The sequence below is a fragment of the Herbaspirillum hiltneri N3 genome, from assembly GCF_001267925.1.
Lineage (GTDB): Bacteria > Pseudomonadota > Gammaproteobacteria > Burkholderiales > Burkholderiaceae_D > Herbaspirillum > Herbaspirillum hiltneri.
The window spans coordinates 2,923,663-3,039,005 of the sequence record NZ_CP011409.1 but is presented as its reverse complement, the minus strand read 5'-3'; the positions used below and the strand labels follow the sequence as shown (position 1 = coordinate 3,039,005).

The window sequence follows — 115,343 nt, the reverse complement described above, 5'->3', positions numbered from 1 at the left end:
CTGTCCGAGAGCGAGCAGGCGCGCGTGGCCGGTTTCGTGATCAACCGTTTTCGCGGCGACATCAGCCTGTTGCAACCGGGACTGGACTGGCTCGAGCAACGCACCGGCAAACCGGTGCTGGCGGTACTGCCGTATCTGCACGGCCTGCATCTCGACGCCGAGGATGCGGTGGCGTCGGGGCAGAGTGCCAAAGGGGCGTTCCGCGTGATCGTGCCGGTGCTGCCGCGCATCAGCAATCACACCGATTTCGATGCCTTGCGCGCGCACCCGGATGTCGATCTCCAGTTCATCGGGCCGGGCCGGCCGATTCCATCGGCCGACCTGATCATCCTGCCGGGCAGCAAGAACACGCGCAATGATCTGGCCTGGCTGAGGCAACAAGGCTGGCCTGACGCCATCGGCAAGCACTTGCGTTACGGCGGCAAGGTGATCGGCATCTGCGGCGGCTTCCAGATGCTCGGCGCCAGTGTCGACGATCCGCATGGCGTGGAAGGCGCGCCCGGCAGCATGAAGGGCTTGGGACTGCTCGACATGGCCACCGAACTGACGCAACAGAAACACTTGCTGCAGGTATCGGGACGCTGTGAATTCAGCACCGGAGACGCCACGGTCAGCGGCTATGAAATTCATATGGGCGTGTCGACCGGCGCAGCGTTGCAGCGTCCCGCGTTTCGGATCGAAGGCCGTCCGGAAGGCGCCCGCTCGGAAGACAACCAGATCCTCGGCAGCTATCTCCACGGCATGTTCGATACGCCGCAGGCGTTCGCCGCGCTGCTGGAGTGGGCCGGGCTGGACGGTGCTGCGCCGGTCGACCTGAACCAGCTGCGCGAAGAGAGCCTGGAGCGGGTCGCCGATGCGACGCAGCCTTTGCTGGATGCCTTGATGAAGACCTTAAAGGCAAGCTGAGCCCGAATGATACCGGGGCCGGAGTCTGTCAACAGATCATTTGAGACGGGCTTTTTGCTTTCACGACAAGGCAAACCACTCATTGCCGCGCTGCTCGAAGGCGTCGGTTGCACCCAGCAGGAACCTTCCTTGTTCGGGGTGCCAATGCATCCGTTCCACCACGATGTGATGCGCCTCTACGCGCAAGACGTTGAAGGAGTTGGATTCGCCGCGGCTGCGTGTGGAGGTGGCCGTTCCGGCCTGCACCACCAGCGCCGAATATCCCTGGATGTCGTAACGCGCGGCGCTGCTGGCGGCTGAACTGGTGTGCACGTGACCGGCCAGCAGCACGTCGGCGCCGCAGATCGCGAAGGCGCGCATGGCCGGCAGCGCCTTGCCGACCAGGTCGTGATGCTGGGGCCCGGGAGGCAGGTCGAACGGATGATGGGTGACGATGATCTTGACCACGTGATCGCCGGCGGCGGCCAGTTCGCGCCGGGCGATTTCGATCTGGCGGTCGTTGACGCGACCATCCTTGATGGTGAGCGAACGAGCGGTATTGATGCCGACTACGGCGATTTCTTCATCGATGAAAATCGGCTGCAGCTGCGGTGTGATGTGGCGGCGATACTTGGTCAGCGGACTGAAGAAGCGGGCCGCGACATTGAACAGCGGGATGTCGTGATTGCCCGGTACGACGATCTGCGGCTGTGGCAGGGCGTCGAGGAACTGGCGCGCTTCGAGGAACTGCTCGGAGCGCGCGCGTTGGGTCAGATCGCCGGAGACGACGATCAGGTCGGGCGCAAGTTCGTGTATCTGCGCGATGATCGGTGCAATCAGCGCTTCGTCGATACGGCCGAAATGCAGGTCGGAGAGATGGACGATGGTGCGCATGTCATGCCTCCTGTTCTGTTGGTGTGCGGGGTATGCTGGACGTGCTGGATGCGCGGGCTGCTCCGCTGTCGGCATCTTCGATCGCCGGCACGATCACCGTGAGCGACGCCGGACGTATGCGATAGACCAGTGGCGTCTGCATGATGGTGACTTCGCCGTCGGTGGCGACGCGTACTCGCTTGACGCGATGCCGGCCGTGACCGTGGCGGGTGTCGATTTCGATTTCCGCCGCGCTCAGGATGTCGAAGTCGCGTGCTTGCTCAAGGCGGCCGAACAGCGCGTGCAGCGCCAGCCGTACCAGGCCGAGGCGGCCGGTGCGGTGACAGACGTAGAGGCTCAGCTTGCCCTCGGACAGGCTGTTGCGCTTGCCGATGTTGAAGCCGTCCATCAGGTATTCGTTGTTGCCGATGAAGACGAAGGGCGTGCGGCGGCGGTGGCTTTCCGCGTTGTCGCCATCGTCCCTGATGTCCATGCGCACATCGAGGAAAGGATAGCGCCGCAACGCGCCCATCGCCGCCCAGCAGAATGCCAGCCATTTGCCGCGGCCGAGGCGGCTCTGCTGTTTCTCGCGGTCGCGCACGATGTCGGGATACAAACCCAGGCTGGAGTTGTTGATGAAGAGCACGCCGTTGACTTCACCGGTGTCGATGGCGAGCCGGCGTCCTTCGACGATGTTGCGGATGGCGTCGTCGAGCGCGAGCGGGATATTGAGGTCCTTGACGAAATGATTGAGCGTACCCAGCGGCAGCACGCCGAACGCGGCCTGGCTGCCGCTGACCACCGAGGCGACGGCATTGACGCTGCCGTCGCCGCCGCCGGCCACGATGATGCCGGCGCCGTCTTCAAGGGCGGCGCGCGCGGCGTCGATGAGTGCGGTTCCGTCCGCTGCCAACGTGACGTGCGCATCGACCTGATGTCGCCGGAAGCCGTCGGCGACGCGTTGCGCCAGTTCGTCGGCATGGCCGCCGCCTGCGTGGGCGTTGATGATGACGGCGACCTGGAGAACCGGGGAAGTGGAATGATGGGGCGATGCGGATTCTGTTGCTGTTGCTGGTCTTATTGTCATTGGCAGAAAGTGGTCGTCAAAATCGGTTTGAAGACTTTCTCGCCAATTGGTGCCGCTGCACCGTAAAAATAATCGTCGTCCACAAGGCGAACCAGGCCAGTCCTTCCAGCATCGCCGCCAGCACGTCGCTGAAGAAATGCGCGCCGAGGTAGAGCCGGGTCAGGGCAGTCAGCAGCGTCAGTATTGTCGCGATGGCAATAATCGCCGGTCGCCGTGCGTGGTTGCCCGGCAGGCTCGCCAGCCATGCCGCCAGGACGCAGTAGAACAAGGTGGCGCCGACGGTATGGCCGCTCGGGAAGCTGTAGCTGTCGAGTACCAGGATGGGGTGGTCGAAACGTGGGCGTACGCGCTGGAACTGGAATTTCAGCCAGTAGTTGAACAGCATTCCGCCCGGCACCGTGACCACCAGCGTCAGCAGCCAGGCGTTCGCACGCCGGCGCATGAGGAAGAAAGCCAGCACCGCGCTCATCGCCAGCACGCCGATGGTGCCGTGCAAATGGGTGTACGCCAGCATTGCTTGCGTGAGTCCGGCGGTGGCGTGCGCATGCAGCCGGTCGGCGATGTGCTGGTCGAGATCCACCAGCGTGCCGGGCGATAGCGCATGCGCGGCAACCAGCGCGAACAGGGCGCAGGCGCTCAGTACGGCGAGGATGCCGGCGGTCAGCGGCAGGCCGAGATGATGATCGCGCGCCAGTCGCGCGCGCAGGAAGGAATCGGGTGAAGTTTGTTGCGTCATATGGCTTACACGAGCGGATTCTCTCGGCGCATCAGGACATCAGGAGCAGGGATCCGCACCCAGCGCGATCGAACGCAGCGTCGGCAAATCGAGCAGTTCGAGGTCGCGATGGCTGACATCGATGACGCCGTTCTTCTTCAGATTGGACAGCAGGCGGCTGACGCTCTCGACCGCCAGGCCGAGGTAGTTGCCGATTTCCTCGCGCGTCATGCGTAGCTGGAACCGGCTTGCCGAGTAGCCGCGCGTGGCGTAGCGCGAAGACAGATTGACGAGGAAGGCTGCCAGCTTTTGCTGTGCGCTCATGCTGTTGAGCGTGAGCATGACGCCTTGCTCGCGCGAGATTTCCTTGCTCATGATGCGATGGAACTGGCGCAGCAGCACCGGCATGTCCTGGAACAATTCTTCCAGCTGGCTGAACGGGATTTCGCAGACCTCGCTGTCTTCCAGCGCGACTGCTTCGCACTGGTGGCGGCTGGTGCCGATGGCATCCATGCCGAGCAGCTCGCCGGCCATCTGGAAACCGGTGATCTGCTGCGAGCCGTTGCTGTTGACCTGATAGGTCTTGAAATGGCCGAGCCGGATTGCGTACAGCATGTCGAACCTGTCGCCCATGCGGTACAGGCTCTGGTCGCGTTTGATGCGGCGGCGGCGGCCGATGATCTGGTCCAGGCGCTGCATGTCGGCTTCGTCCAGTCCCATGGGCAGGCATAGGGAAACTGGTTCCTTTTTTGTGCGGCGGGGACGGTGCGGGTCGTCTCCGATCTAAGTGTAATGCACGGAGTTTACTTGATTAGCTTCAACACTTCCCGAAACAGCGGTTCCTTTTTTGTGCGGCGGGGACGGTGCGGGTCGTCTCCGATGTAAGTGTAATGCACGGAGTTTACTTGATTAGCTTCAACACTTCCCGAAACAGCGGATGACGGCTGTCGCGCATCCATTCGAAGGCCACCATTTCCAGCGTCACCAGATCGGCGCCGGCCTGCGCCAGTCGCGCAAAGGCGGCGTCGCGGTCGGCGGTCTTGCGCGAACCGGTGGCGTCGGTCACGACCCATACGCGATAGCCGTTTTGCAGCAGCGTCATGGCGGTCTGCAGCAGGCAGACGTGGGTTTCGCAACCGCTGATGACGACTTCCTTGCAAGCCGGCAGGAAGGTCGCGGGCAGACCGTCGACGCAGGCGTCGAAACGCGTTTTGGACAGCGTGCGATCGCACAGGCGCTTGATGTCGGGATGGTTGGGACCGAGCTTCTCCGGCGTCTGTTCGGTGGCGATAACCGGCAGCCCGAGCAGGCTGGCGATGGTCGCCAGGCGGATGTTCTGAGCCAGCACGTTGGCGTCGTCGTGGATCGCCGGCATCAGCTTTTCCTGCACGTCGATGATCAGCAGGGCGGACTCGTTGGCGTTGATCAGCATGGGCATCTCCTCAATGGATCGCGACAATGGCTGACGATGGCAGGAATTGAACGTTTTGTGTCATTGACCGCTTCCCGCACGGATTCGACAATTTGATCATCGCCATTGTTCTGAAGGAAGTTCGTGAGCTTGCCAAAATTGCATCGACAAGAGGATGTTGACCGGACTTCCTTGCCGGATTCTCATGGTTCAGGGTATCGCAACGCCCGCATCCTGGCTATATGCCAGGGGCTGTTCACCTGCGCCATTTCGATCGACCTGACGCTGACTGCGCTGACCGGCTACCAGTTGGCGCCGGACAAGTCGCTGGCGACGCTGCCGTTTGCGCTGATCACCGTGGCCGGGGCGGTGGTGACCTGGTTTGCGGCTTTCCTGATCCAGCGGCTGGGGCGGCGCCTGAGCTTTGCGCTGGGTGCGCTGGCCGGTGCGATCGGCGGCGCGATTTCGGTATGGTCGGTGTTTCACGGGCATTTCTGGAGCTTCTGCATCGGCACCGCCGGCGTCGGCGTGTTCCAGGCCTTCGCCCAATATTACCGGCTGGCGGCGGCCGACGCGGTGAGTGCCGAATTCAAGAGCCGCGCCATTTCGACCGTACTGACGGGCGGTGTGATCGCTGCAGTGCTGGGGCCGGCGCTGGCGTCCTGGAGCAAGGACCTGTTTCCGACCGCCTTGTTTTCCGGCGCTTACTTGATGGTGGCATTGCTGAGCCTGCTGTCGATGGTGGTCTTGCTGGCGTTCTACCGCGATACCGAAGCGGCCGGCGGCGCGGCGCAGGCCGTGGCGGAAACCGATGCGCCGCCGCGCTCCACCGCCGAGATCGCGCGCCAGCCGGTGTTCGCCGCCGCGCTGGCCAACAATGTGGTCGGCTCGATGGTAATGATGTTCATCATGACAGCGGCGCCGCTGGCGGCGGTGGCCTGCCATCACGGCATCGACGACGGCGCCAACATCATCCAGTGGCACCTGGTCGGCATGTACGCGCCTTCTTTCTTCGCCGGCGCGCTGATCAGGCGCTTCGGGCTCGGCCCGATCGTGCTGGCCGGCGTGGCTCTCAACCTGGCATGCGCACTGATCGCGATGGCGTCGACCAGCTTGCCGGCGTTCTATGTTGCCTTGCTGTGTCTGGGCGTGGGCTGGAATTTCATGTTCGTCGGCGGCACTACCTTGCTGGCGCAATCGTACCGGCCCAGCGAACGGGCGCGGACGCAGGGATTGTCGGAGTTTTTGCGCTATGCTGCTACCGCGCTGGCGACGCTGGCTGCCGGCCCCTTGCTGGAGCACTACGGCTGGTCCGCGCTCAACCTGGCGATCCTGCCCTTGCTGTTGATCTGTGCGGTCGTCAGCGTGTGGTGGATGCTGGCGAATGCCGCCGCGGCCAGGAATGTCGCGACGGCAAGCTGAACCGGAAAAGAGGACAAGACCATCCATGAAGCCCCGCAATCCCTTGCGCATCGCCTTGCTGGCCTATCCGGGCATGAACCTGATCGATCTCAGCGGCCCTTTGCAAACCTTCGTGAGCGCGGGCCGCGTTGCGGCGTCGGCGGGCGTGAGCGATCCGCGTCCCCTGTATGAAGTGCGCGTGCTGTCGTCGCGCGGCGGCGCCCTGATGACCGGCGCGGGTCTGAGCGTGGAGACCGAGGCGCTGGAGGCGCTCGACAATCTGGACATCGACACCATCATCGCACCGGGCGGCAGCGTCGGCGAACGCTTCGAGACTGATCCTGCCTTGGTGGCGTGGATCAGACAGCATGCCGGGAGGGCGCGACGGGTGTGTTCGGTCTGCACCGGCGCTTTCCTGCTGGCGGCGGCCGGGCTGCTGGACGGCAAGCGCGTGACCACGCATTGGGACTGGGCGCTGCGCTTGCAGCAGCAGTTTCCGGCGATTGAAGTCGATCCTGAACCGATCTTCATCCGCCAGGGCGACATCTGGACTTCGGCCGGGGTAACGGCGGGGATCGATCTGGCCCTGGCGCTGGTGGAGCAGGACTACGGCCACAAGGTGGCGATCGCGACGGCGCGGCAACTGGTGATGTTCATCAAGCGGCCGGGCGGCCAGTCGCAATTCAGTGTGCCGCTGGTGTCGCAGTCCTCGGAAAATGCCCGTTTCGCGGAACTGCATGCCTGGATTGCCTCCAACCTCAAGAATGATCTGCGCGTGGAAAACCTGGCCAATCGCGTCAACATGAGCCCGCGCACCTTCGCCCGCACCTATGTCGCCGAGCAGGGCCGCACGCCGGCCAAGACGGTCGAAGCCATGCGCCTGGAGGCCGCCTGTCGCGCGCTGGAAGAAACCGACTTGCCGCTCAAGAGCATCGCCACCGAAACCGGCCACGGCGAAGAGCAGAACCTGCGGCGCGTGTTCCAGCGCCAGCTCGGCGTGAGTCCGGCGCAATACCGCAGCCGCTTCTCGGCGCATCAGGAATAGAAAATCAGGATCTGAAAATCAGGACGTGACGCTGATCCCATCCAGCGTCTTCAACCCCGCCAGCGAATCCAGCCACCATGACAGGGCCGGACCGGCGCGGTAGTCGGGCCGGTACACGCACTGGATCGGCAAGGCCATGCCTTCGGGAGAGTGTTGCGACGTCAGGATGCGCACCAGCTTGCCTGACTTCAGGTCATCCTTGACCACGTGTTCCGGCATGTAACCCCAGCCCATGGCTGCGCGCAGCAGTGCGTGCTTGGTGCCGAGGTCGCTCATGCGCCACGACAGCCGCGAATGCACCGAGAAGTCCTGGCGCGCGGTCAGCTCACTGCGGTCGCTCAGCACCAGCTGCGTCTGCTGCGCCAGCAGCTTGTCCGGAATTCTTCCCTTCACGGCTGCCAGCGGATGCTGCGGCGACACCACCCCGACCACCATCACGCTGGGCAGCGTCACGCGCAGCAGATTGGGCGGCGTGGTCGGCAGCGTGCCGAGGATGCCCAGCATGGCGCGGCCGTCGATCACGCGTTCGGCCACCGCGCCCAGCGCTTCCACCTCCAGCCGCACCGTCACCGCCGGGAAGGCATCCCGAAAGCGCCGCAGCAGGTCGACCAGGCAATCGGTGGGAAAGAACACATCCACCGCCAGCGCCACTTCCAGTTCCTGTCCCTGCGAAAACGCGCTGGCGCGCACCTGCAGCGAATCGACCTGGTCCAGCACCTGGCGCGCATCGCGCAGCAAGGCCTCACCGGCGTCGGTCAGTTGCGGGCGATAGCCGCTGCGGTCGAACAGGGCGACGTTGAGCTGGCTTTCCAGCGTGCCGATGGCGTAGCTGACCGCGGACTGGGCCCGGGCGAGGGTGCGTGCGGCACCAAGGAAGCTGCCGCTGTCGGCCACCTGGACGAACACGCGCAGCTGGTCGAGAGAAAAGCGTTCTATGTTCATATTGGCAACATTATCTAATAATTAGATAATGATTATAGAAAAATAATCAATTTCTTGTTGCGATTATTCGCATTATTCTGACTCTGCTTTCTGAAACATCAGTACTCAGCACCAGATCAGATTCACAAATCCAATATCCACACAATTCATTTATTCATTCGAGGGAGTTTCATCATGATCATTTCCAAATCCGCTTTCACCGTCGGCCGCGTCCTGCTGGCATCGTTGTTCGTCATTTCCGGCATCTTCAAGATCATCGGCTTTTCCGGCACGATCGGTTACATGGGCAGCCTCGGCATCCCGGTCCCGACCGTGGCCGTCATCGTCACCATTCTGGTTGAAGTCGGCGCCGGCCTGCTGTTGCTGACAGGCAGCCGTTTTGCCCGTCCCGCCGCATTGCTGATCGCCATTTTCACCGTCGGCGCGACGTTGGCTGCACACCGCTTCTGGGCCGTCGATGCCGCCGCCATGCAAGGCCAGCTGACGCATTTCCTGAAGAACGTGTCCATCATCGGCGGCCTGCTGCTGGTGTGGTCGGTGAAGCCGGCCGACGAATAAGCTGACATAAATCAGCTGACATCGCTGCATCGTTGATAAAACCGCAATAGCAACAATCTGGTAACAAGGTGACGGCAGCGCATCTGCTGCCGCACCCCCACAGGAGAAACACCATGAGCACCACTTTTACCCGCCAGCTGGAACGGCTGGTCAACGGCATCCCGACCCAGGATGGCGCCGGTGTCAGCCTTACCCGTGTGCTGACGCATGATCTGCAACGCCGCCTGGATCCTTTCCTGATGCTGGATGCATTCCATTCGGACAAGCCTGACGATTACCTGGCCGGTTTCCCCGACCATCCGCATCGCGGCTTTGAAACCGTGACCTACATGCTGCAAGGGCGCATGCGCCATCGCGACAACGCCGGCAACGAAGGCCTGCTGGAACCGGGCGGGATGCAATGGATGACCGCCGGCCGGGGTCTCGTGCACTCGGAATTGCCGGAGCAGGAAGACGGCCTCATGAGCGGTTTCCAGCTGTGGGTCAACCTGGCCGGACGCGACAAGATGACCACCCCGGGCTACAGCGACATTCCCTCGGCGCAGATTCCCGAAGTGACGCCGCAGGATGGCGTGCAAGTGCGCGTGCTGGCCGGCGAAGCCTTCGGCGTCAAAGGGGCGGTGGAACGTCCGACCACGGCGCCGCTGTATCTGGATTTGCATGTGCAGGCCGATAAACGGCTCGCCTTGCCGATTCCGGCGACGCATAATGCCTTCCTGTATGTGTACGAAGGCGAATTGCTGATCGGGCAAGACCAGCGCGTGGCCGCCGCCGGGCGCATGGCGATCCTGAGCAACACCGCCGGCGCCGAAGGTGTGGAAATCCACGCAAGCAAGGACAGCCGCTTCCTGCTGATCGCCGGCCAGCCGCTCAATGAGCCGATCGCGCAATGGGGGCCGTTCGTCATGAACACCAGGGAAGAGGTCGAACAGGCCATCGAGGATTTCCGCGCGGGCAAGTTTTGAGACATCACTTTTTGACAAGGAACGCCACATGAGCAGCATTCGTCATCTGATCCACGGCCTGGTGCGCGACATCGGTTTCCCGGTGCGCCGCCTGTTGCCGGCCGCCGCCGCCCGCACCGTGGGCCCGTTCGTGTTCTTCGATCACATGGGTCCGGTCGAATTCGACAGCGGCACCACCGAAGGCGACGTGCGTCCGCATCCGCACATCGGCCTGGCGACCGTGACGTATCTGTTCTCCGGCGCGATGATGCATCGCGACAGTCTCGGCGTGGTGCAGCGGATCACGCCGGGTGCGGTCAACTGGATGGCGGCGGGGCGCGGCATCGTGCACTCCGAACGCGTCCCTGACGACATCCGCGACGGCAAGGTGCCGGTACACGGCCTGCAGATGTGGGTGGCTTTGCCGAAGGACCAGGAGCAGGGCAACGCCAGCTTCCATCACTATGCGGAAGACGACATGCCGCGCATCGAGGTCGGTGCGGCCAGCCTGCACCTGCTGGCCGGCAAGGCCTACGGCCATGAGTCGCCGGTGAAGACATCCAGCCCCACGCTGTATGTGTGCGGCCGCATCAAGGCCGGCGGCACGCTGAGCTTGCCGGCCGACTACAGCGAACGCGCAGTGTATGTCGTTACCGGAGCGGCAACGCTTGACGGCGAAGCGCTGGAAGCGGGTGTGCTGGCGATCCTGGAGCCGGGCATCGATGTGTTGCTGACGGCGCAGAGCGACACCTTGTTCATGGTGCTGGGCGGCGAGCCCATCGACGGTCCGCGCTTTGTCTGGTGGAATTTCGTGGCCAGCAGCAAGGAGCTCATCGAGAGCGCCAAGCTGGCGTGGCGGGCGCAGGACCGCGCCGTGTTCGGCGTGATCCCGGGTGAGGTGGAATGGATTCCGTTGCCGGAGAAGTAAGCGCTTCGGCTGCGATCAAACACCGGAAAGAAAAACGCCCTGGCAATCAGGGCGTTTTTCATTGTGCGGCGTGTTCTGCTAGCCTTCCTTGCCGCGGATGATCCACACCGGCAAAGGACACTGATGCATGACCTTTTCGGCCACGCTGCCCAGCACCAGTTTGCGGAAGCCGGTACGGCCGTGGGAACCGATGACGACCAGTTCCGCCTTGCTGTCCATGGCTGCCTTGAGGATGGTGCCGGGGATGTCGCCAGGCGCGACCGGGTCTTCGACCATGCGCGTTTCGCTGCGCAGGCCGGCCGAGGTCACGCGCGACCCGGCTTGTTCGAGGATGGTCTTGCCGGCGTCGACGACGGTGCCGTGCACGTCGGCTGCAGCGCTGATGCCGGTGTCGTAGAACAAATGGCTGTTGTCGATCACATGCAGGACTTCAATGGTGCTGCCCAGCGCCTTGGCCAGTTTGATGGCTTCGTCCAGGGCCTGGTTGGCGGTGCTGCTGCCGTCGACCGGCACGAGGATCTTTGCGTACATGTCAGGTCCTCAGATCATGCCGAGAATGCGGCCTAGCTCGGCGACGTAAGGGCTGTCCTTTAGGATCGCGCCTTCCACGGAGTCCATCAGGTCCTGCGCCGAGTTGCGCGTCTTGCCGATGTGTTCGCGCAGGACTGCGGCTTCGATCTCGGGGCTGTCGAGATGGCTCTTGAGCAGCGCGAAATCCTTGCGCAGCAGTGCGGCTTGCGGCGATTCGGCAGGAATGTCCTGCAGCGCCTGTTCCAGTTCGGCCAGGATGTGCTTGAGGCGCACGTGGTTGGCATCGTCTTGACGCAGAATGGGGTCTGACATGTCGGCTCCGGGCTGTGATTGATCGGTGATTGCGCGCAACCTGCGAAGTTGCCGGTTTTGCGTTGCTGAATATTCAACGCCCATCATAAGAGATGTGCGCAGTTTGTGCTGGCCGGGATTGCGGTCTCCACATTTGTTACACTGCGGCTGGCCATTCCGTCATGAACTCCCGCACCGGTTCCGTCTCCAGCACTGGTATCAACTCAAGAAAGCACCACAATGAACGATTCCCCTGATTTCCCTCTTATAAGCTGGACCGAAGCAGAGGAAAATCGTTCCGCCCGCTGGCGCTCCGAAGCCGGCAATCCGGCGCCCAAGCGCGTCATCGTCGCTGACGATCGCATTCCCGCCGACGTCGCCTACAAGCTGGTTTGCGAAGGCACCGGTCTGCTCTGGCGCGGCGACTTCCAGAACGCGCGACAACTGCTGCAGGCGCTGGCGCGTCGCATTGACAAGAAGTCTGAACGCAAGTCGGTCAAAGCCGGCGACAAGAAGGAACCCATCCCGGGCATTACCCAGGCGTTCCACCAGCATCGCCAGGCACAGGCGCAACGCGCGCGCATCCTCGGCATGCTGCTGGTGCCTCTGGAAGCAGACTACAGCATCCCTCTGCGCCGCGCGCCCGATGTCAGCCAGGCTTGCGAAGAAGTCTATGGCCCGGGGCAGGAAGCCAGCGTGGCGACAATGCGCGAAGTGCTCGGTCTGATCGGCGCGCATGAATGGCGCAAGAAGGGCGTACCGGTGCCGGCGCTGGGCGGCAGCATCCATCCGTATTACGGCGTGTTCTCGCCGGTGCGCGGCGAATACCTCGACCTGGTCGAACGAGCGACCTTGCCGTCGGTCCAGCTGGCGTTCGACATCGGCACCGGCACCGGCGTGCTGGCGGCCTTGCTGGCAAAGCGGGGCGTCAAGCGCATCGTCGCCACCGATCAGAGCACCCGCGCACTGGAATGCGCGGCGGAAAACCTGCAGCGCCTCGGCGTCGACAAACAGGTCGAACTGGTCGCTGCCGATCTGTTCCCGCCGGGCCAGGCGCCGCTGATTGTCTGCAATCCGCCGTGGGTGCCGGCCAAGCCGAGCTCGCCGATCGAACATGCCATCTACGACCCGGACAGCCGCATGCTGCGCGGCTTCCTCGACGGTCTCGCAGCGCATCTGGCGCCAAACGGCGAAGGCTGGCTGATCTTGTCCGATTTCGCCGAACACCTGGGCTTGCGCTCGCGCGATGAATTGCAGGCAATGTTCGACAAGGCGGGGCTGCGCGTCGCGTTGAAACAAGACATCAAGCCGCGCCATCCGCGCTCCAGCGACGCCGAAGACCCGCTGCACGCCGCACGGGTGAAAGAAGTCACGTCGCTTTGGGTATTGAAGGCTAAATAATGAATGTAAACAATTGGTTGTCGCGGAAAGTTAATGTCGATTATTGATATTGTCCCGACTCTCGGCGACTGATTTTATTGTCTGAAAGGCATGCCAATGAAAGCAACTTTTCTGTTCATCGCATTGGGACTGGTGGCGGCGAGCCTGGCGTCGGCACAGCCGCGCTTGCCGTATCCGCTCGGTTACGAACGCCCGGAGCCGGACAAGCCTGTGGTCACCACCAGCGCTAACACCTGCAAGTGCGAAGTGGCCGACACCAGCGGTAGCGCCTGCATGATCTACATGCGCACCAATGCCGGTGAATGGCTGGCGCAGAACGCGCCGCAGACGCGCATGCGCTCGTCCAACGATGGCCGCTACTACGATACGCCCTTCGCGCTGGCGGCCAGCGCCTGCGCCGGCCGCAAGGTCAATGCCTCGACCGTGAAGGTGCATTGGCTGGATCGTAAAAACGCCATTTTGGAGTGGAAGTAATTGATGAGGAATCGGGCGTAGGTGCTTGTTTATGCTGGTTTATGCTCGCTTACACTTGATTTAATCCCGCCTGCAAGAAGATCCAGTCACGAAAGCGCATGATCTTCTTGCTGTTCTTTTCGCCCTCGCGATAACTCAGGAAATGGGTTTCGCGCAGGACCGATTTCAGTTCTCCCCCATCGAGCCGCACCAGTTCGCCGTTGGCGAGTTCCTGTTCCGCCAGGCGGGTGCTCTCCAACGCAATCCCGACACTGTTGACGGCCGCCGCCAGCGCCAGCGAGGCGCGGTCGAACGAGGGCATCGGCCGGCCAGGCGGCAGTTTCATGCCATTCAGCGCAAACCAGTCGCTCCAGCGAACCGGGTTCAGGGTCGACTGGATCAGCGTCATGCCGGCGATGTCCGCCAGCCGCAAGGCGTCGGGTTTGTCCCGCAGCAGCGCGGGCGAGCAGAGCGGCACGATGGTCTCCGAGCCGATCGCTTCGCTGACGATGCCGGCGCGTTGCGGCGCACTGCCGTAGGCGATGGCGAGGTCGAGTTCTTCGTGGCGCAACAGGTCGACCGGCTCGGCGCCGGACGACATGCTGATGTTGATATCGGGATATTGCTGCATGAAGCGAGGCAGTCGCGGCCCCAGCCATTTGGTCGCGAAGCTGGGCGAGCAATGCACCGCCAGCGCGTCGCTGCGGCGCGCCGGACCGAGTTCTTCGCAGGCCGCTTCCATGAGGTCGAAGGCGACCGACAGCTGGTCGAGCAGGCGCCGTCCTTCCGCAGTCAGTTCGACGCGGCGGAACGAGCGGGTGAACATGGGTTTGCCGAAATAGGTTTCCAGTCCGCGCACCTGATGGCTGATGGCCGAGGGCGACAGGTGCAGTTCTTCGCTGGCAAGGGCAAAACTCTGCAGGCGGGCGGCGGCTTCAAAAGCGCGCAGGGAAAAGAAACTGGGAAGTTTTCGCATCGCGGCCCTGGTGGAGATTCGTAAGGTGAATCAGATTCATCATATTGTGAATACTCGTCATTTGTCAAAGCGCCGGGCTTCTTGGGATGATCGGTTCATCGAAGCAATCACAAAAAATAACCCGAACCGGAGACCAGCCATGACCGCCACGATCGCCATGACCGACGTTGCAGACCGTAGAACGGATGCGGGCCAGCCCGCGCCGGCCGCGTCCGCTTTCAGCGCCCTTGACGCCAACGACAAGCGCGTCTCGGTGTACCAGCCCGAGCAGCAGGGTCTCAAATTTCCCCAGGTGCCGGTATTCGCCACGCACGCCGAAGAGCGCCAGCACCGCAAGGAGCGTCTGGTCGCTGCCTGTCGCGCCTTTGCCCTGCATGGCCTCGACTACGGTTTCGCCGGCCACCTGACGGTGCGCGATCCGGAATTCCCGGATCTGTACTGGACCAATCCGATGGCGGTGCATTTCTCCCAGGTCAAACTGTCCAATCTGATCCTTGCAAATCACAAGGGCCAGGTGGTGCAGGGCACCTACGCGCTGAACCGCGCCGGCTTCGTGCTGCACGCCGCGGTCCATGAGATGCACCAGGACATCGTCGCCATGTGCCACGCCCACACCGTCTACGGCACTGCCTGGGCGGCGCTGGGACGCCAGCTCGACCCGATCACCCAGGACGCGGCGGTATTCTTTGAAGACCACGTCGTCATCACCGCCGAAGCCGGCGCAGTCGCGGTCAAGGCCGAAGTCGGCAAGTCGGTCGCCGCCGCCTTCGGCAAGAACAAGGCGGCGATCCACCAGAACCACGGCTTGTTCACCGCCAGCCGCCACAGCATCGAAGATGCGGCATTCTGGTTCATCGCGCTGGAACGCTGCTGCCAGGTCCAGCTCATGGTCGAAGCCACCGGTATCAAGCCGACCATGGTGTCGCCGGAGCGCGCCCGCTACAGCCGCGAGAACGTCGGCAACTCCTTCATCGGCTGGCTGCACTTCCAGCCGATCTACGAGCAACTGGTGCAGACCAGTCCGGACATGTTTGACTGAGTTGTTCTCCATCGCACGGATGGAGCATGCATGCCGGCCATTTCGATGGCCGGCGTTTGTCGTTGCAGAATCGTTGCAGAACCGTATTTCACTGAAGGAGACCGCCACTCACCACACCCTCACTGTCGTGCATTGACGTCAATACATATAACCGCGAACACGCGGATCCATCCGTTCTAACAGAAGGAGCAGGAGACATGACGAAGTTAAGCAGACGCGAATTTCTGATCGCCGGCGCAGCATCGGCTGCCGCCGCCTCGACCGTGGGAGGTTCGGCGTTTGCCGCACCCAGCGCGCCGGGCGGCATCGATTACCCGATAGAAAAAGGCGCGACCCTGCGCGTATTGCGCTGGAAGCGCTTCGTCCAGGGCGACGAGGATTTGTGGAACGAGAACGTCAAGAAATTCACCGAACTGACCGGCGTGCCGGTGCGCACCGACAGCGAAGGATTCGAGGACGTGCGGCCCAAGGCGGCAGTGGCGGCCAACGTCGGCAGCGGTCCGGACATCGTGCTGGGCTGGTTCGACGACCCGCACCAGTATCCGACCAAGCTGCTCGACGTCACCGACCTGGCCAACTCGCTCGGCAGCCGCTACGGCGGCTGGTATGACGTGTTCCAGAAATACGGCAAGAGCAACGGCAAATGGATCGCCATTCCGCTGGGCGTGATCGGCATCTGCCTGGTGTACCGCGACAGCCAGCTCAAGGCCGCCGGTTTCGAAGCCGTGCCCAAGGACTTGCCCGGCTTCCTCAAGATGGCGCAAGCACTCAAGGCGAAGAACACGCCGATCGGCTTCGCCCACGGCAAGGCGGTCGGCGACGCCAACAACTATGCGCACTGGCTGCTGTGGGCGCACGGCGGCAAGCTGGTCGACGAGCACGGCAACGTCGTCATCAATTCGGCCGAGACTCGCGCCGCGCTGGAATACGGCAAGCAGCTGTACCAGACCATGGTGCAGGGCACGCTGTCCTGGCAGGATCCGTCCAACAACAAGGCCTATCTCGACGGCCAGGTCAGTCTCACCAACAACGGCATCTCGATCTATTACGCTGCCAAGAATTCCTCGGATCCGAAACTGCTGGAGCTGGCCAAGGACACCCAGCACACGCACTATCCGATCGGTGTTTCGGGCAAGCCGACCGAGCTGATGCAGCTGACCCAGATGATGGCGTTCAAGCACACCAAGTATCCCAATGCGGCCAAGGCGTTCCTGCAGTTCATGATGGAGCCGGATCAGTTCAATCCGTGGATGAAGGCGGCCATCGGCTACGTCAGCCAGCCGCTCAAGGCTTATGAAAAGAACCCGGTCTGGACCGCCGATCCCAAGGCCACGCCTTACCGCGACGCCGCCTCGCTGATGCTGGACCACGGCCATGCCGGTCCGCTGGGCCAGGCGTCCGCAGCCTGCCTTGCCGACTACGTGCTGGTCGACATGGTGGCCGAAGCGGCGAGCGGATCCAAGACCGTGCAACAAGCCATCGATCGGGCGGCCGAGCGCGCCAAGAGGTTCTACAAGACCTGACCCTGCGCAAGGGAAATGACCATTCCGGTAAACGCCGGAATGGTCATGTTGGTCAGGCCGGCTTGTCCATCTCATTCTCGATCCACGCGGTCGCTGAAGCGTGCTGCGGCTTCCAGCCCAGTTCCCTGCGCGCGCGGACGGCGCGGACCCTGCTGTTGGAACCGAGCGAATAGCGGGCGCGGGCGACGCCCCAGATGGCGATGGCTTGTTCTTCGCTGAGGTTCTCGATGGCGGCGATGCCGAGGCGCTTGGCTAGCGCGGCGCCGATGTCGGCGAAGGACGACTCGCCGTTTTCCGCGAAATAGAAGGCGCCGGCGGGCGCCCGTTCCAATGCCAGAAGATAGAGCGCGCAGGCATCCTCGATGTGTACGGTCGACCAGCGATTGAAGCCGCGGCCGACGATGCGCACCACGCCGCTCGCCACCGCCTTGTCCGCCAACGCCGGAATTTGCACACTGTGCGGCTGCAGGCCCAGGCCCTTGCCGTAGATCAGCGTATTGCAGATGACCACGCCGCGCACGCCCTCGGCCGACAGGATACGTTGGTCGAGTTCGTAGCGGGCGCGCTTGCCTTCATCGACCACCAGCGGCGTCTCTTCGTCGAAGATGGCCGGGTTCAGTGCATTGCCGGCGACGGCGTCGCCGATCACGCTGGAGCCACTGGTGTGCAGTAAGGGTTTGCCGCTGCCGGCCAAGCCGTCGAGCAGCGCTTCGATGGCCTCGCGATGGTCGCTGCTGGCGCAATTGATGACCGCATCGGCGGCGCGCGCTTCGCGCACCAGCAATGCCTTGTCGTCCAGGTCGCCCTGGACCGGTTCGACGCCGAGCCGCACCAGAGCGTCGGCCTTGCGCATGTCGCGCACCAGGCCGCGCACGCTGTGGCCGGCCTTGATCAGGTGGACTGCAATGGAGCCGCCGACGTAGCCGGTGGCGCCGGTGATGAAGACTTTCATGTGATTTTCCCGATATCCGATGCGGAACTGTAACGCCTTTTGCGCGCGAATGCCGGGGCGGGCAGGGTACGCTTAGTCGTCGTCGCCGTCATCCGAACCGAACTGCCGGCGCAGCGCCAGTTGCTGGCGTTCGCGGGCGTCCTTGTTGCGCTCGAAATTGACGGCATTCACTTTAGCTTGTTCGCGCGCATGCTCATAGACGAGTCGCTCCAGCGGAGTGCGTTCGCATCCGGTGAGACAAAGCAGCATCGATAGCAATATCAGGCCAAATAGTGATCGCATTTTTTTCATTCCGGCATGAAGGTCGGTCGTGTATGCCGGCGGTGTTCATGCTTGCGAATCGGTCGCCTGTGTGAGGCTGGAGTTCGCAGCGGATCTGGTGGATCGCCTGGAGCCGGCGTCGCGCGCGGTGATAAGGCGAAACGGCGCGGACTGCCATGATGGTAGTGCCGGCGAGTAAGAAAAGATGTCGGGAGACCCGTACAAATGCGGGGGGATTACTCTGATATCGGATGGCCGTACCGTCCTGCATCTATTCGATTACTCCAGCGAGATCAGTCCATGATGGATGGAGAACTTGACCAGGCTGGGGAGGTCGCTGACGCCGATCTTCTGCATCAGCCGGCTGCGGTAGGTTTCGATCGACTTGGGGGAGAGCGACAGCATGGCCGCCACTTGTGCGCTGGAATGGCCTTCCGCCACCAGCTGCAGCACTTCGCGTTCGCGCGCACTGAGGGCGTCGAGCGGTCCGGCCACGCGGCTTTCGAGCAGGTAGTCGTCGACCACGGTGTCGGAAATTTTCTGGCTCAGGTAGCGCTGTCCGCTCTGCACGATGCGGATCGCATTGACCAGTTCGGAGCCGGCCGAATTCTTCAGCAGATAACCACGCGCACCGGCCTGCAGTGCGCGGAAGATATGTTCCTTGGTGGCGTACATCGACAGCATGATGGTTTTGACGGCGGGCGCGACGTCGCGCAGCAGCAGCGCCGCTTCGATGCCGTTCAGGTTCGGCATGGCGATGTCCATGATGACGATGTCGGGATGCAGCTGCTCGATTTCCCTGACGGCCTGGCGGCCGTCGCTGCCGGAACCGACCACGGTAATGTCGCTGTGCACCTGCAGCATCACCGCCAGCCCGTCGCGCACGATGGTATGGTCGTCGGCGATGTAGATGCGGATCGGCGCCGTCACAGTTCCACCGCCACTTCGATGCAGGTGCCCTTGCCGGGTTCGGAGATGATCTTCAGATGGCCGCCCAGCGCCTGCGCGCGCTCTCGCATGGAGACCAGACCCCAGGTCGGTTTCAGCTTCTGGTCGCGCTGCTTGTTGAGGACGAAGCCGACGCCGTCGTCCATGATCGTCAGCGTAACCGAGGTCGGCAGGATGTTGAGCATGACCTCGACATTGGCGGCGCGCGCATGTTTGGCGATATTGGTGATGGCGCCCTGGGCGATGCGGAACAGCGAAATTTCCAGCTCGGGTTCCAGCCGGTCGGCGATGCCGTAGACGTCCACCGTAAACCGGAAGCCGGAACGTTCGGCAAACAATTCGCACTGCCAGCGCAGCGCCGCTTCCAGTCCGTAGTCATCCAGCACCGGCGGCCGCAGCTCGGCCATCAGCCGGCGCACGGCGTCGGTGGTGTCGTCCAGCAGCACGATGGAATCCTTCAGGCGCGCCTCCATGCCGGCTGACGGATTGTAATCCGTGCCGGAGATTTCCCCGCTCATGATGGTCATGTTGATGCTCAATGCCGCCAGGGCCGAACCGATGGTGTCGTGCAGCTCCTGGGCAAAGCGGCGCCGTTCGGCTTCTTCCACCCGCGCCAGCTCGCGCGAGACGTCGCGCAGTTCGCGCGTCAGCGCCAGCAGATTTTCTTCCGATTGCTTGCGTTCGGTGATGTCGACGTGCGAGCCCTGCAGCAGGATCGCCTTGCCTTCTTCGTCCAGCATGGCCATGGAGCGCGACAGCATCCAGCGGTAGGTGCCGTCGCGATGGCGCATGCGATATTCGATTTCCAGCGACTCCTGCGGCGACGCCAGGTAAGCGCGCGTCAGCGTGACGGCGCGCTCGACGTCATCAGCGTGCAGCCGTGCGGTCCATTCCTCTATGCCGTCGTCGATCTCGTGGTCGGCGTAACCGATCTGCCGTTTCCATTCGGGCGAGAAGTAGAACTGGTCGCTGCGCAGGTTCCAGTTCCACAGCCCGGTGTTGGAGGCGCTCACGGCGAGCTTGAGTTGGCCCAGCGTGAACTCCAGCTGGGCGGTGCGCTTGAAGATGCCTTTTTCAAGTTCGTGGTGGCGTTTTTCCAGCGCCTCCTCGGCTTCTTTGCGTTCGGTGATTTCGCGCAGGAAGGTGACCACGCCGATGCAGTCGGCGTCGCGATTGACCATGATCGGACTGGCGCTGACTTCCAGCCAGCAGAATCGTCCGTCGAGCCTGGTCATGCCCATCATGATGTTGCTGACCGGCTGCCGCGTTGTGTAGGCGACAACCATCGGGTAGTCCTGATCCGCGAACGAAGTGCCGTCGCTGCGCATGGCCTTGCGGCTGCGCAGCAGGTCGGCGACATTGCGCATTTCCTGCTTGCCGCACTCGAGGATGCTTTCAGCCACGCCATTGCAATCGAACACCGAGCCGTCCGCATGCTGCATGACGATGCCGTCGGTAAACGCATCCACCAGCGCCCGGTAGAGGTCGTTTTTCTTAAGGCAATCGTCGTCGGTCGATGTGCAACTCAGGCTGTTCATGTCGCGTGTCAGGATCGTTTTTTTGTCGTGCGGTTTTTCAGAGGAGGATCAGCGGTCTCGGCGCGATCTTGATGAAACGAATGTTATTTTGCTTGTGGCGCCAGCATACCGCAGAGCAGGGCGCTTTCGTAGCGTTTGCAAAAATACCTTCGCGGGCGGTGGCGGGCTTTGTTTGTCATTCCGACAATGAGTGCGAGCCGTCGGCCGGATGTGCGGTGCGTGCACCCATGCCCATGTTCTCCGAAATGCTGTCGCCCCATTCGAACGCTTCTTTTTGCGCAGCGTAAAACTCGTCGGAGGAAAGCTGGAATTCGTCGAGCAGGGCGTTACGCTGCGCCGTGCCCAGCAGCTCGGGGTTCTCGCTGGACTCGGCCAGTTGCAGCAGGCCGCCATAGAATCCGGAGCGCGACAACAGCGCTTCGCGCACCTCGATGGAGACGCCGATCTGGCCGAGGATGTCGGCGATGTCCTGGTTCAGCAAGGCGTCGGTCAGCGACAGTACGCCGACCATGAACGCGGTGTCGGACCGGCTGGAGCGGCGCGGCTGGACTTTTTGCGCCAGCAGTTCGCACAGCTTGCCGCGCGTGGCGGCCAGGATCATCAGCGGCGAAGAGGCATTGCGGCCGTTGTCCGGATTCGCGTACAGCAGGATCTGCAGCCAGCGCTTCAGCTGGCGGTCGCCCAGTACCAGCAGCGCCTGGCCCAGCGAGGCGATGTGACGGCGGAAACCGTACATCGGCGTATTCACCAGGCGCAGCAGCATCAGGCTCAGCGCGATGTCCTTCTTGATGAAGCGGACGATCTCGTAGTTGTTGGCGCCCTTCATGAGCAGCGCCAGTATCTGCATGATCAGGATGCTGGACGCATGCAGTTTTTTACCGCGCAACACGTCGGGCTTGGCGAAATAGTAGCCCTGGTAATAGTCGAAACCGTACTCGCTGCAGAGCCTGAATTTTTCCGCGGTTTCGACTTTTTCGGCGAGCAGTTTCTTGCCCTTTTGTCGCAGGCTGTGGCTGAGCGCCGCGAGTTCGTCGTCCGGCATGTGCAGCACGTCGACCTTGACGATGCCTGCCACCCGCATGAGCAGGTCGGTGCGATCCGATTCCTGCACCAGGTCGTCGATGGCGAACACATACCCGGCTTCTGACAACGCTTCGATGCGCTGCATCAGTGGCAGCGTCAGCTCGACGGTTTCGAGTATCTCGAGGATGACGTGCTCCTTGGGCAGCACGAAGATGGCATCGCTCAGCAGGATGGCGGCGTCGACGTTGATGAAGGCGACCAGCGATCCGATGACGTTGTGCAGTCCCAGCTCGGCGGCGTGCTCGATCACGGTGGCGGTCGCGGCGGCGTCATCGGTGACGGTCGCATAGTTGGCCGCGCTGCTGCGGAACAGCAGTTCATAGCCGATCAACTCTTGTCTGATATTCAATACCGGTTGGCGCGCCAGGAAAAAATCCTTCGAGCCCAGGTACTGAACCTCCCTGTTCAATGCTGCTGCAGCCATATGCCCGTCCTTCCTCATTCGCTTGTAGGTGTTGTTGGATCGCGATATCAATGCATCTTCGGCAGTCGTGTAGTCCTGCGATGCGTCTCGACAGACGGAGCCGGCCGTTAAAACGATCGCCCTTCGTGGCGACGCTGGCGCCGGGACGGACTTGTGCCAGGGAAACTATAACAACGCTATTTTGCTTTGTATGTCAGGAAACCTTGATCGCGTGCGTGCAACCGGGGAGCTGGATGTTGCCCGGAGCCGGGCATTGATCCGGGTTGGCGGCGGGGGCGGGGTGGCGGCAGTGAAAATGTCAGCGGGGATGCGGCAGTTGCGGCGTGCAACTCATGGCTTGCACGCCGTATTCAGGCCGCGCTGCACGCGCCAGGACAAGGGCAGTGTCAGCAGCAGGAGCGCTGCCAGCGTCATCGTCGCAACAGGGATGCCGGCGACGTCGCCGAGGTAGCCGAACACGATCGGCGCCAGCGCGCCGCCGCCGATGGTGCCGGTATAGAACAGCGCGAAGGCGTGGTCGCGCTTGTCCGGTCCGGCCAGATCCGGGACGACGCCATACAGCACCGAGGACGTGCCGTTCAGCGCCAGTCCCAACAGCGGCAGCATCAGCATCAAGCCGGACAGCGGCAACCACACGGCCGCCAGTATCAGCAAGGCGGTCGCGGACTCGGTCAGCCAGACCGTCTTCATCATGCCGATACGCGCACCCAGGTAACCGCACAGCAGTTTGCCGAAAGCACCGCCGACGAACAGCAGCGATAGCGCGATGCCGATGCCGGCAGTGCCGGCACCCTTGCTTTTCAGCAGGAACGGCAGGAAGGTCAGGAAACCCATGCGCACCGCGCTGTCGAGCGTGCCGGTGAACTGCAGCGCCAGCAAGCCGCCGGGCGAGCCGGCGCCGGTAACGGCTCGCGCTTGCTTGGCTTTGACCGCGGCGGCGCTGCTGCGCGCCGGGATGAGCCACCACAGCATGGCCGCAGCAGCCAGGCCGAGCAAACCGATCAGCGTTGCGCTGGTCTCCCAGCTGACCACCACCAGCAAGAGTCCGACCAGTCCGGGAATGAGTGTTTTGCCGATGTCGCCGGCGAAGTTGTATTGCGCCAGCGCTTCCTTGACGCCGCCGCCTTGTTCATGCGCATCGGTCACCAGCGACGACGCCAGCGGATGCTGGGTGCTGGCGCCCAAGCCACCCAGCAGCAGCGCCACCAGCAGCACCGGCAGGCCGCCGGCCTGGCCGGCGACCAGGTAGGCGCATCCGGCCAGTGCAGTGCCGCCGATCAGCATGCGTTCACGGCCCCAGCGCCGCGCCAGGCGGCTTGCCAATAATTGAAAGCCGGCCATCATGCCGGAATAGGAGCCGCGCAGCAGTCCGACCATGGCGTAGCTGATCGCGAACTGCGATTGCCATATAGGCAACAAGACATAGATGACGTCGGTCAGTCCGTCGTGCACGGCATGCGCGCTGCACGCGGCGATCAGCGAGCGGCGGCGTACGCGGGCGTCCGGCAGTGACGTATCGCGGGGCGTCGAGGCGAGGTTCAGTTCATTCATGTTTGCCTAGCGGCGAGCGAAGAAATGGAAGAGCAAAAAATGGAAAAGCAGGACGCAGCGAGTTTAACAGGCACCGGCGCACAAGCGTCCCGCCGGGCGCGCTCAGTCTCCGCGTTTTGCCACCAGTGCACCTTCGATCTTGTGCTTCGCCAGCGAGGCGGCGACAAAGCCGGAGGCTTTCACGTCTTCCACGAATTCGGCGAGATAGGCAGCAGCAGCTTCCCCGCGGATTTTCGGCACGCCCATGGCCTGGCGGATCACCATGAAGCGCTGGTCGAGGATGCGCAAGCCGCCGGCCTTCGCCGCATCGTGTTCGAGCTGCTGCCTGACGCCCGCGGCAACGCTCAGGTTTTGCTCCAGGAAACCTTGCACGACAGCCGGGGATGTCGGCATGCGCACGATAGTTGCGCTCTTCAGTTCGCGCGTGAGGAAGAGGTCATAGGCGCTGCCGTTGCCGACCGCGACGGTGATGCCGGGCCGGTCGACCTGGTCGTTGCCGGTGATCGGCGAATCCGCGCGCACGGCATAATAGCCTTCGATCAGGACGTAAGGACCGGTGAAACTGATTTCCTGTGCGCGCTTGGGATCGACCGCGAAAAAGCCGATGTCGGCCTTGTCCTGTTCGAGGTTTTCCACCGAGGCGCCGGCCGACTTGACCGCGACCAGTTGCAAAGGCACGCCGAGACGCCGGGCCAGTTCAGTCGCCAGGTCTACCGATACGCCGATCGGTTCGCCGGTCTTCGCGTCCAGCCCGGCCAGCACCGGATTGCCGAGATTGATCGAGGCGCGCAGCGTGCCGCCTGGCGCAAAAAGGGCGGCGTTTTCTCGTTGGTTTGTTTGGGGCATGGCAGCTCCTGATGTTTGCGCTTGTGCGCCGGAATTGAGGGCGAAGCTCAAAGGAATGAACATGGACAGCAGCAGGTATTTCAGCCGATCCTGCGTCCCGAGCGTGATCGATGATGATGTTTTCATATCGTTTTTTTCTGGAATTTGCCTTGTATTTTATGCCGCCCCGTCCGGCTGCGCCGGGAAGCTCAGCACCACCATGAAACTGCCTGCGCCGCTATAGCCGAAACGCAGCTGGCCGTCATGCGCGCGCATGACTTCCTCCACTATCGAGAGCCCCAGGCTCGCGCCCATGCGTTCGCCGCTGCGTGGGGAGAAGGGCTTGCGGATGCGTTCCCAGTCGGCTTCCGGAATGCCGGGGCCATCGTCGATGACGCGCAGTTCGATTTGCGCCTCCTTGCGTTCCAGCTGTACGTGCAGGAAGCTGGCGGCGCCATATTGCAAAGCATTCCCGAGTACGTTCTTGACCGCCTCGCGCAGGCTGATGGCGTCGCCCATGATCACGCAGGGCTGCTCGGGAGCCTCCATGGCCAGATCAAGCAGCCGCTCCTGATGCGACAGCATGTCGGCCATTTCCTGGCGCACCAGCTGGGTCAGGTCGATGCTTTCCGGCGCTGCGGTATCGCTGCGGTGCTGCACCATCGCATGGTTGATCAGCTGATTGACCAATGCGCCGAGATGGCGGGTGCGGGTGCGCAAGCGGTCCAGGTGATGCCGCCGGCCTTCGTCGTCATGTTGCGCCGACAACAGTTCCATCTGTGAAATCAGCGCCGTCACCGGCGTGCGCAACTGATGCGCGGCGTCGCCGATCACGCGGCGCATGGTGGCGCGATGTACCGCCAGCCGCTGCATGAAGGCATTGATCGAGCTGACCAGCGCATGCGTTTCGACCGGTACCGTGATCGACAACGGCGACAGGTCGTTGAGGTCGCGCTGGCGTATCGCCGCCTCGATTTTCTTGAGCGGCGACAGCGCCTGGTACAGCGTGAACATGGCGGCGATCACGGTCAGCACCCCCATCGCCAGGATCACCAGCAGGGCGCGTGTGCCGACGCTCTTGGCGAAGGACATGCGCGCGTTGTTGGTTTGCGCCAGCACGATCACGGCCCAGGGATGCTCTCCGGCGACCGGCATGCGGCGGCCGATGACGGCCATGCGCACGGGGGTGTCCAGGTAGGCGCCGTCCTGCAGCAGCGGACCGTCTTCCAGCTTGTTCCAGGGGATCGTGGGCTTGAAATCGGGATCGCCCGCAACCGTGCGGCCATCGGGATCGATCACGACATAGAACACCTGGTCGCCGGCGGTGAGCATCGAGAACGCCGCCAGCGGCACGTCGACGTTGACCGCGCCGTTCTGGTACCAGGTGTTCTCGGCGATCTGCAAGGCGCTGCCGGACAGGATGCGGTCGTAGGCTTCATTGGCAGCCAGCTGGGTGGAAATCCAGATGGCGATCAGCAGCACCGCCGAACTGATCGTGAGCACGATGCCCACACGCATCACCAGGCGCGTATAGAGCGAGCGACCGGCGACGATCATGGCTGCGGAAGAGTCGGGGCGGCGGTGGTGGCGCCAGCAGGCAGCAGCACCAGCTGATAGCCGAGTCCGCGCAGCGTGCGGATTTCAAAACCGGCGCCGGTCAGCTTTTTGCGCAGACGGCCGACGTATTGCTCGACGGTGTTGGCGTTGGGCGTGTCGTCGACGCTGAACAGCCGGTCGATCAGTTCATCCTTGCCGAAAATGCGGCCCGGGCGCGCGGCGATGATTTCGAGCAGGGTGACTTCGCGCCGCGTCAGTTCCAGCGGCCGGCCGTCCAGCACCGCGGTGCGGCTCTTGCGGTCGATGGTCAGGTTGGCGCAGTTGAGGAGATTGGTGGCTTCGCCGCCGCTGCGGCGCAGCAAGACGCGGATGCGCGCTTCCAGTTCGCGGAAGTCGAAAGGCTTGACCAGGTAATCGTCGGCGCCGAGATCAAGCGCACGTACGCGCTCTTCGATTTCGCCGCAGGCGGTCAGCATCAGCACCGGCGTGGACAGGCCTTTTTCCCGCACGCGCGTGAGCAGCGAAAAGCCGTCCTGCTGCGGCAGCATGACGTCGAGGATGAGCAGGTCGTAGGGATCGGTGACCAGCCGGGCGGCATCGTTGCCCTTGCTCTGCCAGTCTACGGTGTGGCCGATGCGCGACAGGTGGGCGATGATCGCCTCGGCGACGTCGGCCGTGTCTTCGACCAGGAGTATGCGCATGATGATGAATTCGTCGTAAGTGCCGGCTTGAGAGCGGCGTATTTATATATCGGCAAGATATCGCAGCCGATGTTCGCATGTATGTCAGTTTCGTTACAGCTTGCGAGATTAGCATCCTTCACAGAACTTATAAAAGCCTACAGGAGATTCTGTGAAAAACGATCAAGCCGCTGCGCTGCAGTCTTCCGTCACGCCTGTCGATCCGTCCAGGCCATTGCTGGAAATCGATAACGTCACCCTGCAATACAAGACCTCCGACTCGCTCGTTACTGCAACGCAGCAAGTCAGTTTCAACGTCCATCCATCCGACCGCTACATCTTGCTCGGGCCGTCCGGATGCGGCAAGTCGACCCTGCTCAAGGCCATCGGCGGTTACCTGCAACCGACCAGCGGCAAGATCCGCCTCAAGGGGCGTGAAGTCACCCAGCCCGGTCCGGACCGCATGATGGTGTTCCAGGAGTTCGACCAGCTGTTGCCCTGGAAGACCGTGCGCCAGAACGTCGAGTTCGCGCTGCACGCCAGCGGCCGCCTGCAAGGCAAGGAAGCCTCCGACCGCGCGGCGTACTACATCGAGAAAGTCGGCCTCGCCAAGTTCATCGACAGCTATCCGCACACGCTCTCGGGCGGCATGAAGCAGCGCGTCTCGATTGCGCGCGGCATGGCGATGGAGCCGGACGTGCTGCTGATGGACGAGCCCTTCGCCGCGCTCGATGCGCTCACGCGCCGCAAGATGCAGGACGAGCTGCTGCGCCTGTGGGACGACACCAACTTCACGGTGCTGTTCGTGACCCACTCGATCGAAGAAGCGATCCGTATCGGCACCCGCATCCTGCTGCTGTCGCCGCATCCCGGGCAGGTCAGGGCGGAGCTCAACAGCATCCCGCCGGAAGAGATGGGCACGGCAAGCCAGGCGCAGCTGGAGCAGCGCATCAACGACATGCTGTTCGCGCACTGACACATAAAAAGAAAGAGAGACACCATCATGACCAAGAACAGCACACTCTTCGTGCGTCCGGAAATCGTCGTCGAACCGAACCGCAACGCCGTCGCCGAAGTCCAGCGCCCGCTGTCGGCCTTTGAAGCCATCTACCGCATCAGCTGGATCCGCAAGACCGCGATCCTGTTGGTGCTGGCGCTGGTCTGGGAAATCTACGGCCGCTGGCTGGATAATTCGCTGCTGTTCCCCAGCTTCAGCGAAACCTTGCATGCCTTCATGAGCGGCATCAGCAGCGGCGTGCTGCTGCAACGTGCGGCGGTATCCCTGCAGACGCTGCTGATCGGCTACAGCCTCGGCATCCTGCTGGCCGGCCTGCTGACCACGGTGGCGATCAGCTCGCGCATCGGCAACGACTTCCTCGAAACGCTGACCTCCATGTTCAATCCGTTGCCGGCGATCGCCTTGCTGCCGCTGGCGCTGATCTGGTTCGGCCTCGGCACCGGCAGCATCATTTTCGTACTGGTGCATTCGGTCCTGTGGGCGGTGGCGCTGAACACGCACGCCGGCTTCCGCTCGGTGTCGAACACCTTGCGCATGGTCGGCCAGAACTACGGCCTGAAACGTTTTTCGCTGGTGCGCTCGGTGCTGATCCCGGCTGCGTTCCCGAGCATCCTGACCGGCCTCAAGATCGGCTGGGCGTTTGCCTGGCGCACGTTGATCGCGGCCGAGCTGGTGTTCGGCGTGTCGTCCGGCACCGGCGGACTGGGCTGGTACATCTTCGAAAACCGCAATCAGCTGGAAACTGCGAACGTGTTCTCGGGCCTGTTCTTCGTGATCATCATCGGCTTGTTTGTGGAGAACATGATCTTCGCAAAGATTGAGAAACGCACCATCCGCCGCTGGGGCATGCAGCATTGATTTCAAAAAGACGATATAAATCGACACCTTCAAAGGAGACAGAATGAAACGCAGACATTTTTCCAAACTGATGACCGCCGCAACCCTGGGCTTGTCCATGCTGGCCGCCAGCATTCCTGCCCGGGCCGAAGCGCCGATGGTGCGCCTGTCGCACGGCTACGGCTTGCTGTACCTGCCGCTGATGGTGATCCGCGACCAGGGGCTCATCGAGAAGCACGCCAAGGCGATGGGACTGGGCGACGTCAAGACCAGCTGGGTGCTGCTTGATGGCGGCAACGTCATCAACGACGCCATGCTGGCCGGCAACCTCGACATCGCCGGAACCGGCGCGCCGGGATTCATCACGCTGTGGTCGAAGGCGCGCGGCATTCCGCGCTCCGAAGTGACCGGCCTGGGTGCGCTGAGCACTTCGCCGTTGTGGCTCAACACCAATAATCCCAACGTCAAGTCGCTCAAGGACTTCACCTCCAAGGACAAGATCGCCATCCCGGGCATCAAGACCTCGCTGTCGGCGGTGCTGCTGCAAATGGCTGCGGCCAAGACCTTCGGCATCGAGAACTACGCCAAGCTCGATCCGCTGACCGTCAGCCTGAGCCATCCGGAAGCGCTCGGTTCGCTGCTGTCCGGCAAGACCGAGATCACCGGTCATTTCACCTCGCCGCCGTTCTCGTATCAGGAAGCCAAGGATCCGAAGATTCATCGCGTGCTGAATTCGTCGGAAGTACTGGGCCACATCACCATCGACGTCGTGTTCGCACTCAAGCAGTTCACCGAAAAGAACCCCAAGCTGACGCAGGCCTTCATGGAAGCGCAGGAAGAAGCCAACGCCTATATCGCCAAGAACCGCAAGGGCGCGGCAGAGACTTTCCTGCGCGTGTCGAAGATGAAACTGACGCAGGATGAAGTCGAGAAGATGCTGGCCGATCCCGACACGCAATTCACCACCACGCCGGAAGACATCATGCAATACGTGGTGTTCATGGACAAGGCCGGCACCATCAAGACCAAACCGGCGGTATGGTCCGATCTGTTCGTGCCCGCGTTCAAGACACGCAAAGGAAGCTGAACCAAGGGACGCTGAGCTGCAACCAGCGAGCCAGGCAAAAAAACGGGGAGTGCGCCAGGCGCCTCCCCGTTTTTTTATTGCCTCGGCATGTGCGCATGTGCATCAGCCGTAATACGGAAACTGCTGCGACCGGTCCATGAACGCGTGATAGTGCACCACCACGCCCGCGTCGCGCAGGCTCAGCACGGCGTAGGCGGGCGGCTCCATCGAGGTTGTGGCCGGGCCTGTCAGCGCGAAGTCGAGCGCATGCTGGTGATTGGTGCCCGGCACGGTGGCGAACGGCGTGCCGTACCAGGTGCCGCCCGACGGCCGGTGCACGTGGCCGGAGAACATGTAGCGCACGTTGCCGTGTTGCTTCACCAGCGTCCTCAGGTCGGCCTCTTCGCGCAGGCGGATCCAGTCCATCGACGGCAGGTCGAGCTCGAACGGCGGATGGTGCGAGAACAGGTATACCGAACGTTCGCCGGCTTCGGACAGCATGCGGTCCAGCCAGGCCAGCCGGTCGGCGCACAGGCGGCCTTCATGGGTGCCGGGCTCCTTGGTGTCGAGGAACACCAGGCGCGTGTCGCCGGCATCGTGCACACCCTGGATGAAGCCGTGATCGTCGGCCGGCATGTGGGGGAAGACGCTGCGGAACACCGGGCGTTCGTCATGGTTGCCGAGCAGCAGGCGTACCGGCAGTTTCAGTTCCTTGAGGCAATCGGCCAGGATGCGATACGAGGCTTCATCGCCGTCGTGCGTGAGATCGCCGGTGATGACGCACAGGTCGGCGTCAGGGTGGTGTTCATTGACATGGGCGATGCAGTGGCGAAAACGCGTGACCGGGTCTTCGCCGAACAAGAGCTTCCCATCCGGCACCAGGTGGATGTCGGTGATTTGTATGACTTTCATCAGATGTGTTGTTGGTGTTGAGAGAGAGTTATCGGATGCCCGCGCGCAGGAAGGCCTGGATGAACTGGCGTTGGAATACCAGGAAGCCCGCCAGCAGCGGCGCGATCGCCAACAGCGTGGTGGCGCTGATGATGGAGATGTTGACGCCGCTTTCGGGCGCACCGAACAGCGACAGTCCGACCGTCAGCGGTCGCGTCGCAGGCGAGTTGGTGACGATCAGCGGCCACAGGAAATTGTTCCAGTGCGTCGCCACCGACACCAGCGCATAGGCCAGATAGACCGGCTTGGCCGCCGGCATGTAGACACGCCACAGCACGCCGAACCAGCCGCAACCTTCGATGCGTGCAGCTTCTTCCAGCTCGCGCGGGATCTGCATGAAGGCCTGGCGCAGCAGAAAGATGCCGAAAGCGCTGGCCATGTAAGGCACCGCCATGCCGAACGGCGTATCGAACAGGCCGAGGCGGGTGACCATTGCATAGTTCTCGACAATCAGGATTTCCGGCAGCACGAACAGTTGCAGCAGCACCAGCACGAACACGGCGTTCTTGCCACAGAACTGGAAGCGTGCGAAAGCAAAACCGGCCAGCGTGCACAAGGTGAACTGGCCGGCCAGGATCAGGCTGACCAGCACGAAGGTATTGAGGAAGTAGCGCAGCCACGGCGCCGATTGCCAGGCATCGCGGAAATTCTGCAGCACCAGCGGCGCGGGCCAGTCGAATGCGAGCGCGGCGTGGGAGGTATGGAAGGCGGCCCACAGCGCGAACAGCAGCGGCGCGATCCACAGCAGCGCCAGCAGCCAGGCGCCGAGGGTGTCGACAAGGTTCCAGAAACGGTCATGCGACACAGCAGCGGGAGCGGACGCCGCCGACGGGGAGATAACGAGAGTGTTCATCGGTAATGGATGCGACGGTCAAAGAACATGAATTGCAGCGCGGCGATCAATCCCAGTACGGCGAGCACGAGTACGGTCATCACGGCGGCGCCGGCCTGATCGAGATAGGCGAAGGCCATTTCCCAGATCCAGTACAGGATCAGCTTGGACGCGTTGTCCGGACCGCCCTTGGTCAGGATGAACAGATGGTCGATCAGGCGCACCGAATTGATCAGTGCATTGATCAGCACGAACAGCGTGGTCGGCATCAGCAGCGGCAGCACGATGCGGCGCGTATAAGCCCAGCGGCCGGCGCCTTCGATGCGCGCCGCTTCGCGCAGGTCGGGCGGGATCGCCTGCAATGCGGCCAGGTAAAAAATCATGAAGAAGCCGGACTCCTTCCAGATCGTCACGGCCATCACCGACCACAGCGCAGTGCCGGGCCGGCCCAGCCAGTTGGTGGGGCCGATGCCGAACAGTGCAGTGATGTGATCGAGCAGGCCGAGACCGGGCGTATAGAAAAACAGCCACAGGTTGGCCGCTGCAATCATCGGCAGCATGGTCGGCGTGAAAAAGGCGGTGCGCACCAGGCCGCGGCCGCCGATGCGCGCGTTGGCCCATAAGGCCATGCCCAGCGCCAGCGCGATCGAAACGGGGACGGTCACGCCCGCGTACAGCAGATTGTTGCCGGCGACTTGCCAGAAGGTCGGGTCGCTCAGCAGGTCGCGGTAATTGTCGATGCCGTTGAATACGCTGGGGCGGCGTGCGGTCCCGCGCGAGTGAACGCTGCTCCACAGCGTCGCCAGCATCGGATAAAAGGCGAACAGCGTCAGCAGGATCAGCGATGGCGTCAGCAGGCCCCAGCCGAAAAGGTTATGCAGGCGGCGTTCCGCAGGGTTCGCGAGATGCGCCGGCGCCAGGTGTGTTGCTTGGTTCATCAGGATCATGTCCGGTGATCGGTCTTGGCGTTGTCGTTACCGAGCTTGCTGCCGCCCCGATCTCCGGGACGGCATCAGTACTTTCTTGCAGAAAAACGTGGATTAGCGGTAAGGCTTTAGCAGACGTTCGGCGGTCGCCTGGGCTTCGTCCAGCGCCTGTTTCGACGTCTTGGTGCCGGTCAGTGCCGCTTGCACGGCGTTCGACAGCGCTTCACGCACGCGCGCGGTCTGCTCGGTCGAGAACTCCGGAATCGCTACCGCCAGCTGATCGCGCGCCACCAACGCCTGCGGGAAGGTCTTGGCGTAATCGCGCAGGGCCGGGGTGTTGTACGACGCCGGGCTGGTGCCGACGTAGCCGGTCGCGATCGACCATTGGGCGGCGCGTTCGGGTGCGGTCATCCAGCGCACGAACGTGACGGAAGCGGCTTGCTGGGCAGGCGACGAGCCCTTGAACAGGTAGAAGTTGCCGCCGCCGACCGGGGAGCCGGGTTGCTTGTTGGCCGGCAGCATGGCGACGCCGAAATCGAACTTGGCTTCCTTCTTCACCGCCGTCAGGTTGCCGGTGGTGTGCCACATCATCGCGGTCTGTCCCTGGACGAACGCCTGGCGCAGCGTACCCCATTCAATCGCGCCGGCCGGGCTGACCTTGTACGTGGCGGCCAGCGAACGCCAGAATTCCAGCGCTTCGACCGCGGCCGGGGTGTTGAAGTAGACCTGCGTGCCTTCCTTGTTCATCAGCGAAACACCGTTCTGGATCGCGAACGCCTGGAACATCCAGTACGGATAGCCGGTCGACGGAATCATCAGGCCGAACTTGTCCTTGCCGGTCAGCTTGGTAGCGGCGGCCAGCATTTCTTTCCAGGTCTTCGGCGGCGCGTCGGGATTCAGGCCGGCGGCGCGGAACATGTCCTTGTTGTAGAACATCACGATGGTCGAGCGCTGGAACGGAATGCCCCACACGTGGCCGCCGATGGTGCCGTTGGCCATCAGGCCGGGATAGAAGCTCTGCAGCCAGGCCTTGTCTTCGGCGCTGGTGGCGACCTTGTCGAAGGGCTCGATCAGGTTCTGGTCGATCAGGTCATAGGTGTCGAGCGCGCCCAGCACCGACAACTGCGCAGGCTGGCCGCCCTTGATGGCCGACAATGCGCGCACGCGGGTCTCGTCGTAGTTGCCGGAGTAGACCGCCTTGACCTTGATGTCCGGATTGGATTTCTGGAAGTCATTGATCATGCCGTCGATCACTTCCGTCAGCGGGCCGCCGACGGCAATCGGGTAGTACATGGTCAGTTCAGTCGCGGCGCAGGCCATCGACGATGCTGTCAGTGCGCTGGCGAAGAGTGCGGCCAACGCTGTTTTTTTGATGAGTTTGCTCAGCATTGCTGTTCCTTTTTTGAGGTAGTCGTGTTGAAAGTGCAGGTGAAAAGCGTGGTCAGATCCGGATGTGTTGAAAGCGCTCAGAGCACGGCGGCCAGCTTCGGCGTGGCGCTGTCGTGGCCGTAGCGGGCCAGCCGCAGCAAGCGGCGACCATCATCGGCGGCGAACACGTGGGCGTCGACGGGATTCCAGCCGAGACCGACGCGGTCGCCGAGCTTGAGACGGCTCTTTTCCGGACTGCGCACGATGATGTCGTCGCCGCCCGGCAGGTCGAGGTAGATGTAGGATTCGGCGCCCTGGAATTCGACCCCGGTGACGGTGCCGAACAACTCGGTGGATGACGGCGCGACGATATGGAAATGTTCGGGCCGCACACCGATCAGGGTGTTCACATCGCCACCGATCGGCGCGATGCCTGCACGCAAGGGCGGCGGCAACTTCTCAGCCGCCATCAGCATCATCGGCGGGCTGCCGATGAAGCTTGCCGAGAACGCCGTGGCGGGCGTTTCATACAACTCCGCCGGCGTGCCGCTCTGCACGATGCCGCCGGCGTTCATCAACACAATCTTGTCGGCCATGCCCATCGCCTCGGTCTGGTCGTGGGTGACGTACACCACGGTCATGCCGAGCCGCTGCTGCAAGGCGCGGATTTCATGGCGTACTGAATGACGCAGCTTGGCATCGAGGTTGGACAAGGGCTCATCCATCAGGCAGATCGAATGACCGGCGACGATAGCGCGCGCCAGCGCTACGCGCTGACGCTGGCCGCCCGACAGCTGTGCCGGCTTGCGTTGTTCAAGTCCTTGCAGATTGGTCAGCGCCAGGGCGTCCTGCAGACGCTGGCGGCGTTCGGCCGCGTGCACGCCACGCACCTGCATGCCGAAGCAGATGTTCTCGGCGATGTTCAGATGCGGGAACAGCGCGTACGACTGGAACACCATCGACAACCCGCGCGCCGAAGGCGCAGCAGCGGTGACGTCCTTGCCGTCGATTTCGACGCGGCCGCTGTCCGGCGTTTCAAGTCCCGCCAGCAGGCGCAACAAGGTCGACTTTCCGCAGCCGGACGGACCGAGCAGGGCAACCAGCTGGCCGCGTCCGAACTCCAGATCGAGCGACTTGATGACCTGGTGCGCGCCCCAGGATTTGCTGATGCCGGTAAGGCGGATGGCAACGTCGGTGTTCATGTTCGTTTCCTGCATGTTCATTTTCCTGCTGCGATGGCAGCCATGACGGAATTGCCGGTGGCTGCGGAACTTGTCGTTTGATCGTCTGTGCCGGCGTCGCCTCCCGGCTGCGACGTCACGACGACGCGCGTATTGCCGGCCAGCATGGCGGCCAGTGCAGGGCTCAGCGGGCTATCGGTGACCAGGATGTCGGGGTCCGACAGATGGCCGCCGCGCACCGGCGCCTGGCGCCCGAATTTGGAGTTGTCGGTAACCAGGATCTGGGTGCGGCAGCTCTCGCGCAAGGCCTGGCGCGAGCTCGATTCCATGCGATCGAAATCGAGCAGCGTACCGTCGGGGTCGACGCCGCCGACGCCATAAATGCCGAAGTCGGCGCGGAAGTTGCGGAACAGTTTGTCGGCGTCGTTGCCGAGAATTTCCGGATTCGGAAAGCGCAGCGTGCCGCCCGGCACGATGATCTGGTTGTTCTGGTTGGTCGACAGCGCCAGCGCCGCACGCAGGTTGTTGGTGATGACGGTGAGGTGGTCGTGCTTGGCCAATGCCAGCGCGACTTGCTCGGGCGTGGTGCCGATGCCGATGAGCACGCTGCATGAGTTCGGGATCAGCGCGGCGACGGCAGCGCCGATCTCGGCCTTTTGTTCCAGGTTGTTGATGCGGCGCATGTCGTAAGGCTGGTTGCGCGCCGACAGGATCAGTTCGGCGCCGCCGTGCCGTCGCCGCAGGATATCGGCGTCGCATAGCGCGTTGATGTCGCGCCGGATGGTCTGCGTGGTGACGGCGAAATGTTCCGCCAGCGCTTCCATTGTCAGGAAGCCGTGCTGGCGGAACAGCGCGATGATCTCGTTGTGCCGCAACGAGGCAGGCTTGAGGACGGGCTTAAGCACGGAATTAAGGACGGAATTACCTGCAGGCGTTGCCGACATGTTCACTTATCCATTCACTGGTTCATTTGAAAACGTGGTGAATGTTATCGGGCGATTGTTACCGGATCGTGACGTTCATATGAACGTAAATTGGTTTTCATATCGTCATAACGTCATGGCGATGTCATATATCGAGGGCATAGTTCGCCCGGCAATCCGGCTCCATCCTCATTCAACTTTTCTGAAAACCAGTCATGAAAAAAACTGCTCTCGCCATGTCGCTCCCGCTGTGCTTCGCCGGCTTTTCTTTCGCTGGCGCCGCACACGCGCAAACCAGCATCGCCTCATCGGGCGTCACGATTTACGGGATCATCAATCCCAGCCTGACCTACACCGACAAAGTTGCGGTCGTCACGCCCGGTAATCCGACCGGCACCGGTTCGCGCCTGAGCATGGATACCGCCGTGGCGCAGGGTTCGCGCATCGGTTTCAAAGGCGTGGAAGATCTGGGCGGCGGACTGAAAGCACTGTTCACGCTGGAGAACGGCTTCAACGCCGACACCGGTGCGCTGGCGCAGGGCGGCCTGTTCTTCGGCCGCACCGCCATCGTCGGTCTGTTGGGCAGCATGGGTACCGTTCATCTCGGTCGCCAGAAGGACTACATCGACGATCTGGCGCCATACAACGGCGCACTCGATTTCGGCAGCCTGGTCAACAACATCCACGCCTTGAATCTCGACCGCACGCAGGGCTCGCGCGTCAATAACTCGGTGCGTTACAACTCGCCGGTATTCGGCGGCGTGACATTGAGCGCGCTGTATGGTTTCGGCGAACAGGCCGGTTCAACCGGCGCCGGCCAGTCCTTCGGCGTCGGTGGCAGCTACAACAATGGCCCGCTGTCGTTCGGCGCCGCGTATTTCCAGAACAAGCTGACCGCCAACAACACCTTCACCGGCTCGAGCGACTCCGGCATTGCACCGGGCGCTGTTGCCGGCAGCATCGCCAGCACTTCGCTGAAGACCTTCCTGATTGGCGGCTCCTACAAGCTCGGCGACGTGCGCCTGTACGGTTCCTACTCGCAGGTCAAGCAGCCGCTGGCCGTCGCAGCCGGAACCGCGATGACCGGCTTTACCGGAGCAACCGGCGCGGCGTTCACCTTCGGCGGTGTCAACAACAGCAAGGTCGACCTGATCGACTTCGGCGTCAACTACAACGTCACGGCGACCACGCAATTGCTGGCCAACGTCGTGACCACGCGTTCCAAGTTCGTCGGCGCCACCAGCGACGGCAAGGCGACGCAGGTGTCGCTGGGCGTGGATTACTTCTTGTCCAAGCGCACCGATCTGTATCTGTTCTATGCCAACATCCGTTCGTCGGACATGTTCAATCCAGGCCTGTACGTGGCGCCGGGCGGCAGCAACACGCAGAACGTCCTGACCGCCGGTATCCGTCACAAGTTCTGATCGGACCAGGAGAGTGCACATGACAACTTCAATCAAGTCCGCCGTCGCTGCCGTCTTGTTGGGGATGGCGTTGACGGCCGCCGCAGATCCGCTGATCGCCGCCCACCGCGGCGGCACCGGCGACGGTCCCGAAAACACCATCCCGACTTTGCAGAACTCGCTCAGGCACGGCGCCGACATCCTGTGGATGACGGTGCAGGTCTCCGGTGACGGCGTGCCGGTGCTGTATCGTCCGGCCGATGTGGCCGCGCTGACCGATGGCAAGGGCATGGTCAATACGCTCACCGCAGCACAGCTGACCGCGCTCAACGCCGGCTATATGTATGCGGTGACCGATGCCGCCGGCAACAAGAGCTATCCGTATCGTCAACAGCCGGTGAAAGTACCGACGCTGCGTGATGCTTTGCGCGCCGTGCCGGCATCGACTTCGATCGTCGTCGACATGAAGCAGGTGCCGGCGGAAACCCTGGTCAATGCGGTCGCCAAAGTGATCGGCGAGGAGAACGCCTGGAAGCGCGTGCGCTTCTACTCCACCGACGCCAACGTGATCGCGCTGATGGCGCAGCAGCCGAAGGCGCAGGTATTCGAGTCGCGGGACGCCACCCGCGATCGCTTGGCCCGCATCGCGTTGAACGGCGGGGCCTGCGACGCGCCGCCTGCGGCAGGCACATGGTCGGGCATCGAGCTGGAGCGCAAGGTCGCGGTGGTGGAGAAATTCACGCTCGGCGAAGGCGTCTCCGAAGTTGTTGCCCACTGGTGGACGCCGGCGGCGATGAAATGCTTCCGCAGCAATCCGAATACGCACGTGATGGTGTTCGGCGTCGATTCGGCGGCGGCTTATCGCAGCGCGCAGCAACTGGGCGTGGATGTGGTGATGACGGATTCGCCGGTGAAGATGAAGGCGTTGCGGGAGGGCGGGAAGTAGTTTTCGGTTGACCGTCCCGGAGAAGAGGAAGCCTGCGCGAGCAGGCTTTCTCTTTGGGGAAAAGTGAACCCAGACTGTCCTGATTCGAATGCGTTGTTCGTGTCCGGCGATCCAATGAAATTGCGTCTTGTCGATTTTCTGCTGGCATCAGCGAAAGTGTCCGGGATAGTGGAAAATGGAACATTGGTCTGCCATGTTGCGCCAGGGTCTTTTCCTTTCCAATGGGAGCACGTATGCAATCTTCTCCGTCTTCAGAACAGTTCACCGTCAGCGGCGAGTTTTCCGTGACGATCAAGCCGCCCGCTGCAGTTGATGCAGCGAGCCTGGGCCCCGCCATCGGGCGTCATGTCATCGTCAAGGAATATCAGGGAGCGTTAGCGGGAAATTCCCAGGGAGAGATGTTGACCGCAGGTCAACCGGCTCAGGGAGAAGCAAGCTACGTCGCCATCGAGTCGGTACATGGGACGCTGGATGGGCGCACCGGTGGATTCGCCCTGGCTCATTTCGGACAGATGCACGCGGGCAGCTCGACCCTGAGCGTGAAGGTCGTGCCGGGATCGGGAATGGGAGAACTGGCAGGCCTGATGGGCGAACTGAGCATTCATCGCGAGTCTGGCAAGCACAGTTATACGCTCACCTATTGGTTCGCCTGAGTAAATACAGGTTGTAAGTATCCTCGTGCCTGCGCGCGAGTACAGCCGGGGCGACAGGATATTCCGCCGCGGAACGCCGTCCAATGTCGATTAGAATGCAGGCCTGACGCGACAAACTGACGATGCACCCCATGGAAAACCAGGAACCACCCAAGCCTACCTTCGGCACGATTACCGACGAATCCATCGATCTCGCGCAAAAACATGTACACGACATTCTTAGCATGGCGATCGAACATGCGCCCCCGCGCACTGCCGTGGTGGTGGCCGACACGCGCTGCGATCTTGCGGTCGCCTTGACGGAAGCCTATCGGCACTGTCTGCCGACGGCAACTTTCATCGATTTCGATGCGGTCGCGCCGGACGAGGTGATGGCCGCCTTCGCCCGGCTTGAAGCCGGCGATCTGGTGGTGCTGATTCAATCCACCAATTTTCGTCTGGAAGCTTTTCGCCTGCGCGTCGAACTGTTCAAACGTTCGCTGAAAGTCATTGAACATCCCCATCTGTCGCGCATGCCCGGTGCGCAGGCCGACTATTACATCGAATCGCTGGCCTATGACCCGGCGTATTACCGCGGTGTCGGCTACGCCTTGAAGGAGCGCATCGATCGCGCGCAGGGCGGCGTGGTCGACAGCGGCGGCGAGCGCCTGGTCTTTGCCGCGCCGTTTGAGCCGGCCAAGTTGAATATCGGCGACTATAGTGAGATGAACAACGTCGGCGGACAATTCCCCATCGGTGAAGTGTTCACTGAAGCGCAAGACCTGGAGGCGGTGAACGGACGGGTGCGCATTTTTGTTTTCGGCGACACGACGTTCCGTGTGAACAGGCCGGAGCAACCGATCACATTGGTGGTCACCAAAGGCCGCGTGACCGAGGTGATCGATTCCACGCCGGACTTCGATCAGGTGCTGGAAAAGATTCGCGCCGACGAAGGCGAGGTCTGGCTACGCGAGCTGGGCTTCGGCATGAACCGTGCATTTTCAAGGGAACGCATGGTCGACGACATCGGCACCTACGAGCGCATGTGCGGCATCCATCTGTCGCTCGGCGCCAAGCATGGTGTCTACAGCAAGCCCAATATCCGACGCACCACCGCGCGTTATCACATCGATGTATTTGCCGTGACCGAGGCGGTCTATCTTGATGATGAGATGGTTTATCGGGATGGGGCGTGGCAGGTTTAACAGTTGTTGGTGCACGCCATCCGGCGGGCAATTTGCACTGTCAAGGGATGGCTGCGTTTACTATGGCAATGGTTTCGCCATTTCTGTGGTCGACGACCAGCCGATTTTTTCGTACAGCGGGCGTCCCGTTTTCGTCGAATGCAGGATCGCGTAGGTCAATCCTCGCTTTTTGAATTCCACATCCGCCATTTCCATCAACCGGCCTGCGATGCCGCGGCGACGATATGCCGGTTCCACATATACGTTAAGTATGTATCCGCGTTTGTCCTGATGCGGGTGAGACGGGTGCGGGGGCCAGTCGATCGCCATCATGCCTATGCCGGCCACCACGGTGTTGTTGTCGGTAGCCAGAAATCCGAAATAGCTGCCATCAATGATCCTCGGCTCCAGCCAGTTCCGGAAATTCGGAGTCATGGCGGACAGTGAGTTTTCATCTCGACCGGCTTCGCGAAACATTGCTTCGCGGTGCCGACAGATCAGGTTCACATCGTCGGAGCGGATGTCGCGAATTTCCATATGGCCCTTTGTCGTCTTCGTGCATGGGCTGAAAGCCGGTGCTTGATGCAACTTTATCAGGATTTCATCAGGGAATTCCCGAACGAAGTGAAGCGGCGGACGTAAAAAAAGCGGGAAGGGCGCAAGCCGCTTCCCGCTTTTCTTTTGTGCCTGAACAATCAGGCAGCGACCGGCACCGCCAGCGATTTCTTGCGATACAGCACCAGCGTGGCGATCAGGCCGCAGACGGCGGCGAAGCTCATCCACAGACCGGGTGCGGCCTTATCGTGGGTGATTTCGATCAGGCCGGTGGCGATGGCGGGGGTGAAGCCGCCGAATACCGCAGTCGCGAGGCTGTATGCCAACGAGAATCCGGCAGTACGCACGTCGACCGGCATGACTTCGGTCAGGGCTACCACCATCGCGCCGTTGTAGCTGGCGTAGAGGAAGGACAGCCACAGTTCGACCACCAGCATCTTGCCGAAAGTGGCGTCGCCGACCAGCCAGGTCATGGCCGGGTAGGCGGTCAGGATCGTCAATGCGGTGAACACCAGCAGCAGCGGACGGCGGCCGATACGGTCCGACAGCGCGCCCATGACCGGGAGCCAGATGAAGTTGGATATGCCGACGCAGAAGGTGACGATCAGCGCGCTTTCGGTGCTCAGCTTGAGCACGTTCTTGCCGAAGGTCGGGGTATAGACGGTGATGAGGTAGAACGACACGGTAGTCATCGACACCAGCATCATGCCGGCAATGACGAGCTTCCAGTTTTCCAGCATCGAGCGGAAGATTTCGTTCAGGTTCGGCTTGCGTTTGCGCGCCAGGAATTCATCCGTCTCCTGCAGCGAACGGCGGATGACGAACAGCACCGGCACGATCATGCAGCCGATGAAGAACGGTACGCGCCAGCCCCAGTCGCCGACCTGGTCCTTGGTCAGCCACACATTGAGGCCGTAACCGATGGCTGCTGCGACGATGATGGCGACTTGCTGGCTGGCCGATTGCCAGCTGACGTAGAAACCCTTGCGGCCCGGCGTTGCCATTTCAGCGAGGTAGACCGACACGCCGCCGAGTTCGACGCCGGCCGAGAAGCCTTGCAGCAGGCGGCCGATCAGCACCAGCGCAGGCGCCAGCAAGCCGATGGTGGCGTAGCCCGGCACGAAGGCGATCAGCATGGTGCCCAGCGCCATCAGCGCCAGCGTGACGATCAGGCCCTGGCGGCGACCGACACGGTCGACGTAGGCGCCGAGGATGATCGCTCCCAGCGGACGCATCAGGAAGCCGGCGCCGAAGGTCATGAAAGTCAGCATCAGCGAGGCGAACTCATCGCCGCTCGGGAAGAAGGCTTTCGAGATGTAGCTGGCGTAGAAACCGAAGAGGAAGAAGTCGAACATTTCCATGAAATTGCCGCTGGTGACACGCAGGACGGTGGCGAATTTCGAGGACTTGGCAGAAGTATGAGATGTCATGATTTGTCTCTGATTATGTCCGGCTGAACCGGACTATGTGTTTTCTGAGTATCAACGGGCGCTGGCTTTTATTATTGGTCGCTCGCGGCCCGAGTCTATCTCAAGCTCGCGCCCCATAGCTTTCTAACAGCTTTCATGATGCGCTTATTTTTGCGTGGGCAACGGGTCCAGGCCGCTCTTGCTGACTTCGGCTGCGGCCTGGGGTGAGGCCAGGAAGCGGATCAACTGGCGTGCCTCGGCAGGATGCTGAGAGCCGACCGGGACGCCGGCGGCGAACAGGGTGACGCTTTGTAGCGACTCCGGGATCTTGCCGACGAAGTCGGCGCCGGCGACCGGCAACAACTCGCTGACCTGTTGGAAGCCCAGCTCATATTCGCCGCTGGCGACAACGCCCGCCACCGGTATCTTTGGCACCATTTTCGCCTTGCCCCTGACTTGTTGCTCAATGCCAAGTTTCTTGAACAGCTCGCGCTCTATATAGACGCCGCTGGCGCTGTCCGAGTAGGCGATGGAGCGTGCATTGAGCAGCACTTGTTTCAAGGCCTCGGGCGTGCTGATGTCAGGCTTGGGGTGACCCGCGCGCACCACCATGCCGATGCGCGAGTCGGCCAGGCCGGTGCGGCTGTCGGCAATGACTTTGCCTTGTTTGATCAATTCGTCCAGTGCGTAGCCGACCATGATCACGACATCGGCCGGTTCGCCGCGTTGCAGGCGATTGGGGATGGCTTCCGGCGCCGCGCCCATCGATGGTCCCCAGGCGGTAGTCAGTGTGTTGCCGGTGCTTTGCTCGAAGCCGGGGGCGAGCGCTTTGTAGGCAGCGGTAAAACCGCCGGAATTCATGACGTGGAGCTCCGCCGACCAACTGGAGGGGGAAAGCGCGAGGGCGAGGGTTGTCAGGCAGGTTAGCAGAAAGGTGCGGCGCATGATGGTCTTTTCAATTCGATTGCACGAACAAGTTGTCTCTGGTCGTTGTTTTTATTGAGGCGTGTGCGGCGCCGTGCCAGCGAGTATTCCTGAAGAAACAGGAAGCAAGAGCGCGATTTTTACAAAGCCGATTGATAAAGTAAAATGCATATTTTATTGATTTTGATGTGTGTAAAGCATCAATCGACATGCGATAAGGACGGGATTGCCCATGAAACAACTGCGCTTCGATATCGGCGATTTGCAGGCCATGGTGGCGGTGGTGGAACGCGGCGGTTTCCGTGCTGCTGCGACAGCGATCAACCTGTCGCAACCGGCCTTGTCGCGGCGTATCGATAAACTGGAAGATGCGCTCAGCGTGCGCTTGTTCGAACGCACCACGCGGCGGGTTACCTTGACGGTGGTAGGACGGGAGTTTTATGCCAAGGCGCAGGAAATACTGGCCAGCGTGGAGAATTCCCTGCTGAGTATCAGCGATATCGCCGGCCGTTCGGGCGGCGAGGTGAGCATCGCCTGCGTCCCTTCGGTGGCGTATCACTATCTGCCGCCGGTGATTGCCCAGTTCAATGCGGCCTATCCGAATATTCACGTCAAGATCATCGACGAAGGCGCCAACGATGTGCTGCATTGCGTGCAGCGCGGCGAAGCCGACTTTGGCGTCAACTTCATCGGCGCGCAAGAGAGCGATATCGATTTCGATGCGGTGATGAGCGAGCGTTTTGTGCTGGCCTGCCGTCAGGATCATCCGCTGGCGCAACGCAAGTCGGTGAAATGGCGTGAGATCGATCAGTACCCCTATGTCGGCGTGGCGCGTTCCAGCGGCAACCGCCTGGTGCTGGACCAGGCCCTGGCGGCAACCGAGGTCAGGCCCAGTGCGGCATTTGAAGTGCGCCATGTGGCGACGTCGCTGGCCTGGGTGGCGGCAGGCCTGGGCGTCGCTGCCGTACCGCATCTGGCGATGCCGACAGACGGCTATTCCATGTTGAAAGCGGTTCCGCTGGTGGAGCCCAAGGTCGAACGCACGCTGGGATTGCTGCGTAAAAAGGGCCGCAAATTGTCGTCGAGTGCGCAGTATTTGTATGACGCACTCAAAAATAAACCGCCTAAGCCTTTTCAGGCGTAAGCGGTGAATCAGCATTGGCGCGAGGGACGCAGCAATCGATAGTGGCGTAGATATCTCCTCCACTGCTTCGTCCTCGAAATTTGCAGCCGTGCTGCACGTCACCAGCGGCATAGGCGACTTTGGGCAAGGGATTCTCCTTGGAACCTGGAACAGGCAGTCAGTAGACAAGCACTGACTGCCATCGTGAGGATTGTCACGATGGCTTTGCTCTTCGCTGACGTTGCCAAATTCCACACCATCTTTCTATACCTTTTTTGTTTCCAGATACGCCTCCAGCCTCCAGGTCACATCAATGATGTTGGGGTCGTGCGGCCACAGTTTGATGGTGTCGAGGAAGGCGGGGACGATAACCGGCATCCAGACAGGCTCATCGCGCGGCAGTACCACCGTGACCGGTGGCATGGTTTGTCCTTTGGTTTGGACAATACTGAAATGCCGGTTGGCCCATTGAGCGCACCACGTACCGCTCTCCGGACAGGCTGAGCCAGTTTTAGCGGGCGTGCCCAGTGGTTCACGCGGAATCAGGAGACCGGTGGCGGGGTCGAGGCGCTTGTCGTTGGCCAGGCGCACTACCAGCTTCTCGTCGGGCTTGGCGGGGGCGACGGCGGCGTCCTGCTCCTTCTTCCACTGAAAGGTGCCGTCCCAGTGCGGCAGTTTCGCTGGCGGCAACGGCACAATCTGGTCGATGTCGGGGACTTTGGGGTTCTTGCTTTCGTTGTGGCGCAGCAGTAATTTAATTTCCTTGTAACGGCGTGAGCGTTCGAGGTCTTCGGGGAGGGCGAGGTAGTCCAGCGTATCTGACGGTAAGACACCTTTAAAACTATCTTCCAGTTTAAGGGCCGATTCGGTATTGCCTGCTGCGACAGCTTTCTGGAAGGCTTGAACGGCTGCGGCGTAGAGATTATCTGTTTGTAAATCTATACCTAACATCTGTGCTGCTTCACCATGCCCTTGATTGGCTGCACATTGACGCATCTGCCGTGCAATCTCCGGTGCAATATCAATCGGCGCCAGTTGCTCGGCAACATAATATTGCGCGTCGGGACTGCCAAGGTCCGCCGCTTTGCGGTAGTAGATCAGCGCATTCTGATGGCTACGCTTGACGCCATAGCCCAGCTCCAGATACCGGGCCATGTCGTAGTAACCGCCGGGGATGCCTGCATCGATCAGTTGCTGCGCCAATAGCACGGTTTCCCGGCTCGGATTGGGCGACTCCGCCTGCCCTTGCGACACCAGCTTTTGCAGGTTGCTGTTGGCCTTGTAATGACCGTGGGCGGCGGCAATGCGGTAGTAGCGTGCTACCTCGTCATAGTGTGGCTCGCCGGCTTGCTTCTCCAGCCAGCGGGCGTATTTAAACAATTGATCAGCGTCGGGATTCAGAGTCGGCAGGCGGTCGGCTTCTTTTGTACACGTGAAAGCCAGATTGGCGCGTAAAGCAGTGGTATCGGGTACGGCAGGCACAGGTTTCTCCTTGGAGCAGGCAGTCAGTAAGAAGCTCGATGCGAGCAGTAAAGTAATAAAGTGACGGTAGGGATGGGTTGGCATGTTCAGTCCATTGATTTGCGTTCAGTGCCGGTATAGATGAAGCCGACCAGTGAAGCTTCCGGCCGCAGTTTTTTTGCCCGATTATTTTTATTACGCCGGATGATATCTCCCCACTTTTCAAACGCATCCCCCACATTGTCCTGCCCACCCTTGTTATTCGTATGCAAATTCCACAACTTCTTGCGCAGCGGCTGGGTCGCGTCAGCGCGCTCATGACAGATGTTCAATTCACTATCGGCCTCCATGCTGCGCACATTGATGTTGGCTGAGCCGAGCATGGTGTAGGTGTCGTCGATGAGCATCAGTTTGGAGTGGATGTAGACCGGCATCCAGTTCTCTGCCGGGGAGTCGGGGGCGACCAGGCTGCAGATATGCACCTTTAAGCCCGGCGTGGCGGTCGGCAGGACGGTCTTGTCCGCGGCATCGGGATTGCTTTGCAGGTCTTGCTGCTGTTGCATGGCTTCGTTCATCTGCTGTTGCAGCGCGGCTTGTTTGTCTTTGGCTTGTTGCCGTTGTGCCTGGGCGGCCTTGAGCCTGTCGTGGCTGGCTTGCTGTTGCGCCGGGGTGTCGTAGAGGCTGCGGTTGCTGGCAATGGCGTTGGCTTTGGCGTGGGCGCGCACTTCGGCGTTGCAGGCTTCCTGATACTGCTGTTGCAGATTATCTTTCTTGTCTTCGAGGGCGATGCCGGGCATGACGTCGGGACGGCCCAGCGCGCGCAGGAGTTCGTAGGTGCGCAAGGTGCCGGGGCCGATGCCGTCGTCGCTGGCGTTGGTGACGACGAACAGGTGGATCGGGTATTGGTCGACGGGGCGTCCGGCATTGACCTGGCGTTGTACGGCGGCCTTGATCTGTGCGGCCAGCCTGGGGTAGCGGAAGTACTGGTTTTCGATATAGAGGTAGCTGGTGACGTTGTTGATGGCTTGCGCGTAGCCGCGCCGGATGTCGGTTTCACCGTGTTCGGGCTGGGTGCGCAGAATTTGCGCCATGACGGGGGTGCCGCTTTGCCTGACGCAGCGATTCGTGATGGGTTGATGCTGTGCTTCGAGGACTTGGCGTTTTTTGAGGAGATGGTCTGCGGTGGCGTCGTCCCAGGCCTGGCAGAAGTTGTGGTTCAGCGAGATCAGGATGGGGCCGTGCAGACGGCTGGAGATGTCTTGCCGGGGCGTAGCGCCGTTGCGGCCTTCGTCGGGGCCGTGCCGGGTTGCGCTGTGACCGTCGCGGTCCCAGTAGGCGTCGAGCATGTTGTGGCCCATGACGAAGCCGACGGCGCGGGCGGGGTCTTCGTAGTCGATGAGGACCATCTTTTGGTGATGGGAGGGGAAGAGGCTCATCACGGCGGTGGCTTGCGGGTCCTTCGTTTGCTGGCCAGCATGTACGGCGGCGCGCCCGCGTCCCATCAGACTCATGTCACGGGTGGCGTAGATCAGGTTGCCGGTCGGTAGCAAGTGAGGCAGCAAGGGATTGCCGGCGATGTGTGCCCGGCGGTACCACTGCACATCGAAATCCCGTTGCCATGGGGTGCGCAGGTCTTTAGGCGCTTGTTTATGCCAGGCGGCGGCGACGTGATCAGCGGTGGTGGCGGTGGGGTTGTCGCCGGGAGCGGGGTCTTCGATGAATTGCGCGCCATTGTCCACGCTTCTCCAGCGCAAGAGACGTATCTTGAGGCCCTTTTTTTCTGCTTTCTTGTCGAGCAGCTGGCCGATGGTGAGGTTGCCGGCAAGGTAGCCGCGCTTGAAGTACATCGACGGCTGAAAGCCCCAGCAAATGATGTCGATGCTGTGGGTGGCTTGTTCGATGGCGTCGTAAATGGCGCCAAAGGCGGCTTCGCCATTGACCAGCGGCTCAAACGAACAGCCTTTGGGGGAGTAGACGGTGCCCTGGACAAACCACGGCAGCGTGAGGGTGGCGCTGCGGGTGTGGTCGGTGGCGATGGGGACGGTGATGGTCTGGTCTTCGTGGAGGATGCTCATGTCTTATCCTTCCTGGGTGAGGTTGAGCAGTTGCTGGTAGATGTCGCGATAGTGCGCGCGATCTTGCTTTGTTTCTGTGTCAGTCTGTCCTTGTTCGTGGCGATGGAAGCCGGTATTGGCGAGCGTCGCATTGCGTTCGTCGCCTCGCCACGCTTCTGTCATGGGTAGCTTCAGATGCATGCCATTGCCTAGCTTTACTGCGTACTGCTGCACGCCGCGCTGATGCGCCACCGGCATTTGTCCACTGGCGTCGATGACGCCTTTGCTGATCGGGACGCCATCGGCGAGCAGTTCATAGGGCATGCCGAGGGGTAATGCTGCATGCGACGCCGGGGCGATCACGGCACTCAGATTCAGCGGTATTTTTGGTAAAAAATCACCGGCAGGTAAACGATGATCGCCGGGCAGACTTGCCGGACCTGGCCGACGATGACTTGCGGCTCTCCACGTTCTGTTGCCCAGGGTGCCTTCTTCAATGCCCAGGGGCGTGATCCGGATGTACGAGCCGCCAGCCTTGAGGAGGATTTCTTCCTTGGCGCTGATGGCGAGGCGGCCGTTGGCGCTGGTCATCATGACGTTCTTGTCTGCCGTCAGCGCCAAGTCATCGCTTTGCGCCTGTATCTCGATTTTGCCTTTGGCGGCGAACAGTTTCATGCCAAGCTTGTGCGCAATCAGAGAAATGGCTTCACCCGCCGCGACCGTAAAGCGCTTCATGACGCTGATATCGGCATTGCCGCCCGCCGTGGCGATCAGATGCTCGCGCGCGGAAACCTGCACGTCCGTTCCGGATGCCAGGGCAATTCCAGCGGGTGCACTCATGACGATTCCGGCTTGCTTGAGTTGTTTTAAGGTGTCGTCGAGAAATGCCTTTTGTTCGGCATAGTCGGCGGCAATGGCTTGTGCAGATTTGGTGGCTTGGGTCAAAGCATAAGTCTGCTCCAGAGAGGCTTCCAAATTGGCGATTGCGGCTTGCATGTCCAACTGTTTACCCTGCGCTCCTGGCTGTGCATCGGCATTGATGAACACACCCTTGCCGCCGCGGATCGCCGCATGGGCATCGGTGCGCAGTTCAACACCTTGCCCACGCGGCTGGCGCTTGCTGTCCACCAGATGCCCGAGATTCAACTGACTCTTGCCGGAATGCTCAGTACTGAGTTTGATATGCTCCTGCCCTTTCCAATCCTCCATGCGCAACTTGTTGTTACTCTGCGTGCGGATGACGTTGCGGCTCAGCCAGCGGTCTTCGGTGGTGATGTGGTCAGGCTGTCGGCTGTTGTGGTGCAGGTGGGCGATGTAGGGTTTATTCGGGTTGCCGTCCATGAAGGCAATCGCCGCTTCGGTGCCGTCAATGATCGGGAAGTGGAAACCGGTTTCGTGGGCGCCGGCGAAGGGCTTGGCTAATCGGAGCGGCACGCTCTCGCCACCGGGGTTCCATTCATCGAAGTCAAGATCGAAGCGGACCGTATAGTGGCCGTGCTTAGTGATGTAGGCATGCGGGTACTTGCCGGGTGAGGTGACGCGTGCCGATAAGGTGCCGGCGATCTTCGGCCAGTTGGCTTCGTCGAGTTGCAACCGGAAGCGGCGGTCACTCGGAATCGCGGTGTAGCTGTTCTTGTAGGCGGCGTCGCGTGCGCCGCTGTGGGTGACGCTGACGATGACCTGGCCGTTGGGGGCGTCCGGCAGGGATTGATCCATGCGCAGGATGCGTGCAGGACACAGTTCGAGGACGTTGCTTTCGCCGGTATAGACGATCTGACGCGCAATCGCTGCTTCATGGCGTAGTTGCGCTTCCCATTTGGCATCTTTTTGATTCAGATGATGGCTGCCGTAGACATAAGGTTGACCGTAGGTGGTCTTGTCGGCGCGGTCGATATTGGCTTCTTCCTTGAAGCGCTCCCAGGCGTCGGCCGGATGGTAGTCGGCGACGCGATACGAAGCGGGAACCGTTTGCGACTGCGTTTGCAGGCTGAATACCGTTTCGGTATTCGCTTCCAGTCCGGCGGTTTCGCGATACGGCACCTTGAGTTCGGGCTGGTAGATGTAGTGATCGATGTCGTCACCAAAGACGATGATGTCGCCGAACTTGCCGGGAGTGAAATAGCTGTGCAGACCTTCCTGTTGCATCAGCAAATGGATGTAGTCCCAATCACTCATCTGGTATTGCAGGCGAAAGGCGTGTTCTGGATAGGTGCGGCGGGTCTTGAACTGGAACTGGTTACCGTTGAAGTCGTGACGACGCAGGATCGCTTCGATGATTTGCGGGGCCGTCTTCTTCTGAAAGACGCGGCTGGTGTGGGTCAGGCGCAGACGTGCGACCAGCGGTTCGATGGTGAATTCGTAGCGGTGGAAGTCGTGGGTCTGTTTGCGTTTGTTGAAGTGGGTGATGCAGCCCACGAAGGTACGTCCTTCATGTGCATCGTTGGCATTGCCGAACAGCGCATCGACGACCGATGGCGTGATGGTGAAGCTGGCTTCCTTGCCGAGGTAGTCCGCACGATGCAATTCTTGCGGGTGGGTGAGCTGCACTACGACGCGATACGGCTCACCCAAGGTCTCGGTGGCTTCAAATGACACCACCGACAATGCCGCTGCGGAGGCGGTGCCGGGTATGGCGACGTGATATTGCTGCTGGCAGATTACTGATGGTTTGTTCATCTCTGGCATTCCTTCGCGGTGTCGTCGGGGTGACGTGATCGAAAAGGCATGCTAAGAGATGCTCAGGAACATGCATATAGAACGATTTCTATACTTCATTTATATGTAATTGCGTCGCAAATGAATTCTTTTTTTGCTCTTGGGTGTGCGCGCAGAGGATGTGGTGAGGTGTTGCCACAAACAGAAGCAGTTGCCGTAAAAGATAAACCGCCTCAGCCTTGGGAGGCTGAGGCGGCGAAAGTGCACTACTACATCAGGGTGTCACGGGGAGGAAGGCTGTTAGTCTGACATTCAGCTGGTCTTGGTGACCTTGCTCAGATGGCGCGGCTTGTCGGGATCCATGCCGCGCGCCACGGCCAGTTGGGCCGCCATTACGTAGAACGCCTGGATCGCGACGATAGGATCGAGATCCGGTGTGACTGCGGTCGGCAGGGTGAGGTCACGTTCGGCGATATCGGCGGGCGCCGCCAGCAGGACTTTGGCGCCGCGCTGGCGCATTTCGGCGGCGAGCTGCAGCATGCCGGCCTGGGTGGGTCCGCGGGTGGCGAACATCAGCAAGGGATAGCCCTCGTTGATGAGCGCCATCGGACCGTGCTTGATTTCGGCGCCGCTGAATGCTTCGGCCTGGATGGCGGAGGTTTCCTTGAATTTGAGCGCCGCTTCCAGCGCCAGCGGGAAACCGATGCCGCGCCCGACCACCATGATGCTGGTGGCCGGAGCGAGTATCTCGACGGCTTTGGACCAGTCGCTGTCGGCGGCGCGCTGCAGCGATTCCGGCAGGCTGTCCAGCGCGTGCAGGAAGCCGGCGTCGTCTTGCCAGTGACCGGCGAACAGTGCGCCGGCGACCAGGCTGGCGATGAAACTCTTGGTCGCGGCCACGCTGAGTTCGGCGCCGGCGTGCAATGGCAACGTCCATTCGGCGGTCTTCGCCAATGGCGATTCGGCGTCATTGATGAGCGCCACCGTGGTGGCGCCGCCATCGCGGAAGTAGCGGATCGGCTCGATCACGTCGGGGCTTTGCCCGGATTGCGAAATGGCGATCGCCAGCGCATCGCGGGCAATCAGCGGCGCCTTGTTGAGCGTCACCAGCGACATCGGCAGCGAGGCCACGATGTGACCGAGGCGCACCATGGTCAGGTAGGCGCAATAGCTGGCGGCGTGGTCGGAACTGCCGCGCGCCACCGTGACGATCCCTGACGGCGGCGCCGTGCGCAGCCAGCGCCCCAGTTCGGCATAACGGGCCTGGTCGCGGGCGAGCTGCTCGGCGACGTGACTGCCGGCCGAACGGGCCTCCTTAAGCATGAGCGAGGTCAATCTTTTCTCCTTCTACGTAGACTTCTTTTAATTTGAACTGGCGATCGAATACCAGGATGTCGGCAAAGCAGCCGGGCTTGAGGCGGCCGCGTTCCTTGACGCCGAGGTAGTCGGCCGGATAGGTCGAGGTGCGCAGCGAGGCTTCGGAAATATCCAGGCCCATGGCGATCAGGTTGCGCAGCGCCTGGTCCATCGTCAACGTGCTGCCGGCCAAGGTGCCGTCGGCCAGGCGCACGCCGCCGGCGCATTTGTGCACCACCTGGCGGCCCAGCGCGTAGTCGCCGTCGGGCATGCCGGCGGCGGCGGTGGAGTCGGTCACGCAATACAGGCGCGGGATGGCGCGCAGCGCAGTACGGATGGCGCCGGGATGCACGTGCAGCAGATCGGGAATCAGCTCTGCGTATTCCGCATGCGCCAGCGCGGCGCCGGCCATGCCCGGTTCGCGATGGTGGAAGCCGCTCATGGCGTTGAACAAATGGGTGAAGCCGGCGGCGCCGTTCTTCAGCGCCGCGACGCCATCGTCGTAGGTGCCGAGCGTATGGCCGATCTGCACCAGCATGCCGCCGGTGGTCAGGACACGCACCAGTTCGAGGTGGCCGTCGACTTCCGGCGCGATGGTGATCAGCTTGATCGGCGCGAAGCTGGCCAGCCAGTCGACCTGCTCCAGTGTCGCTTCGATGGCGAAGTCGGGTTGCGCACCGAGCTTGCCGGGATTGATGTAAGGACCTTCGAGATGCACGCCGAGGATGCGCGCGCGGCCGCTGCCTGGTTCGCGTCTGCGGCTGGCGCTGCCGATGGCCTTGAGCGCAACTTCGAGTTCGTCCAGCGGCGCCGTCATGGTGGTGGCGAGCAGGCTGGTGGTGCCATGGCGTGCATGCAGGCGCGCGATGACGTCGATGGCGTCGCCGCCTTCCATGACATCCTTGCCGCCGCCGCCATGCACGTGCAGGTCGATGAAGCCGGGCAGGATGTAGTCGCCGTCGTTGGCGTGCGGCGTGCCGTCGGCCGGTTCGAATTCCAGCTGCGCACCGTCAATGCTGCAGATCAGGTCGCCGAAACTGATGGCGCCGTCGATCCAGCCGTGCGGCGTGAGGACGTTGCCGCGAACCTGGGTGATGGAGGACATGGGCTTAGCTCCGTTCTTCAAATGGTCAGACTTGATGACAGCCGGCGACGCGCCAGCAGCAAGGCGCCGTCGGCAGCATCGGCCAGCGCCGGTGTGATGCGTTGCTGCAGCGCCGGCGAGAAATATTCTTGCAGCGCGCCGGCCAGGCCGCCGCACAGCGCCAGCGGCAATTGCTTGTCCGGATCCAGCGTGGCGGCCATCAGTTCCAGTTCGGCTGCTGCCTCGGTCAGGATGGCACGCGCCGCCGGATCGTCGCCGGCGTGGGCGATGACCAGTCGCGCGAGCCGGGCGAACGCGGCCTGGTCTGCTTGCGACAGCCAGTCAAGCACGACGTCGCGTTCGCTGCGTCCGGGATTGATGACGGCGCCGTCCGTCGCGCAAAACGCCACCGTCGCCGCCGACAAGGCGCCATGCGGGGCGCGGCCATCGACTACATGCTGGGCATGATTGATCGCACGCAGTCCCATCCAGGCGCCGCTGGCATCGTCTCCGGAGGGAAAGCCCCAGCCGTCGACCACGTGTTCGCTGCCGTCGGCATACAGGGCCACACCGATGGTGCCGGTGCCGACCGCGATGATGGCGCCGGGCCGGCCCTGATGCGCGCCGAGCAGTGTGGTGGTGGCGTCGCTGACGATCTCCAGCGCGCCGAAGGCGGGCGCCTGGGCGCGGAAATCAGCCGCCCATTGCGTCACGTTGTAGCCGGCCACGCCCATGCCGGCGGCCATGCGCGCCAGCGATGGCATGGGCATGCCGGTCTGCGCGAAGGCACCTTGCAGCGTGGTCAGGATTGCGTTCCAGGCGGCCGGTGCGCCGTTGCGCAGTGCCGATCCGGGACCGGTCGCTTCAGTCGGCGGGCTGCCGTCAGCTGGGACCACGCGCACCAGCGTTTTGGTGCCGCCGCCATCTACACCGATGAGATAGTCGTATGCCTGGTCCATCCGTTGTCCGTTGTCTCAAATTTTTACTAATGTGTAGTCGACGCCGCACCGTCAATGCTGCACTTGCTGGCGCGACGACAGGACGTTGCCCGGTTTCAGGCGGCGCAAGGCGTTGCCGTCGCTATCGAAGACGTGAAAGACATTGGTGTCTGCTGATAGTTCAATGGTTTCGCCGATCCCGACATTGCGGTTGCCGTCGCCGCGCACCACGATGTCTTGTCCGCCGGACAGCGTGACGTAGATGAAATTGGCTTCGCCGAGATGCTCGACCAGATTCACCTGGCCGCTGAACTGTTCGGAGCCGGCAGTGTTTTCATGGATGTGTTCGGCGCGCAATCCGAGCGTGACTTTGTCGCCGACGCCGGCCTTGCCGGGAACGACGTCGACACGCACCTTGTGTCCGCCCGACACGGCGACTTCGAGACCATCTTCCGCCACGGCGGTTACCACGCCCGGCAGGAAGTTCATCTTCGGCGATCCGATGAACCCGGCCACGAACAAATTCTGCGGATGCTGGTACAGCTCCAGCGGTGTGCCGGCCTGCTGGATGTGGCCGTCGTGCATGACCACGATCTTGTCGCCCAGCGTCATCGCTTCGACCTGATCGTGCGTGACGTAGACGATGGTGGCGGCCAGTTGCTTGTGCAGCTTGGCGATCTCCAGCCGGGTCTGTACGCGCAGCGCGGCGTCGAGATTGGACAGCGGCTCGTCGAACAGGAACAGGCGCGGCTTGCGCACGATGGCGCGGCCGATGGCGACGCGCTGGCGCTGGCCGCCGGACAGCTCGCGCGGCAGGCGTTCGAGCAGGTGATCGATCTTGAGGATGCCGGCGGCGTGGCGGATGCGCTCGTCGATGTCGGCCTTGTTGCTGCCGGCGATCTTCAGGCCGAAGGCCATGTTCTTGTACACGTTCATGTGCGGGTACAGCGCATAGCTTTGAAACACCATGGCAATGCCGCGCTTGGCCGGCGGCAGGTGATTGACGATATCGCCGCCGATGGCCAGCTCGCCGCCGCTGATGTCTTCGAGACCGCACAGCATGCGCAGCAGGGTCGACTTGCCGCAGCCGGAGGGGCCGACCAGCACGCAGAATTCGCCGTCGCGGATATCGAGGTTAAGGCCGGCCAGCACGTTTTGCTTGCCGTCGTAGGATTTCTTCAAGTCTTTGATGCTTACGTTTGCCATGATGTTTACCTTGGATGGATTACTTCACTGCGCCGGAAGTCAGGCCGCGGATCAACTGGCGCGAGAACAGCGTGTACAGGATCAGGATCGGAATGACGGCCATCGACAGCGCCGCCAATACTGAATTCCAGTCGGTGGCGTACTGGCCGATGAATTGCTGCACGCCGAGCGTCACGGTCTTGGTCTGGTCGCCGGGCGCCAGGATCAGCGGGAACCACAGGTCGTTCCATGCCGGGATCATGGTGAACACAGCGACAGTGGCGATGGCGGGGCGGATCAGCGGCAGGATGATCTGGAAAAAGATCCTGAACTCGCCGACACCGTCGCAGCGCGCGGCATCCTTGAGCTCGGTCGGAATCTGGCGGATGAACTCGGACAGGATCATCACCGCCAGCGGCAGGCCCTGCGCGGTGTAGACCAGGATCAGTGCGGTGCGCGTATTGATCAGGTCGAGCGACACCACCAGCTGCAGGATGGAGACGGTGCCGAGCCGGATCGGGATCATGATGCCGATGGCCATGAACAGGGTCATCAGGCGGTTGCCGCGGAATTTGTATTCCGACAGCGCCCAGCCCGCCATGGCGCCGAACAGCACGATCAGGATCAGCGAGCCTATCGTCACCACCAGGCTGTTGCCGAAGTAGAGCAGGAAGTTGGTGTTCGACAGCACCTTGTGGAAGCCGATCAGCGAGAAGCTGTCGACCGTCGGCAAGGCCATCGGGTTGTCGAAAATCGCCTGGCGCGACTTGACCGAATTGATCAGGATCAGCGCAATCGGAAACAGCGCGATCACCGCATACAGGCACAGCACGATGTGCACCCAGATATGGCCGGCCGGACCGAAGCTGCGCTGAATCAGCGAGGGACCGCGGGCAGTGCCAGCCTTGCCGGCCTTGCCGTGATTCTCCTGCGCCGCGGGTGCGATGGTGGAAGAAACTGAAGTCATCGCGATTCCTTAAAGCTCGTAGCGGGTCAGCTTGCGCTGCACCAGATAGAAATAAGTGCCGACGCCGGCCAGGATCACTAGGAACATCAGCGTCGCCACCGCCGCGCCCATGGTCGGACTGCCGACCTGGGCCTGGTAGCCGAAGAAGGTGCGGTAGAAGAACGTGCCCAGCAGGTCGCTCGAATAGTTCGGGCCGGCCAGCGCGCCCTTGACCGAATAGATGAGGTCGAAGGCGTTGAAGTTGGCGACGAAGGTCAGGATCGTGACCAGCCCCAGCGTCGGCCAGATCAGCGGCAGCTTGATTTGCCAGAAGATGCGCAAAGCGCCGGCGCCCTCGGCATGGGCGGCTTCCAGTACTTCTTCCGGCACGGCCAGCAGCGCAGCGTAGATCAGCATCATCGGGATGCCGATGTATTGCCACACGGAGATCAGTGACAGCGTGAACAGCGCGGTGGACTCCTGGCCCAGGAAGGGGGCGAAATAGTCGCCCAGGCCGACCAGCGTCATGAGTTTTTCACCCACGCCCCACAGCGGCGAAATGATCAGTTGCCAGATGAAGCCGATGATCACCACCGACAACAGCGTCGGCAGGAAAATCAAAGTGCGGTAAGTGCGGGCGCCGCGCAGTCCTTTGAGGCTGAACAGCGTGGCCAGCAGCAGGCCAATCGGATTTTGCAGCAGCATGTGGATGCAGAAGAACTTGACGTTGTTCCACATCGCGTTCCAGAACGCCGTGGACCAGTCCGAATCGAACAGGATGGTGCGGTAGTTGTCGAGGCCGACGAAGCTGTGCACGCCGGCGTCGTTGCTGCTGTAGAAGCCCAGGCGCAGCGTGTCGAGCAACGGCAGCGCACTGAACATGGAATAGATGATGACCGCCGGCGCCAGGAAAGCGACGATGTGCCAGGGGCGAGCTGTTTTCACTGTGACTCCGGAAGTGAAGACTGGAAAAACCTGAGTGCGTGGGCAGCCAAGCACCGGCGCAGATGGTTCTGCGCCGGCGTTGCTGCAATGCTTATTGTTTTTTTATTGTTGCGGCTTGTACCACTTGGCGAAGCCGGTCTGGATCTTGGTCGCCGCATCCTTCGGCGTCATCTTGCCGTTCAGGACTTGCGCGTTGACGTTCCACATCTCGTTTTCCATGCTCGGCGTGCCGCGGTTCAGGATCTGCGAGTTGACGCGGATGGTCGACGAGCACGACTTGCGCCAGTCGATCATCTGCTTGGCGATCGGATCCTTGACCGAGATCAGGTGGTTCGAGAGCGAGAAGAAGCCGGTGACCTTGTTGGTGTAGATGTCGGCGAACTCCTGCGAACCCAGCCATGCCAGGAACTTGTAGGCATCTTCCTTGTTCTTGGATTTCTTGTTCACGCCCATGCCGATGTCATTGTGGTCGGAGATGTAGCAGGAATCGCCGGCCTTCGGCACCGGAGGAGGGAACACGCCCAGTTCCAGCTTGCTGCTGGCATTGGCGTTGAAGTAGGCGATGTCCCACGAGCCGGCGGCATACACTGCGCCCTGGCCCAGTGCGAACATGTTCTGGCTGTCGCCGTAGGTCTGTGCAGACGCACCCTTGGACAGGTACTTGCCGAGCTTGGCTTCATATTCCCAGACGTTCAGGAATTGCGGATCGGTGAACTTGGCCTTGCCGGCGATGAGCGCCTTGCGGCCGGCTTCGCCCTTCCAGTAGTTGGGACCGACGCCGGTAAACAACACCTGGTGCGCTTCCCATTGGTCGGCGGTGCCGAGCACCAGCGGGGTGTACTTGCCGCCGGCCTTGACGGTCTCGAGCAGCTTGAGGAATTCGGCTTCGGTCTTCGGCGGCTGCAGGTTCAGTTCCTTGAAGATCTTCTGGTTGTACAGGAAGCCGTGCATGACCGATGCGATCGGCATGCAGAAGGTGTCCTTGCCGTCATCGGTCTGCCACGCCACCTTGGCGGACGCCGGGAAGGACTCCATGCCCGCTTTGCCGTCGAGTTTTTCCAGATGGCCCTTGTTGTACAGCGACAGTGAAACGTCGAACGGACGGCAGGCGACCAGATCGCCGGCAGTGCCGCCGGCCAGGCGCGCGGTCAGGGTGGAGTCGTATTCGGTCGGAGCGGTGGGCGAGAACTTGACGGTGACGCCGGGATTCTTCTTCTGGAAAGCCGGGATCAGGACGTTCTCCCACAGCGCCAGGTCGTCGACGCGCCAGCTTTCGATGGTCAGCGTGCCGGCCTGGGCGTTGCCGCCGGCCAGCGCCAGCAAGACGGCGCTGCTCAGGGTGGCAAGGGCGAGGGCTTTTTTAACGGTTTGCATCAAAGGTCTCCTAATGGTTTTTTGTACATTGATGAAGGCCGCTCTGAGCTTCCGAAAAAATCCGCAATTGCAGAGCCAGCGGCGCGACAGTAGCACCGGAGTACGTGTGATGCGAGCGTTTGGAAACGCGGCAGGAGAAACTCGTTAAGTTATTGATTTAAATCGAAAATAATTGAATTGCTGTTGTGCATGGATTACATATATTTACAGACGATTGAGGCTGATGGCGGACATCCCAATGGCGGCGTTGCGGCCGGGTGTGCAAGCCGGTCCTGCACCAAAACAGGAAACTAAATAAAACATTACATTTCTTTACAAAACCTCAGTCCAATTGATGTTCTCATCGCGTCGGAAGGGGTAGTTACGCTATAGTTTCACGCGCTTTGGAGACGGCAAAAAATCAGAATGATAAAAATGACAAGGCCTGCATTGACGAGACACCGGGAGATGACGCTGCGCGCCGCAACATTATTGTTGGCGGCGCTGCTGTCGCTGTGGCTGTTGTGTGGGGGCCAGCCGGCGCAAGCCGCCGGTCCTGCAGTGACGCCGGCGCCGGCGTCACTGCAGGTGCTGCATTGGTGGACTTCTTCCGGCGAGCGCAAGGCGGTGGACGTGCTGAGCAGCAAGCTGGCGGAGCAGAATATCCAGTGGCGTGATTTTGCGATTCCCGGCGGCGCCGGCATCGGCGCGGGAAAGGTGCTCAAGAGCATGGTGCTGGCCGGACGTGCGCCTGAGGTCACGCAACTCAACGGCGTCATCTTCGGCGAATGGGCCGATCTGGGATTGCTGCTCGAACTCGACAACGTGTCTGCGCAGGGAAACTGGCAAAAGTTGCTGTTTCCGACTGTGTGGTCGCTGCTGAACAATCATGGCCACGTCGTTGCTGCGCCGCTCGGCATCCATCGCATCAACAATCTCTATTACAACATCGCGGTGTTCAACCGCCTCGGGCTGAGCGTGCCGCGCAGCTGGGATGAGTTCGACAAGGTCGCGGCCAGGCTGAAGCAGGCCGGCGTTGTTCCGCTGGCGCAGAGCAGCGAGTCGTGGCAAGTCGCGACCTTGTTCGAGACGCTGGTGCTGTCCGAAGGAGGTCCGGCGTACTATCGCCAACTGTTTGTCGACCTCAGTCCGCGCGCGTTCACCGATGCCCGGCTGTTGCGTGCGCTGCAGCGCTTGCGCGGGCTCAGGCAGGCAATGCAGTCGCCGGTGAAGGAGCGGCCTTGGACCGAAGTGGCGCGCCAGCTGGCTGACGGCGAGGCGGGCATGTTCATCATGGGCGACTGGGCCAAGGGCGACTTCAACGCCTGGGGCCTGAGCGCCGACCAGCAATTCGGCTGCGCCGCCGTGCCGGGCACGGCGGACTATCACCTGTATAGCATCGACACGCTGGCGATGTTCGCCGACGACTACTCGCACCAGCCGGCGCAGGAAGTGCTGGCGCAGATTGCGATGTCGCCAGCGGTGCAATCCGACTACAATAAATTCAAAGGCGCGATCCCGGTCTGGCGTTCGCCTGACACCAGCAAGATGGACGGCTGCTCGCAGAATTCCTGGCGCGTGTTCAGCAAGGGTTCGGCTTACCTCGCACCGAGCCTGGTGCATCGCATGGCTACCGACGAAACCACCAAGGACGCCATTGTGGCCGAGTTGCGGCGCTTCTTCGTCGATGACCAGATCAGCGAAGCCGAGGCGCAGCGCCGACTCGCATCGATCGCCAGGGCGCTTTCGAGAACCGGAAAAGTGGAGTAAAGATCACCGTAATGACGCGCAAAATCCTTATCGTCGATGACGACCAGAAGACCCGGACTCTCCTCAAAACCTATCTGGAGAAGAACCAGTACGAAGTGCGCCTGGCGCATAACGGCGAAGCCTTTCTTGCCGAATTCCAGCGCTACGCCGACGAATTGTCGCTGGTGATCCTCGACGTCATGCTGCCGGACACCGACGGCTTCGCGCTGTGCAAGATCGTGCGGCGCAAATCGAATGTGCCGATCATCATGCTCACCGCCAGTTCGGACGAAACCGATCGCGTGGTCGGACTTGAGCTGGGCGCCGACGACTACATCGCCAAACCTTACAGCCCGCGCGAACTGCTGGCGCGCATCAAGGCCATCCATCGCCGCACCGGCATCGACAACGCCGCAGCGCCGCGCTTCTATCGCTTCGTTGGTTTCACGCTGGACACGGTGGAACGCACCCTGCTCGACAGTGCAGGGCAGGTGGTGGCGCTGACCGGGATGGATTACCAGTTGCTGAAGTACTTCGTCGAACATCCGGGCGACGTGCTCGACCGCAACGTGCTCAGCGAAGAAACCCGCGGCCGCGACGCCGGCCCTCTGGATCGTTCGCTCGACGTGCAGATCAGCAAACTGCGCCTGCGTCTTAGCGACGACGGCAAGCAGCCGCACCTCATCAAGACGGTGCGCGGTGCGGGTTATGTCTTCTCGGCTGACGTGACGGCGGCGGCGATCTGATCATGTCGGGATTGCCTTCGGTCCTGCCCAAGGTATTCAGTGGCCGCTCCTCCGTGGCGATCACACGCCTGCTTGATCGGGTGCTGCCGAATTCGCTGCTGGGACGCCTGTCGGTGGTGATGATCTTCGGCGTGCTGGTGACGCAACTGGCCGGCGGATTGATCTGGGCGGCGCAGCTGCGCACCAAGTCCGAGGCGGAGACCCGTGTGGCGGCGCAGCATCTTGCTCACAGCGCATCAGGCGCGATCCGGTATTTCATGACGCTGCCCGCGAACTACCGCCCGATCATGATCCAGCAGTTGCGCGAAATGGGCGGCACGCGCTTCTTCATCAACGCCAACAGCGCGCTGGTGCCGATACCGTCGATTGCCTCCAATTCGCTGGCCGATATCGCCGCCGAAGCGGCGGGGGAGACGCTGAAATCGGACTTGCCCTTCTTGCCGGAATTCCACCTCAGCTTCGCCTGGCCCGACAACCTGCCGGTGTCCGACGACGGCCTCAAGATCGGCGACCTGCCCGACAGCTGGGTGCAGCACATCCTGCTGATCAAGCCGAATCCGGCACCGGTGCTGGTGATCCAGACTCAGATCGAGTCCGGCAAGTGGCTGTACCTGGCGGCGTTGATGCCCAATCCGTATTTCCTCGACAGCAGCAACCCCTTGTCGTTGGACCGCGTGGTCCTGCAGGGGCTGTCGCTGGCCGCGATCCTGTTGCTGACGATCCTGGTGGTGCGCTGGACCACGCGGCCGCTGGCGGCGCTGTCGGATGCCGCCGAAGCCTTCGGCAAGGGCGAGACTGTGCCGGAGTTGCCCGAGACCGGCAGCCGCGAATTCGTCAAGACCGCGCGCGCCTTCAGCGGCATGCGCGAACGCATCAAGCGTTACCTGGAAGACCGCGAGCGCCTGTTTGTCTCAATCTCGCACGACCTGCGCACGCCGATCACGCGACTCAAATTGCGCACCGAGCTGCTCGACGACGACGACATGCGCACCGAATTCCACGACGACCTCGACGAGCTGGACATGATGGTCAAGGGCGCGCTGCAATCGGTGAAGGACAGCGATATCCATGAAAACCGCACCGAAGTGCGGCTCGATGCGCTGGTGGCGCGCATGATCCGCGACGCCAGCATGGCCGGGCACGAGGTGGCGTTCGAGCCGTCCGGCATCAACGTCATGGCCAAGCCGCTGGCCTTGAAGCGCGCTATCGGCAACCTGTTCGACAATGCACTGCATTATGGAGAAAAGGTGGAAATCGCCATCCGCCAGTCGCAGGCGCTGGAAGGCGACATGGTCGAAATCGAGATCCGGGACCACGGACCCGGCGTACCCGAAGACGCTATGGGCAGCTTGTTCCAGCCCTATGTACGGCTTGAGCACGGACGCAGCGCCAATAGCGGCGGCATGGGTCTGGGCCTGGGGATCGCGCGCAACATCGTGCAGGCGCACGGCGGCGAACTGCTGCTGCGCAATCATCCGCAGGGAGGCCTGATTGCGACCATCATCGTTCCGGCGCGCTGAACCTGTATGTGGCAGCAGAGTCGAAAAAGAGGGCGCAAATTGGCGCTCCTCGCAAAACCGGCTGAATTAATTCTCATACCCGTCTACAATGTGGGTTGATTAAATATCATCCTATTTAGTATCTCGTTGTCCACCATCGCATGAACCAGACTGTTCGCAACGACCATCAGCTTGAACGCCAGGCAGAGCGCCAAAAAGATCACGCAGTGATCCTTTTGCACGGCCTGTGCGGCTCCAGCCTGGAACTGGGCACCATTCCCAAGGCGCTCAAGAAGGCCAACTGTACCGTGGTGGAGATGCAGATCCCGAACTATTCCGCCTCGCTGACCGATCCGGGCGTCACGCCCAACTGGATGGACTGGTGCGCCATGGTCGAGAGCAAGGTCGTCAAGCTCAAGGAAGAGCACAAGACCGTGTCGCTGTGCGGTCTCAGCATGGGGGCGACGCTGGCGCTGGCGGTGGCCAGCTTCAGCAAGGAAATCCTCAGCGTGGTGCTGCTGTCGCCGGTGTTGCGCTATGACGGCTGGTCAATCCCGTGGTACCACCGCATGATGAACGTTCCGTATCGCCTCGGTTATCGCAACTGGACCTACAAGGAAAGCGATCCCTACGGCATCAAGAATTTTGAAATGCGCCGGCGCGTCGCAGCCGCGCTGAAGAAGGACGGCGTGGCGGCAGTCGGCGCGGCGGCAATCCCGGCGCGTCATCTGTGGGCGGCGCAAAAGCTGATGGCCTATGTGCGGCAGTCGCTGTCGCAAGTGCGCGCCAGCACGTTGGTGATCCATTCCATCGACGACGAAACGGCCGCGCCGCGCAACGCCGAAATGATCCTGGCGAATATCAATTCCGAAGTGCGCAAGGTGATCTGGCTGGGCGACTGCTATCACATCATCACGGTCGACAACGAGCGCGAGATCGTGACCAACGAGACGGCGCAGTTCATCCGACGCAATATCGAGATGCACAGCAACGACATCTCGCTGAAATACCTGTTGCATAACTCGCCGCTGAAAGATCGCCGCTGACCGGCGGTGCAGAGGATCTTCCATGAGCATCATCAAACTCAGAAACTCCAAGCGCTGGAAAAACGGCGGTCTCTATCCCATCCTGGTCTGCCTGTGCGGTTTTGTGGTGGCGTTCGTGCTGCGCTATGTGCTCAGTTCGGTGGTCGATGAATCGATGTCGATGCTGTTCTTCGCCATCAACTGCATCATCATGAGTTACTTCTTCGGCTACGTGTATTCGTTCGGATTGCTGGTGATGGCGATCCCGACGGCGCTGTATTTTTTCCGCAAGCCGTACTACATGATGGATGGCCTGGGCAGCAAGGACGTGTTCCTTATCGTGGTCTACGGCAGCATCGTGATGCTGGCCGCGATTATCATCGAATGGTTGCAGCGCGAGCGCTATTCGGCGGTCTTGCAGCAGCGCGTCTCGGAAACCCGCTACCAGATGCTGATCGAGTCCGATCAGGCGCGCCGCGCCGAATATGCGGAACACTTCGCGGCGGTGAACAAACGCCAGCAAGAGGAATCGACGGCACCGGTGACGTCCGACTCGGCGCCGATCCAGGACTGAGTTATCGGCGTAGTTGCAGGCTTAGTTGCGGACTTAACTGCAGGCTTAGTTGCAGATTCAGTTACAGCGCGAGTTACTTCAGCAACAGCTTGCGCAGCGTCGCCACGGTGTAGTCGATTTCGGCTTCGGTGGTGTAGCGGCCCAGGGAAAAACGGATCGCGCTGTGCGCCAGCGCTGCAGGCCGGCCCAGCGCCGTCAGTACATAAGACGGTGCGGCATTGGCCGAATTACAGGCCGATCCGGCCGACACCGCGATATCCAGCAGTTGTCCCGCCACGGAAATTTCCCCGTCCAGGTCGAAACTCACATTGAGGTTGTGCGGAATGCGCGCCGTTGCGGAGCCGTTCAGCACCACGCCGGGCAAGTCCTTCAATCCCTCCCATAAACGGTCACGCAGGGCGCCGATGCGCGCGGCCTCGGTGTCCTGCAAACTGGCCGCCAGCGCAAAGGCTTCGCCCATGCCGACGATCTGGTGCGTCGGCAATGTGCCGGAGCGCATGCCGTTTTCATGGCCGCCGCCGTCAATCTGGGCTTCCAGCCTGAGTGCGGGATTGTGGCGTACGAACAGGGCGCCGATGCCTTTGGGGCCATAGATCTTGTGCGCGCTGAACGACATCAGGTCCACCTTGAGCACGGCCAGATCAATCGCGATCTTGCCGACCGCCTGCACCGCATCGACATGAAACAGGATGCCGCGCGCGGCGCAGATTTCACCAATCGCTTCAATCGGCTGTATCACGCCGATTTCATTGTTGACCATCATGACCGACGCCAGGATGGTGTCGGGGCGCAGCGCTTCCGCGAATTGCCCGGCGGTGATCAGGCCGTCGGCCTGCGGCTGCAGAAAGGTGACGTCGAAGCCGGCGCGTTCCAGCGTGTGCATGGTGTCGAGCACCGCCTTGTGTTCCGTGTTGACGGTGATCAGATGCTTGCCGCGACCGGCTGCCCGCAGCGCGTGGGCGGCACTTTTCAGCGCCAAGTTGTTGGATTCGGTGGCGCCCGAGGTCCAGACGATTTCGCCGGCCTTTGCGCCGACCAGCGCGGCGACCTGCTTTCGCGCCTTCTCGACTGCAGCCTTGGCTTCCCAGCCGAATGAATGGGAGCTGCTGGCCGGATTGCCGAATTTCTCCGTCAGGTAGGCAACCATGCGCGTGGCCACCAGCGGATCGACCGGCGTCGTCGCGGAATAGTCGAGATAGATGGGGAATTGCAGCGGTACCTCGGCGGTCGCGGCAATCGGGTTGGTGGCGGAGGAAGCGGTCATGGCGATGAGTCCGGAGAAAAGATGCGCTTACGGTACGATGAAATTAATAGATGAAAAACGAATATAAAAGAATTTCATTATTCGATTATGTAATTTAAGGCTGGAGGGACTGACATGCCTGGATATCGCCTGTGAAGCCCGATATGTCCGTTCTTAAGCTGATTTTCATCTTAACTTATGCAAAATGATTATACTTAATCAGAATAAATATACGCCTATAATCCGAAAATAATATAACTCCTTCTCGTATGGACTTAAATCAACTGGAAGCCTTTTCGGCGGTGATGACCATCGGCAGCGTGACCGGCGCCGGGCGCAGCCTTGGCCGCTCGCAGCCCGCCGTCAGCAAAGCGCTCCAGGATCTGGAAGGTGAACTCGGTTATGCCTTGTTCGACCGCAACGGTCCGCGCGTGACGCCGACCGACAAGGCATTCCTGCTGTACGAAGAGGTCGAGCGCTCGCTGGTCGGCCTGCGCACGATCCGCGAACGCGCGCTGGAAATCGGCCGCGAAGAGCGCCAGCCCATCCATCTGGTGGCGACCCCCGCGCTGGCCTCGACCATTGCACCCGCCGCGCTCAAGCTGATTGAAAAGAACGGCTTGCCCGAGCACATCCATCTGCGCAGCGCCTCGGCCGAGCAGGTTGTGCATTCGGTGCTGCATCGTACGGTGAGTCTCGGCCTGACCAGCCTGCCGGTTGCGCATCGCGGCCTCGATCTGCATTGGATCGGTCAGGCGCCGTGCGTGGCCGTGCTGCGCGCAGATAGCCCGCTGGCTGCACTGGATGTCATTACCGTCGATGTCCTGCGCGGCGAACGTGTCATCACCATGTCCAACCGCTACCGCCTGCGCCAGCGCATCGACATGGCGCTGGCGCAGGACAAGCCGCTCGACGTCGCCATCGAAACCAACACCTCGTTCAACGCCGTCATGGCGGCGCGCGCCGGATTGGGCGTGGCGCTGGTCGAACCGATGACCGCACTGGGCATGCCGATCGAAGGCCTCGCAGTGCGCCCGCTGGCGGTCAATATTCCGTTTTACTTCGGCGTCGTCACGCCGTTCGGCAAGCCCGTGGGCGCCGTCACGCAGGCGCTGATCGAGGCCATCGAGACGGCGGCGCGCAATATCCTGCACGGTTTCGTCCGGCGCGACGCCGGCGATCACGACGATTTGCTGTAACGGTCCGATGAACAACGTAATAGCAATAACAAGAGCAAGCAGCATGCAGACATACAATTCATATTCGGCGGTATCGACATGGGAAGGGCGCTCATCGTGAATCAAGCGACGACCTCGGCAGCAAGCGGGCTGGCGGCATTGGAAGCCCGCCTGCAGCAAGACCTGGCCTGGCTTGAGTTGCCGGCCAAATCCTGGGTGCCGCCCAGGATGGCGGACGATCAACCGGTACTCGACGTCGCGGTCATCGGCGGCGGCCAGGCCGGCATGGCGGCAGCGGTGTCGCTGCTGCACCTGGGCATCAACGCGGTGATTTACGACCAGTCGCCGGCCGGTTTCGAGGGGCCGTGGGCGACCACCGCGCGCATGGAGACCCTGCGTTCGCCGAAGAAGCTCACCGGCCCGGCGCTGGGTTTCGCCGCGCTGACTTTCCGCGCCTGGTTCGAAGCGCAATTCGGGCTCGAAGCCTGGGAAGCGCTGGACAAGATCCCGCGTCTGCAATGGATGGATTATCTGCGCTGGTATCGCAAGGTGATGGCGCTGGACGTCCGCAACGATCATCGCATAGAGCTGATCCAGCCGCGCGCTGATGGCCTGGTCGAGCTGCATGTCGTTGTGCCGTCCGGCAAATCGGTGGTGCTGGCGCGTCGCGTGGTGCTCGCCACGGGCCGCGACGGCCTCGGCGGCGCGCTGGTGCCGTCGCTGGCGGAAAGCCTGCCGCGCGCCTTGTGGGCGCATTCTTCGGATGCGATGGATTACGGCAAGCTGGCCGGCAAGCGGGTCGGCGTCATCGGCGCCGGCTCGTCGGCCATGGACAGTGCGGGAACGGCGCTGGAGTCGGGCGCCGAGCGGGTCGACATCCTGATCCGCCGCACCGAACTGCCGCGCATCAACAAAGGCAAGGGTTCGGGCAATCCCGGACTGACCGCCGGCCACGTGAATCTGCCGGATGAGTGGAAATGGCGCATCCGCCATTACGTCAACGTCCAGCAAGTCCCGCCGCCCAGCGGCAGCGTGCAGCGCGTGTCGAAGTTCTCCAATGTGCGTTTCATTTTCGGCGCGCCCATCGAGCGGGTGGACGTCATCGCAGGCAAAGGCAGCGACAGCCTGCGCGTGCGCACGCCGCGCGGCGTATTCGATCTGGACTTCCTGATTTTCTCCACCGGTTTCCGCGTCGACTGGACCGTGCGTCCCGAGTTCGCCGTGATCGCGCCGCATATCCGCACCTGGCGTGCGCGCTACATGCCGCCGCCGGGCGAAGAAGATGCGGAGCTGTCCGATTCGCCCGACCTTGGCCAGGCGTTTGAATTCCGGCAAAAGCAGCCGGGCGGTTTGCCCGGGCTCGAGCGCATCCATTGCTTTTGCTATCCGGCCACCATCACGCACGGAACGCTGTCGGGCGACATCCCGGCCATCAGCGACGGTGCGCAACGGCTGGCGCAGGGCATCGCGTCGCTGCTTTACGGCGAAGACGTCGATACGCATTACCGCAACCTGCAGGCCTACGCCGAGCCGGAACTGATCGGCGACGAATGGACGCCATCCGAGCCGACCGCCGAAGAACGCGAAGGACTGAAGCGATGAGCGGCGCCATTTTGCGCAGCGTCTTGCAGGCGCTCGCGGTGCTGCTGCTGATGACGGTGATCGTCTTCTTCGGCTTGCACATGATCGGCAATCCGGTCGACACCCTGATCGGCCCCGACGTCGACCAGGTCGATCGCCTGCGCATCATCAAGGAGCTCGGCTTCGACCAGCCGATCTGGCGCCAGTACCTGGCCTTCCTCAACGGCGCGCTGCACGGCAACCTCGGCAACAGTTTCGTCTACAACGAACCGGCCATCAAACTGATCTTCCAGCGCCTGCCGGCGACGCTGGAGCTGGCCTTCGCGGCGCTGATTCTGGCGGTGCTGATCGGCATTCCGCTGGGTCTGCTGGCGGGCCTGTTTCCGGAAAACGTCTTTTCTCGCATGATCATGACCGGCAGCATCCTCGGCTTTTCGCTGCCGACCTTCTGGATCGGCCTGATGCTGATCATGGCCTTCAGCGTTTCGCTTGGCTGGCTGCCGTCGGGTGGGCGCGGCGAGACGGCCGGGCTGTTCGGCGTGCAATGGTCATGGCTGACGGTCGACGGTCTGCGCCATCTGATCCTGCCGGCGCTTAACCTGTCGCTGTTCAAGATATCGCTGGTGATCCGGCTCACGCGCGCCAACGTGCGCGAAGTGCTGCCGATGGATTTCGTCAAGTTCGCCCGCGCCAAGGGGCTGGCGCCATTGCGGGTGGTGCTGATGTACGTGCTGCGCAATACGCTGATTCCGCTGGTGACCATCCTCGGGCTGGAGTTCGGCTCGACCATCGCGTTCGCGGTGGTGACCGAGAGCATCTTCGCCTGGCCCGGTTCCGGCAAGCTGATCCTCGACAGCATCAATGCGCTCGACCGTCCCGTCATCGTGACCTACATGATGGTGATCGTCTGCTTGTTCGTCACGCTTAACCTGATCGTCGACGTGCTCTATAAACTGCTGGATCCGCGCGTGCGGGTCGAAGCGGAGGTGGCGGCATGAGCCAGGCACCCGTCAACAAAACAGCACCGATGACCCGGCAGGAAGTGCGCGCCAAGGTTGCCGCCTTGTCGGCATTCCAGCCTCCACGCCGCGAATCGCCGTGGCGCGGCGTCTTGCGCAGTTTCATCGCATCCAGGACGGCGATGTTCGGTCTCGCCGTCGCCGCGCTGCTGATGATCGCGGCGCTGGCCGCACCGTGGCTGACGCCGCAGAATCCCTACGACCTGATGCAACTCGACGTGCTCGACGCGCGCCTGCCGCCCGGCACGGCCAACGGCCTCGGCACCTATACCTACTGGCTGGGGACGGACGGGCAGGGGCGCGATCTGTATTCCGGCATCCTGTACGGCCTGCGCATCAGCGTCGGCATCGGCGTCGGTTCGGCGCTGCTGGCCGGCGTGATCGGCACTTTGGTCGGGTTGCTGGCGGCGTATGCCGGCGGCAAGGTCGATGCGCTGCTGATGCGTCTGGCCGATCTGGTGCTGTCGTTTCCCTCCATCCTGGTGTCGATGCTGATCCTGGCGTATCTGGGCAAGGGCATCTTCAACGTCATGGCGACGCTGGTGGTGCTGGAGTGGGCCTACTACGCCCGCACTGCGCGCGGCCAGGCGCTGGTCGAGCGGCAAAAGGAATACGTCGAAGCCGCACGCGGCCTGGGCGTCTCGGGCTGGCGCATCATGGTGCGCCACATCCTGCCGAACTGCCTGCCGCCGCTGATCGTCATCGGCGCCTTGCAGATCGCGCGCGCCATCACGCTGGAGGCGACACTGAGCTTCCTCGGCCTCGGTGTACCGATCACCGAGCCGTCGCTGGGCCTGCTGATTTCCAACGGTTATCAATACATGTTGTCGGGCGAATACTGGATCAGTTTCTATCCCGGCATCGCGCTGCTGATCGTGATCGTGGCGATCAACCTGGTCGGTGATCGCCTGCGCGACGTCATGAATCCGAGGTGGCAGAAATGAGCGCGCACGACTCCGTTCCTACTCTCGAAGTTCGCAATCTGCGTACGCATTTCCACACGCCCGCCGGCGTGCTGCCGGCGGTTGACGACGTCTCGCTGACGCTGGAACGCGGCCGTATCCTCGGGCTGGTGGGCGAGTCTGGTTCGGGCAAGACCGTGACCGGCTTTTCCATTCTCGGGCTGCTGGATGCGCCGGGCCGGATTGTCGGCGGGCAGATATTGTTCCAGGGCCGCGACCTGGTGACGCTCGACAAGAAGACGCTGCGCAGCCTGCAGGGTAATCGCATCGCCATGATCTTCCAGGACCCGATGATGACGCTGAACCCGGTCCTGCGCGTGGAAGCGCAGATGATCGACGCCGTGCTCGCGCACAGCAAGATCAGCCGCGAGCAGGCGCGTGAACTGGCGCGCGATACCCTGGGATCGATGGGCATCGCCAGTCCGGACGAACGGCTGCGCGCCTATCCGCATCAACTGTCGGGCGGCATGCGCCAGCGCGTGGCGATCGCCATCGCCTTGCTGCACAAGCCAGACCTGATCATTGCAGACGAGCCGACCACTGCGCTCGACGTCACCATCCAGGCGCAGATCCTGTCGGAGGTGCAAAAGCTGGCGCGCCTGAACGGCACCGCGCTGATCTGGATCACGCACGATCTTTCGGTCGTGGCGGGACTGGCGGACGACATTGCGGTGATGTATTCCGGCCGCATCGTCGAGCAAGGCACGGTCGCCGAGGTGCTTGATCGCCCGCAGCATCCTTATACCCAGGGTCTGATCGGCAGCCTGCCGGGCAACAACCGGCGCGGTCAGCGGCTGCGCCAGATTCCCGGCCTGACGCCGAACCTGCTGCACCTGCCGCCGACCTGCGCGTTCGCGGCGCGCTGCGAGCGGGTCAGCGAACAGTGCCTGACACGGCCGGAAATCACCGAGCCCTTGCCGGGCCATCTGGTGCGCTGTTTCCACCCGGCGATACAGCCCGAAACAGTGGAGTTGCAGCATGGATAAGCAGATCGAAAATACCGTCCCGCTGATCGACGCGCGCGGCATCGTCAAGCGCTTCGGCGAGCGCAAGCCGCGTCCGTTCGAGCGGCAACTGTCGGCGCGCGGCTGGATGCGTCCCGCTGCCGTGACGCAAGCGCTTGACGGCGTCGACCTGCATGTGATGCCGGGAGAAGTGGTCGGCCTGGTCGGCGAGTCGGGTTGCGGCAAGTCGACCCTGGGCCGCATCGTCAGCGGTTTGCTGGCGCCGTCGATGGGCGAGGTGCTGGTCGACGGTGTCGATCGCAAGGACTTCAGCGCACAAGATACCCAGGCGGCGCGGCGCAAGGTGCAGATGATCTTCCAGAATCCCTACGCCAGCCTCAATCCGCGCCTGCGCGTCGACCAGATCGTCGGCGAAGCGGCGCTGATTCACGGCATGGCCGACAAGGCCGGTCTCGATGATTACGTCAGCGCGCAACTGCTGCGCGCGGGGCTCGATCCGGAGCTGCGCGACCGCTATCCGCACCAGTTCAGCGGCGGCCAGCGCCAGCGTATCGGCATCGCGCGCGCGCTGGCGGTGCAGCCGGCAATGCTGGTCTGCGACGAAGCGGTGGCGGCGCTGGACGTGTCTATCCAGGCGCAGATCCTGAACCTCTTTTCGGACCTGCGCGAGCAGCTCGGGCTGACTTATCTGTTCATCAGCCACGATCTCGGCGTGGTCGAGCACGTGTCGGATCGCGTGGTCATCATGTATCTGGGGCGCATCGTCGAGAGCGCCGCGGTCGACGAACTGTTCGCCCGTCCGAACCACCCGTACACCCAGGCCTTGCTGGCTGAAGTGCCGCGCCTGCAGGCGCGCAACAAGTCCTTCACGGCGATCAAGGGCGAAATCCCGAGTCCGCTCGATCCGCCGCCGGGCTGCCATTTCAACCCGCGCTGCCCGCATGCGATGCCGCGTTGCCGCACGGAGGTCCCGGCGTTGAAAGAGGTCGCGCCGGGACATCGGAGCGCCTGTCATTTGAACGATCAGTAACAGCTAAAGAAGTAGTTTTATCCCACCCCACCCGAGGATGATGAACATGAAGAAAACCGTACTTTCCAGCCTTCTGGCCGTCGCAATGCTGGGCTTCGGCCCGGCCGGCGCGCAGACCCTGAACATCGCGTTCGCCGATCCGCTGTCGTCGCTTGATCCCCAGCTCAACAATCATGCGGGCGACCGCTCCGTCGACCTGCATTTCTGGGACCTGCTGGTCGAGAACAACTACAACAAGCTGCAACCGGGCCTGGCCGCCAGCTGGAAGAACATCGACGCCAAGACGTGGGAGTTCAAGCTGCGTCCCAACGTCAAGTGGCAGGACGGCAAGCCGTTCACCGCCGAGGACGTGATCTTCTCGTACCAGCGCGCACGTGCGGTGCCGGGCAGCGTGGCGACCTTCGCCGGTTACCTGCGCACGGTGGAGTCGGTCACTGCGAAAGATCCGCTGACGCTGATCATCAAGACCAACATCGCCAATCCAGACCTGCCGCTGAACCTCGCCTCGGTGCATATCGTCAGCAAGCACGTCGGCGAGAAATCGCAGACCGAAAACTACAACAGCGGCAGCGCCATGGTCGGCAGTGGTCCATACAAGTACGTGTCTTACACGCCGGGCGACCGCGTCGTGATGGAGCGCAACAACGATTACTGGGGCCAGAAGCAGATCTGGGAAAAGGTCAACTATCGCTACATCAACAACGCCGCCGCACGTACGGCAGCCTTGTTGTCCGGTGACGTCGACGTGATCGACAAGGTGTCGGTGTCCGACCTTGCCAAGCTCAAGCAATCGCCGAACGTCAAGGTGTTCCCGTACAACGGCTTGCGCGTCCTGCTGCTGCAACCGACGTTCCATGAAGGTCCGAACCAGTACATCACCGACAACGCCGGCAAGCAGCTCGACAAGAACCCGCTGCTTGATGCGCGCGTGCGCAAGGCCTTGTCGCTGGCGATCAACCGCAAGGCGCTGGTCGACCGGATCCTGCAGGGCGCGGCGACGGAAGCCAATCAATGGATGCCGGCCGATACCTTCGGCTACAACCCGGACATCAAGAACATTCCGAACGACGTCGCCCAGGCCAAGAAGCTGCTGGCCGACGCCGGCTTCCCGCAAGGCTTCAAGCTGACCATCCATGTGCCGAACGACCGTTACCCTCAAGCACCGGAAACCATGCAGGCGGTGGCGCAGTTCTGGACCCGCATCGGCGTGAAGACGCAAGTGGAAGTGCTGCCGTGGGCATCGTATTCGGCGCGCGCCAACAAGAACGAGTTTGCCGTCAGCGTGCTGGCATGGGGCAACGGCACCGGCGAGGCCAGCTATGCGCTGGTCAACGTGCTGGCGACCGCCGACTCCAAGAAGGGCCTGGGCGCGTCCAACTGGAATCGCTACAGCAATCCGGCCATCGACAAAGCGCTGGCCGATTCGACCGCCGAGTTCGACGCCGCCAAGCGTGAAGCGATCCTGCGCAATGCCGCCAAGATCGTTTCCGACGATGCCGGCGTCATCCCGCTGTATCACTATCAGAATATCTGGGCCGCCAAAAAGGGCCTGAAGGTGACGCCGGTCAGCAGCGACCGCACCACCGCGATGATGGTGACGCAGGACAAGAAGTAAGTTCGCAGAGGAGGTGGATATGTCCACGCTGAACATCACCGTCAGTCCCGCTGACGATCTGATCGACGTGCCGCGCCGCATTGTCGTCACGGGGGCGCAGCCGGGCGAGCTGGTGCAGGTCGCCGGCCGCACCGTGCGCGCCGGCGCCGCCTGGCGCAGCAGCGCACGCTTCGTGGCGGACGCGGCGGGTCACGTCGACCTGACGCTGGCGCCGGCAGTGGAGGGCGACTATCAGGGCATCTCGGCAATGGGTCTGCTGTGGTCGCAGGCGCCGGAACAGCCGGGCAAGCGGGAGCTGTTCCATGCCGACGTGCTGCAGCCGCTGACGACTGCGCTGGAAGTCACCTCCGCCTCCGGCCAGGCGCAAGCGGAACTGAGCCAGCGCCTGTGCGCCGGCGGCGTGACGCGGCGGGAAGTGCGCGAGCAGGGGCTGGTCGGGACCTTGTTCCTGCCGGCCGGTCCGGGTCCGCATCCGGCGGTGATGATCCTCAACGGTTCCGGCGGCGGCATCAATGAAGCGCGCGCGGCCTTGTACGCGTCGCGCGGTTACGCGGCGTTTGCGCTGGCATACTTCAAGGCGCCGGGCTTGTCGGATTACATCTCGAATACGCCGCTCGAATACTTCCAAAAGGGTCTCGAATGGCTGCGCGCCACGGTCAGGCCGCTCGGCGATTTTGTCGCGATCAGCGGCCAGTCGCGCGGTGGCGAGCTGGTGTTGCTGCTGGGCGCGACCTTCCCGCGGGACGTCTCGGCGGTGCTGGCTTACGTGCCGAGCGCCTTGGTGCACAGCGGCCAGAACGCCTGCGACCCGGCGATCGGCCGCGAAGGACCGACCTGGCTGCTCGGCGGCAAGCCGCTCACGCACCAGTGGGAAAACAACCGCCACGCCAGCTGGGCGCCGTTCGACGAAGGCGCACCTCCGCATCGCCACGTGCTCGCCATGCTGACCGCCTTGCAGGACAAGGAAGCGGTGGCGAAGGCGCGCATCCCGGTGGAAAAAATCGATGCGCCGGTATTGCTGCTGTCGGCCACCGACGACGGCTCGTGGCCGTCGAGCATCTATTCGAAAATGGTCAGCGACAAGCTGGACGAAGTCGCCCATCCGCACGCCGTGGAGTGGCATGACTACCAGGACGCCGGCCACGCGATCCTGTTCCCGTACGTGCCGACCACGCAGATCAGTTACGCCCACCCGGTGTCCGGACGCATCAGCACCGGCGGCGGCGAGCCGGCCGCCAATGCGCATGCCGACAAGCACTCCTGGCAGCACGCACAGGAATTTCTCAGGAATGCAATCGGAGCGCATCTTGCGCGCTCCGCGCAGCCATCACGAAAGGAAGTCTCATGACGACGCAATTGGAATACAACATCGACAATGATGTCATCGACCGGCTGTCCGGCCTGCAAGCGGGCGGCAGCCTGCACGCTCTGCGCCACCAGCGCGAAAAAGTCGCGGTCGCCTCGCAGGGCAGCTACGACGCCTTGTTCGATCCGGCGCTGGAAGGCATCGGCCTGGATGAACGTCTGCTGGTCGCGCTGTATGCCTGCCGCCTTGCCGGAGCAAGCGACGTCGCCGCGCATTATCGCGCGCGGCTGGACGCCTTGCCGGCCGACGCGGCGCAGATTGCAGTCGCCGCCGGCGGCGCTCCCGAGCAATTGCCGGAAGGTCGCCTGCGCGCCATGCTGGCGTTTACGCGGGCGTTGACGGAACGCCCGGTTGAAGGCGACAAGGCCGCCTTGCACACGCTGCCGGCCGCCGGAATCAGCACGCCCGCCGTGGTCGCGCTGTCGCAACTGATCGCCTTTATTTCGTATCAGATCCGCGTGGTCGCCGGTCTGAAGGCCATGAAACTGGCAAGCAAGGAGCAAGCATGAGCACCGTCATCAAATCGCACGGCTTCACCAACGAAGTACTGGACTGGCAGGCATGGCTCGACGTCATCGACATCGGCCAGGCCAGCGAAGACCAGATCAAGGTCCTGGAAGAGAGCCATCCCAAGGCCAAGACCTCCGACTATTACCTGTTCCTCGGCCATCAGCCGGAAATCCTGCGCCAGCGTTCGGCCGCCTTCAACGCCATCATGTACGCGCCGGGCGGCCTCTCGCGTGCCGAACGCGAACTCGGCTCCCTGGTGGTGTCGCGCATCAATGGCTGCGTGTATTGCGCCTCGGTGCATGCCCAGCGTTTCGAGCAGCTGGCCAAGCGCAACGACACCGTGCAGCAGGTGTTCGACGATCCGTACACCGCCGGCACCGATGCGCGCGAGAAAGCCATTTCGCAGTTTTCCATCGACCTCACCAGGAATCCCAACGACGTCAATGCCGCCGGCATCCAGGCGCTCAAGGAGGTCGGCCTGAACGAGCAGGAAATCCTCGACCTGATCCACTCGGTCGCGATCTTTGCATGGGCCAACCGCCTCATGCTGAACCTGGGCGAGCCGGTGTTTCCGGCGGCCCCATAACCGAGCCGATGAGGAGAACCGCATGCTGATACCAGACACCCTGACTTATGCTGAAACGCACGAGTGGATCCGGCAGGAAGACGACGGCACGCTGACCGTCGGCATCACTGATTTCGGCCAGGACCAGCTCGGGCCGTTGGTGTACGTGCAGACGCCGGCGGTCGGCAGCGTGCTCCGGCGCGGCGCCGACGCAGGCGTGGTCGAATCCAACAAGACCGCTTCCGACGTGCATGCACCGGTGGCGGGCGAGGTGGTCGCCGTGAACGACGCACTCGCCAATACGCCCGAGGCCATCAACGGTGCGCCGTACGAGCAGTGGATTTTCCGGCTGCGACCGACGGAGGCCTTCGACGAATCGCAGTTTCTTGATGCGGCTGCGTACACCAGGATGATCGGCTGATCGCACCGTCCGTCAGGTTTGCCATGCCGGAAAGCCCGCCTTGCGCGGGCTTTTTTATTGGCGATGCATCGCCGCCTGGATGGACCGCCGATAGCCATCCGGCAGATTGACCGGCAAGGCATGCGGAGGAAACGCGCCCACGCGCTTGTGTTCGTGGCTCACGACCGGAGCGTAGGGACCGGTCAGCGTGCAGCGATAGGTGGCGATAAAGACGTGTTTGCCCGGGATCACTTCGAACAGGTAAGTATCGACCGGCGCACCGACGTCGACCTGCAGGTCCAGCTCTTCGCGGATTTCGCGCGCCAGGCATTCGGTGGAGGATTCTCCCAATTCAATCCGGCCGCCGGGCAACTCCCATTCGTTGCGTTCGTTGAGCAGGAGCACGACGTCGCCGTGCGGCGTCAGCAAGACACCCTTGACGGACACCGGATAAGCGGCGGAATGCGCGTCGCTCATTTCCACATCCCGCGCATGCGCGCCGCCACGTCGACGCGCATCTGCCGCGCATCGGGGCGTCCGCTCGGGCCGACTGCGACCACCGGCCATGCGCTACTGGCGAAATGCGGCAGCACGCCGGGCGGAATGAAGCGCGTGCGCGATGCGTAGACATGCCGGTCGCCTTGCGCGTGCTGGCCGCCGGTGAAGAATTTCTGCGGCACCATCAGATGCAGGTCGTCCTTGGCGCGCGTCATGGCGACGTAGAGCAAGCGGCGTTCCTCTTCGATTTCATCAGTGCTGCCGGTAGCCAGATCGGCCGGGATGCAGCCGTCGACAACGTTGAGCACATAGACCGATTTCCATTCCTGGCCTTTGGAAGAATGGATGGTCGACAGGATCAGGTAATCCTCGTCCAGCAGCGGCACGCCCGACTGGTCGCTGGTGGCGTCCGGAGGATCGAGCGTAAGTTCGGTCAGGAAGCGCTCGCGCGAGGGATAGCCGGAGGCGATCTGCTCCAGTTGCAGCAGGTCGGCCTGGCGCGTGGTGGCGTCTTCATGCTTGCGTTCGAGGTGCGGTGCGTACCAGCTGCGCGCATGCGCGATCTCGCCGGGCCAGCCGGTCTTGCCTTGCGCCATGAACTGCAGCACCTCGACGAAGCCGCGCCAGTCGTCGCCGCTGCGTGGCGGCGCCGGCAATTCGGACAACGCGGCAATCGGATCGGCATGCGCCGCCATGGCGTCCAGCACCTTTTGCGCCGAACCCGGACCGACGCCGGGCAGCAACTGCATCAGACGGAATCCGGCCACGCGGTCACGCGGATTTTGCACGAAGCGCAGCATCGCCAGCATGTCCTTGACGTGCGCGCTGTCGAGGAATTTGAGACCGCCGAATTTGACGAAGGGAATGTTCCGGCGCACCAGTTCGATTTCAAGCGGACCGCTGTGGTCGGAGGCGCGGAACAGCACCGCCTGATCCTTCAGCGTGCTGCCGGCTTCGCGGTTCTCAAGTATGCGTTCGACGATGTAGCGCGCCTGGTCGGCTTCGTCGCGCACCGATACCAGCTGCGGCTTGTGGTCGGAGACGCGCTCGGTCCAGAGGTTCTTGGTGAAGCGTTCCAGCGCCTTGTCAATCACGCTGTTGGCCGCGGCCAGGATCGGCTGCGTCGAGCGGTAGTTGCGATCGAGCGTGACGATGTCGGCCGGCGGATCGAAGGCGCGCGGAAAGTCGAGGATGTTGCGCACCGTCGCGGCACGGAACGAGTAGATCGCCTGGGCGTCGTCGCCGACCACCGTGAGGCCCCGGCCGTCCGGTTTCAGCGCCAGCAGGATCGACGATTGCAGGCGGTTGGTGTCCTGGTATTCATCCACCAGCACGTGATCGAAGCGCGCGCCGATGTCGTCTGCCAGCACGCGTTCGCCGATGGTCTGCGCCCAGTACAGCAGCAGGTCGTCGTAGTCGAGCACGTTGTGCGCCTGCTTGGCTTCGACATAGGCGCCGAACAGCGTGCGCAGCTGCGCCTCCCATTCCGCACACCACGGAAAAACCTTGTGCAGGATGCTGTCCAGCGGCGCTTCGGAATTCACTACGCGCGAGTAGATCGCCAGGCAGGTCGCCTTGAGCGGGAAGCGTTTTTCGGTCCTGGACAAGCCCAGTTCATGCCGCACCAGATTCATGAGGTCGGCCGAATCTTCGCGGTCGTGGATGGAGAAATTGGGATCGAGTCCGATCTGATCCGCATATTCGCGCAGGATCTGCGCGCCGATGCCGTGGAAGGTGCCGGCCCAGGACAATGCATCGGCCATGATGCGGCCGTTGGCCCCGAGCGCTTCGCCGCAGATGCGCTGGACGCGGCGCGTCATTTCTGCGGCGGCGCGGCGTGAAAAAGTCATCAGCAAAATGCGGCGTGGATCGGCGCCATTTACGATCAAATGGGCGACCCGGTGCGCCAGCGTATTGGTCTTGCCCGAACCGGCGCCGGCAATCACCAGCAAGGGACGGGCAGGGGGCGCCGCCGGTTGGCCCGGCGTGATGCCGAATTCCACCGCCTGACGTTGTTCGGGGTTGAGTTTCTCCAGATAGTCGACGTTCATCCTGAGCCTTGAGGCGGCGGCAAAAAAGAAGTTATTTTACTGGTTTTTTATACAGTCTCCGGCGGCCGTTACAAAAAAGGGGACGTGAAGAGGGCGCAAAAAGGGCGCTTCCCGGGACACGATTCCGGTCCGGGAAAAATGATTTTCAAAGTGATGAAAGACCGACAATGGATTCTTCCGAACGGCTGCCTATACTGGTCTGGTTGCTCGCGACGCGAATCCGTGATTATGCTGCAATGCCAGAACTGGCGCGGCTTCCAAGCTACTCATGATATTGCAGGTTTGGTGCAGGAAGTGCTTGTGCAAGCCATAAACGTTTGGTTAGAATTTCCCTTCAACAACTTTCCTCTGAGGTGCTGCCATGGATAAGACTCTCGCTTTGCTCGATTGTTTGGTGCAGCTCAAGGAAGCGCAAAATTGCGCCGACGCGTTGCTCTCCGATATTGTTGCCGACGCCGTGCGCGCCAACAAGGGGCGCGGCGGCGTACCGAAGCCGGCCACCCTCAAGGCTTTCCGCAACGCCCTCAAATCCGCCAACACGCATTGCTACCAGGCCGAGCTGATCCTGGCGGAGTTCGACGCCCTGCAAACCATCATGCCGATTGGCCAGCAACAGCCGATACGCACGGTCACTTACAGCGTCTGATCAATCTTCCGCACAGGCCCTCTGCAACGCGGCGTGCGGTCGTGCACGCCCGTCTGCACTGCGGGCGCCAGGGGGTAGCTCCGTTCCTGTAACACACATCAAGCGCGCCGCCGCAGGAACATTCTTGCTGCCCGGCACTCTCACAGGCTGCTCGTTGTTTTTATGGCGGGGCTAGTCCATTCGGGTGACAGACCACGGCGTGGTTTGTGTCTACAATGGTTTGGCGGGCATGCCGCTTGCATTTCGCTTGCATTTGTTTCCTGCAGCGATGGCTACAAGGACGCACCGGTACTTTCCAACCCCAGGCATTTACGGAGGTAAATTGCGGCGCGGATTTTCATTCAAGGCAAAATGGCCCAGGATCCTGATTCAGGATGGCTGGGGCCTGTCCGCCTGCTTCGTGCTGCTGTCCTCTTTGGTGCTGGTGGTCATCTGGGGCATCACCATGACGCACGTCGCCAGCGAAAAGAAGCTGGCCGTGGAAAGCGCCTCCTCCGAAAGCCACAACATGGCTGCCATCATGGCCGCCAATCTCAATGACCGCCTCAGCCGTGCCGGGCAATATGCCGCCGTCGGCAGCAAAGTCCTCGACGGCGACGCGAGCGCGGCCGAGTATCTGGGCCTGCTGTTCAACGGCGACAGCGCCTATGTCCGCGCCGCCGTGTTCGACGCGCAGATGCGGCTGCGCTATTCCTCCGCCGGACTTCCCGAAGAAAGCGAATTCGCGCGGCTGCTGGAACGCGCCTACCCGCAAGCGGCTGCCGGTGCGGAAGCGCCTGAAGCCGGCACGATTTTGTTCGGCAAGACCGACAGCCATAACTGGCGCATGCCGATGCTGATCGCATTGCAGGCGCCGAAGAGCGGCGCGCGCGGCTATCTGGTTGCGATACTCGACTTGGGACGCTTCCTCCACGATTACCAGCAGATCGGCGATGGCTATCTCATCGCGGTCAATGGCGGCACGGGTGCGCCGTTGGTTGCACTCAACGACCGCAGGTTGCTGGTGGGCGACAACAGCGCCGCATTCACTTCCGCCTCCAGCGTCACGAACCTGCAAAAGCTGAGCGCCTATCCGCTCAGCGTGAGCGTGACCATCGATCCCGACGCCATCGTTTCGGACCTGACGCGATCACACTACGAATACGTGCGCTACGCCATCGTCATTTCCATCGCGGTGGTGACATTGACGCTGATCCTGATCGGCATTTCCTATCATCGCAAGAAGCTGTACGAGCGCCTGGCGCGTTCGGAGCGTGAAAAGATCTGTCTCATCGAGCAGCTCGAAAAGGAAAAGACGCGCGCCTACCAGCTGGCCTCGCATGACTACCTGACCGGGATTCCCAACCGCATGCTGTTCAGCGAACTGGCCGGCGCCGAATTGTCGCGCGCCAAGCGCAGCCCCAATCTGTACGCGTTGTTCTTCATTGATCTCGATGGCTTCAAGCCGATCAACGATACGCTCGGCCACGCGGTGGGCGACCTGCTGCTGAAAGCCGTGGCGCAGCGCCTGTGCGCCAGCCTGCGCGAATACGATCTGGTGGCGCGCCTGGGCGGCGACGAGTTCGTGGTCTTGCTGTCCGACATCAAGTATCAAAGCCAGATCGCCGACATCGCCGACAAATTGATCAAGACCGTCGGCGCGCCGTACCTCAACCTCGGCGGCCACGAAGTCGGCACCAGCCTGAGCATCGGTATCGCGCTGTATCCCGACGACGGTCATACCGTCGACGAGTTGCTGTCCAAGGCGGACGCCGCCATGTACGCCGCCAAGAAAGCCGGCAAGGGCGCTTATCGCTTCCACGACAGCAGCGTCCACAGCGGCTTGCCGGGACGCCTGCCGTCGACCGTAACGCGCTACCTGTCAGCCTGACGCGATTTCAGCTGTTTCAGGAAAGCGCGCACCACGGGAGATTTTTCATGCTTGCGCGAAGCCAGCGCGATGGCTCCCGGAATGATCTTCCCCTCGATTTGCCGATACGTCACGCCGGGCATGTTCACGCGTTGCATCACCGACGCCGGGACAATCGCCACGCCCTGACCCAGGGACACCAGCGTCACCACCGCCACCAGTCCGCCCGGGTTGGGCAGCGTGCGCGGTACGAAGCGTCCGCGCCGGGCCACTTCCATGGTGCCAGAAGCCTGCTCCGGCAAGACGAAGTTCGCCGAGGCGAGGGCGACCGCCGGCACGGTTTCGTGCTCCGCCAGCGGTGAGTCCTCAGGCAGCGCCACGACAAAATCGTCCTGTAGCAAGGTGAGGAAAGTGACGTCGGCCGGACAGGGTACCGGCGGCCGGATGAAGGCGAGGTCGAGGCTGCCGTTGCTGACCTGGAGCGGGAGCGTATCCATCGGCGCTTCGACGAGATTGAGCTGCACCAGCGGATGGTCGGCGCGAAAGCGCGCGACTTCGGTTTGCAGCAAGCCGGAATACGCCGCCGAAGCGATATAGCCGATTTCGATACGGCCGATCTCGCCGCGACCGGCGCGGCGTGCGGCGTCTTCGGCGCGCGCAGCTTGCTGCAAGGTACGTAGTGCTTCTTCCCGGAACACTTCGCCGGCCGAGGTCAGGTTCACCGAACGCTTGGTGCGCTGGAACAGGCGGACATCCAGCAGGCGCTCGATTTCCTGGATCTGCTTGGTCAGCGCCGGCGGCGAAATGCCGAGTTGCTCGGCGGCGCGGGCAAAATGCAGCGTCTCGGCGACGGCGGCGAAACAGCGGAAATGGCGAAGCTCCATGGGATCTTTTGATAATTAACCTGAGAGAAATTAAATTGCATTTTAACTGTAACAAGGATAATTATCGGCGGTATTAGAATGGCTCGCATCCAGTCCTTCCAGGAAGTGCATCATGCCTTTGCATTGCGTTCCGCTCCACTCCGTCATCTCGCTTCGCCGCGATCTTTTCTTCGCACATGAATAGCCCATCCATCGCCGTTCGCGACGACTCTGATCCCGGCGACGCTGCACGCCGCCGCAAGGAGCGCAACATCCTGCTGATCTGCTCCAGCGTGTGCGCGCTGATCGTGCTCGACACCAACATCGTCGCCGTCTCGCTGCCGTCGGTGGCGCGTTCGCTGCATGCCGATTTCAGCGACATCGAATGGATCGTCAGCGCCTACATGCTGGCGTTCGCTTCCTTGCTGTTGCCGGCCGGCAGCCTGGCCGACCGCTTCGGCCGAAAACGCATGATGCTGCTCGGCCTCGGCTTGTTCAGCCTGGCTTCGCTGGGCTGCGGACTAGCCTGGTCGACCGGCGCATTGCAGATCGCGCGCGCCGTCAAAGGCGTCGGCGCCGCAATGCTGCTGACCTCCGCGCTGGCGGTGATCGGCCACGTCTTTCACACTGAAAAAGACCGTACGCATGCGTGGGCGGTATGGGGAGCCTGCATGGGCGTGTCGATGACGGTGGCGCCCTTGCTGGGCGGCTTGATCACGCAATTGCTCGGCTGGCGCTGGATTTTCCTGCTCAATTTGCCGGTGTGCCTGTGTCTCGGCACGCTGGTGTACCGGGAGGTTGCGGAGTCCAAAAACGCCAGCGCCACTGCCGCACGGCTCGATCCCTGGGGCAGCCTGCTGCTGAGCGGCGGCCTGGGTTGCCTGATCTGGGCGTTGATCAATGCCAACGCCGCCGGCTGGAGCAGCGCCGCGACCCTGCTGCGCACCGGCGGCGGGATATTGATGCTGGCCCTGTTCGTGCCGGTGGAGTTGATGCAGAAGCGGCCGATGATCGACCTGCGCCTGTTCCGCCATGCGCCTTTTGTCGGCGCAGTGCTGGCGATGTTCGGCTACGCCAGCTCGGCGCAGGTGATGATGACTTTCCTGCCGCTGTACCTGCAGAACGCCTTCGCGTATTCCGCCATCGTGGCCGGTCTGGCGATGCTGCCGTTTGCGCTGGCGATGATGATTTTCCCGCGTGTCGGCGCCGCGCTGACGCGCTACATGCCGCTGCACGGGGTAATGGGACTGGGCATGGCGCTGGTATGCGCGGGCAATGTGCTGGTAGCGATTGCCGCGTACGCCGGGAGTTACTGGATGGTGCTGGCTGGCATGCTGGTCACGGGCAGCGGCGCCGGGCTGCTCAACGGCAACACGCAAAAAGCCATCATGAACTGCGTTCCGCGCGAACGCACCGGCATGGCTTCCGGCATCAGCACCACCACGCGTTTTGCCGCCATCGTACTGGCCATCGCCTGCCTCGGCTGCGTGCTGACGGTGCGCACCGGCAGTTACCTCAAGCAAGGATTGATCGGCGCCAACTTGCCGCAGCCGGGCGGCTTCACCGACGTGGTTGAGCGCATCGTCGCCGGCGACAGCGCGGCCGCCTTGCCGGCGCTCGGCAACAGCCTGGAGGCGCTGCGTATCGCGCAGGCCGGCTTCGCCCACGCATTTTCCTTGTTGATGCTGGCGGCCGCTGCGATTGCCGCGGTGTCGGGCGTGTTGCTGTTCAGGTTGATGGGCAGCCGCAAGGGCGCGCCCGTCGACGCATTACCTGTTTAAGGAGGGAATTCATATGGCGTCGCTGCAATCCAAACGAACAGAGAAGCGTTCTTTCTTCGCCACGCTGGCGGCGGTGTTCTGGTCCTTTGTCGGACTGCGACACTTGGCGGACTATGAGAAGGACGCGACCTCGTTCAATCCGTTTTATGTGATCGGCGCCGGTGTGGTCGGCGTCGGCATTTTCATCGCGGTGCTGCTGGTCGTGGTGAAACTGGTTGTTGCCTAGCAAGGGGCACCAAACTGGCCCTTGCGTCGTTTTGTCTTGAGGGAGTCTTGCCATGGACAGCAAATCCGTACAGCGCTTCTTGCGCACTTATGGCCGAACAGGCAGTGCCGCCGTGCTTCATCGCCAGCGTGCGTCGGCCTTCATATTGGCTACATTGCTGACGTTTTCATTCGCCGCGCACATGACGGAACTGGACAATGCGCTGCTGCGCGTGCTGGCGCAGCTAGGCACTGATTGCGTGTGGTGTTCCGTCACGCCGTATTAAAAAAGCGGCAACAGCTACAGCAATAATTCCTTGGCGAGATCTCGCTTGGGATCGGACGGCGTATCGAATTCCAGCGCCTCTTCCACGTGGTGCAGGTGATGCAGCATCAGCTCGACGGCTTCCTCGACCTTGCCGGCCTTGGCGGCGGCGATGAATGCGCAATGTTCTTCAGTCGAACAGATCGCGTCGCGGGTCGACTGATACAGCATGGTGATCAGCGAACTGCGGCCGGCGAGCTTGACCAGGATATCGGTCAGGACATCGTTGCCGACGATGTTCGCCAGCAGGATGTGGAAGTCGCTCAACAGGGTCGAGCGCACTTGCGGATTGTTTTCTTCGATGGCGCGGCGTTCTTCGCGCAGGTGGGCTTCCAGCGTGGCGTAGTCAGCGGCGGTCGCACGCGCGACGAATTCCCTCACCATGGCAGCTTCCAGCGTGCGCCGCACGAAGAAGATGTTGCGCGTTTCTTCCACGGTCGGCTTGCTCACGAATGCACCCTTGTCCGGGATCAGGTCGATCAGCTTGTCTTTGGCCAGCATGACCAGCGCCGCGCGGATCTTGGTGCGGCTGACCCGGTAGACGCGCGCCAGCGCTTCTTCGCGGAGTTTTGCCCCGGGTGGAAGACGCTGTTCGGCGATGGCGATGGTGATGTCGCGCGCGATCGCTTCTGAACTGTCGGGAGGATGTGCTGCTTCGGTCATAGGATGGACGGTTTTATCGTGTAAGGCGGTTTCGGGCAAGACACCGAATTGTACCCTTGTATTTTTGCCGTCCATCCTGCGACCTCAAGCGGACACGCTATTCAGCAATGTCATTCAAATGTGGCGGCCGGGATCTCGCCGTTCAGCACGGCGCGGGCGCGGGTCTTGTCGATGTCCTTTTCCCAGGTGGCGACCACAACGGTGGCGACGCAGTTGCCGAGCAGATTGCCAAGTGCGCGCATGATGCCGATGAACCAGTCGATCGACAGCACCAGCACCAAGCCGACCACCGGAATCGCCGGGATCGTCGTCAGCGTCGCCGCCAGGATCACGATGGCCGAACCCGGCACGCCGTGTGCGCCCTTGGAGGTGATCAAGGCAATCGCCAGGATCATCAGCAGGTCGCCCATCGCGAGATGCGTGTTGGTGGCCTGCGCAATGAACACGGCCGCCATGGTCAGATAGATGGAGAACGCATCGAGGTTGAACGAGTAGCCGGTCGGGATCACCAGGCCGACGGTCGACTTCTTGATGCCCATGTGTTCGAGCTTTCGCATGACTTGTGGCAGCACGCTGTCGGATGAAGCGGTTGCCAGCACCACGATCAGTTCTTCGCGGAGGTAGGTGATCAGCTTGAAGATGCTCAGTCCGGAAGTGCGCAGGATCGCCCCCAGCACCACCACCACGAAGAAGATCACCGCGCCGTAGAACAGCAGCACCAGCATGCCGAGCTGCTTGAGCGAACCGATGCCGTAGCGGCCGACCGTGAACGCAATCGCACCGAACACCCCCAGCGGCGCCAGGCGGATGATGAACGCCATGCACTTGAAGAAGGCTTCCGACAGAGATGCGATCAGCGAGACGGCAGGCTGGCCTTTGTCGCCGATCAGCAGCAGGGCGCAGCCGAAGATGACCGAGATCAGCAAGACCTGGAGGACGTCGCCGGAGGTGAATGCGCTCACGATGGTGCTCGGGATCAGTTTCATGATGAAGTCGGCGAAGCTGGTGCCTCTGACCTTGCCGGCGGTCTCGACGTAGCTGGACAAGCCGCTGGCGTCGAGGTTGGTCGGGTCGATGTTCATGCCCGCACCGGGCTGGAACACGAAGGCCAGCACCAGGCCGAGGAGCAATGCGATGGTGGTCACGACTTCAAAGTAGATGATGGCCTTGACGCCGACGCTGCCGACCTTCTTCAGGTCGCTGGCGCCGCAGATTCCTTGCACCACCACGCAAAACACGATCACCGGAATGATCATCTTGATCAGCTTGATGAAGCCGTCGCCCAGCGGTTTGAGGCTCTGGCCGAAATCAGGGTAGAACAGTCCGACGACGATGCCGGCAATCAGGGCGATGACGACCTGCCCGAACAAAGATTTGAAAAATCGATTCACCTTGGTCTCCTGGTGTGGTTCTGGATGGGCGCCCTTATAGGCTTGTGTATATGGGTATGCCCGCTGTATTTGATTCAGCTTTTGTACTCTTTTGTACTGTTCACCGCACAGCCGCTCCTCCGGCTGTTGTTCCATTGTCCATGGCGGTCCTTGTTTGAAAATTCTTTTGACGCGCCGGAACAAGCTCACTATATTGCATACAATTTGTGAATACAATAAAAATATGCAATCCTGATGACTTCAAGGAGACTGCCGTGAAAACTGTTCCAGAGCAATACCGGTCTTGCGGGCAAGAAATCATGCAGCGCGCCGATGCGCTTGCCGTGCATACGGAAGCCGTCGGCATGCTGACGCGCACTTACCTCACGCCCATGCATCATGCCGCCGCGAAACAGGTCGGCGAGTGGATGAACGCCGCCGGCATGCAGGTTCGCCGCGACGACGCCGGCAACGTCATCGGCCGTTACGAAGCCGCACCCGGACACGAAAAGGCTGCGGCGTTGGTCACCGGTTCGCATTTCGATACGGTGCGCAATGGCGGCAAGTACGACGGCAATCTGGGCATTCTGTTGCCGGTGTCATGCATAGCGGCCTGGCACCGGGAAGGCCGGCGTTTCCCGTTCCCGATTGAAGTGATCGGATTTGCGGAAGAAGAGGGTGTGCGCTTCAAGGCGACCTTGCTGGGCAGCCGCGCCGTCGCCGGCACCTTTGACAAGACCGTGCTGGATAACCTCGACGAGCAGGGCAACAGCATGCGCGAGGTCATGCGCGCGGCCGGCTTCGATCCGGACCGCCTCGATGCATCGGCGTGGCCGGCGGCGGCCGTCGCAGCCTTTGTCGAAGTGCATATCGAACAGGGACCGCTGCTGCTCAACGAAGCGCTGCCGGTCGGCGTGGTGACCGCGATCTCCGGCGCAACGCGTTTCATGGCGGAGCTGCAGGGGCTGGCCGGACACGCAGGCACGGTGCCGATGCACATGCGTCGCGATGCCGCGATGACGGCAGCCGAGATCGGTCTGTACATCGAACAGCGCTGCAGCGGCCGGGCCGGCCTGGTCGGCACGATGGGCATCATGGAGGTGCCGAACGGCGCCGCTAACGTGGTGCCCGGCAGTGCGCGCTTTTCCATCGACATCCGCGCCGAGCAGGACGAGGTCCGCGAGGATGCGGTGGCGGACGTCGAAGCCGAAATCGAACGCATCTGCGCACGCCGCAACGTCGCCATTACCCTGCGAAAAACGCATCAGGCTAGCAGCGTTCCGTGCGCCGGCCATCTGCAAAAGCAACTGGCGAATGCCATCGAAGCATGCGGTCTGCCGCTGCGCCATCTGCCTTCGGGCGCCGGCCATGATGCGATGGCAATTGCGGCCATCGCCGATGTGGCAATGCTGTTCGTCCGCTGCGGCAACGGCGGCATCAGCCATCACCCCGACGAAATCATGAGCGAAGACGACGCGGCGATTGCCGCGCAGGTGTTCAGCCGCTTCGTCGAAAACTTCGCGGCCTGACTCCGGTCCGTCGCTATCCTCCATTCATTGCAAAGGAATATTCATTCATGACCACCATCACCATCGACGGTTTCAACCTCAACGCCGCGCAAGTCGTCAGCATCTCTCGTGGAAACAATGGCACGTACGCCAAAGTCGCGCTGGCCGACTCCTCGCGCGCGGCCCTGAAGCAAAGCCGCGACTTCATCGAGTCGACCTGGATGCACGACGAAGCACCCATGATGTACAGCTTCAACACCGGCGTCGGCTTGCTGAAGGACACCCGCATCAAGGTCGAGCACATCGAACTGTTCCAGACCCAGCTCATCAAGGCGCACAGCGCCGGCATCGGCGAACCGTTCTCCGAAGAAGTCAGCCGCGCCACCATGCTGCTGCGCGCCAACGCCTTCGCCAGCAACTACTCCGCCCCGCGCGTGGAAGTGGTCGATCGCCTGCTGGCCTTCCTCAACGCCGGCATCCATCCGATCATGCCGCAAAAGGGTTCCGTCGGCGCCTCCGGAGATCTGGCGCCGCTGGCCTACCTGGCCGCCGCCATCGTCGGTTTCGACGAAGCCGAAGTGATGTACCAGGGCAAGCGCATGAGCGCTCCCGACGCCATCACCCAGGCCGGCATCGGCCCGGTCAAGTTCGACCTCAAGGCCAAGGACGCCTCGGCGCTGATCAACGGCTGCACCGCCTCGCTGGCCGTGGCCGTGCTGGCCGCGCACGATTCGCGCAACCTGCTCACCGACGCCTGCGTCTCGCTGGGCCTCACGCTCGAAGCCATGCGGGCCGAGATGTCCGCCTTCGACCCCCGCATCCAGCAGGCGCGCCCGCACGCCGGCCAGATCAAGACCGCAGAAGTCATTCGCACTTTGCTGAAGGGATCGACCCGCACCACCCACGAAGCCCGTGCGGTGCAACTGCCGGACGAATCGCGCCGCACCGACATTCCGTACTCCTCGCGCATCCAGGACGTCTACTCGCTGCGCTGCGCGCCGCAGGTCTATGGCCCGGTGTTCGATGCGCTGGACTACATCGACACCATCGTCGACAAGGAAATCAACTCCGCCACCGACAATCCGCTGATCTTTGACAAAGAAGGCGGCGGCTTCGAGATCATCTCCGGCGGCAACTTCCACGGCCAGTACCTGGCGCAGGCGATGGACTTGCTGGCGATGACCATCACCGACCTGGGCAGCATCTGCGAACGCCGCATTGCGCGGCTGATCGACCCGACCCTGTCGTGGGGCCTGCCGCGCAACCTGATGAGCGGCGTGCGCGGGGTCAACACCGGCTATCCGGTGGTGCAGTGCTCGATGAGTTCGCTGGTCATGGAAAACCGCACGCTGTCCATGCCGGGCAGCGTCGACAGCATCCCGTCCAAGGGCAACAGCGAAGACCACGTCTCCAACTCGACCTGGTGCGCGCGAAGGCCGCCACGGTGGTGGCCAATACGCAGTACATCGTCGGCGTGGAGATGCTGCTGGCGGCGCAGGGGCTGACCATGACGGAAGAGTTGTTGAAGGACTTCGTGCTGGGCGAGGGAACGCAGGCGGCGTATGAAGAGATCCGCAAGCAAATCCCGGCGTGCCTGGATGGCGACCGCTGGTTCCACAACGATATCCAGGCAGCGCATTCGTTCATTACCAGCGGGTCGGTGCGTGAGGCGGTGGTGGCGCGGATCGGCAAGTTCGTCTGAACCGGTTCGCCGGATAGTCAATTAAAAAAACAAACAGGGAAGGGCCGTCATGTTTACCTCAATCAGAACGCGTATTTTATTTTTCAGCATTGCCTTGCTTGTTGCGAGCCTGGGCGTAGTCGGCGCCGTCTCTTACGTCATCGTCAAGGCGGACAACGACCGCGCCATCGACGAGAGCGCGCGTTCCATTGCCGACGGCTATGCCTCGGCGATCAACGAATGGGTCGCGGCCAAGGCCAGCATGGCCGCGGCAGCGGCAGACGGTGTGTTGCAAGCCGATCCGGTATTCGTCATCAAGCAGTTGCAGAAGAGCGGCGGCTTCTATGTCACGACCTTCGGCAAGGAAGACAAGACTGCCTACACGTCCGCCGAGGGATTGCCGGCCGGCTACGATCCGACCGGTCGGTCCTGGTACCAGCAATCGGTCAAGGCCGGAAAGGCCGTGGTGACCAAACCCTACACCGATGTCGTGACGAAGAAACCGATGGTGTCCTTCACCGCGCAGGTGAGAAAAGACGGCGTCTTGCAGGGCGTGGTGGCGGCTGCGGTGTTCCTCGACGGCGTCAGCAATGTGGTGAAAGCGGTGCATCCGACCCCGGCCAGTTTTGCCTTCCTGGTCGACCGCGACGGCATGATGCTGGCCCACCCGGATGCGCAATGGATCAACAAGCCGGTCAAGGACTGGAACCCCGAACTGACGGCGGAACGTCTCAATAGCCTGGCCGGCAATGACGCCAGCAAGGAAATCGTGCTCAACGGCGCCGCCAAGCTGGTTCAGGCAATCGCGGTCAAAGACACCGAATGGACCTTGCTGGTGGCGATCGACAAGGCCGACGTCAACGCCGGCATGCGCCACGCCACGCAATCGTCGCTGATCGCCATCGTGCTGGTGGCGGCGTTGGCGGCACTGATCCTGCGACTGATCACTGCGGCGGTGTTCCGGCGCCTGTCGCAGGTGCGCAATGCGATGGACAGCATCGGTTCCGGCAACGGCGACCTGACCATGCGCCTGCCGGAAGACGGCAAGGATGAAGTCACCCAGATCGCCAGGTCCTTCAACGTCTTCGTGCAAAAGATCACCACCATCTTGCAAGAGATCCGGCATACCAGCGACGCCGTCAAGGTATCGTCGTCCGAAATCGCCAGCGGCAACCTCGACTTGTCCGGCCGCACCGAGCAGCAAGCCGGAGCCCTGGAAGAAACCGCTTCCGCGATGGAAGAACTGACCTCCACCGTCAAGCAGAACTCGGACAATGCACGGCAGGCCAATCAACTGGCGCTGGCGGCATCGGCGATTGCCAAAGAAGGCGGCGAAGTGGTCGGCAACGTCGTCGCCACCATGGAAGCCATCAATCAGTCGTCGCGCCAGATTGTCGACATCATCGGCGTGATCGACGGCATTGCGTTCCAGACCAACATTCTTGCCTTGAACGCCGCAGTGGAAGCCGCGCGGGCCGGTGAGCAAGGGCGTGGTTTTGCGGTGGTGGCGAGCGAAGTGCGCAGCCTGGCGCAACGCAGCGCGCAAGCCGCCAAGGAAATCAAGGTGCTGATCGACTCGTCGGTATCGAAGGTGAGCGACGGCGGCCTGCTGGTCGAGAAGGCCGGGCAGACCATGGTGGAAATCGTCGACAGCGTCAGGAACGTCAGCGCCATCGTGAGCGAAATCGCCAACGCCAGTTCCGAGCAAAGCACCGGCATCGAAGAAATCAACCGCGCCATCACGCACATGGATGAGGCCACGCAGCAGAACGCCGCGCTGGTGGAGCAAGCCGCCGCAGCCGCGCAATCATTGCAGGATCAGGCGACCAGCTTGGCGGCCATTGTCGGCGGATTCAAGATGGCGACGCCGCAGTGATTTGAGAGGCTCATCGCAGAAATGTGCGCGGGCGGCTGGTCGTCAAACAGCCGCCCGATTAAGCTGGTTCCGTTCAAACAACCTGGAACCGGCATGCTCTCGAAACAATATTCACACCGCCTTCCCGTCGACTACGACGTCAGCGCCATCCGTCGTCGCGCCGCCGCACGCGGCCCGATGTGGGACGACACGCCGGGTCTGTACTTCAAGTCCTTCTCGTTGCGCGAGGCCGGCAAGAACGGTGCGCCCACCAACGTCTATTCTTCAATCTATCTGTGGAAGGATGCGGCCGCCGCCGCCGACTTCCTGACCAGCGATCGTTTCGATGCGGTGCTGGCCGCCTTCGGCCGGCCCGGTGTCGAGATGTGGCTGCCGCTGGATGTGCAAGCCGGTCCGGCGCTGCAGGGACGCTGGATCTATCGCGAAGACCTGCCATTTGGAGACACCACCGACATGGGAGCGTTGCGTGACGCCGAACGCGAACGTAATCAAGCCTTGGCGCAGCGCGCGGAGACGGTTGCCGCAGTGACCGCGCTCGATCCGGCCGGCTGGAAACTGGTGCGGCTGCATATTACGTCGGCGTTCTACGATGCAGGGCATGCCGGCGACGGTTATGAAGTGCTGCATCTGGCGCAGCCCTTGCTGGGAGAACTGCGCAAATAAGACGATGCAGCGGGCCCGCGGCAGATACGCAAAAATTCCGTTATGGCGCCGCTATCCCTTGCTGACACTGCACTGATGGAAAAAACTTTCGCATAAGGACATACGAATTCATTCGTTTGTCGGGAGTTTTCGCTTGCCTATACTTGATCGCAGCTTCTCGCTTCGACATGTCTACGCAAAGGAAAACTCATGACCCTGGATCGCAGAACCGTACTCAAGCAGTTGGCCGCAAGCGGCGTCGGCGCCGGTGCGGCGATATTGGGTCTGCAAGCGCGTGCGGCCAACAAGCCGGCGATTGTGCGCATCGGTGTGGCGCAGCCTGGCATCGGCAATCCGCCGCAATTCTCCGGCAGCTCGGCGGCTGTCGCCAACGCCAAGGGCTGGGTCGAAGAGGAGTTCAAGGCCGACGGCATCAAGGTCGAGTGGTTCTTCTTCAAAGGCGCCGGTCCGGCAGTCAATGAAGCCTTGAGCAACAAGCAGCTGGATTTCGCTTTCCAGGGCGACCTGCCTTCCATCGTGGCGAAATCGGCGGGACTCAAGACCAGGCTGATCCTGGCTACCGGCGTGCGATCCAACATCTATCTCGCGGTGCCGCCAGACTCGCCGATCCAATCCGTCAAGGATCTGCGCGGCAAGCGCGTCGCCATCTTCAAGGGCACCAACGCGCAGTTGCCGATCAATCGCGTCCTGGAGGCGAACAGCCTGCAGGAGCGCGACCTGCGCGCCATCAATCTCGATCAGGCCACCACGCTGGCGGCGCTAAGCACCAAGGACATCGACGCCGCGTTCGGCAACATCAACCTGCTGCGCCTGCGCGACAAGAACGCCGCGCGCATCGTCTACAGCAGCAAAGGCGGCTCACCGATTTTCACGACGCAGTCGCACGTGCTGGTGACGGACGAATTTGCGCAGCAATATCCGCAAATCACCGCGCGCGTGGTCAAGACGTTCGTGAAGACCTCGAAGTGGGCGTCGGACGAAGTCAACCGGGAAGAGGTGCTGCGCCTGTGGGCCAAGGCCGGAACGCCTTACGAACACTGGCGCGAAGACTACGACGGCGAGCCGTTGCGCGTGCGCATCAATCCCAACTTCGATCCTTTCCTGGTCGCGCGCTACAAGGATTCGGTCGAACAAGCCTATCGCCTGAAACTGAGCCGGTCCAGGTTCGATGTCGATCAATGGATCGATCAGCGTTACCTCAAGGCTGCTCTGAAAGAGCTGAACCTGGAAACCTATTGGCCGATTTTCCAGGTCAACGGCAAGATCCTGGGGACCTGACCCATGAGCGCGCAGCAGGCAGTTCTGGAGTTGCCATCCTCCGCATCGCCGGTTCCTGAACTCGCGCAGGAGCAAGGGAAGGCGCCGCGTGCGCGCTTCCGCGGCAACTGGTCGCCGCGCTGGCTGGCCTTGCCGTTTCCCTTGTTCCTGTTGCTGCTGTGGCATGTCGCCGCGCAATTCGAATGGGTGGCGCCGCAGGTGTTGCCTTCGCCGCAATCGGTGTTGCTGACCTTCATTGATCTGGCGGCTTCGGGCGAGATGTTCGACAACCTCAAGATCAGTTTGCTGCGCGTGCTGCTCGGCTTCGGCGTGGGCCTGGCCGGCGGCTTGCTGCTGGGTGTGGCGATGGGCCTGTCGCGGGTATTCAAGGACTATGTCTATCCGCTGTTCAAGGCGTTCAGCCAGGTTCCGGTGCTCGGGTGGCTGCCCTTGCTGATGCTGCTGGTGGGCATTGACGAGGCGCTCAAGATCATCCTGATTTCCAAGGCGGCGCTGGTGCCGATTGCGCTCAATACATTCAAGGGCATCGAGAACGTGCCGGCGCGCTATGTCGAAGTGGCGCGCGTGCTTAGGTTCTCGCGCTGGCAGCTGCTGACGCGCGTGATCTTCCCGGCAGCGCTGCCGCCGGTCTGGAACGGGGTGCGCTATGGCTTTACCCATGCCTGGCTGGCGCTGGTGGTGGTCGAGTTGTTGGCTTCGTCGGAGGGCCTGGGCTACATGATCGTGTTCGGGCGGCAGTTGTTTCAGCTCGATGTCGTGATGGCGGCGGTGGTGGTGGTCGGCGCGGTCGGTTATGTGCTGGACCGCGTGCTGGCGCGCATTGAAACAGTGCTGCTCGGCTGGCGCCGTACCGGCTTCTGAACGGGAAATCATCATGGCGCGATCCTCTTCTTACGACACGCAAGACAAGCACCCCGTGCCGAAATTCCTGCGCGGCTGGATTTTGCCGGCGGCGCTCGTGCTGCTGTGGTGGCTGGCGGTGAAATTCAACTGGTCGGCTTCTCCCTTGCTGGTGCCGGTCGACAAGGTGTGGGACACCGCGGTCCGGCAAGTCCGCAGCGGCGAGTTGGCAATAGCGCTGGAAGCCAGCTTGCGCCGCGACCTGATCGGCTTCGCCATCGGCGTCAGCGCAGGGCTGGCGTTCGGGATCGCCTTCGGCTTGTCGCGACTGTTCGAGCGCCTGATCGGGCCGACCTTCCACACGCTCAAGCAGATTTCGCTGTTCGCCTGGATTCCGCTGCTGTCGGTCTGGTTCGGCCTGGGCGATGCCGCCAAGGTGGCGTTCCTGTCGCTGGCGGCATTTTTCCCGGTGGTGCTCAACACCTTCGAAGGCATACGCAGCGTGCCGGCCGATCTGGTCGAGGCGGCGCGGGTACTGAAATTCAATCGCCGCCAGTGGCTGTACAAACTGATCCTGCCGGCGGCGGCGCCGTCGATCCTGGCCGGCATCCATCTGGCGCTGATCTACGCGTGGCTGGCGACGCTGGGGGCGGAATACCTGCTGGTGTCGGGCAAGGGCATCGGCAACACCATGATCGATGGCCGTGAATTGTTCCTGATGGACCTGGTGATTTTCGGCGTGATCGTGGTCGGCTTTGTCGGCTTCGCGCTGAACTGGCTGGCGGCGCGGCTGGAACGCCGTTTGCTGGCGTGGCGCGGCCGTTCGGTCGCGCAATTTTAAGGAGTCGATATGTCGCAAGCCGGCACGCTGGACATCCAGCATCTCAGTAAATCCTATCCCGTGAAGAACGGCGACCTGGCGGTCCTCGAAGACGTCACGCTGACCATCGCGCCGGGCGAGTTCGTCAGCATCGTCGGCTCCAGCGGCTGCGGAAAATCGACCTTGCTGCGCCTGATCGTGGGACTGGAAGAGGACTATCAGGGCGAGGTGCTGCTGGATGGCGAACGCATTGTCGGCACCAGCCTGCGGCGCGGCATCGTGTTCCAGGAGCACCGGCTGTTTCCCTGGCTGACGGTGGAGAGCAATATCCAGCTGGGGCTGCTCAACGCCGACCTGACACCGGGGCAGAAACGCCAGGCGGTGCGCGAACACATCGCGCTGGTCGGGCTCGACGGCTTCGAAAAATCCTATCCGCATCAGCTGTCGGGCGGCATGGCGCAGCGCGTGGCGATTGCACGCGCGCTGGTGAGCAAGCCGGAGATCCTGCTGCTGGACGAACCATTCGGTGCGCTTGATGCCTTGACGCGCGCATACCTGCAGCAGGAGCTGCATCGTATCTGGCAAGCCGAGGGCATCAGCATGATCCTGGTGACGCATGACGTCGAGGAGGCGATTTACCTGGGTGACAAGGTGGTGGTGATGGAGCCGCGGCCGGGACGCATCCGTCGCATCGTGCCGGTCGGTCTGGCGCATCCGCGCGAACGCGCAGCAGTCGGTTTTGCCGAGGTCAAGCAGCAGGTGCTGCGGGAATTTTCGGGCGACAGCGCCAGCCTCGCCGAGCCGCCTTTGCGCAGCGATGCGACCGATCCGGAGTTGCCGGAACATTCGCGCCAGTGGCGCTTCGCCATCTGATGGCGCGCATCAGAAGATTGCCGTATTTCCCGCAAGACGTAAACCCCAGCCAGTCATTTTCGTGAAGGAGAACAAGATGTCCGAAGCATTGCTCGATCTGAATCCCGTCGCCGGCCGCATCGGCGCCGAAATCCGCAACGTGCGCCTGTCCGGCGACCTCGGCCGGGAGACATTCAACGCCATCCGCCAGGCGCTGCTGAAGTACAAGGTACTGTTCTTCCGCGGACAACAGCATCTGGACGACGCCGGCCAGGAGGCCTTCGCCGGACTGTGGGGTGAACTCGTGGCGCATCCGACCGTGCCGGTACGCGACGGCACCGGTTATTTGCTCGAACTGGATTCGGTGCATGGCGGCCGCGCCAACTCGTGGCATACCGACGTCACCTTCGATCTGGCGTATCCGCAGGCGTCGATCCTGCGCGCCGTGGTGATTCCGCAGGCGGGCGGCGACACCGTATGGGCGAACACGGCGCAGGCTTATCTCGATTTGCCGCCGGCCTTGCGCCAGTTGGCCGACAGCCTGTGGGCGCTGCACACGAATGACTACGACTATGCGGCGCGCTTCAATACCGATGACGCCGGTCTCAAGCGTTATCGCGAAGTCTTCACGTCGACGATCTATGAAACCGAACATCCGGTGGTGCGCGTGCATCCGGAGAGCGGTGAGCGCACCCTGGTGCTGGGACATTTCGTCAAGAAGCTGCTCGGTTATCCGACCGGCGATTCGGAGCATCTTCTGAAGCTGCTGGAAAGCTATGTCACTCGCCTGGAAAATACGGTGCGCTGGCGCTGGACGGCAGGCGACATCGCGATCTGGGATAACCGCGCGACCCAACACTATGCGATCAACGATTACGGCAGCCAGCATCGCGTGGTGCGGCGCGTGACGATAGCCGGCGACGTGCCGGTCGGTGTCGACGGTCGACGCAGCGTGTCGCGCAATGTCCAGGACAAGGTGCGCACGCACGGAGTCGCTACCGATTCAGGCGTGGCGGTGGCGTCATGAGCGGCCCGAAAAAACAACTGCGCCTGGGTGCCTTCCTGCAGGCGACCGGACATCACGTGGCGGGTTGGCGGCATCCGCGCGCGCAACCAGATGCCGGCCAGAACATCGCGCATTACCGGCAGATCGCACAGACCGCCGAGCGCGCCAGGTTCGATGCCTTGTTCCTGGCCGACGGTGTGGCGATTCGTTCGCACGATGCAGAGACCTTGCACCTGACGTCGCGCGCGGCGACCTTCGAGCCGCTGACGCTGTTGTCGGCGCTGTCGCAATCGACCGCGCACATCGGGCTGGTGGCGACGGTGTCGACCACTTATAACGAGCCTTACCATGTGGCGCGCAAATTCGCCTCGCTCGACCATCTGAGCAACGGCCGCGCGGGGTGGAACGTGGTGACCTCGTGGTCGGAGTCGGAGGCGCACAACTTCAATCTCGACAAGCATCCCGAGCACGGTGCACGGTATGAACGCGCTGAAGAATTCGTCGACGTCGTGCGCGGCTTGTGGGACAGCTGGGAAGACGACGCCTTCCGCTTCGACCAGGCCGAGGGCGTGCATTTCGATAGCAGCAAGCTGCATGCGATCCATCACAAGGGCAAGCATTTCTCGGTGCGCGGGCCGCTCAATGTGGCGCGCCCTGTGCAGGGACATCCGGTGGTGGTGCAGGCCGGGTCGTCCGGGCCGGGCCAGGAGCTGGCGGCGCGCACGGCGGAAGTGATCTTTACCGCTCAGCAATCGCTGGAAGACGCGCAGCATTTCTACAGCGGGCTGAAATCGCGTCTCGCCAAATACGGCCGCGAACCTGATGAATTGAAGATCATGCCGGGAGTGTTCCCGGTAGTCGGCCGCAGCGAAAGCGAAGCACGGGAGAAGTTCGAAGAACTGCAATCGCTGATTCACCCCAGCGTCGGCCTGTCGCTGCTGCAACAGCATCTGGGCGGCATCGACCTGTCCGGATATCCGCTCGACGGCCCGCTGCCGGAAAACCTGCAGGAGCCGAACGGCACCAAGAGCCGCTTCCAACTGGTGACGGCGCTGGCGCGACGCGAGCAGCTGACGATCCGCCAGCTATACCTGCGCGTGGCGACTGCGCGCGGTCACTGGTCCATCCACGGTACGCCGGAGAGCATCGTCGACCGGCTTGAAGAGTGGTTCCTGAAGGGTGGCGCGGATGGGTTCAATATCATGCCGCCGACCTTGCCGGGCGGACTCGACGACTTCGTCGAGCTGGTGCTGCCGGAATTGCGCCGGCGCGGCTTGTTCCGCACCGAGTATGAAGGAAAGACCTTGCGCGAAAACCTGGGACTGGCGCGACCGGCGCACAGGATCTACCGGCAGGGCGGCGACATATTGGATCGGGTGGCTTAAAAAGAGGGGATGCCCACGTAAAAACGGCCTGGCTGCTTGCGCATGCCAGGCCGTTTTTATTGGTTGATCAGTATCGGCGGATCAGATCAGCGGATATCCAGAGCGCGGTTCACGCTCAGCGCCGCCAGCGAGCAGACCGCGCCCGACAGCAGGTAGATGCTCACGTAAGCCAGGCCGAAGTGCGCCGACAATCCCAGCGCCACCAGGGGTGCAAAACCTGCGCCGACCAGCCAGGCCAGATCGGAGGTCAGCGCCGCGCCGGTGTAGCGATACTTGCTCGGGAAGTTGGCGGTCACCGCACCGGCGGCCTGGCCGTAGGACAGACCGAGCAGGGCGAAGCCGACCAGGATGAAGATGTCCTGTCCGGTGTCGCCGCCGTTGATCAGCGTCGGCACGAAGCCGCTCAGCACCGCGATCAGCACCGCCAGGGCGCCCAGCGTGGTGCGCCGGCCGAAGCGGTCGGCGATGGGGCCGGACAGCACGATGCCGACCATCATCAGCACCGCACCGAACACCTGCACCATCAGGAAGTCGCTCATCGAGCGCATCGAATACAGCGAGATCCACGACAGCGGGAACACCGACACCAGATGGAACAGTGCATAGCTGGCCAGTGCGGCAAGGGCGCCGATGATCAGGTTGCGGCCCTGGGTGCGGGCAATCTCGACGACGCTGGTCGGTTCCAGTTCACGTTCGGCCAGCAGGCTGGCATATTCCTCCGAGGCTACCAGGCGCAGACGGGCGAACAGCGCCACGACGTTGATTGCGAAGGCGACATAGAACGGATAGCGCCAGCCCCACTCGAGGAAGTCGTCGCTGCTCAGGTTGCCGATCAGGTAGGCGAACACCAGGCCGGCGACGATGAAGCCGACAGGCGCACCGAGCTGGCCGAGCATGGCGTACCAGCCGCGCTTGTTCTTCGGCACGTTGAGCGCCAGCAGCGACGGCAAGCCGTCCCAGGAACCGCCCAGCGCCAGGCCCTGGCCGATACGCAGCACGGAGAGCAGCACGATGGCGGTGAAGCCCAGATGTTCATATGTCGGCAGGAAAGCGATGCCGGCCGTCGACAGGCCCAGCAGGAACAGGGCAAGCGTCAGCTTGACCTCGCGCCCGAGCTTTTTCTGGATGGCCATGAACAGCATGGTGCCGAACGGACGCGCCAGAAACGCGAAGGCAAAAATGGTGAAGGAGTAGAGCGTGCCCTCGAGGCGTTGTTCAAATGGAAAGAAAATAGTGGGAAAAACCAACACCGAGGCTATGGCATACACGAAGAAATCGAAGTATTCTGAAGCCCTTCCGATGACCACGCCGATTGCAATATCGCCGGGTGCAATCACTGGATGATCAGATTTGGCATTGTTGACATTATCAGAACCACCGACAGGCGTATTTGCAGAAAATTTGCCAGGAACTTCAGGGTGATGAATATGAGTGCTAGCCATGATCATTGTCTCTCTTTCTTGGTTCGGTCTGTAATGCCGCTACGTTCCGCCGGCACATTGGCAAATTCACCATCTAGATGACCGCGAGGGTAGGACAAATTGTCCAATCGCCAATGCCGAACGGTAAGTGTACATTAGCATGATTTGATAGCTCCGACTGGACTTTCCCTGCATGTTTTCACATCTCATTCGCCGCGGATTCATTTTTCTGCTCGCAATTCTGCTGGCCGGTTGCAATACGGTCGTCCTGAACCCTTCGGGAGACATCGCCAACCAGCAAGGCAGGCTGATCGTCATTTCCACCATCCTGATGCTGCTGATTATCGTTCCGGTGATCGTGCTGATCGTCCTTTTCGCCTGGCGCTATCGCCAGAACAATACCGCCGCGCGCTATGAGCCTGACTGGGATCACTCGACCCAGCTCGAGCTGGTCATCTGGGGCGCGCCGCTGCTGATCATCATCGCGCTCGGCCTGCTGACCTGGATCAGCACCCACACGCTCGATCCGTACCGCAAGCTGTCGCGCCTCGATGCGCAGCGCCCGATACCTGAAAACGTCAAGCCGCTGACCGTGGAAGTGGTCGCGCTGGACTGGAAGTGGCTGTTCATCTATCCGGAGCAAGGCATCGCCACCGTCAATGAACTGGCGGCGCCGGTCGACCGTCCGATCGAATTCAGGATTACCGCTTCGACCGTGATGAATTCCTTCTATATCCCGGCGCTGGCAGGACAGATTTACGCGATGCCGGGCATGCAGACCAAGCTCAACGCCGTCATCAACAAGCCGGGCGAGTTTGAAGGCTTCTCCGCCAACTACAGCGGCGCCGGTTTCTCGGACATGCGCTTCAAGTTCCACGGCGTGAGCGATGGCGACTTCGACGCCTGGGTCAAGAAAGTCAAGTCCAGCGGCGGCGCCCTCAAGCGCGCTGAATATATGGCGCTGGAAAAGCCGAGCATCAAGGACCCGGTGCAGCATTTCAATGCCGTCGACGGCACGCTGTTCCACGCGATCCTGAATCGTTGCGTCGCCGAAGGCCAGGTTTGCATGGACCAGCAGATGATGACCGACAAGAACGTCAAGGATGACGCCAAGGGCGAAAAGACCGAAAAGGGCGCCGCCAGGGCTGCCTCGCAGGAAGTCGCCATGGCAGGCAGCCAGCACCACCATGAATAATCAATCGAAAGAATCGCCGGCGGCAGTGATGCACGCAGCCGGCAAGTGCGCCATGCGAGCTGCAATGCATGGCGCCGCGACCTTCTTTTTCAGCGGAAAGTAACGATGCTAGACCATATTGACATGACCAAGCTGATCTTCGGCCGTCTCAGCTGGGAAGCGATTCCCTTTCATGAACCCATCTTGCTGATCACCTTCATCGGCGTGCTGATCGGCGGCGCCGCCGTACTCGGCGGCATTACCTATTTCCGCCTGTGGGGAACCTTGTGGCGCGACTGGATCACCAGCATCGACCACAAGAAAATCGGCATCATGTATGTCATCCTCGGCATCGTCATGCTGTTGCGCGGCTTTGCCGATGCGCTGATGATGCGCGCCCAGCAGGCGCTGTCCTTCGGCGACTCGGCCGGCTTCCTGCCGCCGCATCACTACGACCAGGTCTTCACCGCCCACGGCGTGATCATGATCTTCTTCGTGGCGATGCCGCTGGTGACCGGCCTGATGAACTACGTCGTGCCGCTGCAGATCGGCGCACGCGACGTGGCTTTCCCTTTCCTGAACAACTTCAGCTTCTGGATGACTACATTCGGCGCGGGCCTGGTCATGGCTTCGCTGTTCGTCGGCGAATTCGCCCGCACCGGCTGGCTGGCTTATCCACCATTGTCGGGCATCCTCGGCAGTCCTGATGTGGGGGTGGATTATTACATATGGTCATTGCAGATTGCCGGGGTAGGGACGCTGCTGTCAGGCATCAACCTGATCGCCACCATCGTCAAGATGCGCGCGCCGGGCATGAACATGATGAAGATGCCCGTCTTCACCTGGACTGCACTGTGCACCAACGTGCTGATCGTCGCCGCTTTCCCGATCCTGACGGCCGTGCTCGGCATGCTGTCGCTGGACCGCGTGTTTGGCACCAACTTCTTCACCAACGATCTCGGCGGCAACGCCATGATGTACGTGAACCTGATCTGGATCTGGGGCCACCCTGAGGTGTACATCCTGATTCTGCCGGCCTTCGGCATTTTCTCGGAAATCGTCTCGACCTTCAGCGGCAAGCGCCTGTTCGGCTACACCTCGATGGTGTATGCGACCGTCGTGATCACCATCCTGTCCTACCTGGTCTGGCTGCATCACTTCTTCACCATGGGTTCGGGGGCGAGCGTCAATTCGTTCTTCGGCATCACCACGATGATCATTTCGATCCCGACCGGCGCCAAGATTTTCAACTGGCTGTTCACCATGTACCGCGGCCGCATCCGTTTCGAAGTGCCCATGCTGTGGACCATCGGTTTCATGATCACCTTCGTCATCGGCGGCATGACCGGCGTGATGCTGGCGGTTCCGCCGGCCGACTTCGTGCTGCACAACAGCCTGTTCCTGATTGCTCACTTCCACAACGTGATCATCGGCGGCGTGGTGTTCGGCATGTTCGCAGGCATCAACTTCTGGTTCCCCAAGGCTTTCGGCTACAAGCTGGACGATTTCTGGGGCCGTTGCAGCTTCTGGTTCTGGTGCATAGGCTTCTGGGTCGCCTTCACGCCGCTGTACGTGCTGGGCTTCATGGGCGTTACCCGCCGCATGAGCCACTTCGAAGATCCTTCCCTGCAGATCTGGTTCCAGATCGCTGCTTTCGGCGCCTTGCTGATTGCCGCGGGTATCGGCTCGTTCATCATCCAGCTGGTGGTCAGCTACCTGCGCCGCGACAAGCTGCGCGACACGACCGGCGACCCATGGCGCGCCCGTACGCTGGAATGGTCGACCTCGTCGCCGCCGCCGGACTACAACTTCGCGTTCACGCCGCGCGTGCATGACAACGACGCTTGGGCCGACATGAAGGCCAACGGCTACACCCGTCCGAAAGATGGTTTCGTGCCTATCCACATGCCGAAGAACACCGGTGCGGGCTTCATCATCGCCGCCCTGAGCGCCGTGATCGGCTTTGCCGTGATCTGGCAAATGTGGCTGGTGGCCGGCGCCGGTTTCGTCGCCCTGATGGCCGCGATCATCACCCACACATTCAATTACAAACGCGATTACTACATCCCGGCCGACGACGTCGTCCGTGTTGAAGCCAACCGCACACGCTTGCTGGATAGCCATGTCTGAGATTTCACATTCCTCCTCCGCAACCATGGACGCGTCGCCTAGTTCGCGCTACTTCGTCAGGGAACATCATCCGGAAAACGGCACCTTGCTGGGTTTCTGGATGTACCTGATGAGCGATTGCCTGATCTTCGCCTGCCTGTTTGCCACTTACGCCGTGCTCGGCCGCAACTATGCGGGCGGTCCGACCGGCGCCGAGCTGTTCGACCTGCCGCTGGTGGCGGTCAATACTTCCTTGCTGCTGTTGTCGTCGATCACGTACGGCTTCGCCATGCTGGAAATGCAAAAGAAGAAGGTCAAAACCACGCTGATCTGGCTGGCCGTCACCGGCTTGCTGGGCGCCGGTTTCATCTACCTGGAGCTGTATGAGTTTGCGCACCTGATCCATGAAGGCGCCGGCCCGCAACGCAGCGGTTTCCTGACTTCCTTCTTCGCACTGGTGGCAACCCACGGTCTGCACGTCAGTTTCGGCATCGTCTGGCTGATCACGCTGATGTTCCAGATCAACAAGCACGGCCTGACGCCTGAAAACGGTCGTCGCCTGATGTGCCTGTCGATGTTCTGGCACTTTCTGGATGTGGTCTGGATCGGCGTCTTCACCTTTGTTTACCTGATGGGAGTCCTGCCATGAGCGCGCCACAGCACCAAGAACATCCGTCGCACGCGGAAAAGTACGGCCATCAGGACGGCTTCGACGTACATCATCACGACCATACCGCCGACCACGGCAGCCTGAAGAGCTACACCATCGGCTTCGTGCTGGCGGTGATCCTGACGGCCATTCCGTTCTGGCTGGTCATGGGCAACGTGATCGAAAAATCCAGCACGGCAGGCCTGGTCCTGCTGGGTCTGGCGGTGGTGCAGATCGTGGTCCACATGATCTACTTCCTGCACATGAACTCCAAGTCCGAAGGCGGCTGGACCATCCTGGCCCTGATCTTCACGATCATGGTCGTGGTCATCATGCTGGCCGGTTCGCTGTGGGTCATGTATCACCTGAATCACAATATGATGCCGGGCATGAGCCAGGACCTGATGCAGGAAGCCGTACCGGGCTCGATGCAAAACATGCAGCACAACATGCCTGGCATGAAGTGACCTGCAAGCACCCGTCGTAATCAGTAGTGACCTCAAGCCACTCTCCAGGGCGCGCCGTTGCGGAAGCAGCGCCGCGCCCTCGGTCTTCCGGGCTGCGCCGTTTCCTTGCGGCCTGCATGCTCGCGGTTTTCCTCGGATTCCTTGCGCTCGGCGCCTGGCAGGTCAAGCGCCTGTTCTGGAAACTCGACCTGATCGAGCGCGTCGACCGCCGCGTGCATGCGGCGCCGGTCGCGGCGCCGGTCGCGGCTCCCGGCGTGGATGCCTGGCCGGCCGTGACGGCTGATTCCCATGAATATCTGCATGTGCGCCTGAGCGGCACCTTCCTCTACGCCAAAACCGCGCGCGTACAGGCCTTGTCACGGCTGGGTGCCGGCTTCTGGCTACTGACCCCGCTGCGCGGCGCCGACGGCGTCACGACGCTGGTCAACCGCGGCTTCATCGCCGGCGGTGCGCGCGACGAGAAGGAGGGCGCAGCCGATGCGCCTGCCGATGTCGTCGGTTTGCTGCGCATCAGCGAACCGCATGGCGGCTTCCTGCGCAAGAACGACGCTGCCGGGGATCGCTGGTTTTCGCGCGACGTCGCCGCCATCGCGGCATCGCGGCAGCTGGAACGGCAGTTGGAAAGTGTTGCGCCGTATTTCGTCGACGCCGAGGACACGGGTAGCGCGGCATCGGAGCAGCAGCGCGCTGCAAGCGGACAAGCCGTGGGCGGCCTGACCGTGATTTCCTTCCCCAACAACCATCTGGTCTACGCACTGACCTGGTTCGGGCTGGCCCTGATGACTGCCGGCGCCGTCTTCTGGATCAGGCGCGACGAAAGACGCCGCCTGCCGGACGCCGGTGAAAACAAAGATGGCAAGCAGGCTCCGGACGCGGGATAATTCCGGCAACTTCGTCGCTCCCGACCCGCCAATTGACTCGTTTACCATGATCGACAGCGTCATCCCGCCAGGCCCGGAAACCGCCCATACGCCTGATCGCGCCGCCGGACACAAGAACATGCTGCAGCTGATCCAGCTGCGCTGGATCGCCGTGTTCGGCCAGATCACTACGATCATCGTGGTGATTTTCGGCTTCGACATTCAATTGCCGCTGCCGCACATGCTGGAAGTGCTGGCCTGCCTGATCGCCTTCAACATCGGCAGCCACCTGCGCTGGCATGAGCGCCCCTTCGTCACCAACCGCGAACTGTTCCTGGCGCTGCTGGTCGACGTCGCCACACTCACCGCGCAGCTCTACCTCAGCGGCGGCGCCAGCAACCCGTTTGCCTTCCTGTACCTGCTGCAGGTGATCCTGAGCGCGGTGCTGCTGGAAACCTGGTCCACCTGGACCATCGTCTGCATCACCGGCCTGTGCTTTGCCGGCCTGTCGCAGTTCTTCATGCCGCTGTCGCTGCCGCCGGACCACGATGAAGGCCTGTTCAGCCTCTACGTCGAAGGCATGTTGATCAGTTTCCTGCTGATCGCCTCTTTGCTGGCCATCTTCATCACGCGCATCAGCAGCAACCGCCGCGCCGGCGATGCCCAGCTGGCGGCCTTGCGCCAACGCGCCGCCGAAGAAGATCACATCGTGCGCATGGGCCTGCTGGCGTCCGGCGCCGCGCATGAGCTCGGCACGCCGCTGGCAACGCTGGCGGTGATCCTCGGCGACTGGCGGCGCATGCCCGAATTCAGCAGCAATCCCGTGCTGATCGAAGAGATCAGCGAAATGCAGATCCAGCTGCAGCGTTGCAAAACCATCGTCAGCGGCGTGCTGTTGTCGGCCGGAGAAGCGCGCGGCGAGTCCTCGGTCAAGACGACCCTTAATACCTTCCTGGGCGACATCGCCGAGGAATTCCGGACGACGCGTCCCATCGTCGCCTTCGACTACCGCAACCTCATCGAACACGACATGCCTGTCGCGTTCGACTCCGCACTCAAACAAATGATCTGCAACGTCCTCGACAATGCGCTGGAAGCCTCGCCGCGCTGGCTCAGCCTCACGGCTGCGCGCGAAGCCGACGAACTGATCCTCAGCGTGGACGACACCGGTCCAGGTTTTGTACCGTCGATGTTGGACCAGATCGGCAAGCCTTACCAATCGACCAAAGCCAAAACCGGCGGCGGACTGGGCTTGTTCTTCGTGGTCAACGTCGCGCGCAAACTCGGTGGTGCCGTCACCGCGCACAACCGTGTCGAAAACGGCCATGTCGCCGGCGCCACGGTGCGCCTGACGCTGCCGCTGTCAGCTATCAGCCTGGAATCGGAAAATACCGCGGTCGAAGAGGACTCGCACAAGGAAGAGCGCCATGCCGACTGAACGCCTGCTGCTCATCATCGAAGACGATGCTGCCTTCGCTCGCACGCTGAGCCGCTCGTTCGAACGGCGCGGCTATACCGTCCTGCACGCCGCCAGCCAGGATGAAGCCGCAGCTTTGCTGGCGCAGCACAATCCCGGCTACGCGGTGGTCGACCTCAAGCTCAACGGCAACACCTCCGGCCTGTCCTGCGTGCAGATGCTGCACCAGCACAACGAGGCCATGCTGATCGTGGTGCTGACCGGATTCGCCAGCATCGGCACGGCGGTGGAGGCGATCAAGCTGGGCGCCTGCCAGTATCTCGCCAAACCATCCAACACCGACGACATCGAAGCCGCTTTCGGGCACATCGCCGGCAATACGGAGGTGGAACTCACGGCGCGCTCGACCTCGATCAAGAACCTCGAATGGGAACGCATCCACGAAGTACTGGTGGAGACCGATTTCAACATCTCGGAAACGGCGCGCCGTCTCGGCATGCACCGGCGCACGCTGGCGCGCAAGCTGGAAAAGCAGCGCGTCAAGTAAATCGCGGTTCAGGGGCGGGAGGTGGCGGGCGGAGCGTCGTGACGGTGTTGCATTGCGTTGGAGGCATGCATGGCGCGCTTGACGCTATTGGCCAGCTCGGTAATCTGGAACGGCTTGCGCAACACGGCATCGAGGTCGATGACTTTTTCGACCGCCTGCATGTCGGCATAGCCGGTAGCCATGATGATGGGCAGGTGCGGATCGCGCTCGCGGGCAGCGGCAATCACTTCGGCGCCGTTCATGCCCGGCATCAGGAAATCCACGATCAACAGGTCGAAATGCGCGGTCTGCAATTTCTCCAGGCCGAACCAGCCGTTCTCCGCCTGGTCCACCGTGTATCCGAGAATTTCCAGGCATTCGACGATGAATTGACGGACCTGGGCGTCATCCTCGATCACCAGGATGTTGCCGGATTCCTTCGGCTCCAGCGGCTGGTCCAGCGTCTCCTGATCATGCTCCCGCACCGGCATCGCGCCGGCCACCGGCAGCCAGACTTCCACGGTCGTGCCTTTGCCCACCGTGCTATCGATGCGCGCCATGCCGCCGGACTGGTCGGCAATGCCATAGACCTGACTGAGACCGAGACCGGTGCCTTTGCCGACAGCCTTGGTGGTGAAGAACGGGTCGAACACCTTGCTGAGGATTTCTTGCGTGATGCCCGTGCCGGTGTCCCTGACCTCGATGACGATGTAGGCGCCGGGCTTGAGCACGCCATCGTGGGCGTAGCGGTGTTGCACGTCGATGTTGAGGTTGCCGCCATCCGGCATGGCGTCGCGCGCGTTGATCGCGAGATTGAGGATCGCCATTTCGATCTGGTTGGCGTCGGCTACGGCGCGCGGCAGACCCTCCGCGACGCTGATCGTGATGTCGATGCCGGAACCCACTGATACGGCGATCAGATCCTTCATGCCGTCGATGACCGAGCCGATGTCCACCGCTTTCAGGTCCAGCGTCTGGTTGCGCGAAAAGGCCAGCAGCTGCCCGGTCAGCTTGGCGCCGCGCTTGGTGGCGTTGCGCGCGGAACCGGCCATGCGCTTGATGCGTTCATCGGCAGACAGGCGCTCGATCAGGTCGACGTTGCCGATGATGACATTGAGCAGGTTGTTGAAATCGTGCGCGATGCCGCCGGTGAGGCGGCCGATGGCTTCCATCTTCTGCGCCTGCACCAGTGCGATCTGGGTGCGCTCGCGCTCGGACATTTCCTTCATCAGGCGGTCGTTGGCCTGGGCCAGTTCGGAAGTGCGCTCCTGGATGCGCAACTCGAGCATCTCGTTGAATTGGCGCAAATTGCTCTGGCTTTCCAGCAGACGATCCTCCGCTTCACGGCGGTCGCTGATGTCGAGCGAGACGCCGGCCATCTGGACCGGCACGCCGAGGCGATCGTGCAGCGTCTGGCCGCGTATCTGCACCCAATGTACGGAACCGTCCGGCCACACCACCTGGTATTCGATGGAGAAGTCGTCCTTCGACAGCATGGCCGCTTCGATCACATCCAGATGGCGCTGGCGATCGTCGGCGTGAATTGCGTTGATCAGGTCGTCGTAGGTGAATTCGCTCTCCGGCGCGATGCCGAAATGCATCTTGCATGCGTCGGAGACGATCAGGATGGAATTGGCCAGTTCCAGGCTCCAGGAGCCGAGACGTCCGGCATGCAGCGCCAGGCGCAGATGTTCTTCCGAGCGTGCACGTTCCTGCAAATGACTGCGACTCAGATATTGGCGGCGTCGTGCACGCAGCGCCGAGACGCCGGCGCGCAGCAGCGTCTCGCTATTGACGGGGCGCTCCAGCAAGATCATGTTGACCAGCCGCTCCAGCACATCCAGCACCGGATTGCGCGCCAGATTGCGCTGCCGAGCGCTCAGGATCACGAAGGGAAAATCAGACCATGATTCCTGCTTTTCCACCCAGCTGTGCAGCAGAGAGAAATCAGCGTTGCTGAGCGCCTCCTCGGTAATCAGTGCTGCGCCGGCGCCGTGTTCCAGTTCCTGCAACAGCGTGGCGTAGCTGCTGCAAATGGCGCATCCCAGGCCTTCCTCCGAAAGCGTCTGCTCAATGACTTCCGCATCCCGGCCATGGGGGGCAAGGATGAGGATGCGTTCTTCCAGCGGCAGATTAATCGGCATCGGTGGCCAGCATGGGGGTCCTGCCGCGGTAAGTCGGCAAGCCGCTCATGATGCCTTCGAAATCCTGTAGCGGTTCGCCTACCTGCAGACCCTGGTTCGGACTGAGGCGAAACTCGTGGATGGAACGGGGATGATGGCTGGCGCGGCTCTTGACGACCGAGATGGCGGTGGCGATATCGCCGCGCACCTCGAAGAAACGGAACAGCAGGATGGCGTCGCTGAGATAGCTGAGGTCGATGTCCGAACGGATTTCCCCGACCAGGCCGTGCTGGCCCAGCACCAGCATCGTGGTGACGCCTTGCTGGTTCAGGTAGGACAGCATCTCGTGCATTTGCAGCAGCAGGTATTTTTCTCCCGGCATCCCTTGCAGATAGGCGTTGAGGCTATCGATCACGACAAAGGTGCGGCCTTCCTTCTCAACCGCATTGCGCAGCGTGGCGGAGAATTCTCCCGGCGACATTTCAGCCGGATTGATCTGATGCAACGCAAGGCTACCATCCGCCAGGTAGGGATCGATGTCCATGCCCAGCGCGCGGGCGCGGGCGATCAAGGTGCCGACTCCTTCGTCAAACAGGTAATAGGCGGCGGTTTCTCCGCGCTCCAGTGCTCCCAGCGTGCACCGTAATGCCGTGGTGGTCTTGCCGACTCCGGATGGGCCGCTGAGCAGGGTATTGGTGCCGCGCACGAGACCGCCGCCGAGCAGGACGTCAAGCCCCGGTACGCCGGTGGTGGCCATGCTGTTTTCAAAGTCGGCGAAATGGTCTGCAGCGATCAGCCGCGGGAAGACGTGCATGCCGCCGGTCTTCAGCACGAAGTCATGATAGCCGCCGCTGAAACTGATGCCGCGCATCTTGATTACCCGCAAGCGGCGACGTTCGGTGCCGAAATCCTGGGCCAGTTGCTCCAGGCTGATCACGCCGTGGGCGATACTGTGCAACTGCAAGTCACCGGCCTCGGCGGTGCGGTCATCGAGCATCAGCACGGTGCATTTGCGGGTGGAGAAGAAGTGCTTGAGCGCCAGGATCTGGCGACGGTAGCGCAGCGGATTCTGCGCCAGCAGGCGCATTTCCGACAAGCTGTCGAAGATCACGCGGGCCGGCTTGAGTTCATCGACCCGGGCGATCACGTTCTTGATGGTTTCGCCCAGTTCGATTTCAGACGGATGCAGGATCGATTGCTGGAAATCCGGATTGAGGTCTTCCTCGTCGATCAGTTCGTACAGCGACAATCCCTCCAGCGACCAGCCGTGCGACGCGGCAACCGCGCGCAATTCCGTGGCCGTTTCCGACAGCGTGATGTAGAGACCCGGCTCGCCCTGTTTCAGTCCTTCCAGCAGGAACTGCAAGCCGAAGGTGGTCTTGCCCGTTCCCGGGGTGCCTTCGACAAGGTAGAGTCGATCGCGTGTAATGCCGCCGCCGAGGATGATGTCCAGGCCGCTGATGCCGGTCGCGGATCGGGTCGATGTTGGATCTGGTGCGCGATCCGGTGTGAGGTGGTTTTGTTGTGTAGCCATCACGTCGATATCGTTAGGTTGTGATGATCGGGCAGATGCCGCGACCGCTTTTTTTATGTGACTCACTGTAGCAGGCGGGAGATTTCCCTCCCTGTCAGATGACTCCTGAATCTCTTGTAAGACATTCTGAAGCCGGTCCTGCAACCCAGGCTGGGCAAGGTTTTCGGCTTTTCGGCGATTTGCCGGGATTTGCACGGCATGCTAGTGCACGCCGGTCAGAATGCATTACTATCGACATGTGCAAATTCAGGCAAAACCCACGTCCGGAATTCCTGCTATCCACATCAACAGATGTTGAAATGACAATACAAACAACAATGACCACAAGCGTATCAAGCATGGCGAATCAAGCCGATATTTCCGGCCTGCATATTCTGGTAGTGGAGGACAATCTGGATTCCCAGCAATTGGTCTGCGAACTGCTGGCAGCGCTGGGCCATCGCGCCGAAGGCGTCGGCAGCGCCGAAGAGGCGCTGGCCGAACTGGAGCAGCAGGACTTCGACGTCCTGTTCACCGACGTCAGCCTGCCGGGCATGTCCGGCATCGAGCTGGCCAGACGCACCAGCGAAAAAACACCGGCGCTGAAGATCATCTTCGCCTCCGGCTACGGCGCGCAGATCAGCAAGAACATCGGCCCCGGCACCTTCTCGCTGCCCAAGCCTTACGACATCGATCAGTTGCAGGACATCCTCGACAACATCGGCAAACAATTGCAGTAAATCAACGGTGAGCGGTGAGCGGCGCCGCACGGCGCCGTTTTGCCGCACCGTTTCAGATCCCGGAGAACGCTATCAATACCTTGGAACAATTAGCCGCCCTGGTTGAGCAGAATCGCGAAGCGCTGCTGACGCGCTGGCGCAGCATGGTGCGCGCCTTGCCCTCTGCGCGCAACCTCAGCACGCCGACCCTCAATGACCATGTGCCGGCCTTGCTGGACGAGATCGCACTGGCTTTTCGCCGCAATTCCGACGAGTCGATCGCCGAAGTGCTTGCCGACGGTACGCCGCCGGAACACGGCCTGCAGCGCCTGCACGACGGTTACCTGATCGAGGAAGTGGTGGCTGAATACAATCTGCTGCGCGGTTGCATTCACGATCTGGCCGGCACCCACCAGATCAACCTGCAGGGCAAACCGTTCCACGTCATCAATCTGGTGTTCGACAGCGCAATCGGCCTGGCGGTGCAGACTTTCTCGGTCAATCGCGCGCTGGAGGTGCAGCGCCGTCGCGAAGAATATCTTTCCTTCATCGCACACGATTTGCGCACGCCGCTCAACGCGGTGGCGCTGGCGTCCAAGGTGCTCGAATCGACTCTGGCCTCGCAGAATGCCGATCCGCGTGCGGCGCGCATGATCAAGGTCTTGCAGCGCAACGTGCAAAGCATGTCGGGACTGGTGGCCAAGGTCATTGAGGAAAACGACAGCATGAAAACCGAAAGCGGCGTCAAGCTGGAACGCCGCAACATCGATCTGTGGCCGCTGGTGGAAAGCATGGTCTACGACCTCAATCCGGTCGCCGGCACCGGCAGCACGCGGCTGCTTAACGATGTGCCCGAAGAACTGGTGATCTATGCCGACGCCAATCTCTTGCGCCGCATGATGCAGAACCTGATTGCCAATGCCATCACGCATACGCCCCACGGAGAAGTGGTGATCGGCGCGGCGCACACTGCCGACGGCTCCGGCACGGAGTGCTGGGTCAGCGACAACGGGCTGGGCATTTCCAAAGACCGCATGGACCTGATCTTCGAGAAATTCGAAACCGAAACGAGGGAGCAGGGCGGTCTCGGTCTCGGACTGGCGATTTTCAAGACCTTCGTTGAAGCGCATGAGGGCAGCTTCGACGTCGTCAGCGAACCGGGCAAGGGTTCCCGCTTCAGTTTCATCCTGCCGAACCGGCCTGACCGGCGCTGATTCGCTTTCTCCAGACCTTTCTTCAGACCTTTCTCCAAACGACAACGCGGAGCTGCGCCAGGCGCAGACTCCGCGTTTTTCATGCCTTGCGCAATCTTGCTTTTTACTTGAATGGAATCCGCCGGCGCCGACGCACCGTGACGACGGCCACGGCAATCAGCAGCAACAGCAACAAGAGCAGGACAGCCACGCCGATGGCCGGCGCAATGAAGGGCTGCAGTCTGGCCAGCACCGGTTGCTCGCCACCTTTGCGCGCCTGCGCCACGTAAGCTTCGCTGACCTGCACGTCGGGATTGCCGTATTGCTTGAGCACATAGTTGGCGATCAGCGCGATCTGCCGGTCCGTCAGCGGATTGACATAGGAATGCGCATCGAAGCGCGGCATCAGGATTTCCTTGTCGCCGATCTTGCGCTCCACGCCGTACAGGATTGCCGATACCAGATTGGCAGGATTGCGTGCTCCGGTTGTCGTGTTGTGGAACAGGGACGGATAGTCCTGGCCGCTGCTTCCTGAGCCGGAGGCCGCATGGCAACTGGCGCAATAGCCGCTGAACAGTACCGCGCCGCTGTTGAGGCTGTCGTGCTCGTTGGGACCGTTCAGCCCGCGCAGCGCCGGCTCATCGCTGGCTGCTTTGCCGTAGCTGTAGGCCGGCTGCGCCTGGGCGTTGTCGCGCACAGGCGGCACCGTGCGCAGGTACGCGACCATCGCAGCCACGTCATCGTCGCGCAGATGCTGGAAGCTGTTGGTGACCGCTTCGGCCATCGCGCCGCCGGCCTGGCCCTTGCCTTCGGCGTGGCCGGTTTTCAGGTATTGCACCAGCTCGGCGTCGCTCCAGCCGCCGACGCCGCTGACTTTGTCCGACGTGATGTTGGGCGCATGCCATGAACCCAGCGGGGCGCCGGCCAGCGCCGAGCCGCCCTTTTCACTCATCAGGAAATTGCGCGGCGTATGGCAGGCGCTGCAATGCGCCAGGCCTTCGGCCAGGTAGCGGCCACGATTGATTTGCTGTGATTTCGCCGCATCGGGAACGAAGCGCCTGGTGTCGAGGAAGATCGCATTCCACGCCAGCATCGACATGCGCACATTGAACGGGAAGGGCAAGGCGGTCTGGCTGGAGGTAGGCGTGTCGACCGGTTCGACCGCATGCATGAAGTAGCTGTACAGCTTGTGCACGTCGCTGTCGGTCAGCATGGCGTAGCTGGTGTACGGCATGGCCGGGTACAGATGGCTGCCGTCGGCGCGCACGCCTTCGCGCAGGGCGCGGGCGAATTGCGCCTCGCTGTAGTTGCCGATGCCGGCGGTTTTCGACGGCGTGATGTTGGTGGCGTAAATCGTACCCAGCGGTGATTCGATCGCGTAGCCGCCGGCGTACGGCTTGCCTGTCGGCGCGGTATGGCAGGCCATGCAGTCGGCGGCGATCGCCAGGTAGCGGCCGCTCTCGACGTCGTCTTTGGCCGGGCCGGCCGGGGCCGTGGAAGACGCCGGGGACGCCTGGGATGCCGGAGCCGGAGGTTTGGTCAATGACTGTTCCTGCGCATGTGCCGTGGTCAAACCAGCCACCGCGAGCAAGGAGAGGATGAGGAGGGAGCGCACGGTCATGATCATCCCTTCGCCAGCATCTTGCCGATATCATCGGCAGCGCGCAGTCCCAGCGCCGCCATGCTCAGCGTACTGTTGACCACGCTGGCGGACGGCATCGCGCCGCCGCCCGGCAGCCACAGATTGGCATGATCGTGGGCGCGGCAATTGCCATCCACCACCGAGTCCTTGGGATTGGCGCCCATGATCACGCCACCCATGACGTGGTTGTTGGCATTGAGGCTGGTGGTGATGTTGAACTCCACCGCGCCGAACAGCCGGCCGATGTGTTCCAGTTGCTTGTGCGCGGCCTCGGCGCCTTTGCGTACATAGTCGCCGACGTCGTAATAGATGTCGGGGCAAGCCAGGCCCAGCGGATCCTTGCGCGTCTTGCTCAGCGTCAGGCGATTGTGCGCTTCCGGCAGCGGCTCCAGGCTGATCGACAAGTCTACGCCGAAGGCTGCGCGACGGCGGATTTCATCGTCGAGCTCGGGGCCGACCAGGCCCAGTTTCAGCGCTTGCTGGGTGGCCGGGCCGACACGCGTGATGTTGTTGAGGATCATCTTGTTGGACGAATACTCCGCACGCGAGGCGCCATCGCGCGGGCCTACCAGGCAACTGCTCTGCGCCGGACCGCGGCCGGTCCAGATCGGTTCGTTGGCGAGGAAGGTGCAATGGAAACCGGAGTGATCCATCATGTTGCGGCCGACCTGATCCGACGAGTTGGCCAGGCCGTTCGGGTTCGCCGCATTGGCCGCCAGCAGCAACAGGCGCGGCGTCTCGATGCCGTTGCAGGCGAAGACGAAGGCCTTGGCCGTCGCCTTGTGCGGCTTCTTGCCGGCATCGTACCAATACGCCGCCGTGACACGGTTGTTCTGGTCGGTATCGACCTTGAACACCACCGCCTCTGACAGCACCTTCGCGCCTTTCATCTCGGCGCGCTGCACGTGGTGGATCCCGTTGTACATCGCGCCGATCGGGCAGATCGGCTGGCAATTATTGTTGCCGCAGCAGGTCGGACGGCCTTGCCACGGGCGCGTGCTGCGTCCCTGCGGAATCGGCACCGAATTATAGCCGTGCGGATTCACCACCTCGGCGAAGCGCTTCTCGGCATAACCCCACGGCACCATATCCATCGGATAGGGCTTGCTGCGTTCGCTCGGCGATTGCAGGGCCGGGTCGTTCGGTCCGGCCACGCCCATTTCTTCTTCGGCGCGGCAGTAATACGGCTCCAGTTCTTCATACGAAATCGGCCAGTCGCGACCGACGCCATAGGTCGACTTCATCTTCAGGTCGACCGGAAGATGGC

The 115,343-nt window shown here is 62.1% G+C and carries 105 protein-coding genes and 1 pseudogene (2 of these 106 only partly in view); 58 read left to right on the top strand and 48 right to left on the bottom strand.

What is annotated here, in order from left to right:
- Positions 1-906, top strand: partial view of a cobyric acid synthase gene (locus F506_RS13755; RefSeq protein ID WP_053198296.1) — the 3' portion only. 552 nt of this gene lie to the left of the window's left edge; the window shows 906 of its 1,458 coding nt (coding positions 553-1,458); its start codon lies beyond the left edge, outside the window; it ends in the stop codon at positions 904-906.
- A gap of 60 nt (positions 907-966) precedes the next feature.
- On the opposite strand, the gene F506_RS13750 is transcribed toward F506_RS13755, so the two are convergent.
- From F506_RS13750 to F506_RS13730, 5 genes are all read right to left on the bottom strand, one after another.
- On the bottom strand, positions 967-1,779 hold the full coding sequence (locus F506_RS13750) for a metallophosphoesterase family protein (RefSeq protein WP_053198295.1): 813 nt from the start codon (positions 1,777-1,779) through the stop codon (positions 967-969).
- Between the two features lies 1 nt (position 1,780).
- Positions 1,781-2,845: a diacylglycerol/lipid kinase family protein gene (locus F506_RS13745; protein WP_083457882.1), complete on the bottom strand. Its 1,065-nt coding sequence runs from the start codon at positions 2,843-2,845 to the stop codon at positions 1,781-1,783.
- Positions 2,846-2,861: 16 nt separating this feature from the next.
- Positions 2,862-3,581, bottom strand: coding sequence for a phosphatase PAP2 family protein (locus F506_RS13740; RefSeq protein ID WP_053198293.1), 720 nt, complete (start codon positions 3,579-3,581; stop codon positions 2,862-2,864).
- 39 nt (positions 3,582-3,620) lie between these two features.
- Positions 3,621-4,343, bottom strand: coding sequence for a fumarate/nitrate reduction transcriptional regulator Fnr (fnr, locus tag F506_RS13735; protein WP_053198291.1), 723 nt, complete (start codon positions 4,341-4,343; stop codon positions 3,621-3,623).
- Between the two features lie 118 nt (positions 4,344-4,461).
- On the bottom strand, positions 4,462-4,992 hold the full coding sequence (locus F506_RS13730; protein ID WP_053198289.1) for an isochorismatase family protein: 531 nt from the start codon (positions 4,990-4,992) through the stop codon (positions 4,462-4,464).
- Between the two features lie 171 nt (positions 4,993-5,163).
- On the opposite strand from F506_RS13730, the gene F506_RS13725 reads away from it, so the two are divergent.
- Together F506_RS13725 and F506_RS13720 are read left to right on the top strand one after the other, a co-directional pair.
- The gene (locus F506_RS13725; RefSeq protein ID WP_235471155.1) at positions 5,164-6,393 is read left to right on the top strand and encodes an MFS transporter; all 1,230 of its coding nucleotides are present in this window, start codon (positions 5,164-5,166) and stop codon (positions 6,391-6,393) included.
- Between the two features lie 43 nt (positions 6,394-6,436).
- Positions 6,437-7,417 carry a GlxA family transcriptional regulator gene (locus F506_RS13720; protein ID WP_407638242.1) on the top strand — a complete coding sequence of 327 codons (981 nt, stop codon included), beginning with the start codon at positions 6,437-6,439 and terminating at the stop codon, positions 7,415-7,417.
- An 18-nt stretch (positions 7,418-7,435) separates the two neighbouring features.
- Here F506_RS13720 and F506_RS13715 read toward each other — a convergent pair whose 3' ends face one another.
- Positions 7,436-8,359 carry a LysR family transcriptional regulator gene (locus F506_RS13715; protein ID WP_053198283.1) on the bottom strand — a complete coding sequence of 308 codons (924 nt, stop codon included), beginning with the start codon at positions 8,357-8,359 and terminating at the stop codon, positions 7,436-7,438.
- 174 nt (positions 8,360-8,533) lie between these two features.
- Here F506_RS13715 and F506_RS13710 point away from each other — a divergent pair, with 174 nt between their 5' ends.
- The 3 genes from F506_RS13710 to F506_RS13700 all read left to right on the top strand — a co-directional run bounded on the left by F506_RS13710 (position 8,534) and on the right by F506_RS13700 (position 10,789).
- Positions 8,534-8,917: a DoxX family protein gene (locus F506_RS13710; RefSeq protein ID WP_053198282.1), complete on the top strand. Its 384-nt coding sequence runs from the start codon at positions 8,534-8,536 to the stop codon at positions 8,915-8,917.
- Positions 8,918-9,030: 113 nt separating this feature from the next.
- Positions 9,031-9,882: a pirin family protein gene (locus F506_RS13705; RefSeq protein WP_053198279.1), complete on the top strand. Its 852-nt coding sequence runs from the start codon at positions 9,031-9,033 to the stop codon at positions 9,880-9,882.
- A 28-nt stretch (positions 9,883-9,910) separates the two neighbouring features.
- Positions 9,911-10,789, top strand: coding sequence for a pirin family protein (locus F506_RS13700; protein WP_053198277.1), 879 nt, complete (start codon positions 9,911-9,913; stop codon positions 10,787-10,789).
- Positions 10,790-10,867: 78 nt separating this feature from the next.
- Here F506_RS13700 and F506_RS13695 read toward each other — a convergent pair whose 3' ends face one another.
- Together F506_RS13695 and F506_RS13690 are read right to left on the bottom strand one after the other, a co-directional pair.
- Entirely contained in the window at positions 10,868-11,320 is a 453-nt protein-coding gene (locus tag F506_RS13695) for a universal stress protein (RefSeq protein WP_053198275.1), read from the bottom strand.
- Between the two features lie 9 nt (positions 11,321-11,329).
- Positions 11,330-11,632 carry a hypothetical protein gene (locus F506_RS13690; RefSeq protein ID WP_053198273.1) on the bottom strand — a complete coding sequence of 101 codons (303 nt, stop codon included), beginning with the start codon at positions 11,630-11,632 and terminating at the stop codon, positions 11,330-11,332.
- Between the two features lie 219 nt (positions 11,633-11,851).
- Here F506_RS13690 and F506_RS13685 point away from each other — a divergent pair, with 219 nt between their 5' ends.
- Both F506_RS13685 and F506_RS13680 read left to right on the top strand, forming a co-directional pair.
- Positions 11,852-13,012: a methyltransferase gene (locus F506_RS13685; RefSeq protein ID WP_053198271.1), complete on the top strand. Its 1,161-nt coding sequence runs from the start codon at positions 11,852-11,854 to the stop codon at positions 13,010-13,012.
- A gap of 96 nt (positions 13,013-13,108) precedes the next feature.
- Positions 13,109-13,486, top strand: a complete 378-nt coding sequence (locus tag F506_RS13680; protein ID WP_053198269.1) for a hypothetical protein — start codon at positions 13,109-13,111, stop codon at positions 13,484-13,486.
- A 49-nt stretch (positions 13,487-13,535) separates the two neighbouring features.
- Here F506_RS13680 and F506_RS13675 read toward each other — a convergent pair whose 3' ends face one another.
- On the bottom strand, positions 13,536-14,441 hold the full coding sequence (locus F506_RS13675) for a LysR substrate-binding domain-containing protein (protein WP_053198267.1): 906 nt from the start codon (positions 14,439-14,441) through the stop codon (positions 13,536-13,538).
- A gap of 139 nt (positions 14,442-14,580) precedes the next feature.
- On the opposite strand from F506_RS13675, the gene F506_RS13670 reads away from it, so the two are divergent.
- Both F506_RS13670 and F506_RS13665 read left to right on the top strand, forming a co-directional pair.
- The gene (locus tag F506_RS13670; protein ID WP_235471154.1) at positions 14,581-15,480 is read left to right on the top strand and encodes a class II aldolase/adducin family protein; all 900 of its coding nucleotides are present in this window, start codon (positions 14,581-14,583) and stop codon (positions 15,478-15,480) included.
- Between the two features lie 197 nt (positions 15,481-15,677).
- Complete coding sequence (locus tag F506_RS13665; RefSeq protein WP_053198264.1) at positions 15,678-17,003, top strand: ABC transporter substrate-binding protein; 1,326 nt, start codon at positions 15,678-15,680, stop codon at positions 17,001-17,003.
- Between the two features lie 52 nt (positions 17,004-17,055).
- On the opposite strand, the gene F506_RS13660 is transcribed toward F506_RS13665, so the two are convergent.
- From F506_RS13660 to F506_RS13625, 9 genes are all read right to left on the bottom strand, one after another.
- A complete protein-coding gene (locus F506_RS13660) occupies positions 17,056-17,955 on the bottom strand; it encodes an NAD-dependent epimerase/dehydratase family protein (RefSeq protein WP_053198263.1) in 900 nt (299 codons plus the stop codon).
- A 72-nt stretch (positions 17,956-18,027) separates the two neighbouring features.
- The gene (locus F506_RS23160) at positions 18,028-18,237 is read right to left on the bottom strand and encodes a hypothetical protein (RefSeq protein ID WP_144424057.1); all 210 of its coding nucleotides are present in this window, start codon (positions 18,235-18,237) and stop codon (positions 18,028-18,030) included.
- Positions 18,238-18,495: 258 nt separating this feature from the next.
- Positions 18,496-19,146: a response regulator gene (locus tag F506_RS13655; protein WP_053198261.1), complete on the bottom strand. Its 651-nt coding sequence runs from the start codon at positions 19,144-19,146 to the stop codon at positions 18,496-18,498.
- Positions 19,143-20,702: a PAS domain-containing sensor histidine kinase gene (locus F506_RS13650; RefSeq protein ID WP_235471153.1), complete on the bottom strand. Its 1,560-nt coding sequence runs from the start codon at positions 20,700-20,702 to the stop codon at positions 19,143-19,145. The genes F506_RS13655 and F506_RS13650 overlap by 4 nt, the downstream gene beginning before the upstream one ends.
- Positions 20,703-20,877: 175 nt before the next feature.
- Positions 20,878-22,209: an EAL and HDOD domain-containing protein gene (locus F506_RS13645; RefSeq protein ID WP_053198259.1), complete on the bottom strand. Its 1,332-nt coding sequence runs from the start codon at positions 22,207-22,209 to the stop codon at positions 20,878-20,880.
- 330 nt (positions 22,210-22,539) lie between these two features.
- Positions 22,540-23,760 carry an MFS transporter gene (locus F506_RS13640; protein ID WP_053198257.1) on the bottom strand — a complete coding sequence of 407 codons (1,221 nt, stop codon included), beginning with the start codon at positions 23,758-23,760 and terminating at the stop codon, positions 22,540-22,542.
- 102 nt (positions 23,761-23,862) lie between these two features.
- Positions 23,863-24,606, bottom strand: coding sequence for an ABC transporter substrate-binding protein (locus F506_RS13635; RefSeq protein ID WP_053201604.1), 744 nt, complete (start codon positions 24,604-24,606; stop codon positions 23,863-23,865).
- Between the two features lie 156 nt (positions 24,607-24,762).
- Complete coding sequence (locus F506_RS13630) at positions 24,763-26,142, bottom strand: sensor histidine kinase (RefSeq protein ID WP_053198255.1); 1,380 nt, start codon at positions 26,140-26,142, stop codon at positions 24,763-24,765.
- Complete coding sequence (locus tag F506_RS13625; protein ID WP_053198253.1) at positions 26,139-26,843, bottom strand: response regulator transcription factor; 705 nt, start codon at positions 26,841-26,843, stop codon at positions 26,139-26,141. Before F506_RS13625 ends, F506_RS13630 begins: the two co-directional genes overlap by 4 nt.
- Positions 26,844-26,994: 151 nt before the next feature.
- Here F506_RS13625 and F506_RS13620 point away from each other — a divergent pair, with 151 nt between their 5' ends.
- Genes F506_RS13620 through F506_RS13610 form a run of 3 tightly spaced genes read left to right on the top strand, consistent with a single transcriptional unit; the run spans position 26,995 to position 29,764 of the window.
- Positions 26,995-27,798 (top strand): ABC transporter ATP-binding protein, encoded by an 804-nt coding sequence (locus tag F506_RS13620; protein WP_053198251.1) that lies wholly within the window; start codon positions 26,995-26,997, stop codon positions 27,796-27,798.
- Between the two features lie 27 nt (positions 27,799-27,825).
- On the top strand, positions 27,826-28,698 hold the full coding sequence (locus tag F506_RS13615) for an ABC transporter permease (protein ID WP_053198249.1): 873 nt from the start codon (positions 27,826-27,828) through the stop codon (positions 28,696-28,698).
- A 43-nt stretch (positions 28,699-28,741) separates the two neighbouring features.
- Entirely contained in the window at positions 28,742-29,764 is a 1,023-nt protein-coding gene (locus tag F506_RS13610; protein ID WP_053198247.1) for an ABC transporter substrate-binding protein, read from the top strand.
- A gap of 102 nt (positions 29,765-29,866) precedes the next feature.
- Here the strand turns inward: F506_RS13610 and F506_RS13605 are convergent, their stop codons facing one another.
- The 6 genes from F506_RS13605 to F506_RS13580 form a co-directional block, all read right to left on the bottom strand.
- On the bottom strand, positions 29,867-30,655 hold the full coding sequence (locus F506_RS13605) for a phosphodiesterase (protein ID WP_053198246.1): 789 nt from the start codon (positions 30,653-30,655) through the stop codon (positions 29,867-29,869).
- Positions 30,656-30,683: 28 nt separating this feature from the next.
- Complete coding sequence (locus F506_RS13600) at positions 30,684-31,547, bottom strand: carbohydrate ABC transporter permease (RefSeq protein ID WP_167552703.1); 864 nt, start codon at positions 31,545-31,547, stop codon at positions 30,684-30,686.
- Positions 31,544-32,464 (bottom strand): carbohydrate ABC transporter permease, encoded by a 921-nt coding sequence (locus tag F506_RS13595; protein ID WP_053201602.1) that lies wholly within the window; start codon positions 32,462-32,464, stop codon positions 31,544-31,546. The genes F506_RS13600 and F506_RS13595 overlap by 4 nt, the downstream gene beginning before the upstream one ends.
- A 102-nt stretch (positions 32,465-32,566) precedes the next feature.
- Complete coding sequence (locus tag F506_RS13590; RefSeq protein ID WP_053198241.1) at positions 32,567-33,841, bottom strand: ABC transporter substrate-binding protein; 1,275 nt, start codon at positions 33,839-33,841, stop codon at positions 32,567-32,569.
- Positions 33,842-33,918: 77 nt separating this feature from the next.
- Positions 33,919-35,022, bottom strand: a complete 1,104-nt coding sequence (locus F506_RS13585) for an ABC transporter ATP-binding protein (RefSeq protein ID WP_053201600.1) — start codon at positions 35,020-35,022, stop codon at positions 33,919-33,921.
- Between the two features lie 17 nt (positions 35,023-35,039).
- Positions 35,040-35,906 (bottom strand): DeoR/GlpR family DNA-binding transcription regulator, encoded by an 867-nt coding sequence (locus F506_RS13580; protein ID WP_235471152.1) that lies wholly within the window; start codon positions 35,904-35,906, stop codon positions 35,040-35,042.
- Between the two features lie 233 nt (positions 35,907-36,139).
- Here F506_RS13580 and F506_RS13575 point away from each other — a divergent pair, with 233 nt between their 5' ends.
- From F506_RS13575 to F506_RS13560, 4 genes are all read left to right on the top strand, one after another.
- Entirely contained in the window at positions 36,140-37,348 is a 1,209-nt protein-coding gene (locus tag F506_RS13575; RefSeq protein ID WP_053198237.1) for a porin, read from the top strand.
- Positions 37,349-37,367: 19 nt separating this feature from the next.
- The gene (locus F506_RS13570) at positions 37,368-38,273 is read left to right on the top strand and encodes a glycerophosphodiester phosphodiesterase family protein (protein WP_053198235.1); all 906 of its coding nucleotides are present in this window, start codon (positions 37,368-37,370) and stop codon (positions 38,271-38,273) included.
- Between the two features lie 233 nt (positions 38,274-38,506).
- Positions 38,507-38,926 (top strand): DUF3224 domain-containing protein, encoded by a 420-nt coding sequence (locus F506_RS13565; protein ID WP_053198233.1) that lies wholly within the window; start codon positions 38,507-38,509, stop codon positions 38,924-38,926.
- Between the two features lie 122 nt (positions 38,927-39,048).
- Positions 39,049-40,110, top strand: a complete 1,062-nt coding sequence (locus F506_RS13560; RefSeq protein ID WP_053198231.1) for a M29 family metallopeptidase — start codon at positions 39,049-39,051, stop codon at positions 40,108-40,110.
- A 60-nt stretch (positions 40,111-40,170) separates the two neighbouring features.
- Here the strand turns inward: F506_RS13560 and F506_RS13555 are convergent, their stop codons facing one another.
- The 3 genes from F506_RS13555 to F506_RS13545 form a co-directional block, all read right to left on the bottom strand.
- On the bottom strand, positions 40,171-40,626 hold the full coding sequence (locus F506_RS13555) for a GNAT family N-acetyltransferase (RefSeq protein WP_053198229.1): 456 nt from the start codon (positions 40,624-40,626) through the stop codon (positions 40,171-40,173).
- A 158-nt stretch (positions 40,627-40,784) separates the two neighbouring features.
- The gene (tcuC, locus tag F506_RS13550; protein ID WP_053198227.1) at positions 40,785-42,074 is read right to left on the bottom strand and encodes an MFS transporter; all 1,290 of its coding nucleotides are present in this window, start codon (positions 42,072-42,074) and stop codon (positions 40,785-40,787) included.
- Between the two features lie 144 nt (positions 42,075-42,218).
- Entirely contained in the window at positions 42,219-42,998 is a 780-nt protein-coding gene (locus F506_RS13545; RefSeq protein ID WP_053198226.1) for a substrate-binding domain-containing protein, read from the bottom strand.
- Between the two features lie 211 nt (positions 42,999-43,209).
- Between F506_RS13545 and F506_RS13540 the strand changes: the two genes are divergently transcribed.
- Positions 43,210-44,121, top strand: coding sequence for a LysR family transcriptional regulator (locus F506_RS13540; RefSeq protein ID WP_053198224.1), 912 nt, complete (start codon positions 43,210-43,212; stop codon positions 44,119-44,121).
- Positions 44,122-44,364: 243 nt separating this feature from the next.
- On the opposite strand, the gene F506_RS13535 is transcribed toward F506_RS13540, so the two are convergent.
- The 10 genes from F506_RS13535 to F506_RS13490 form a co-directional block, all read right to left on the bottom strand.
- Positions 44,365-45,666: an SEL1-like repeat protein gene (locus F506_RS13535; RefSeq protein WP_200907674.1), complete on the bottom strand. Its 1,302-nt coding sequence runs from the start codon at positions 45,664-45,666 to the stop codon at positions 44,365-44,367.
- Positions 45,667-45,668: 2 nt separating this feature from the next.
- On the bottom strand, positions 45,669-47,636 hold the full coding sequence (locus F506_RS13530) for a phospholipase D-like domain-containing protein (RefSeq protein ID WP_053198223.1): 1,968 nt from the start codon (positions 47,634-47,636) through the stop codon (positions 45,669-45,671).
- Between the two features lie 3 nt (positions 47,637-47,639).
- Positions 47,640-50,291 (bottom strand): type VI secretion system Vgr family protein, encoded by a 2,652-nt coding sequence (locus tag F506_RS13525; protein ID WP_235471151.1) that lies wholly within the window; start codon positions 50,289-50,291, stop codon positions 47,640-47,642.
- A 291-nt stretch (positions 50,292-50,582) separates the two neighbouring features.
- Positions 50,583-51,593: an SIS domain-containing protein gene (locus F506_RS13520; protein ID WP_053201599.1), complete on the bottom strand. Its 1,011-nt coding sequence runs from the start codon at positions 51,591-51,593 to the stop codon at positions 50,583-50,585.
- Positions 51,586-52,731, bottom strand: coding sequence for an N-acetylglucosamine-6-phosphate deacetylase (gene nagA / locus F506_RS13515; RefSeq protein WP_053198220.1), 1,146 nt, complete (start codon positions 52,729-52,731; stop codon positions 51,586-51,588). The genes F506_RS13520 and nagA overlap by 8 nt, the downstream gene beginning before the upstream one ends.
- Before the next feature lie 17 nt (positions 52,732-52,748).
- Positions 52,749-53,669 carry a BadF/BadG/BcrA/BcrD ATPase family protein gene (locus tag F506_RS13510; protein ID WP_053198218.1) on the bottom strand — a complete coding sequence of 307 codons (921 nt, stop codon included), beginning with the start codon at positions 53,667-53,669 and terminating at the stop codon, positions 52,749-52,751.
- A gap of 51 nt (positions 53,670-53,720) precedes the next feature.
- Positions 53,721-54,854 (bottom strand): ABC transporter ATP-binding protein, encoded by a 1,134-nt coding sequence (locus F506_RS13505; protein ID WP_053198215.1) that lies wholly within the window; start codon positions 54,852-54,854, stop codon positions 53,721-53,723.
- A gap of 19 nt (positions 54,855-54,873) precedes the next feature.
- Entirely contained in the window at positions 54,874-55,800 is a 927-nt protein-coding gene (locus tag F506_RS13500) for a carbohydrate ABC transporter permease (protein WP_083457874.1), read from the bottom strand.
- A gap of 9 nt (positions 55,801-55,809) precedes the next feature.
- Entirely contained in the window at positions 55,810-56,724 is a 915-nt protein-coding gene (locus F506_RS13495; protein ID WP_053198213.1) for a carbohydrate ABC transporter permease, read from the bottom strand.
- A gap of 102 nt (positions 56,725-56,826) precedes the next feature.
- Positions 56,827-58,098 (bottom strand): ABC transporter substrate-binding protein, encoded by a 1,272-nt coding sequence (locus F506_RS13490; protein ID WP_053198211.1) that lies wholly within the window; start codon positions 58,096-58,098, stop codon positions 56,827-56,829.
- Positions 58,099-58,545: 447 nt separating this feature from the next.
- On the opposite strand from F506_RS13490, the gene F506_RS13485 reads away from it, so the two are divergent.
- The 5 genes from F506_RS13485 to F506_RS13465 all read left to right on the top strand — a co-directional run bounded on the left by F506_RS13485 (position 58,546) and on the right by F506_RS13465 (position 63,670).
- Positions 58,546-59,847: an ABC transporter substrate-binding protein gene (locus tag F506_RS13485; protein WP_235471150.1), complete on the top strand. Its 1,302-nt coding sequence runs from the start codon at positions 58,546-58,548 to the stop codon at positions 59,845-59,847.
- An 11-nt stretch (positions 59,848-59,858) separates the two neighbouring features.
- Positions 59,859-60,572, top strand: coding sequence for a response regulator (locus tag F506_RS13480; protein WP_053198207.1), 714 nt, complete (start codon positions 59,859-59,861; stop codon positions 60,570-60,572).
- A 2-nt stretch (positions 60,573-60,574) separates the two neighbouring features.
- On the top strand, positions 60,575-62,092 hold the full coding sequence (locus F506_RS13475; RefSeq protein ID WP_053198206.1) for an ATP-binding protein: 1,518 nt from the start codon (positions 60,575-60,577) through the stop codon (positions 62,090-62,092).
- 140 nt (positions 62,093-62,232) lie between these two features.
- Positions 62,233-63,117, top strand: a complete 885-nt coding sequence (locus F506_RS13470; protein ID WP_053198204.1) for an alpha/beta hydrolase — start codon at positions 62,233-62,235, stop codon at positions 63,115-63,117.
- A 22-nt stretch (positions 63,118-63,139) separates the two neighbouring features.
- Positions 63,140-63,670, top strand: a complete 531-nt coding sequence (locus F506_RS13465; RefSeq protein ID WP_053198202.1) for a DUF4118 domain-containing protein — start codon at positions 63,140-63,142, stop codon at positions 63,668-63,670.
- 73 nt (positions 63,671-63,743) lie between these two features.
- Here F506_RS13465 and F506_RS13460 read toward each other — a convergent pair whose 3' ends face one another.
- A complete protein-coding gene (locus F506_RS13460; RefSeq protein ID WP_053198200.1) occupies positions 63,744-64,934 on the bottom strand; it encodes an IscS subfamily cysteine desulfurase in 1,191 nt (396 codons plus the stop codon).
- Between the two features lie 248 nt (positions 64,935-65,182).
- Here F506_RS13460 and F506_RS13455 point away from each other — a divergent pair, with 248 nt between their 5' ends.
- The 11 genes from F506_RS13455 to gcvH all read left to right on the top strand — a co-directional run bounded on the left by F506_RS13455 (position 65,183) and on the right by gcvH (position 76,125).
- Positions 65,183-66,112 (top strand): LysR family transcriptional regulator, encoded by a 930-nt coding sequence (locus tag F506_RS13455; protein WP_053198197.1) that lies wholly within the window; start codon positions 65,183-65,185, stop codon positions 66,110-66,112.
- 96 nt (positions 66,113-66,208) lie between these two features.
- A complete protein-coding gene (locus F506_RS13450; protein ID WP_053201594.1) occupies positions 66,209-67,693 on the top strand; it encodes an NAD(P)-binding domain-containing protein in 1,485 nt (494 codons plus the stop codon).
- Positions 67,690-68,670, top strand: a complete 981-nt coding sequence (locus F506_RS13445; RefSeq protein WP_053198195.1) for an ABC transporter permease — start codon at positions 67,690-67,692, stop codon at positions 68,668-68,670. Before F506_RS13450 ends, F506_RS13445 begins: the two co-directional genes overlap by 4 nt.
- A gap of 29 nt (positions 68,671-68,699) precedes the next feature.
- Complete coding sequence (locus F506_RS13440) at positions 68,700-69,635, top strand: ABC transporter permease (protein ID WP_053201591.1); 936 nt, start codon at positions 68,700-68,702, stop codon at positions 69,633-69,635.
- A complete protein-coding gene (locus F506_RS13435) occupies positions 69,632-70,639 on the top strand; it encodes an ABC transporter ATP-binding protein (RefSeq protein ID WP_053198193.1) in 1,008 nt (335 codons plus the stop codon). Before F506_RS13440 ends, F506_RS13435 begins: the two co-directional genes overlap by 4 nt.
- Positions 70,632-71,648: an ABC transporter ATP-binding protein gene (locus tag F506_RS13430; protein ID WP_053198191.1), complete on the top strand. Its 1,017-nt coding sequence runs from the start codon at positions 70,632-70,634 to the stop codon at positions 71,646-71,648. The genes F506_RS13435 and F506_RS13430 overlap by 8 nt, the downstream gene beginning before the upstream one ends.
- Positions 71,649-71,694: 46 nt before the next feature.
- The gene (locus tag F506_RS13425; protein ID WP_053201589.1) at positions 71,695-73,263 is read left to right on the top strand and encodes an ABC transporter substrate-binding protein; all 1,569 of its coding nucleotides are present in this window, start codon (positions 71,695-71,697) and stop codon (positions 73,261-73,263) included.
- A gap of 19 nt (positions 73,264-73,282) precedes the next feature.
- Positions 73,283-74,611, top strand: a complete 1,329-nt coding sequence (locus tag F506_RS13420; RefSeq protein ID WP_053198189.1) for an acyl-CoA thioester hydrolase/BAAT C-terminal domain-containing protein — start codon at positions 73,283-73,285, stop codon at positions 74,609-74,611.
- Entirely contained in the window at positions 74,608-75,138 is a 531-nt protein-coding gene (locus F506_RS13415; RefSeq protein WP_053198187.1) for a CMD domain protein, read from the top strand. The genes F506_RS13420 and F506_RS13415 overlap by 4 nt, the downstream gene beginning before the upstream one ends.
- On the top strand, positions 75,135-75,725 hold the full coding sequence (locus F506_RS13410; protein ID WP_053198185.1) for a peroxidase-related enzyme: 591 nt from the start codon (positions 75,135-75,137) through the stop codon (positions 75,723-75,725). The genes F506_RS13415 and F506_RS13410 overlap by 4 nt, the downstream gene beginning before the upstream one ends.
- A 22-nt stretch (positions 75,726-75,747) precedes the next feature.
- Entirely contained in the window at positions 75,748-76,125 is a 378-nt protein-coding gene (gene gcvH / locus F506_RS13405; RefSeq protein WP_053198184.1) for a glycine cleavage system protein GcvH, read from the top strand.
- A 54-nt stretch (positions 76,126-76,179) separates the two neighbouring features.
- Here the strand turns inward: gcvH and F506_RS13400 are convergent, their stop codons facing one another.
- Positions 76,180-76,581: an NUDIX hydrolase gene (locus F506_RS13400; protein WP_053198182.1), complete on the bottom strand. Its 402-nt coding sequence runs from the start codon at positions 76,579-76,581 to the stop codon at positions 76,180-76,182.
- Positions 76,578-78,653, bottom strand: coding sequence for an ATP-dependent helicase (locus tag F506_RS13395; protein WP_053198180.1), 2,076 nt, complete (start codon positions 78,651-78,653; stop codon positions 76,578-76,580). The genes F506_RS13400 and F506_RS13395 overlap by 4 nt, the downstream gene beginning before the upstream one ends.
- A gap of 361 nt (positions 78,654-79,014) precedes the next feature.
- Between F506_RS13395 and F506_RS13390 the strand changes: the two genes are divergently transcribed.
- Together F506_RS13390 and F506_RS13385 are read left to right on the top strand one after the other, a co-directional pair.
- Positions 79,015-79,299 (top strand): hypothetical protein, encoded by a 285-nt coding sequence (locus tag F506_RS13390; RefSeq protein ID WP_053198178.1) that lies wholly within the window; start codon positions 79,015-79,017, stop codon positions 79,297-79,299.
- Between the two features lie 322 nt (positions 79,300-79,621).
- A complete protein-coding gene (locus F506_RS13385; RefSeq protein ID WP_053198176.1) occupies positions 79,622-81,169 on the top strand; it encodes a GGDEF domain-containing protein in 1,548 nt (515 codons plus the stop codon).
- On the opposite strand, the gene F506_RS13380 is transcribed toward F506_RS13385, so the two are convergent.
- Complete coding sequence (locus F506_RS13380; protein ID WP_053198174.1) at positions 81,154-82,032, bottom strand: LysR family transcriptional regulator; 879 nt, start codon at positions 82,030-82,032, stop codon at positions 81,154-81,156. The two genes, F506_RS13385 and F506_RS13380, sit on opposite strands and share 16 nt — an antisense overlap.
- 176 nt (positions 82,033-82,208) lie before the next feature.
- On the opposite strand from F506_RS13380, the gene F506_RS13375 reads away from it, so the two are divergent.
- The 3 genes from F506_RS13375 to F506_RS13365 are packed head-to-tail and all read left to right on the top strand — an operon-like array spanning position 82,209 to position 84,283.
- Positions 82,209-83,792: an MFS transporter gene (locus F506_RS13375; RefSeq protein WP_083457871.1), complete on the top strand. Its 1,584-nt coding sequence runs from the start codon at positions 82,209-82,211 to the stop codon at positions 83,790-83,792.
- A 13-nt stretch (positions 83,793-83,805) separates the two neighbouring features.
- Positions 83,806-84,018, top strand: coding sequence for a DUF2970 domain-containing protein (locus tag F506_RS13370; RefSeq protein ID WP_053198172.1), 213 nt, complete (start codon positions 83,806-83,808; stop codon positions 84,016-84,018).
- Positions 84,019-84,070: 52 nt separating this feature from the next.
- Complete coding sequence (locus F506_RS13365; protein WP_053198170.1) at positions 84,071-84,283, top strand: hypothetical protein; 213 nt, start codon at positions 84,071-84,073, stop codon at positions 84,281-84,283.
- A 14-nt stretch (positions 84,284-84,297) separates the two neighbouring features.
- Here F506_RS13365 and F506_RS13360 read toward each other — a convergent pair whose 3' ends face one another.
- Both F506_RS13360 and F506_RS13355 read right to left on the bottom strand, forming a co-directional pair.
- Positions 84,298-84,984, bottom strand: a complete 687-nt coding sequence (locus tag F506_RS13360) for a GntR family transcriptional regulator (protein ID WP_053198168.1) — start codon at positions 84,982-84,984, stop codon at positions 84,298-84,300.
- 110 nt (positions 84,985-85,094) lie between these two features.
- Entirely contained in the window at positions 85,095-86,375 is a 1,281-nt protein-coding gene (locus F506_RS13355) for a C4-dicarboxylate transporter DctA (RefSeq protein WP_053198166.1), read from the bottom strand.
- A 254-nt stretch (positions 86,376-86,629) separates the two neighbouring features.
- Between F506_RS13355 and F506_RS13350 the strand changes: the two genes are divergently transcribed.
- The 10 genes and pseudogenes from F506_RS13350 to F506_RS13305 all read left to right on the top strand — a co-directional run bounded on the left by F506_RS13350 (position 86,630) and on the right by F506_RS13305 (position 98,263).
- Complete coding sequence (locus tag F506_RS13350) at positions 86,630-87,883, top strand: allantoate amidohydrolase (protein ID WP_083457868.1); 1,254 nt, start codon at positions 86,630-86,632, stop codon at positions 87,881-87,883.
- A gap of 47 nt (positions 87,884-87,930) precedes the next feature.
- Positions 87,931-89,564: pseudogene (locus F506_RS13345) on the top strand (HAL/PAL/TAL family ammonia-lyase).
- A 49-nt stretch (positions 89,565-89,613) separates the two neighbouring features.
- Positions 89,614-91,419: a methyl-accepting chemotaxis protein gene (locus tag F506_RS13340; protein WP_053198163.1), complete on the top strand. Its 1,806-nt coding sequence runs from the start codon at positions 89,614-89,616 to the stop codon at positions 91,417-91,419.
- Between the two features lie 93 nt (positions 91,420-91,512).
- Positions 91,513-92,082, top strand: coding sequence for a DUF4865 family protein (locus tag F506_RS13335; RefSeq protein ID WP_053198160.1), 570 nt, complete (start codon positions 91,513-91,515; stop codon positions 92,080-92,082).
- Positions 92,083-92,271: 189 nt separating this feature from the next.
- Positions 92,272-93,360, top strand: a complete 1,089-nt coding sequence (locus tag F506_RS13330; RefSeq protein ID WP_053198159.1) for an ABC transporter substrate-binding protein — start codon at positions 92,272-92,274, stop codon at positions 93,358-93,360.
- 3 nt (positions 93,361-93,363) lie between these two features.
- Positions 93,364-94,221 (top strand): ABC transporter permease, encoded by an 858-nt coding sequence (locus F506_RS13325; RefSeq protein ID WP_053198157.1) that lies wholly within the window; start codon positions 93,364-93,366, stop codon positions 94,219-94,221.
- 13 nt (positions 94,222-94,234) lie between these two features.
- Complete coding sequence (locus F506_RS13320) at positions 94,235-95,041, top strand: ABC transporter permease (RefSeq protein ID WP_053198156.1); 807 nt, start codon at positions 94,235-94,237, stop codon at positions 95,039-95,041.
- A 9-nt stretch (positions 95,042-95,050) separates the two neighbouring features.
- Positions 95,051-95,893, top strand: coding sequence for an ABC transporter ATP-binding protein (locus F506_RS13315; RefSeq protein WP_053198154.1), 843 nt, complete (start codon positions 95,051-95,053; stop codon positions 95,891-95,893).
- A 76-nt stretch (positions 95,894-95,969) separates the two neighbouring features.
- Positions 95,970-96,899, top strand: coding sequence for a TauD/TfdA dioxygenase family protein (locus tag F506_RS13310; protein WP_053198152.1), 930 nt, complete (start codon positions 95,970-95,972; stop codon positions 96,897-96,899).
- A complete protein-coding gene (locus F506_RS13305; RefSeq protein WP_053198150.1) occupies positions 96,896-98,263 on the top strand; it encodes an LLM class flavin-dependent oxidoreductase in 1,368 nt (455 codons plus the stop codon). The genes F506_RS13310 and F506_RS13305 overlap by 4 nt, the downstream gene beginning before the upstream one ends.
- An 86-nt stretch (positions 98,264-98,349) precedes the next feature.
- Here the strand turns inward: F506_RS13305 and F506_RS13300 are convergent, their stop codons facing one another.
- On the bottom strand, positions 98,350-99,705 hold the full coding sequence (locus tag F506_RS13300) for an MFS transporter (RefSeq protein ID WP_053201585.1): 1,356 nt from the start codon (positions 99,703-99,705) through the stop codon (positions 98,350-98,352).
- Positions 99,706-99,877: 172 nt separating this feature from the next.
- On the opposite strand from F506_RS13300, the gene cyoA reads away from it, so the two are divergent.
- The 7 genes from cyoA (at position 99,878) to F506_RS13265 (ending at position 106,907) form a co-directional block, all read left to right on the top strand.
- Positions 99,878-100,879 carry a ubiquinol oxidase subunit II gene (gene cyoA / locus F506_RS13295; protein ID WP_053198147.1) on the top strand — a complete coding sequence of 334 codons (1,002 nt, stop codon included), beginning with the start codon at positions 99,878-99,880 and terminating at the stop codon, positions 100,877-100,879.
- A 105-nt stretch (positions 100,880-100,984) separates the two neighbouring features.
- Positions 100,985-102,988: a cytochrome o ubiquinol oxidase subunit I gene (gene cyoB, locus F506_RS13290; RefSeq protein WP_053198144.1), complete on the top strand. Its 2,004-nt coding sequence runs from the start codon at positions 100,985-100,987 to the stop codon at positions 102,986-102,988.
- On the top strand, positions 102,981-103,616 hold the full coding sequence (gene cyoC / locus F506_RS13285) for a cytochrome o ubiquinol oxidase subunit III (RefSeq protein WP_053198140.1): 636 nt from the start codon (positions 102,981-102,983) through the stop codon (positions 103,614-103,616). The genes cyoB and cyoC overlap by 8 nt, the downstream gene beginning before the upstream one ends.
- The gene (gene cyoD / locus F506_RS13280; protein WP_053198137.1) at positions 103,613-104,083 is read left to right on the top strand and encodes a cytochrome o ubiquinol oxidase subunit IV; all 471 of its coding nucleotides are present in this window, start codon (positions 103,613-103,615) and stop codon (positions 104,081-104,083) included. Before cyoC ends, cyoD begins: the two co-directional genes overlap by 4 nt.
- Positions 104,084-104,199: 116 nt before the next feature.
- Entirely contained in the window at positions 104,200-104,964 is a 765-nt protein-coding gene (locus F506_RS13275; RefSeq protein WP_053198135.1) for an SURF1 family protein, read from the top strand.
- A 46-nt stretch (positions 104,965-105,010) separates the two neighbouring features.
- Positions 105,011-106,381 (top strand): ATP-binding protein, encoded by a 1,371-nt coding sequence (locus F506_RS13270; RefSeq protein WP_053198134.1) that lies wholly within the window; start codon positions 105,011-105,013, stop codon positions 106,379-106,381.
- Complete coding sequence (locus F506_RS13265) at positions 106,371-106,907, top strand: response regulator transcription factor (protein ID WP_053198133.1); 537 nt, start codon at positions 106,371-106,373, stop codon at positions 106,905-106,907. Before F506_RS13270 ends, F506_RS13265 begins: the two co-directional genes overlap by 11 nt.
- Positions 106,908-106,915: 8 nt before the next feature.
- Here the strand turns inward: F506_RS13265 and F506_RS13260 are convergent, their stop codons facing one another.
- On the bottom strand, positions 106,916-109,030 hold the full coding sequence (locus F506_RS13260) for a hybrid sensor histidine kinase/response regulator (protein ID WP_053198131.1): 2,115 nt from the start codon (positions 109,028-109,030) through the stop codon (positions 106,916-106,918).
- Positions 109,020-110,543, bottom strand: coding sequence for an ATPase domain-containing protein (locus tag F506_RS13255; RefSeq protein WP_053201583.1), 1,524 nt, complete (start codon positions 110,541-110,543; stop codon positions 109,020-109,022). Before F506_RS13255 ends, F506_RS13260 begins: the two co-directional genes overlap by 11 nt.
- 338 nt (positions 110,544-110,881) lie before the next feature.
- Here F506_RS13255 and F506_RS13250 point away from each other — a divergent pair, with 338 nt between their 5' ends.
- Complete coding sequence (locus tag F506_RS13250) at positions 110,882-111,262, top strand: response regulator (RefSeq protein ID WP_235471149.1); 381 nt, start codon at positions 110,882-110,884, stop codon at positions 111,260-111,262.
- An 80-nt stretch (positions 111,263-111,342) separates the two neighbouring features.
- Positions 111,343-112,455: a sensor histidine kinase gene (locus F506_RS13245; RefSeq protein ID WP_235471148.1), complete on the top strand. Its 1,113-nt coding sequence runs from the start codon at positions 111,343-111,345 to the stop codon at positions 112,453-112,455.
- Between the two features lie 103 nt (positions 112,456-112,558).
- Here the strand turns inward: F506_RS13245 and F506_RS13240 are convergent, their stop codons facing one another.
- Together F506_RS13240 and F506_RS13235 are read right to left on the bottom strand one after the other, a co-directional pair.
- Positions 112,559-113,977 (bottom strand): c-type cytochrome, encoded by a 1,419-nt coding sequence (locus F506_RS13240; protein ID WP_053201579.1) that lies wholly within the window; start codon positions 113,975-113,977, stop codon positions 112,559-112,561.
- Positions 113,978-114,057: 80 nt separating this feature from the next.
- On the bottom strand, positions 114,058-115,343 hold the 3' portion of the coding sequence (locus tag F506_RS13235; RefSeq protein ID WP_053198127.1) for a GMC family oxidoreductase. 367 nt of this gene lie beyond the right edge of the window; only the last 1,286 of its 1,653 coding nucleotides appear in the window; its start codon lies off the right edge, out of view; its stop codon occupies positions 114,058-114,060.

Bases quoted from the DNA above. Each gene is read 5' to 3' on its own strand.
- F506_RS13750 (WP_053198295.1), bottom strand. From the start codon at position 1,779: ATGCGCACCATCGTCCATCTCTCCGACCTGCATTTCGGCCGTATCGAC.
- F506_RS13745 (WP_083457882.1), bottom strand. From the start codon at position 2,845: ATGACAATAAGACCAGCAACAGCAACAGAATCCGCATCGCCCCATCAT.
- F506_RS13740 (WP_053198293.1), bottom strand. From the start codon at position 3,581: ATGACGCAACAAACTTCACCCGATTCCTTCCTGCGCGCGCGACTGGCG.
- F506_RS13730 (WP_053198289.1), bottom strand. From the start codon at position 4,992: ATGCTGATCAACGCCAACGAGTCCGCCCTGCTGATCATCGACGTGCAG.
- F506_RS13715 (WP_053198283.1), bottom strand. From the start codon at position 8,359: ATGAACATAGAACGCTTTTCTCTCGACCAGCTGCGCGTGTTCGTCCAG.
- F506_RS13710 (WP_053198282.1), top strand. From the start codon at position 8,534: ATGATCATTTCCAAATCCGCTTTCACCGTCGGCCGCGTCCTGCTGGCA.
- F506_RS13705 (WP_053198279.1), top strand. From the start codon at position 9,031: ATGAGCACCACTTTTACCCGCCAGCTGGAACGGCTGGTCAACGGCATC.
- F506_RS13700 (WP_053198277.1), top strand. From the start codon at position 9,911: ATGAGCAGCATTCGTCATCTGATCCACGGCCTGGTGCGCGACATCGGT.
- F506_RS13695 (WP_053198275.1), bottom strand. From the start codon at position 11,320: ATGTACGCAAAGATCCTCGTGCCGGTCGACGGCAGCAGCACCGCCAAC.
- F506_RS13690 (WP_053198273.1), bottom strand. From the start codon at position 11,632: ATGTCAGACCCCATTCTGCGTCAAGACGATGCCAACCACGTGCGCCTC.
- F506_RS13685 (WP_053198271.1), top strand. From the start codon at position 11,852: ATGAACGATTCCCCTGATTTCCCTCTTATAAGCTGGACCGAAGCAGAG.
- F506_RS13680 (WP_053198269.1), top strand. From the start codon at position 13,109: ATGAAAGCAACTTTTCTGTTCATCGCATTGGGACTGGTGGCGGCGAGC.
- F506_RS13675 (WP_053198267.1), bottom strand. From the start codon at position 14,441: ATGCGAAAACTTCCCAGTTTCTTTTCCCTGCGCGCTTTTGAAGCCGCC.
- F506_RS13670 (WP_235471154.1), top strand. From the start codon at position 14,581: ATGACCGCCACGATCGCCATGACCGACGTTGCAGACCGTAGAACGGAT.
- F506_RS13665 (WP_053198264.1), top strand. From the start codon at position 15,678: ATGACGAAGTTAAGCAGACGCGAATTTCTGATCGCCGGCGCAGCATCG.
- F506_RS13660 (WP_053198263.1), bottom strand. From the start codon at position 17,955: ATGAAAGTCTTCATCACCGGCGCCACCGGCTACGTCGGCGGCTCCATT.
- F506_RS23160 (WP_144424057.1), bottom strand. From the start codon at position 18,237: ATGCGATCACTATTTGGCCTGATATTGCTATCGATGCTGCTTTGTCTC.
- F506_RS13650 (WP_235471153.1), bottom strand. From the start codon at position 20,702: ATGAACAGCCTGAGTTGCACATCGACCGACGACGATTGCCTTAAGAAA.
- F506_RS13645 (WP_053198259.1), bottom strand. From the start codon at position 22,209: ATGGCTGCAGCAGCATTGAACAGGGAGGTTCAGTACCTGGGCTCGAAG.
- F506_RS13640 (WP_053198257.1), bottom strand. From the start codon at position 23,760: ATGAATGAACTGAACCTCGCCTCGACGCCCCGCGATACGTCACTGCCG.
- F506_RS13635 (WP_053201604.1), bottom strand. From the start codon at position 24,606: ATGCCCCAAACAAACCAACGAGAAAACGCCGCCCTTTTTGCGCCAGGC.
- F506_RS13630 (WP_053198255.1), bottom strand. From the start codon at position 26,142: ATGATCGTCGCCGGTCGCTCGCTCTATACGCGCCTGGTGATGCGTGTG.
- F506_RS13625 (WP_053198253.1), bottom strand. From the start codon at position 26,843: ATGCGCATACTCCTGGTCGAAGACACGGCCGACGTCGCCGAGGCGATC.
- F506_RS13615 (WP_053198249.1), top strand. From the start codon at position 27,826: ATGACCAAGAACAGCACACTCTTCGTGCGTCCGGAAATCGTCGTCGAA.
- F506_RS13610 (WP_053198247.1), top strand. From the start codon at position 28,742: ATGAAACGCAGACATTTTTCCAAACTGATGACCGCCGCAACCCTGGGC.
- F506_RS13605 (WP_053198246.1), bottom strand. From the start codon at position 30,655: ATGAAAGTCATACAAATCACCGACATCCACCTGGTGCCGGATGGGAAG.
- F506_RS13600 (WP_167552703.1), bottom strand. From the start codon at position 31,547: ATGAACACTCTCGTTATCTCCCCGTCGGCGGCGTCCGCTCCCGCTGCT.
- F506_RS13595 (WP_053201602.1), bottom strand. From the start codon at position 32,464: ATGAACCAAGCAACACACCTGGCGCCGGCGCATCTCGCGAACCCTGCG.
- F506_RS13590 (WP_053198241.1), bottom strand. From the start codon at position 33,841: ATGCTGAGCAAACTCATCAAAAAAACAGCGTTGGCCGCACTCTTCGCC.
- F506_RS13585 (WP_053201600.1), bottom strand. From the start codon at position 35,022: ATGAACACCGACGTTGCCATCCGCCTTACCGGCATCAGCAAATCCTGG.
- F506_RS13575 (WP_053198237.1), top strand. From the start codon at position 36,140: ATGAAAAAAACTGCTCTCGCCATGTCGCTCCCGCTGTGCTTCGCCGGC.
- F506_RS13570 (WP_053198235.1), top strand. From the start codon at position 37,368: ATGACAACTTCAATCAAGTCCGCCGTCGCTGCCGTCTTGTTGGGGATG.
- F506_RS13565 (WP_053198233.1), top strand. From the start codon at position 38,507: ATGCAATCTTCTCCGTCTTCAGAACAGTTCACCGTCAGCGGCGAGTTT.
- F506_RS13560 (WP_053198231.1), top strand. From the start codon at position 39,049: ATGCACCCCATGGAAAACCAGGAACCACCCAAGCCTACCTTCGGCACG.
- F506_RS13555 (WP_053198229.1), bottom strand. From the start codon at position 40,626: ATGGAAATTCGCGACATCCGCTCCGACGATGTGAACCTGATCTGTCGG.
- tcuC (WP_053198227.1), bottom strand. From the start codon at position 42,074: ATGACATCTCATACTTCTGCCAAGTCCTCGAAATTCGCCACCGTCCTG.
- F506_RS13545 (WP_053198226.1), bottom strand. From the start codon at position 42,998: ATGCGCCGCACCTTTCTGCTAACCTGCCTGACAACCCTCGCCCTCGCG.
- F506_RS13540 (WP_053198224.1), top strand. From the start codon at position 43,210: ATGAAACAACTGCGCTTCGATATCGGCGATTTGCAGGCCATGGTGGCG.
- F506_RS13535 (WP_200907674.1), bottom strand. From the start codon at position 45,666: ATGCCAACCCATCCCTACCGTCACTTTATTACTTTACTGCTCGCATCG.
- F506_RS13530 (WP_053198223.1), bottom strand. From the start codon at position 47,636: ATGAGCATCCTCCACGAAGACCAGACCATCACCGTCCCCATCGCCACC.
- F506_RS13525 (WP_235471151.1), bottom strand. From the start codon at position 50,291: ATGAACAAACCATCAGTAATCTGCCAGCAGCAATATCACGTCGCCATA.
- F506_RS13520 (WP_053201599.1), bottom strand. From the start codon at position 51,593: ATGCTTAAGGAGGCCCGTTCGGCCGGCAGTCACGTCGCCGAGCAGCTC.
- nagA (WP_053198220.1), bottom strand. From the start codon at position 52,731: ATGTCCTCCATCACCCAGGTTCGCGGCAACGTCCTCACGCCGCACGGC.
- F506_RS13510 (WP_053198218.1), bottom strand. From the start codon at position 53,669: ATGGACCAGGCATACGACTATCTCATCGGTGTAGATGGCGGCGGCACC.
- F506_RS13505 (WP_053198215.1), bottom strand. From the start codon at position 54,854: ATGGCAAACGTAAGCATCAAAGACTTGAAGAAATCCTACGACGGCAAG.
- F506_RS13500 (WP_083457874.1), bottom strand. From the start codon at position 55,800: ATGACTTCAGTTTCTTCCACCATCGCACCCGCGGCGCAGGAGAATCAC.
- F506_RS13490 (WP_053198211.1), bottom strand. From the start codon at position 58,098: ATGCAAACCGTTAAAAAAGCCCTCGCCCTTGCCACCCTGAGCAGCGCC.
- F506_RS13485 (WP_235471150.1), top strand. From the start codon at position 58,546: ATGACGCTGCGCGCCGCAACATTATTGTTGGCGGCGCTGCTGTCGCTG.
- F506_RS13480 (WP_053198207.1), top strand. From the start codon at position 59,859: ATGACGCGCAAAATCCTTATCGTCGATGACGACCAGAAGACCCGGACT.
- F506_RS13475 (WP_053198206.1), top strand. From the start codon at position 60,575: ATGTCGGGATTGCCTTCGGTCCTGCCCAAGGTATTCAGTGGCCGCTCC.
- F506_RS13470 (WP_053198204.1), top strand. From the start codon at position 62,233: ATGAACCAGACTGTTCGCAACGACCATCAGCTTGAACGCCAGGCAGAG.
- F506_RS13465 (WP_053198202.1), top strand. From the start codon at position 63,140: ATGAGCATCATCAAACTCAGAAACTCCAAGCGCTGGAAAAACGGCGGT.
- F506_RS13460 (WP_053198200.1), bottom strand. From the start codon at position 64,934: ATGACCGCTTCCTCCGCCACCAACCCGATTGCCGCGACCGCCGAGGTA.
- F506_RS13455 (WP_053198197.1), top strand. From the start codon at position 65,183: ATGGACTTAAATCAACTGGAAGCCTTTTCGGCGGTGATGACCATCGGC.
- F506_RS13445 (WP_053198195.1), top strand. From the start codon at position 67,690: ATGAGCGGCGCCATTTTGCGCAGCGTCTTGCAGGCGCTCGCGGTGCTG.
- F506_RS13440 (WP_053201591.1), top strand. From the start codon at position 68,700: ATGACCCGGCAGGAAGTGCGCGCCAAGGTTGCCGCCTTGTCGGCATTC.
- F506_RS13435 (WP_053198193.1), top strand. From the start codon at position 69,632: ATGAGCGCGCACGACTCCGTTCCTACTCTCGAAGTTCGCAATCTGCGT.
- F506_RS13430 (WP_053198191.1), top strand. From the start codon at position 70,632: ATGGATAAGCAGATCGAAAATACCGTCCCGCTGATCGACGCGCGCGGC.
- F506_RS13425 (WP_053201589.1), top strand. From the start codon at position 71,695: ATGAAGAAAACCGTACTTTCCAGCCTTCTGGCCGTCGCAATGCTGGGC.
- F506_RS13420 (WP_053198189.1), top strand. From the start codon at position 73,283: ATGTCCACGCTGAACATCACCGTCAGTCCCGCTGACGATCTGATCGAC.
- F506_RS13415 (WP_053198187.1), top strand. From the start codon at position 74,608: ATGACGACGCAATTGGAATACAACATCGACAATGATGTCATCGACCGG.
- F506_RS13410 (WP_053198185.1), top strand. From the start codon at position 75,135: ATGAGCACCGTCATCAAATCGCACGGCTTCACCAACGAAGTACTGGAC.
- gcvH (WP_053198184.1), top strand. From the start codon at position 75,748: ATGCTGATACCAGACACCCTGACTTATGCTGAAACGCACGAGTGGATC.
- F506_RS13400 (WP_053198182.1), bottom strand. From the start codon at position 76,581: ATGAGCGACGCGCATTCCGCCGCTTATCCGGTGTCCGTCAAGGGTGTC.
- F506_RS13395 (WP_053198180.1), bottom strand. From the start codon at position 78,653: ATGAACGTCGACTATCTGGAGAAACTCAACCCCGAACAACGTCAGGCG.
- F506_RS13390 (WP_053198178.1), top strand. From the start codon at position 79,015: ATGGATAAGACTCTCGCTTTGCTCGATTGTTTGGTGCAGCTCAAGGAA.
- F506_RS13380 (WP_053198174.1), bottom strand. From the start codon at position 82,032: ATGGAGCTTCGCCATTTCCGCTGTTTCGCCGCCGTCGCCGAGACGCTG.
- F506_RS13375 (WP_083457871.1), top strand. From the start codon at position 82,209: ATGAATAGCCCATCCATCGCCGTTCGCGACGACTCTGATCCCGGCGAC.
- F506_RS13370 (WP_053198172.1), top strand. From the start codon at position 83,806: ATGGCGTCGCTGCAATCCAAACGAACAGAGAAGCGTTCTTTCTTCGCC.
- F506_RS13365 (WP_053198170.1), top strand. From the start codon at position 84,071: ATGGACAGCAAATCCGTACAGCGCTTCTTGCGCACTTATGGCCGAACA.
- F506_RS13360 (WP_053198168.1), bottom strand. From the start codon at position 84,984: ATGACCGAAGCAGCACATCCTCCCGACAGTTCAGAAGCGATCGCGCGC.
- F506_RS13340 (WP_053198163.1), top strand. From the start codon at position 89,614: ATGTTTACCTCAATCAGAACGCGTATTTTATTTTTCAGCATTGCCTTG.
- F506_RS13335 (WP_053198160.1), top strand. From the start codon at position 91,513: ATGCTCTCGAAACAATATTCACACCGCCTTCCCGTCGACTACGACGTC.
- F506_RS13330 (WP_053198159.1), top strand. From the start codon at position 92,272: ATGACCCTGGATCGCAGAACCGTACTCAAGCAGTTGGCCGCAAGCGGC.
- F506_RS13325 (WP_053198157.1), top strand. From the start codon at position 93,364: ATGAGCGCGCAGCAGGCAGTTCTGGAGTTGCCATCCTCCGCATCGCCG.
- F506_RS13320 (WP_053198156.1), top strand. From the start codon at position 94,235: ATGGCGCGATCCTCTTCTTACGACACGCAAGACAAGCACCCCGTGCCG.
- F506_RS13315 (WP_053198154.1), top strand. From the start codon at position 95,051: ATGTCGCAAGCCGGCACGCTGGACATCCAGCATCTCAGTAAATCCTAT.
- F506_RS13310 (WP_053198152.1), top strand. From the start codon at position 95,970: ATGTCCGAAGCATTGCTCGATCTGAATCCCGTCGCCGGCCGCATCGGC.
- F506_RS13305 (WP_053198150.1), top strand. From the start codon at position 96,896: ATGAGCGGCCCGAAAAAACAACTGCGCCTGGGTGCCTTCCTGCAGGCG.
- F506_RS13300 (WP_053201585.1), bottom strand. From the start codon at position 99,705: ATGGCTAGCACTCATATTCATCACCCTGAAGTTCCTGGCAAATTTTCT.
- cyoA (WP_053198147.1), top strand. From the start codon at position 99,878: ATGTTTTCACATCTCATTCGCCGCGGATTCATTTTTCTGCTCGCAATT.
- cyoB (WP_053198144.1), top strand. From the start codon at position 100,985: ATGCTAGACCATATTGACATGACCAAGCTGATCTTCGGCCGTCTCAGC.
- cyoC (WP_053198140.1), top strand. From the start codon at position 102,981: ATGTCTGAGATTTCACATTCCTCCTCCGCAACCATGGACGCGTCGCCT.
- cyoD (WP_053198137.1), top strand. From the start codon at position 103,613: ATGAGCGCGCCACAGCACCAAGAACATCCGTCGCACGCGGAAAAGTAC.
- F506_RS13275 (WP_053198135.1), top strand. From the start codon at position 104,200: ATGCTCGCGGTTTTCCTCGGATTCCTTGCGCTCGGCGCCTGGCAGGTC.
- F506_RS13270 (WP_053198134.1), top strand. From the start codon at position 105,011: ATGATCGACAGCGTCATCCCGCCAGGCCCGGAAACCGCCCATACGCCT.
- F506_RS13265 (WP_053198133.1), top strand. From the start codon at position 106,371: ATGCCGACTGAACGCCTGCTGCTCATCATCGAAGACGATGCTGCCTTC.
- F506_RS13260 (WP_053198131.1), bottom strand. From the start codon at position 109,030: ATGCCGATTAATCTGCCGCTGGAAGAACGCATCCTCATCCTTGCCCCC.
- F506_RS13255 (WP_053201583.1), bottom strand. From the start codon at position 110,543: ATGGCTACACAACAAAACCACCTCACACCGGATCGCGCACCAGATCCA.
- F506_RS13250 (WP_235471149.1), top strand. From the start codon at position 110,882: ATGGCGAATCAAGCCGATATTTCCGGCCTGCATATTCTGGTAGTGGAG.